The 115343-nt window shown below is 35.3% G+C and carries 120 protein-coding genes and 9 pseudogenes (2 of these 129 running past the window's edge); 33 read left to right on the plus strand and 96 right to left on the minus strand.

The window, feature by feature from the left end; genetic code table 11:
- From parE to B5P40_RS19140, 6 genes are all read right to left on the minus strand, one after another.
- On the minus strand, positions 1–788 hold the beginning of the coding sequence (gene parE / locus B5P40_RS19115; protein ID WP_002087772.1) for a DNA topoisomerase IV subunit B. 1177 nt of this gene lie to the left of the window's left edge; the window shows 788 of its 1965 coding nt (coding positions 1–788); the start codon lies at positions 786–788; its stop codon lies beyond the left edge, outside the window.
- Between the two features lie 378 nt (positions 789–1166).
- Positions 1167–1580, minus strand: coding sequence for a CoA-binding protein (locus tag B5P40_RS19120; protein ID WP_002014313.1), 414 nt, complete (start codon positions 1578–1580; stop codon positions 1167–1169).
- A gap of 79 nt (positions 1581–1659) precedes the next feature.
- Entirely contained in the window at positions 1660–2901 is a 1242-nt protein-coding gene (locus tag B5P40_RS19125; RefSeq protein ID WP_002014311.1) for a S1C family serine protease, read from the minus strand.
- A 203-nt stretch (positions 2902–3104) separates the two neighbouring features.
- The gene (locus tag B5P40_RS19130; protein WP_002185181.1) at positions 3105–3782 is read right to left on the minus strand and encodes a response regulator transcription factor; all 678 of its coding nucleotides are present in this window, start codon (positions 3780–3782) and stop codon (positions 3105–3107) included.
- Between the two features lie 18 nt (positions 3783–3800).
- Complete coding sequence (gene nrdG, locus B5P40_RS19135) at positions 3801–4253, minus strand: anaerobic ribonucleoside-triphosphate reductase activating protein (RefSeq protein WP_113709652.1); 453 nt, start codon at positions 4251–4253, stop codon at positions 3801–3803.
- On the minus strand, positions 4250–6106 hold the full coding sequence (locus tag B5P40_RS19140; RefSeq protein ID WP_113709653.1) for an anaerobic ribonucleoside triphosphate reductase: 1857 nt from the start codon (positions 6104–6106) through the stop codon (positions 4250–4252). The genes nrdG and B5P40_RS19140 overlap by 4 nt, the downstream gene beginning before the upstream one ends.
- 225 nt (positions 6107–6331) lie before the next feature.
- Between B5P40_RS19140 and plsY the strand changes: the two genes are divergently transcribed.
- Together plsY and B5P40_RS19150 are read left to right on the plus strand one after the other, a co-directional pair.
- The gene (plsY, locus tag B5P40_RS19145) at positions 6332–6928 is read left to right on the plus strand and encodes a glycerol-3-phosphate 1-O-acyltransferase PlsY (protein ID WP_002014306.1); all 597 of its coding nucleotides are present in this window, start codon (positions 6332–6334) and stop codon (positions 6926–6928) included.
- A 109-nt stretch (positions 6929–7037) separates the two neighbouring features.
- The gene (locus tag B5P40_RS19150; RefSeq protein WP_002033558.1) at positions 7038–7328 is read left to right on the plus strand and encodes a HesB/YadR/YfhF family protein; all 291 of its coding nucleotides are present in this window, start codon (positions 7038–7040) and stop codon (positions 7326–7328) included.
- A gap of 77 nt (positions 7329–7405) precedes the next feature.
- On the opposite strand, the gene B5P40_RS19155 is transcribed toward B5P40_RS19150, so the two are convergent.
- Complete coding sequence (locus B5P40_RS19155) at positions 7406–7825, minus strand: acyl-CoA thioesterase (protein WP_002128497.1); 420 nt, start codon at positions 7823–7825, stop codon at positions 7406–7408.
- Positions 7826–7934: 109 nt separating this feature from the next.
- Here B5P40_RS19155 and B5P40_RS19160 point away from each other — a divergent pair, with 109 nt between their 5' ends.
- Positions 7935–9227 carry a glycoside hydrolase family 18 protein gene (locus B5P40_RS19160; protein ID WP_002066644.1) on the plus strand — a complete coding sequence of 431 codons (1293 nt, stop codon included), beginning with the start codon at positions 7935–7937 and terminating at the stop codon, positions 9225–9227.
- A gap of 76 nt (positions 9228–9303) precedes the next feature.
- On the opposite strand, the gene sspN is transcribed toward B5P40_RS19160, so the two are convergent.
- The 4 genes from sspN to B5P40_RS19180 all read right to left on the minus strand — a co-directional run bounded on the left by sspN (position 9304) and on the right by B5P40_RS19180 (position 11395).
- Positions 9304–9438, minus strand: a complete 135-nt coding sequence (sspN, locus tag B5P40_RS19165; RefSeq protein ID WP_000527988.1) for an acid-soluble spore protein SspN — start codon at positions 9436–9438, stop codon at positions 9304–9306.
- A 43-nt stretch (positions 9439–9481) separates the two neighbouring features.
- On the minus strand, positions 9482–9625 hold the full coding sequence (locus tag B5P40_RS19170; protein ID WP_002014298.1) for an FbpB family small basic protein: 144 nt from the start codon (positions 9623–9625) through the stop codon (positions 9482–9484).
- Positions 9626–9756: 131 nt separating this feature from the next.
- Entirely contained in the window at positions 9757–10704 is a 948-nt protein-coding gene (locus B5P40_RS19175; RefSeq protein WP_002190374.1) for a 3'-5' exonuclease, read from the minus strand.
- A 115-nt stretch (positions 10705–10819) separates the two neighbouring features.
- Positions 10820–11395, minus strand: coding sequence for a TlpA family protein disulfide reductase (locus tag B5P40_RS19180; RefSeq protein ID WP_113709654.1), 576 nt, complete (start codon positions 11393–11395; stop codon positions 10820–10822).
- 480 nt (positions 11396–11875) lie between these two features.
- On the opposite strand from B5P40_RS19180, the gene B5P40_RS19190 reads away from it, so the two are divergent.
- Positions 11876–12094: a hypothetical protein gene (locus B5P40_RS19190; protein WP_113709655.1), complete on the plus strand. Its 219-nt coding sequence runs from the start codon at positions 11876–11878 to the stop codon at positions 12092–12094.
- 11 nt (positions 12095–12105) lie between these two features.
- Entirely contained in the window at positions 12106–12438 is a 333-nt protein-coding gene (locus tag B5P40_RS19195) for a YmzC family protein (RefSeq protein ID WP_080019310.1), read from the plus strand.
- A gap of 22 nt (positions 12439–12460) precedes the next feature.
- Here the strand turns inward: B5P40_RS19195 and B5P40_RS19200 are convergent, their stop codons facing one another.
- Both B5P40_RS19200 and acnA read right to left on the minus strand, forming a co-directional pair.
- Positions 12461–14176, minus strand: a complete 1716-nt coding sequence (locus B5P40_RS19200) for an ABC transporter ATP-binding protein (RefSeq protein ID WP_113709656.1) — start codon at positions 14174–14176, stop codon at positions 12461–12463.
- Between the two features lie 69 nt (positions 14177–14245).
- Complete coding sequence (gene acnA / locus B5P40_RS19205) at positions 14246–16969, minus strand: aconitate hydratase AcnA (protein WP_061676017.1); 2724 nt, start codon at positions 16967–16969, stop codon at positions 14246–14248.
- A 289-nt stretch (positions 16970–17258) separates the two neighbouring features.
- Between acnA and sspO the strand changes: the two genes are divergently transcribed.
- A complete protein-coding gene (gene sspO / locus B5P40_RS19210) occupies positions 17259–17408 on the plus strand; it encodes a small acid-soluble spore protein O (protein ID WP_002033549.1) in 150 nt (49 codons plus the stop codon).
- Between the two features lie 37 nt (positions 17409–17445).
- On the opposite strand, the gene pdaB is transcribed toward sspO, so the two are convergent.
- Positions 17446–18171: a polysaccharide deacetylase family sporulation protein PdaB gene (gene pdaB / locus B5P40_RS19215; protein WP_002066634.1), complete on the minus strand. Its 726-nt coding sequence runs from the start codon at positions 18169–18171 to the stop codon at positions 17446–17448.
- Positions 18172–18217: 46 nt separating this feature from the next.
- A complete protein-coding gene (locus B5P40_RS19220) occupies positions 18218–18481 on the minus strand; it encodes a hypothetical protein (protein ID WP_113709657.1) in 264 nt (87 codons plus the stop codon).
- 121 nt (positions 18482–18602) lie between these two features.
- Here B5P40_RS19220 and B5P40_RS19225 point away from each other — a divergent pair, with 121 nt between their 5' ends.
- Together B5P40_RS19225 and B5P40_RS19230 are read left to right on the plus strand one after the other, a co-directional pair.
- Positions 18603–18746: a small acid-soluble spore protein P gene (locus tag B5P40_RS19225; protein ID WP_002014281.1), complete on the plus strand. Its 144-nt coding sequence runs from the start codon at positions 18603–18605 to the stop codon at positions 18744–18746.
- A gap of 125 nt (positions 18747–18871) precedes the next feature.
- Entirely contained in the window at positions 18872–19252 is a 381-nt protein-coding gene (locus B5P40_RS19230) for an Hsp20/alpha crystallin family protein (protein ID WP_002087791.1), read from the plus strand.
- A 58-nt stretch (positions 19253–19310) separates the two neighbouring features.
- Here B5P40_RS19230 and B5P40_RS19235 read toward each other — a convergent pair whose 3' ends face one another.
- Positions 19311–20549 carry an MDR family MFS transporter gene (locus B5P40_RS19235; RefSeq protein WP_002192727.1) on the minus strand — a complete coding sequence of 413 codons (1239 nt, stop codon included), beginning with the start codon at positions 20547–20549 and terminating at the stop codon, positions 19311–19313.
- An 84-nt stretch (positions 20550–20633) separates the two neighbouring features.
- Positions 20634–21026 carry a hypothetical protein gene (locus B5P40_RS19240; protein WP_002137716.1) on the minus strand — a complete coding sequence of 131 codons (393 nt, stop codon included), beginning with the start codon at positions 21024–21026 and terminating at the stop codon, positions 20634–20636.
- A gap of 133 nt (positions 21027–21159) precedes the next feature.
- Here B5P40_RS19240 and B5P40_RS19245 point away from each other — a divergent pair, with 133 nt between their 5' ends.
- Positions 21160–22362, plus strand: coding sequence for an alanyl-tRNA editing protein (locus B5P40_RS19245; RefSeq protein WP_148312556.1), 1203 nt, complete (start codon positions 21160–21162; stop codon positions 22360–22362).
- A gap of 42 nt (positions 22363–22404) precedes the next feature.
- Here the strand turns inward: B5P40_RS19245 and B5P40_RS19250 are convergent, their stop codons facing one another.
- Positions 22405–22848, minus strand: a complete 444-nt coding sequence (locus tag B5P40_RS19250; RefSeq protein ID WP_113709658.1) for an NUDIX hydrolase — start codon at positions 22846–22848, stop codon at positions 22405–22407.
- 104 nt (positions 22849–22952) lie between these two features.
- Between B5P40_RS19250 and B5P40_RS19255 the strand changes: the two are divergent.
- Positions 22953–23533, plus strand: a pseudogene (locus B5P40_RS19255) (DUF6434 domain-containing protein).
- 7 nt (positions 23534–23540) lie between these two features.
- Here the strand turns inward: B5P40_RS19255 and B5P40_RS19260 are convergent.
- From B5P40_RS19260 to B5P40_RS19290, 7 genes are all read right to left on the minus strand, one after another.
- The gene (locus B5P40_RS19260; protein ID WP_002192725.1) at positions 23541–24638 is read right to left on the minus strand and encodes an acetyl-CoA C-acyltransferase; all 1098 of its coding nucleotides are present in this window, start codon (positions 24636–24638) and stop codon (positions 23541–23543) included.
- Positions 24631–26094, minus strand: coding sequence for an acyl-CoA synthetase (locus tag B5P40_RS19265; protein ID WP_113709659.1), 1464 nt, complete (start codon positions 26092–26094; stop codon positions 24631–24633). The genes B5P40_RS19260 and B5P40_RS19265 overlap by 8 nt, the downstream gene beginning before the upstream one ends.
- A gap of 65 nt (positions 26095–26159) precedes the next feature.
- Positions 26160–26735 carry a biotin transporter BioY gene (locus B5P40_RS19270; protein WP_002014265.1) on the minus strand — a complete coding sequence of 192 codons (576 nt, stop codon included), beginning with the start codon at positions 26733–26735 and terminating at the stop codon, positions 26160–26162.
- Positions 26736–26858: 123 nt separating this feature from the next.
- Complete coding sequence (locus tag B5P40_RS19275; protein WP_002128516.1) at positions 26859–28472, minus strand: long-chain fatty acid--CoA ligase; 1614 nt, start codon at positions 28470–28472, stop codon at positions 26859–26861.
- Between the two features lie 168 nt (positions 28473–28640).
- On the minus strand, positions 28641–29429 hold the full coding sequence (locus B5P40_RS19280) for a helix-turn-helix domain-containing protein (RefSeq protein WP_309252107.1): 789 nt from the start codon (positions 29427–29429) through the stop codon (positions 28641–28643).
- Positions 29430–29697: 268 nt separating this feature from the next.
- A complete protein-coding gene (locus B5P40_RS19285; protein WP_002014262.1) occupies positions 29698–30258 on the minus strand; it encodes a GNAT family N-acetyltransferase in 561 nt (186 codons plus the stop codon).
- A complete protein-coding gene (locus B5P40_RS19290) occupies positions 30255–30458 on the minus strand; it encodes a hypothetical protein (RefSeq protein WP_033708017.1) in 204 nt (67 codons plus the stop codon). The genes B5P40_RS19285 and B5P40_RS19290 overlap by 4 nt, the downstream gene beginning before the upstream one ends.
- Positions 30459–30610: 152 nt before the next feature.
- Between B5P40_RS19290 and B5P40_RS19295 the strand changes: the two genes are divergently transcribed.
- A complete protein-coding gene (locus tag B5P40_RS19295; protein ID WP_113709661.1) occupies positions 30611–31423 on the plus strand; it encodes a GNAT family N-acetyltransferase in 813 nt (270 codons plus the stop codon).
- Between the two features lie 171 nt (positions 31424–31594).
- Positions 31595–31798 (plus strand): CsbD family protein, encoded by a 204-nt coding sequence (locus B5P40_RS19300; RefSeq protein ID WP_002033531.1) that lies wholly within the window; start codon positions 31595–31597, stop codon positions 31796–31798.
- Positions 31799–32085: 287 nt separating this feature from the next.
- Here the strand turns inward: B5P40_RS19300 and B5P40_RS19305 are convergent, their stop codons facing one another.
- From B5P40_RS19305 to B5P40_RS19320, 4 genes are all read right to left on the minus strand, one after another.
- Positions 32086–33555, minus strand: coding sequence for a DUF4822 domain-containing protein (locus B5P40_RS19305; RefSeq protein WP_113709735.1), 1470 nt, complete (start codon positions 33553–33555; stop codon positions 32086–32088).
- Positions 33556–33997: 442 nt separating this feature from the next.
- A complete protein-coding gene (locus tag B5P40_RS19310) occupies positions 33998–34249 on the minus strand; it encodes a DUF2164 domain-containing protein (RefSeq protein WP_002087817.1) in 252 nt (83 codons plus the stop codon).
- 17 nt (positions 34250–34266) lie between these two features.
- On the minus strand, positions 34267–34719 hold the full coding sequence (locus B5P40_RS19315) for a peptidoglycan recognition protein family protein (RefSeq protein WP_012261413.1): 453 nt from the start codon (positions 34717–34719) through the stop codon (positions 34267–34269).
- Between the two features lie 15 nt (positions 34720–34734).
- A complete protein-coding gene (locus B5P40_RS19320; protein ID WP_113709662.1) occupies positions 34735–35538 on the minus strand; it encodes a protein phosphatase 2C domain-containing protein in 804 nt (267 codons plus the stop codon).
- 143 nt (positions 35539–35681) lie between these two features.
- Between B5P40_RS19320 and B5P40_RS19325 the strand changes: the two genes are divergently transcribed.
- The gene (locus B5P40_RS19325) at positions 35682–36491 is read left to right on the plus strand and encodes a YitT family protein (protein ID WP_113709663.1); all 810 of its coding nucleotides are present in this window, start codon (positions 35682–35684) and stop codon (positions 36489–36491) included.
- Positions 36492–36511: 20 nt separating this feature from the next.
- Here the strand turns inward: B5P40_RS19325 and B5P40_RS19330 are convergent, their stop codons facing one another.
- Positions 36512–36883 carry a VOC family protein gene (locus B5P40_RS19330; RefSeq protein ID WP_113709664.1) on the minus strand — a complete coding sequence of 124 codons (372 nt, stop codon included), beginning with the start codon at positions 36881–36883 and terminating at the stop codon, positions 36512–36514.
- Positions 36884–37119: 236 nt separating this feature from the next.
- On the opposite strand from B5P40_RS19330, the gene B5P40_RS19340 reads away from it, so the two are divergent.
- Positions 37120–38652 (plus strand): BA3702 family sensor histidine kinase, encoded by a 1533-nt coding sequence (locus B5P40_RS19340; RefSeq protein WP_113709665.1) that lies wholly within the window; start codon positions 37120–37122, stop codon positions 38650–38652.
- A 136-nt stretch (positions 38653–38788) separates the two neighbouring features.
- On the opposite strand, the gene B5P40_RS19345 is transcribed toward B5P40_RS19340, so the two are convergent.
- The 6 genes from B5P40_RS19345 to B5P40_RS19370 form a co-directional block, all read right to left on the minus strand.
- The gene (locus B5P40_RS19345; protein WP_113709666.1) at positions 38789–39583 is read right to left on the minus strand and encodes a phosphotransferase; all 795 of its coding nucleotides are present in this window, start codon (positions 39581–39583) and stop codon (positions 38789–38791) included.
- A gap of 137 nt (positions 39584–39720) precedes the next feature.
- Positions 39721–40335, minus strand: a complete 615-nt coding sequence (locus B5P40_RS19350; RefSeq protein ID WP_113709736.1) for an alpha/beta hydrolase — start codon at positions 40333–40335, stop codon at positions 39721–39723.
- 27 nt (positions 40336–40362) lie between these two features.
- Positions 40363–41301: a ring-cleaving dioxygenase gene (locus B5P40_RS19355; RefSeq protein WP_002167825.1), complete on the minus strand. Its 939-nt coding sequence runs from the start codon at positions 41299–41301 to the stop codon at positions 40363–40365.
- A gap of 340 nt (positions 41302–41641) precedes the next feature.
- Positions 41642–43120, minus strand: coding sequence for a sodium/proline symporter PutP (gene putP / locus B5P40_RS19360; RefSeq protein WP_002142737.1), 1479 nt, complete (start codon positions 43118–43120; stop codon positions 41642–41644).
- A 325-nt stretch (positions 43121–43445) separates the two neighbouring features.
- Complete coding sequence (locus tag B5P40_RS19365) at positions 43446–45014, minus strand: FMN-binding glutamate synthase family protein (RefSeq protein WP_105589626.1); 1569 nt, start codon at positions 45012–45014, stop codon at positions 43446–43448.
- A gap of 67 nt (positions 45015–45081) precedes the next feature.
- The gene (locus tag B5P40_RS19370; RefSeq protein WP_002190396.1) at positions 45082–46209 is read right to left on the minus strand and encodes an alkene reductase; all 1128 of its coding nucleotides are present in this window, start codon (positions 46207–46209) and stop codon (positions 45082–45084) included.
- A 433-nt stretch (positions 46210–46642) separates the two neighbouring features.
- Here B5P40_RS19370 and B5P40_RS19375 point away from each other — a divergent pair, with 433 nt between their 5' ends.
- Complete coding sequence (locus tag B5P40_RS19375; RefSeq protein ID WP_002190398.1) at positions 46643–47737, plus strand: NAD(P)-dependent alcohol dehydrogenase; 1095 nt, start codon at positions 46643–46645, stop codon at positions 47735–47737.
- A 538-nt stretch (positions 47738–48275) separates the two neighbouring features.
- Here B5P40_RS19375 and B5P40_RS19380 read toward each other — a convergent pair.
- The 6 genes from B5P40_RS19380 to hutP all read right to left on the minus strand — a co-directional run bounded on the left by B5P40_RS19380 (position 48276) and on the right by hutP (position 55006).
- Positions 48276–48737, minus strand: a complete 462-nt coding sequence (locus B5P40_RS19380; RefSeq protein WP_170935206.1) for a CarD family transcriptional regulator — start codon at positions 48735–48737, stop codon at positions 48276–48278.
- 292 nt (positions 48738–49029) lie between these two features.
- On the minus strand, positions 49030–50001 hold the full coding sequence (gene hutG, locus B5P40_RS19385; RefSeq protein ID WP_002128542.1) for a formimidoylglutamase: 972 nt from the start codon (positions 49999–50001) through the stop codon (positions 49030–49032).
- The gene (gene hutI / locus B5P40_RS19390) at positions 49980–51251 is read right to left on the minus strand and encodes an imidazolonepropionase (protein ID WP_002190400.1); all 1272 of its coding nucleotides are present in this window, start codon (positions 51249–51251) and stop codon (positions 49980–49982) included. The genes hutG and hutI overlap by 22 nt, the downstream gene beginning before the upstream one ends.
- Before the next feature lie 12 nt (positions 51252–51263).
- Complete coding sequence (gene hutU, locus B5P40_RS19395; RefSeq protein ID WP_002033512.1) at positions 51264–52922, minus strand: urocanate hydratase; 1659 nt, start codon at positions 52920–52922, stop codon at positions 51264–51266.
- A gap of 23 nt (positions 52923–52945) precedes the next feature.
- Complete coding sequence (gene hutH / locus B5P40_RS19400) at positions 52946–54463, minus strand: histidine ammonia-lyase (protein WP_002033511.1); 1518 nt, start codon at positions 54461–54463, stop codon at positions 52946–52948.
- Between the two features lie 102 nt (positions 54464–54565).
- Positions 54566–55006 carry a histidine utilization transcription antiterminator HutP gene (gene hutP / locus B5P40_RS19405; protein WP_000926519.1) on the minus strand — a complete coding sequence of 147 codons (441 nt, stop codon included), beginning with the start codon at positions 55004–55006 and terminating at the stop codon, positions 54566–54568.
- Between the two features lie 181 nt (positions 55007–55187).
- On the opposite strand from hutP, the gene B5P40_RS19410 reads away from it, so the two are divergent.
- The gene (locus tag B5P40_RS19410; RefSeq protein ID WP_085960791.1) at positions 55188–56156 is read left to right on the plus strand and encodes a class I SAM-dependent methyltransferase; all 969 of its coding nucleotides are present in this window, start codon (positions 55188–55190) and stop codon (positions 56154–56156) included.
- 13 nt (positions 56157–56169) lie between these two features.
- Here B5P40_RS19410 and B5P40_RS19415 read toward each other — a convergent pair whose 3' ends face one another.
- Both B5P40_RS19415 and B5P40_RS19420 read right to left on the minus strand, forming a co-directional pair.
- Positions 56170–56742 carry a DJ-1/PfpI family protein gene (locus B5P40_RS19415; protein ID WP_113709667.1) on the minus strand — a complete coding sequence of 191 codons (573 nt, stop codon included), beginning with the start codon at positions 56740–56742 and terminating at the stop codon, positions 56170–56172.
- Positions 56739–57317 (minus strand): AAA family ATPase, encoded by a 579-nt coding sequence (locus B5P40_RS19420; protein WP_002128548.1) that lies wholly within the window; start codon positions 57315–57317, stop codon positions 56739–56741. Before B5P40_RS19420 ends, B5P40_RS19415 begins: the two co-directional genes overlap by 4 nt.
- A 253-nt stretch (positions 57318–57570) precedes the next feature.
- On the opposite strand from B5P40_RS19420, the gene B5P40_RS19430 reads away from it, so the two are divergent.
- Together B5P40_RS19430 and B5P40_RS19435 are read left to right on the plus strand one after the other, a co-directional pair.
- Complete coding sequence (locus B5P40_RS19430) at positions 57571–57867, plus strand: hypothetical protein (RefSeq protein WP_002033506.1); 297 nt, start codon at positions 57571–57573, stop codon at positions 57865–57867.
- 109 nt (positions 57868–57976) lie between these two features.
- Positions 57977–58408: a DUF2621 domain-containing protein gene (locus tag B5P40_RS19435; protein WP_113709668.1), complete on the plus strand. Its 432-nt coding sequence runs from the start codon at positions 57977–57979 to the stop codon at positions 58406–58408.
- A 551-nt stretch (positions 58409–58959) separates the two neighbouring features.
- Here B5P40_RS19435 and B5P40_RS19440 read toward each other — a convergent pair.
- Together B5P40_RS19440 and ccdA are read right to left on the minus strand one after the other, a co-directional pair.
- Complete coding sequence (locus B5P40_RS19440) at positions 58960–59466, minus strand: CcdC family protein (RefSeq protein WP_002014224.1); 507 nt, start codon at positions 59464–59466, stop codon at positions 58960–58962.
- Between the two features lie 90 nt (positions 59467–59556).
- The gene (gene ccdA, locus B5P40_RS19445) at positions 59557–60264 is read right to left on the minus strand and encodes a cytochrome c-type biogenesis protein CcdA (protein WP_001152684.1); all 708 of its coding nucleotides are present in this window, start codon (positions 60262–60264) and stop codon (positions 59557–59559) included.
- A 487-nt stretch (positions 60265–60751) separates the two neighbouring features.
- On the opposite strand from ccdA, the gene B5P40_RS19455 reads away from it, so the two are divergent.
- Both B5P40_RS19455 and B5P40_RS19460 read left to right on the plus strand, forming a co-directional pair.
- Positions 60752–61660, plus strand: coding sequence for an EamA family transporter (locus B5P40_RS19455; protein WP_002190406.1), 909 nt, complete (start codon positions 60752–60754; stop codon positions 61658–61660).
- An 88-nt stretch (positions 61661–61748) separates the two neighbouring features.
- Positions 61749–62909, plus strand: coding sequence for a M20 peptidase aminoacylase family protein (locus B5P40_RS19460; protein ID WP_113709669.1), 1161 nt, complete (start codon positions 61749–61751; stop codon positions 62907–62909).
- A 21-nt stretch (positions 62910–62930) separates the two neighbouring features.
- Here B5P40_RS19460 and B5P40_RS19465 read toward each other — a convergent pair whose 3' ends face one another.
- The 4 genes from B5P40_RS19465 to alsR form a co-directional block, all read right to left on the minus strand.
- Positions 62931–63878 (minus strand): ABC transporter permease, encoded by a 948-nt coding sequence (locus tag B5P40_RS19465; protein WP_002128553.1) that lies wholly within the window; start codon positions 63876–63878, stop codon positions 62931–62933.
- Positions 63871–64782 (minus strand): ABC transporter ATP-binding protein, encoded by a 912-nt coding sequence (locus B5P40_RS19470; protein WP_002014392.1) that lies wholly within the window; start codon positions 64780–64782, stop codon positions 63871–63873. Before B5P40_RS19470 ends, B5P40_RS19465 begins: the two co-directional genes overlap by 8 nt.
- A 94-nt stretch (positions 64783–64876) precedes the next feature.
- Complete coding sequence (locus B5P40_RS19475) at positions 64877–65452, minus strand: FtsX-like permease family protein (RefSeq protein ID WP_002185137.1); 576 nt, start codon at positions 65450–65452, stop codon at positions 64877–64879.
- Positions 65453–65705: 253 nt separating this feature from the next.
- Positions 65706–66614 carry an acetoin biosynthesis transcriptional regulator AlsR gene (gene alsR, locus B5P40_RS19480; protein WP_002128558.1) on the minus strand — a complete coding sequence of 303 codons (909 nt, stop codon included), beginning with the start codon at positions 66612–66614 and terminating at the stop codon, positions 65706–65708.
- 151 nt (positions 66615–66765) lie between these two features.
- Here alsR and B5P40_RS19485 point away from each other — a divergent pair, with 151 nt between their 5' ends.
- Entirely contained in the window at positions 66766–67131 is a 366-nt protein-coding gene (locus B5P40_RS19485) for a CidA/LrgA family holin-like protein (protein WP_000872360.1), read from the plus strand.
- The gene (locus tag B5P40_RS19490; RefSeq protein ID WP_002137763.1) at positions 67128–67805 is read left to right on the plus strand and encodes an LrgB family protein; all 678 of its coding nucleotides are present in this window, start codon (positions 67128–67130) and stop codon (positions 67803–67805) included. The genes B5P40_RS19485 and B5P40_RS19490 overlap by 4 nt, the downstream gene beginning before the upstream one ends.
- Positions 67806–67817: 12 nt before the next feature.
- Here the strand turns inward: B5P40_RS19490 and B5P40_RS19495 are convergent, their stop codons facing one another.
- Positions 67818–68231 (minus strand): NUDIX hydrolase, encoded by a 414-nt coding sequence (locus B5P40_RS19495; RefSeq protein ID WP_002137764.1) that lies wholly within the window; start codon positions 68229–68231, stop codon positions 67818–67820.
- Between the two features lie 143 nt (positions 68232–68374).
- Between B5P40_RS19495 and B5P40_RS19500 the strand changes: the two genes are divergently transcribed.
- Positions 68375–68575, plus strand: coding sequence for a DUF3903 domain-containing protein (locus B5P40_RS19500; RefSeq protein ID WP_002167816.1), 201 nt, complete (start codon positions 68375–68377; stop codon positions 68573–68575).
- A 320-nt stretch (positions 68576–68895) separates the two neighbouring features.
- Here the strand turns inward: B5P40_RS19500 and B5P40_RS19505 are convergent, their stop codons facing one another.
- From B5P40_RS19505 to B5P40_RS19575, 15 genes and pseudogenes are all read right to left on the minus strand, one after another.
- Positions 68896–69651: a sulfite exporter TauE/SafE family protein gene (locus tag B5P40_RS19505; RefSeq protein ID WP_002137766.1), complete on the minus strand. Its 756-nt coding sequence runs from the start codon at positions 69649–69651 to the stop codon at positions 68896–68898.
- Between the two features lie 108 nt (positions 69652–69759).
- Positions 69760–69906: a BC1881 family protein gene (locus B5P40_RS19510; protein ID WP_002014405.1), complete on the minus strand. Its 147-nt coding sequence runs from the start codon at positions 69904–69906 to the stop codon at positions 69760–69762.
- A gap of 166 nt (positions 69907–70072) precedes the next feature.
- Positions 70073–71800 carry an S-layer homology domain-containing protein gene (locus tag B5P40_RS19515; RefSeq protein WP_002167815.1) on the minus strand — a complete coding sequence of 576 codons (1728 nt, stop codon included), beginning with the start codon at positions 71798–71800 and terminating at the stop codon, positions 70073–70075.
- Positions 71801–72020: 220 nt separating this feature from the next.
- Entirely contained in the window at positions 72021–72590 is a 570-nt protein-coding gene (locus tag B5P40_RS19520; RefSeq protein ID WP_002167814.1) for a hypothetical protein, read from the minus strand.
- A gap of 124 nt (positions 72591–72714) precedes the next feature.
- Positions 72715–73749, minus strand: a pseudogene (locus tag B5P40_RS19525) (NERD domain-containing protein).
- A gap of 151 nt (positions 73750–73900) precedes the next feature.
- A pseudogene (locus B5P40_RS19530) lies at positions 73901–74752 on the minus strand (GH25 family lysozyme); the annotation flags it as partial.
- A 139-nt stretch (positions 74753–74891) separates the two neighbouring features.
- The gene (locus tag B5P40_RS19535) at positions 74892–76655 is read right to left on the minus strand and encodes an ABC transporter ATP-binding protein (RefSeq protein WP_113709670.1); all 1764 of its coding nucleotides are present in this window, start codon (positions 76653–76655) and stop codon (positions 74892–74894) included.
- A complete protein-coding gene (locus B5P40_RS19540) occupies positions 76655–78406 on the minus strand; it encodes an ABC transporter transmembrane domain-containing protein (protein WP_002128572.1) in 1752 nt (583 codons plus the stop codon). Before B5P40_RS19540 ends, B5P40_RS19535 begins: the two co-directional genes overlap by 1 nt.
- Before the next feature lie 124 nt (positions 78407–78530).
- Positions 78531–78752 (minus strand): YneF family protein, encoded by a 222-nt coding sequence (locus tag B5P40_RS19545; RefSeq protein WP_001132292.1) that lies wholly within the window; start codon positions 78750–78752, stop codon positions 78531–78533.
- Between the two features lie 78 nt (positions 78753–78830).
- Positions 78831–79271 carry a sporulation inhibitor of replication protein SirA gene (gene sirA / locus B5P40_RS19550; RefSeq protein ID WP_002014415.1) on the minus strand — a complete coding sequence of 147 codons (441 nt, stop codon included), beginning with the start codon at positions 79269–79271 and terminating at the stop codon, positions 78831–78833.
- Between the two features lie 156 nt (positions 79272–79427).
- Positions 79428–81428, minus strand: coding sequence for a transketolase (gene tkt, locus B5P40_RS19555; RefSeq protein WP_113709671.1), 2001 nt, complete (start codon positions 81426–81428; stop codon positions 79428–79430).
- A 301-nt stretch (positions 81429–81729) separates the two neighbouring features.
- Complete coding sequence (gene phnE / locus B5P40_RS19560) at positions 81730–82533, minus strand: phosphonate ABC transporter, permease protein PhnE (RefSeq protein ID WP_002014419.1); 804 nt, start codon at positions 82531–82533, stop codon at positions 81730–81732.
- Positions 82533–83327, minus strand: coding sequence for a phosphonate ABC transporter, permease protein PhnE (gene phnE / locus B5P40_RS19565; protein ID WP_050000634.1), 795 nt, complete (start codon positions 83325–83327; stop codon positions 82533–82535). Before phnE (B5P40_RS19565) ends, phnE (B5P40_RS19560) begins: the two co-directional genes overlap by 1 nt.
- Positions 83324–84097, minus strand: a complete 774-nt coding sequence (phnC, locus tag B5P40_RS19570) for a phosphonate ABC transporter ATP-binding protein (RefSeq protein WP_002033479.1) — start codon at positions 84095–84097, stop codon at positions 83324–83326. The genes phnE (B5P40_RS19565) and phnC overlap by 4 nt, the downstream gene beginning before the upstream one ends.
- Before the next feature lie 95 nt (positions 84098–84192).
- Entirely contained in the window at positions 84193–85131 is a 939-nt protein-coding gene (locus tag B5P40_RS19575; protein ID WP_002137777.1) for a phosphate/phosphite/phosphonate ABC transporter substrate-binding protein, read from the minus strand.
- Between the two features lie 185 nt (positions 85132–85316).
- Between B5P40_RS19575 and B5P40_RS19580 the strand changes: the two genes are divergently transcribed.
- Positions 85317–86900, plus strand: coding sequence for a bifunctional metallophosphatase/5'-nucleotidase (locus tag B5P40_RS19580; protein ID WP_012261434.1), 1584 nt, complete (start codon positions 85317–85319; stop codon positions 86898–86900).
- Between the two features lie 40 nt (positions 86901–86940).
- On the opposite strand, the gene B5P40_RS19585 is transcribed toward B5P40_RS19580, so the two are convergent.
- The gene (locus B5P40_RS19585; RefSeq protein ID WP_002014431.1) at positions 86941–87180 is read right to left on the minus strand and encodes a DUF896 domain-containing protein; all 240 of its coding nucleotides are present in this window, start codon (positions 87178–87180) and stop codon (positions 86941–86943) included.
- 45 nt (positions 87181–87225) lie between these two features.
- Positions 87226–87882, minus strand: coding sequence for a YneB family resolvase-like protein (locus B5P40_RS19590; RefSeq protein ID WP_002014433.1), 657 nt, complete (start codon positions 87880–87882; stop codon positions 87226–87228).
- Between the two features lie 141 nt (positions 87883–88023).
- Here B5P40_RS19590 and lexA point away from each other — a divergent pair, with 141 nt between their 5' ends.
- Positions 88024–88638 carry a transcriptional repressor LexA gene (gene lexA / locus B5P40_RS19595; protein WP_002087894.1) on the plus strand — a complete coding sequence of 205 codons (615 nt, stop codon included), beginning with the start codon at positions 88024–88026 and terminating at the stop codon, positions 88636–88638.
- 103 nt (positions 88639–88741) lie between these two features.
- On the opposite strand, the gene B5P40_RS19600 is transcribed toward lexA, so the two are convergent.
- The 6 genes and pseudogenes from B5P40_RS19600 to B5P40_RS33585 form a co-directional block, all read right to left on the minus strand.
- Positions 88742–89545 (minus strand): DUF4097 family beta strand repeat-containing protein, encoded by an 804-nt coding sequence (locus B5P40_RS19600; protein ID WP_002014437.1) that lies wholly within the window; start codon positions 89543–89545, stop codon positions 88742–88744.
- A complete protein-coding gene (locus tag B5P40_RS19605) occupies positions 89546–90088 on the minus strand; it encodes a DUF1700 domain-containing protein (RefSeq protein ID WP_002142767.1) in 543 nt (180 codons plus the stop codon).
- Positions 90081–90404 (minus strand): PadR family transcriptional regulator, encoded by a 324-nt coding sequence (locus tag B5P40_RS19610; protein ID WP_002185126.1) that lies wholly within the window; start codon positions 90402–90404, stop codon positions 90081–90083. Before B5P40_RS19610 ends, B5P40_RS19605 begins: the two co-directional genes overlap by 8 nt.
- A gap of 707 nt (positions 90405–91111) precedes the next feature.
- A complete protein-coding gene (locus B5P40_RS19615) occupies positions 91112–91261 on the minus strand; it encodes a Phr family secreted Rap phosphatase inhibitor (RefSeq protein ID WP_113709672.1) in 150 nt (49 codons plus the stop codon).
- On the minus strand, positions 91258–92346 hold the full coding sequence (locus B5P40_RS19620; protein WP_113709673.1) for a response regulator aspartate phosphatase: 1089 nt from the start codon (positions 92344–92346) through the stop codon (positions 91258–91260). The genes B5P40_RS19615 and B5P40_RS19620 overlap by 4 nt, the downstream gene beginning before the upstream one ends.
- A 384-nt stretch (positions 92347–92730) precedes the next feature.
- Positions 92731–93066: pseudogene (locus B5P40_RS33585) on the minus strand (N-acetylmuramoyl-L-alanine amidase); the annotation flags it as partial.
- A 262-nt stretch (positions 93067–93328) separates the two neighbouring features.
- Here B5P40_RS33585 and B5P40_RS19630 point away from each other — a divergent pair.
- Genes B5P40_RS19630 through B5P40_RS19645 form a run of 4 tightly spaced genes read left to right on the plus strand, consistent with a single transcriptional unit; the run spans position 93329 to position 96030 of the window.
- Entirely contained in the window at positions 93329–93604 is a 276-nt protein-coding gene (locus B5P40_RS19630) for a TIGR04197 family type VII secretion effector (RefSeq protein ID WP_113709674.1), read from the plus strand.
- A 40-nt stretch (positions 93605–93644) separates the two neighbouring features.
- Positions 93645–94007 (plus strand): DUF3958 family protein, encoded by a 363-nt coding sequence (locus tag B5P40_RS19635; protein WP_113709675.1) that lies wholly within the window; start codon positions 93645–93647, stop codon positions 94005–94007.
- Entirely contained in the window at positions 94004–95527 is a 1524-nt protein-coding gene (locus B5P40_RS19640; protein WP_113709676.1) for a T7SS effector LXG polymorphic toxin, read from the plus strand. The genes B5P40_RS19635 and B5P40_RS19640 overlap by 4 nt, the downstream gene beginning before the upstream one ends.
- A 5-nt stretch (positions 95528–95532) precedes the next feature.
- On the plus strand, positions 95533–96030 hold the full coding sequence (locus B5P40_RS19645; protein ID WP_113709677.1) for an SMI1/KNR4 family protein: 498 nt from the start codon (positions 95533–95535) through the stop codon (positions 96028–96030).
- A gap of 236 nt (positions 96031–96266) precedes the next feature.
- On the opposite strand, the pseudogene B5P40_RS19650 reads toward B5P40_RS19645, so the two are convergent.
- A pseudogene (locus B5P40_RS19650) lies at positions 96267–96457 on the minus strand (DNA-binding protein).
- Positions 96458–96605: 148 nt separating this feature from the next.
- On the opposite strand from B5P40_RS19650, the gene B5P40_RS19655 reads away from it, so the two are divergent.
- On the plus strand, positions 96606–96938 hold the full coding sequence (locus B5P40_RS19655) for a hypothetical protein (protein WP_113709678.1): 333 nt from the start codon (positions 96606–96608) through the stop codon (positions 96936–96938).
- A 22-nt stretch (positions 96939–96960) separates the two neighbouring features.
- Positions 96961–97497: a hypothetical protein gene (locus tag B5P40_RS19660; RefSeq protein ID WP_113709679.1), complete on the plus strand. Its 537-nt coding sequence runs from the start codon at positions 96961–96963 to the stop codon at positions 97495–97497.
- Positions 97498–97542: 45 nt separating this feature from the next.
- Here B5P40_RS19660 and B5P40_RS33590 read toward each other — a convergent pair.
- A pseudogene (locus tag B5P40_RS33590) lies at positions 97543–97761 on the minus strand (N-acetylmuramoyl-L-alanine amidase); the annotation flags it as partial.
- Positions 97762–97818: 57 nt separating this feature from the next.
- Between B5P40_RS33590 and B5P40_RS19670 the strand changes: the two are divergent.
- Both B5P40_RS19670 and B5P40_RS19680 read left to right on the plus strand, forming a co-directional pair.
- Positions 97819–98118, plus strand: a complete 300-nt coding sequence (locus tag B5P40_RS19670; RefSeq protein WP_059037553.1) for a contact-dependent growth inhibition system immunity protein — start codon at positions 97819–97821, stop codon at positions 98116–98118.
- 272 nt (positions 98119–98390) lie between these two features.
- Positions 98391–98888, plus strand: coding sequence for a DUF2247 family protein (locus B5P40_RS19680; protein ID WP_113709681.1), 498 nt, complete (start codon positions 98391–98393; stop codon positions 98886–98888).
- A gap of 196 nt (positions 98889–99084) precedes the next feature.
- On the opposite strand, the pseudogene B5P40_RS33595 reads toward B5P40_RS19680, so the two are convergent.
- From B5P40_RS33595 to B5P40_RS19775, 20 genes and pseudogenes are all read right to left on the minus strand, one after another.
- A pseudogene (locus tag B5P40_RS33595) lies at positions 99085–99153 on the minus strand (N-acetylmuramoyl-L-alanine amidase); the annotation flags it as partial.
- A 12-nt stretch (positions 99154–99165) separates the two neighbouring features.
- Positions 99166–100194: a GH25 family lysozyme gene (locus B5P40_RS19690; RefSeq protein ID WP_113709682.1), complete on the minus strand. Its 1029-nt coding sequence runs from the start codon at positions 100192–100194 to the stop codon at positions 99166–99168.
- Positions 100194–100619, minus strand: a complete 426-nt coding sequence (locus B5P40_RS19695; protein ID WP_113709683.1) for a phage holin family protein — start codon at positions 100617–100619, stop codon at positions 100194–100196. Before B5P40_RS19695 ends, B5P40_RS19690 begins: the two co-directional genes overlap by 1 nt.
- A 98-nt stretch (positions 100620–100717) precedes the next feature.
- Positions 100718–100864, minus strand: coding sequence for a hypothetical protein (locus B5P40_RS32870; RefSeq protein WP_181462954.1), 147 nt, complete (start codon positions 100862–100864; stop codon positions 100718–100720).
- Positions 100865–101049: 185 nt separating this feature from the next.
- Positions 101050–101697, minus strand: a complete 648-nt coding sequence (locus B5P40_RS19700; RefSeq protein ID WP_113709684.1) for a BppU family phage baseplate upper protein — start codon at positions 101695–101697, stop codon at positions 101050–101052.
- Between the two features lie 36 nt (positions 101698–101733).
- Positions 101734–102195, minus strand: a complete 462-nt coding sequence (locus B5P40_RS19705) for a hypothetical protein (protein ID WP_113709685.1) — start codon at positions 102193–102195, stop codon at positions 101734–101736.
- Between the two features lie 34 nt (positions 102196–102229).
- Entirely contained in the window at positions 102230–104203 is a 1974-nt protein-coding gene (locus B5P40_RS19710) for a phage tail spike protein (RefSeq protein ID WP_113709686.1), read from the minus strand.
- Between the two features lie 431 nt (positions 104204–104634).
- Complete coding sequence (locus B5P40_RS33600) at positions 104635–105078, minus strand: hypothetical protein (RefSeq protein ID WP_258402160.1); 444 nt, start codon at positions 105076–105078, stop codon at positions 104635–104637.
- Positions 105079–105167: 89 nt separating this feature from the next.
- Positions 105168–106853, minus strand: a complete 1686-nt coding sequence (locus B5P40_RS19720; protein WP_113709687.1) for a glycoside hydrolase family protein — start codon at positions 106851–106853, stop codon at positions 105168–105170.
- 13 nt (positions 106854–106866) lie between these two features.
- The gene (locus B5P40_RS19725) at positions 106867–107676 is read right to left on the minus strand and encodes a distal tail protein Dit (RefSeq protein WP_113709688.1); all 810 of its coding nucleotides are present in this window, start codon (positions 107674–107676) and stop codon (positions 106867–106869) included.
- Positions 107673–109109, minus strand: a pseudogene (locus tag B5P40_RS19730) (phage tail protein); the annotation flags it as partial. The pseudogene B5P40_RS19730 and the gene B5P40_RS19725, both read right to left, overlap by 4 nt.
- A 228-nt stretch (positions 109110–109337) precedes the next feature.
- Positions 109338–111833: pseudogene (locus B5P40_RS19735) on the minus strand (coiled-coil domain-containing protein); the annotation flags it as partial.
- Positions 111834–112074: 241 nt separating this feature from the next.
- Complete coding sequence (locus B5P40_RS19740) at positions 112075–112437, minus strand: hypothetical protein (protein WP_113709690.1); 363 nt, start codon at positions 112435–112437, stop codon at positions 112075–112077.
- A gap of 4 nt (positions 112438–112441) precedes the next feature.
- A complete protein-coding gene (locus B5P40_RS19745; protein ID WP_113709691.1) occupies positions 112442–113014 on the minus strand; it encodes a major tail protein in 573 nt (190 codons plus the stop codon).
- Positions 113015–113344, minus strand: a complete 330-nt coding sequence (locus tag B5P40_RS19750; RefSeq protein ID WP_113709692.1) for a hypothetical protein — start codon at positions 113342–113344, stop codon at positions 113015–113017.
- On the minus strand, positions 113341–113709 hold the full coding sequence (locus B5P40_RS19755) for an HK97 gp10 family phage protein (protein WP_113709693.1): 369 nt from the start codon (positions 113707–113709) through the stop codon (positions 113341–113343). The genes B5P40_RS19750 and B5P40_RS19755 overlap by 4 nt, the downstream gene beginning before the upstream one ends.
- The gene (locus B5P40_RS19760) at positions 113702–114001 is read right to left on the minus strand and encodes a phage head closure protein (RefSeq protein WP_113709694.1); all 300 of its coding nucleotides are present in this window, start codon (positions 113999–114001) and stop codon (positions 113702–113704) included. The genes B5P40_RS19755 and B5P40_RS19760 overlap by 8 nt, the downstream gene beginning before the upstream one ends.
- Positions 113998–114270 carry a head-tail connector protein gene (locus tag B5P40_RS19765; RefSeq protein ID WP_113709695.1) on the minus strand — a complete coding sequence of 91 codons (273 nt, stop codon included), beginning with the start codon at positions 114268–114270 and terminating at the stop codon, positions 113998–114000. Before B5P40_RS19765 ends, B5P40_RS19760 begins: the two co-directional genes overlap by 4 nt.
- A gap of 2 nt (positions 114271–114272) precedes the next feature.
- Positions 114273–114563: a hypothetical protein gene (locus tag B5P40_RS19770; RefSeq protein ID WP_113709696.1), complete on the minus strand. Its 291-nt coding sequence runs from the start codon at positions 114561–114563 to the stop codon at positions 114273–114275.
- Positions 114564–114599: 36 nt separating this feature from the next.
- Positions 114600–115343: the 3' portion of a phage major capsid protein gene (locus B5P40_RS19775; RefSeq protein WP_113709697.1), read on the minus strand. Its footprint extends 423 nt past the window's final position; the window shows 744 of its 1167 coding nt (coding positions 424–1167); its start codon lies beyond the right edge, outside the window; it ends in the stop codon at positions 114600–114602.

A 115343-nucleotide genomic window follows, 5' to 3' on the forward strand; every position in this document is an offset into this window, starting at 1 on the left:
GAGTAACCATCATTAAACTGAAAGGCTAACTCTGCTTCAATTCCATTTTGCTCACCCGAGAAATATACAACTGGATGAATCGAATCTTTCTCTTCGTTTAAGTATGAAACGAAAGCCTCAATTCCTGTTTCATAATGAAACACATCTTCTAAATCATTACGTTCATCTTTTATCGAGATTTTCATTCCTTTTAATAAGAATGCAGATTCACGTAATCTCTCACATAATGTTTCATAATTATAATTTGTTGTGCTGAAAATAGTTGTATCTGGTTTGAAGTGCATCGTTGTACCAGACTCTTTCGTTTTCCCGATTTTCTCTAACGTCGTTGCAGGAGTACCACCATTTTCAAAGCGTTGTTCATAAATGCTACCATCTCGCTTAATCGTTACTACTAGCCATTCTGATAAGGCGTTTACAACTGATGCCCCAACACCGTGTAAACCACCACTCGTTTTATAGCCTCCTTGGCCAAACTTACCACCAGCATGAAGTACTGTTAAAATAACTTCAGGTGTCGGCTTTCCAAGCTTATGCATTCCCGTAGGCATTCCTCGCCCTTTATCAATTACGCTAATACTATTATCTTTATGTATTACGACAGAAATTTCGTCGCCAAATCCCGCTAATGCTTCATCAACGGAGTTATCTACTATTTCATATACTAAATGATGCAATCCACGGCTATCCGTACTCCCGATATACATACCCGGGCGTTTTCGAACGGCTTCAAGTCCTTCTAACACTTGAATTGCATCTTCATTATATTGGAACTGATGCTTCGCCAAACTCCTTGCCCCTTTCCTAATCAAATCAGAACATATGTTTCTATTATAGAATAACGCCTCGACTATAGTTTTGGCAAGTTATCTTATCTCTTTTATATACTATTTTCAATAGAAAAATCCTTGTTTTTTTTCACAAGGATTCCTCTAGGCTACTATTTCAGAAAAATAATCGTTTGTCAACGAGAAATGGATATGTATTCCAACATTATACATTCCAAACCTTTATCATGATCCAAATGATCAATATCCAAAATGGGATAACAAGTAACAATCCCCAAAAACAGCCTTTAAAAAATCTCATGATGAACACCTCGTTCATCCGCCCTACTTATGTAAAAAGCGAGGGCTGAATCAATCTTTCTATCTTTAAAATCTATACTATTTTGTCATTACATGCTCTACTTTAATGCAACGATCCATTATTACTGTGTACCCTTTTTCTTGTAAAAGTTTATATGTATCTTCATCTTGTACTCCTAATTGTGCCCAGAAAACATCTGCATCAATCTCTACAAACTCTTTCGCAACATCCTTTAAAAATTCTGAGCGACGAAACACATTTACAATATCAACATGTTCTTTAATATCCGTCAGTGAAGAAACCGCCTTTTCTCCGAGTACTTCATCTACTGTTGGATTTACTGGAATAATGCGGTACCCAGCATCTTGCATTGCTTTTGAAACCATATACGATGTGCGTTCTGGCTTATCTGATAATCCAACAACTGCAATCGTTTTACTTTTCTTTAATACTTCACCAATTTCCGTACGAGTTGGGTTTTCAATTATCATAATTTATCCCTCCTATTCCTTTAGTATATCCGATAAAGAAAGTCTCTTTCAACATGAAAGAGACTTTCTTTTATTCCGATTATTGATTCTTTGTAGCTGAATTATCTGCTAATGTAGCTGTTTTCGTCATTTTTTGGCCATTGCGATAGAATGTAACTTCTACTTTCTCGCCTACTTTTTTCTTTTCATATAAATATTTACGGAATTGAAGTGAATTCTCTACTTTTTGATCATCTAACGCTACTACTATATCATATTGCTCTAAACCAGCTTTTTCTGCAGGTGATATTGGATAAATTTTACCTAATACAACGCCGTTTGTTACTTCTTTCGGTACTTTCAATTGATTTACTGCATAAGCTTGCACATCTTCTAATGAAACGACACCTACTCCTAGTGCTGGACGTTTCACCACTCCTTCTTTTTCAAGGGATTCAATAACTGGCTTTGCAATATTAATTGGAATAGCAAATCCAATTCCTTCAACTTCTTGTTGTGCAATTTTACTTGAATTAATCCCAATTATTTCACCGTTTTGATTAAATAACGCACCACCACTATTACCTGGGTTAATTGCTGCATCTGTTTGAATAACTTGAGCATTCCAATCTGCACGCTTATCGCCATCAATATCTACTGGAATTTCACGTTCTTTGCTACTAATAATACCTTCTGTTACACTTCCATCAAACCCTAGTGGGTTACCGATTGCAATCGCTTTTTCACCCGCACGAAGTTTACTTGAATCACCTAAAGTGGCAACTTTATTTACATTAGATCCATCAATTTCTACAACCGCTAAATCTAACCAAGGGTCTTTCCCTACAAGCTTTGCATCTACCTTTTTACCATCACTTAGTTTTACAGCAAGTTTATTTGCTCCATCTACTACATGGTTGTTCGTTACAATATACGCTTTATTTCCTGCTTTTTTATAAATAACACCTGATCCTGAGCCAGCTTGTTGCTCTTGGCCTGTCGGTTGCATTGCAAATGGATCAACACTTTGTTGCATATTAATAACACCTACAACAACATCCTTCGCGCCTTCGATCATTCCCGGTAAATCAGTTTCATTTTTCGCTTTATTTACAACTGGAACTACAGTTCCTTCTACTTGTTTATTAGAATTGAATGACGAAACAGCTGCATTATTATTTTGCACCCATGGCATGTACGGTGCTGCAAAACTAATCGAAACCGCCCCGACTACAGCTCCAACTAAACCTGTGAAAAAATATCCTTTTTTACTACCTGATTTTTTCACTTCTCTCGTTTCACTATGCTCTTCATTCAAATTCGGTCCGTCGTAATATCCCATGTTTTATTTCCCCTCCCTGGTGAATTCGTACTTTCAGTATAGTCACATTTTGTGTCCTTCTTGTGAACTCATCGTGAAATCCAATTAAAAAAATACTCCTATCTACCATTGTAGACAAGAAAAGTATTTTTTGTACATTCCACCTACAAAGGAGAGTGTAAATTTGCTATATCCCAAAGCCGGGATGCATAGTAAATTAAAGGTTATTCTTCGAATTTGTAACCTACTCGAATAACAGTGCCGATATGCCTCGCCTTATCTCCTAGCTTATTTCGCAGTTTTTTAATATGTGTATCAACCGTTCGGTCATCACCGTAGTAATCATATCCCCATAACTGATCTAATAAATGTTGACGTGACAACACAATTCCTTTGTTCTCCATTAAATAAACAAGAAGTTCGAACTCCTTATGTGTCAATATAATTTCTTCACCATCTACTAAAACTGTTCTAGATAGTCGATTCACTTCTATTCCAGCTAAAGACATAGTATTTTCTTCTGATACTCCTACCGCTCCATCCGCACGTTTCAATAACGTCTTTGCACGAGCTACTAACACTTTCGGACTAAAAGGTTTTGTTACATACTCATCTGCACCTAGTTCAAAGCCTAGTAATGTATCATCCTCATCAGAACGTGCTGTCAGCATAATGATTGGTACCGCTGACTCTTTTCTAATTCGTCTACAAACAGACCAACCATCTATTTCTGGTAACATAATATCTAACATAATTAAATCAATTGTATGTTCAGCAAATAATTCTAGCGCTTTTTTTCCATCTTCCGCTTCGATTACTTCAAAGCCTTCATTACGAAAATAATCACTAACAATTTCACGTAATCTTCTTTCATCTTCAACAAGTAATACTGTTTTATTCATATAACCTATCCCGCCTTTTTACTCTTTCAATCGAATAATACGTTGATTGGAGCTTCCGCGAAATGGAAGTGTTAAATCTTTTTTATCAAGTTCAAATCTTCCATCGACCAAAACATCCCCATAATGTAACAATTCTATCATATCATTATTTTGAGCACTCTGTATCTCTTCTAACCTGTAACCTGTATAAATCCATAGATTTTTTTTCAAATCTTTCACAGCTTTTGCTACTTTTTTCACTTCAGCAGCTTGGAAGAATGGATCTCCACCTGAAAATGTTACATCTGTTAATGAATTACTTTCAATCTCTTTCACAATTTCTTCTACCGTCATTTCAGTTCCATTGCAAACATTCCAAGATTTCGGGTTATGGCACCCGAAACAACGATGCGGACAGCCCGCAAAAAACACGACTGTCCGCAACCCTTCTCCATCTACTACACTATCATGAATGATATTCATAACTTTCATTTATGCTTCACCCGATCCATCTCTTCACTACGTTTCGCACTATTCCACTTCGACATATCTCCTACAAGATAGCCCGTTATACGGCGAATTCTTTCTATATTAGCCTCATCTTCATTTCCACAGCTTGGACATTCATTCCCAATAACTCCGTGATAACTACAGCACTTACAACGATCAACAGGATGATTTATTGAACCGTACCCAACGCCATTCTCTGCCATCGCTTGCACAATTTGCTTTAATGCCTTTTTGTTATGCATAGCTGCTCCGTCTAGTTCAATATACGTAATATGTCCCCCGTTACATAGGGCATGGAAAGGTCCTTCTAAACGAATTTTATTTATCGCTTGAATGTTATAATAAACTGGAATATGGAATGAATTCGTATAGTAATTATGGTTCGTTATACCGCTAATCTCACCAAATTCTTCTCTATCTTTTTTCACAAACTTACCTGATAAACCTTCTGCAGGCGTTGCAATTACAGAGAAATTGAGTTGATGTTCTTCCATCGCCTTATCCATGCCCTCTCTCATAAAGGAAATAATTTCATATCCAAGCTTCCACGATTCTTCATTTTCTCCATGATGCTTTCCAGTTAACGCTACTAAACATTCTGCAAGACCGATAAAACCAAGACTTAACGTCCCTTGTTTTAAAATCGGTGCCACAGCATCTTCAGGTTGTAACGTCTCTCCACCACGCCATACACCTTGTGAATATAAGAACTGAAAATCTCTTGCTCTCTTTGTACATTGATAAGCAAATCTCTCTAATAATTGCTTAACGCCTAAATCTAAATAATAACTTAGCGCTTCAAAAAACGCTTCTTTCGATCCACTAATTAGCGCTAATTTCACTAAATTAATAGAAGTAAACGATAAATTCCCTCTTCCAATTGCTGTTTCTTCCCCATGTATATTAGACATAACACGAGTACGGCACCCCATATAACATACTTCACTTTCAGGTCGACCATCATAATGCACAGCATTAAACGGAGCATCTAAAAACGAAAAGTTAGGGAATAATCGCTCAGCGGTCGTTTCTAACGCTAATTCAAATAAATCATAGTTCGGATCACACTCTTCAAAGTTCACGCCTTTTTTCATTTTGAAAATTTGAATAGGAAAAATCGGTGTTTCCCCTTTACCAAGTCCAGCTTGCGTCGCTTTTAAAAGTTGCTTAATTAAAAGTCTTCCCTCTTTCGATGTGTCTGTTCCGTAGTTAATAGAAATAAATGGTACTTGTCCCCCGCCCCTACTATGCATACTATTTGAATTATGAACGAAAGCCTCACACGCCTGATACGTATCATTTTCTGTCTCTTTCCATGCAAATCCCTCTATTTGTTCTTTCGTAAGCGGATATGACTGTAGTCGTTTTTTATGTCTCTTTACTGTTTTTCTCACATATGGAGCTAAATCAATATCAAAGAGTGCAAACGATTGACCACCGTGCTGCATATTTTGATTCGCCTGAAAAATAATTGAAGAAAGCGCCAACGCACTTTTAATGTCTTGCGGTTGTCTCATATGTCCATGTCCAGTATGAAAACCGTTAGCTAGCATTTGCGCTAACGGAATTTGCGAACAAGTCGTCGTTCCTGTTGCATAAAAATCTAAATCATGTGGATATAATATATTTTGATCTATCGCTTTTTTCACTTGATCTGATAATAATTTTTCTACTGCATAATACTTTGCGCTCTCAGATGCGAACGTTCCCATTACTCCCATTGGAGATCGACCATCTACATTTGCATTTTCCTGCATTAAATCTTGTTCATTACCGTGGATAATTGTCTCAAATACTTTCATTAATTCTTCTCCACGTACATTTTGTTTCAACATTCATAACCCTCCACCAACATGTTGTTGTCTTTTGATTAAAATCATACAACATATAGTTCTTCTGTTCCTGTGAAAAATGTAACATTCCTGTGAAAGTTTTTTTAAAAATTAATGACTTTTTCATTTATAAAAAAGAAATGTGCTCTTTACAAATGTATGGTACAATAAATGGGAAAAACTCTTTTTACCCTTTATCAACACATTTGTATAAAGGAGACTGAACTCATGGTTATTACATATCTTTTATTTATCGTTGCCTATCTACTCGGTTCGATTCCATTTGCATTAGTCGTTGGAAAAATTGGTTATGGAATCGACATTCGTGAGCATGGAAGCGGTAATCTAGGCGGAACAAATACATTCCGTACATTAGGGAAAAAAGCAGGTTTTATCGTAACAATTGCTGACATTTTAAAAGGTACATTAGCAACAGGTCTACCGATTATTTTCGGGTCAGATATTCACCCACTATGGTTTGGATTAGCCGCTGTTCTTGGACATGTCTATCCGATCTTCGCAAAATTCCGCGGGGGGAAAGCAGTTGCAACTTCTGCTGGGGTGCTATTATGCTATTCACCAGTTGTTTTTGCAATATTAGCTGTTGTCTTTTTCAGCCTTTTATTTACAACAAGATACGTATCACTTTCTTCTATGATAACAGCTGTCGTTGCTGTTATTGCATCCATTGTTAGCGGGGATAAAATCTTCATTATTGCGATGTGTTTATTAGCAGGTATGGTTATTTATAAACACCGTGCAAATATCGGACGAATTATAAATAAAACTGAACCAAAAGCAAACTTTTCAAAAAAGCAAAAATAAGATCGTAACCCACATAACGCAAAAAGAAAACGTGAAGCATATTAATAGCGTCTTTTTGCGTTATTTTTTATACTAAAAGAAAAAGCAACATAATTTGGAGGAACTATACATGAATCTTTCCGTAACAAAAGAAGCAGCACAATGGTATAAAAACGAATTAAACTTACAATCGGGTGAAACAATACGTCTTTTCGTACAATACGGCGGTTGCAGTACTGTGCAAAAAGGACTTTCTTTAGGTATTCGTAAAGATGACCCTGCGCACCCTGCTGTTCAAACTCAAGAAGAAGGTATTAACTTCTTTATTGAAGGCGATGATGAGTGGTTCTTCGATGGACATAATTTATTAGTTACACTTAACGACGGTGATGATTTCCCTCAATTTAATTATGAAAAATAAAAAAGCGTGGCTTCTGCCACGCTTTTTTTATCCCGCTATTTGCGGGTAGTAAGACCCCCACTGATTAAAGTTTCACTTTATTTCTTTTTAATTTCCTCATATTTCGCATACCACTCAGGATATAATTTTTTAAATGATACAGGGCGGAACCCTTCTTTTTTCGCACAAATATTCGTCGTGCTTGCAGTAATACAAAGTTCGCCATCACCATTATAAATTTCATATCCATATACAACGCGGAGCGGGCTCACAGTATCAACCCACGTTTTCACAATAGCTTTTTCTCCGTAACGCATCGCTTTACGATATGAAATTTGCAAGTCTAATACAGGAGAAATAATTCCCTCTTTCTCCATTTCAACATATGAAAATCCTAATTCTTGTATAAGTTTAGTGCGCCCAAGTTCCAGCCACACTAAATAGTTTGAATGGTAAACAACACCCATCTGGTCTGTTTCCGCATAGCGGATTTCAACTTCATGTTCTGCTACAAACATTTCTATTCGCCTTCTTTCACTTCTGCTACCTTGCATACATTTAATCATAATACAGTGGAATCAAAAATAAAATAAAAACAGTGAATCTTTTACCGAAAGGGGCAAGCACATGATCCAAATTGTAACTGTTCGTAGCGGTGATAGTGTTTATGGTTTAGCATCAAAGTACGGATCTACACCTGAAGAAATTGTAAAAGACAATGGACTAAATCCAGCTGAAACACTCGTTGTTGGTCAGGCACTTATCGTTAATACAAAAGGCAATAATTATTATGTACAGCCAGGTGACAGCCTTTATCGAATTTCTCAAACGTATAACGTCCCTCTCGCCAGTTTAGCTAAAGTTAATAACCTTTCATTAAAATCTATTCTCCATGTCGGACAGCAATTATATATACCGAAAGGAACAAAACGAGCAGTAGAATCCATTGCTTATTTACAGCCTTCAACAATACCGATAAAAGAAAGTTTAGTAAATGCTACACGTGCTATTAATCCATTTTTAACATATTTAGCCTACTTCAGCTTTGAAGCAAAAAGAGACGGCACTTTAAAAGAACCGACGGAAACAGCGAAAATCGCTAATATTGCAACGCAAGGTAACACCATCCCTATGCTCGTTATTACAAATATTGAAAATGGAAATTTCAGTGCCGATCTGACCTCGGTTATTTTACGCGATGCAACAATTCAAAACAAGTTTATTACTAACATTTTGCAAACAGCTGAAAAATATGGCATGCGAGACATTCATTTCGATTTCGAGAGTGTGGCACCTGAAGATCGCGAAGCGTATAATCGTTTTTTACGAAATGTGAAAACACGCTTACCTAGCGGGTACACATTAAGTACAACACTTGTACCGAAAACGAGCTCAAATCAAAAAGGGAAATTTTTTGAGGCTCACGATTATAAAGCACAAGGACAAATTGTTGATTTCGTCGTCATTATGACATACGACTGGGGTTGGCAAGGTGGACCACCGATGGCGATTTCCCCTATTGGTCCTGTAAAAGAAGTACTTCAATATGCAAAATCTCAAATGCCCCCACAAAAAATTATGATGGGGCAAAATTTATATGGATTTGATTGGAAACTTCCTTTCAAACAAGGGAATCCACCCGCAAAAGCAGTTAGCTCTGTCGCAGCTGTTGCACTTGCTCGTAAATACAATGTTCCTATCCGCTATGATTTCACAGCCCAAGCTCCACATTTTAATTACTTTGATGAAAACGGCGTACAACACGAGGTTTGGTTTGAAGATTCGAGGTCTATTCAAAGTAAATTCAATTTAATGAAAGAACAAGGCATTGGTGGTATTAGTTACTGGAAGATTGGTCTACCATTCCCACAAAATTGGCGTTTACTCGTTGAAAACTTTACAATTACGAAAAAAGGCTGACGAAAGTCAGCTTTTTAAATATTTTTATAATATTATCCAAACACACAAAAAGGAGAATGATGACATTCTCCTTTTTTTAACCGTTATCAACAATTGGTTGTTTGCCAGTTTGGTCTTGCATTTGCTTCCCTTTATTGCCACCAGCTTTTTTCGATTGTGTTCCAATTTGATTTGGTGCAAAGTCTTTTGAATTCTTTTTCGGATTACCCATTACTATCGCCTCCTTAACACTAGTATCGTACTAGTGTTAAGAATTATTCAGCCTGCTTAAAAAGTTTCATTTCATAACGTTTTTCAATTCGTTTTTCAATTCGATCCATTGCATCACGATCGCTTAATAATTGTTGTTTATTTTCATTTACAAGTTCTTCAAACGATCTACGGCGACTTCTTCTCATGTTGCTCACCCTTTCTTCTACGTTTTCTTATTACATAGTATGAGCAAATGAAAAACTCTTTAATCAGATTTGCAAGAAAATTTTATGTTTTGATAAAAAATCCCATGCGCATATATTGCACATGGGATTTTTTACACCATCGTATTTAAATATTTTTTAATTTCTTCATCCGCATTTACTTTATTTGCTCTATATTCATCCAGCGCTCGTAATACAGAATCGTATTCTGCTACAATGTAGCTCTCTAGCTTCAAAATGTCCTCTACACTGTCAATCATAATTCTCGTGTTGCCAATCTCACTTTTCAATGCTGCCTCGTATGTTAAGCTCGTACAAATTTCTCTTACATCGTCTTCCATTTTTTCTGTTAACACATATTTCTTTCGCCCTTTGACCTTTAACCTTATAATTGGGTAAAAAGCTTTTATATCTAAATAACTCCCAACATTCATACAACGAATCCACTCAATATCACGTTTATTTCGTACAAGCATTTCTTTTACCGCTTCAAATACCGCTGTTTCATCAAGTACTTCCTTATTCGCTTTTCTTTTTCCTTCTTCTTCAACGGCTGCACATTTTTGATAAACAGCCGCACACGTAATACAGTCGTCAAATGCATTATGAGAACTTAAGCGAATTCCAAGCATTCGTTTTAACGTTTCAAGTTTGTGATTAGGCGCATGCTTCATATATTTTTTCGCTAAAAACACAGTATCAATAACGTTATTTTTAGGCTCAGGTAGTCCAAGCATATTTACATTACTCTTTAAAAAACGCATATCAAAAGAAGCATTATGTGCCACGATAATATTTGTATCTAGAAATGCCAAAAACAAAGGCAATACTTCTGCAATTGTTGGTGCGTCTGAAACACGATAATTCGTAATACCTGTTAAACTCGTAATTCGGCTCGGAATTGGACGCTCTGGATTCACATACGATACAAATTGATCTACTAGTTCATGATTACAATATTTCACTGCTGCAACTTGAATAATTTTATCATTATAAGGGTTAAATCCTGTTGTTTCAAAATCAATTACAACATAATCTAACGGTAAGGATACATTCCCCACTCCAGACACTCCTTTATCTCTAAACATTTATATTTCTTTTATCATATCACGAAGCTTTCACTACTTGAAAAAGAAAAGGCAGAAATGATTATATTCCATCTCCACCTTTTCACCGTTATTTTAATTTAGCAATCCGTTTCTCCATTTCTTTTTGCGTCATCGGTCCAATAAACTTATCTTGAATTACACCTTTCGTATCTATAAAATAAGAAGTTGGAATGGTAATTACTTTATACGCTGTTGTCACATCAATGTTCTTGTCCAATAAAATAGGAAAAGTAATTCCTTTTTCTTTAGCGAAGTTCCTTACCTTTTCTTCTCCCCCTCCTTTTTCTGAAGGAGTATAGTTTATAGCTAAAATTTCTACGTTTTCTTTATGTTCTTTATAAAAGGCCTCCATATCAGGCATTTCTTGCTGACAAGGCCCACACCACGTTGCCCAAAAGTTTAAAATAACTTTCTTTCCTTTTAAATCGGATAACTTTACATTCGTTCCATCTATCTTTGCTAATTCAAAATCTGGTGCGCTCTTTCCAATTTCAATACCGTTCCTTGCGAAAATCTCTTTCATAGTAGCTTCACTTTTGGCAGGTTTTTCTTGTACTACTTGATCCTTTTCCGCAAATTGTTCATAAGCTGCATATCCCGCTAAACAAAGTAACACTACAATAATGGTAAGCTTCCGCCACATATTATATCACCCTTACGTGTTTATCTTCTTATAACATAATCACCAAAATACTATATACCTTATTTTAGCTTATACGGACAAGCTTGGAAATATTCACATTCGAAATAGTTAGAATATTTTCGGTTGAGATGAAATATTTACCTTTTTATCATATAATTAGAAATAAATACAAAACCTGCGAGGTGATATGTATTTTACAATTACTTATCAACCCTTTTACTTTTGTTTTCTTCACTTTACCGTTACTATGTATTTTTTTAGCGCCTTACTATACAAATTCAAATGGGCTGTAATTATTATTTCTTTTACTGTTCCACTTATATTTTTCATTATCGTCTCTAAATTTAATATACACCTAGCTTTACAAAACTTAGACGCTTGGATTGTTTATAGTTCTGTTTATTCTGTACTTTCCTACATAACGGCAGCGCTAATACGAAGAAAATTGCACATGTAGCACTTTCAAAAAGGGGGATTTTTATGAATTTATTTAAAAAAATACTATTATATATTCTTAGTTTTATATTTTCCCCAATCGGGATTATCACTTGGATCATCTCGCTCTTCAGTAAAGATCCTGAAAAAAAGCAAGTTGGACGTATTTGTCTCTTTATCGCTTTAATCTCATTTATCCTTTTAGCCGGCCTCGGTATTCTTACTTTCTTCACAATGACTATCACCACCACTACTATACAATAATTATAGAAAGGATGATTATTTTGGGAGAACATCCTATAAGTAAAGAACTTCGCTATATACGACTATGTTTAGTTGTTTTAGTAATCGTTCTTTTATTTTTCAACGGTGAAAGAGTTGTTGAAATTTCTACAAATCATGATGCCGTAGAAAACGTTTCAACCAGTAATATGACACAGATTGCTGAAAATACATTTGCTATTCAAGAATATAATCCATCACTAAGTAGCGAACGTACGGTCAAAATTTTCAAATATAATCCGGATACAAATCAACTTACTCTAGTCAAAGAGTTTAGCACTAACGATACTGAGTCTTATACGTATCAACTTAATAAGAGTGAATAAAGATAAGAGCGCTATATAGCTCTTATCTTTTTATTAGCATCTCTTTAAACAATGACTTACACGTTAATAATTCTCTAGGATCCCCGCATTCCACAACAATTCCATTCTTCATGACCACAACTCGATCCGCTATCATCGCCCTCTCAACATCATGTGTCGTCACAATTCTCGTTACATTCCCCCCTAGCCCTTTAAGCATATTCCAAACCACTTCTTGATTGCTCAGATCTAATCCCGCAGTCGGTTCATCTAGAATAATGAGATTCGGATTTGATACAATCGCTCGCAATAACGCAAGACGCTTTCTCTCTCCTCCCGAAAACTCTTCACCGCTTTTATGTAGTACAGTCTGAATCCCTTTAGATAAACTCCTAATAATTGACTTCGCATTTACAAGTTCAATATTTTTTTCTAACTGTTTTTCTAAGACCCCTTCCCCAAAATACATATTCTCTTTTACTGTCGTCCGAAAAAAACGAGGTTCCTGCCATATGGTAGTCATACGAGCTTTATTACCGTAATAAGCAATACTACCATTAGATGGTTTATATAAACCCGTGATTAATTTTAAAAGCGTCGTTTTTCCTGCACCACTTTCCCCCACAATAATAACGAGTTCGCCAGGATTAATTTGCAAATGTATATTTTTAATTCTACATCTCTCTTCACCGTTCTCTTGAAATGAAACATTTGTTAATTTCATTCCCATCGCTCTTTCTACATTTCTGTATTCAGCCGGTATATCTAAAAAGCCAAAAACTCGATTTGCCGAAGCAATAGCAACTTGTGTCATCATCAATAAATCACTCGCATAACGAACGGGGAAAAATAACATCTCAATTGTAGCTAATACCGCCACAAGCGAACCGACTTCCATATCCCCTTTTATTATTTTTTTTGCTCCTATACTAAGAACAACTATATATGCTCCTGTTTCTATTACCGTTCCAACTATCCCAATACAATGTTGTATCATCGTCTTCCTTACTTCTGTTTTATAAGATTGTGCCGTCACTCCTTTAAACAAATGAATTGCCCATTTTTCTTTTTGTAAACTACGTAAATCTTGTATACCTTTTACAAACTGTGACATCATCTCTACAACACTTGATTGATTTTTTTGAGCAATACTTGCAATATTTCTTACTTTTCCCCCCATAAGCATTGGAACAATTGCACTGAAAAATAAAAACGGCGCTACCCACCATATGAACTGTATATCTATATGTTGTAGTGCTATGAGCGCACCAATAAATTGTGCAATGGCGTGGATGTATTCTATTAATATAGATCCATATAACCTTATCCAATTCGGAATATCAGAAACGACTAATGTTTCTAACTCCCCTTGTTTTACCTTCTCACTTTCTTCAAATGGTAATAAGAAAAAATGACGTAATACATCTATACGCTTCTCTCGTAATATTCGCTGACTTACTTTTGAGCTTACATAATCAAATAACAGATTGTTCACCCACATCAAAAAGCGGCTCCCCGCAAACAAAGCAATATATACATACGTACCTTTTAACTCCCGCTGAATAAGGTTATCTACAATTAGCCCCATAAATAGCGGACGGGATAAATTTAAAATGGCAGCTACTATTCCGCTACAAATCGCACTAATTAGCAATAGCTTTTCTTGCAACAGCGGCAACATTATTCTTCTATACTCATTCATTGTCATTCCCCCAATTTTGCATAATAAAAGGAAAGGAATGAAACCAAGTGGTTTCATCCCTTTCCCTCTGTACATAAAGTAAGGAAGCTAACAAATGTTAGCTTCCTTATCATTCATTTCAATTATTTAGTTTGACACTTTAGACTCTTCGATTTTCGAACGAAGAACCATTTGCAAGATACCACCGTGACGGTAGTAGTCAATTTCAACTTCACTATCGAAACGAGCTACTACTTCAAATTGCTTCTCTTTTCCTTCTGCATCGATTGCAACTACTTTTACAAGATCGCGTGGTCTAACCGTTTTGTCAATTTGAATTTCAAATGACTCGTCACCAACAAGACCTAATGTTTCAGCACTGTCGCCATCTTTAAATTGTAATGGTAATACGCCCATTAACACTAAGTTACTGCGGTGAATACGCTCGAAGCTTTCTGCGATTACTGCTTTAATACCTAATAAGTTTGTACCTTTCGCAGCCCAGTCACGAGAACTTCCCATACCGTAGTCTTTACCAGCAATAACTAGAAGGCCTGTGCCATCTTCTTTATACTTCATAGCAGCATCATAGATAGATGTTACTTCACCAGTTGGCCAATATGTTGTATATCCGCCTTCTGTTCCTGGTGCGATTTGGTTTTTAATACGGATGTTTGCAAATGTACCACGCATCATAACTTCATGGTTACCACGACGAGAACCGTAAGAGTTAAAGTCGACTGGTTGTACGCCGTTTTCTAGTAAATAACGTCCAGCTGGCGTGTGCTTACCAATTGAACCTGCTGGTGAAATGTGGTCTGTCGTTACAGAATCACCAAATTTACCAACTATGCGTAAACCTGATAACGTTTCAACTTCACCTGGCTCTTTAGATAATCCTTCGAAGAACGGTGGGTTTTGAATGTATGTTGAATCATTATCCCAAGTATATAAAGCTTCATTTGAAGTTTGGATTTCATTCCAGCGCTCATTGCTGTTAAATACTTGCGCATATTCTTTTTTGAACAATTCAGATGTAACAACACTTTGAACTACATCTTCAATTTCTTTAGCTGCTGGCCAAATATCATTAAAGTAAACAGCATTACCATTTACATCTTTACCGATTTCATCATTTTTCAGGTCAATATCAACAGTACCTGCAAGTGCATATGCCACAACAAGTGGTGGTGATGCTAAGTAGTTTGCTTTTACAAGTGGATGAATACGACCTTCAAAGTTACGGTTACCAGATAAAACAGATGTTACTAATAAATCATTTGCTGCGATTGCTTCTTCTAATTCCTCTGCTAATGGACCAGAGTTACCGATACAAGTCGTACAGCCGTAACCAACTGTTTGGAAACCTAATTGATCTAAATACGTTGTTAAACCAGACTTATCTAAGTACTCTGTAACAACTTTAGATCCTGGTGCTAACGATGTTTTTACGTAACCAGGTACTTTAAGTCCCTTTTCAATTGCTTTCTTCGCAACTAACCCTGCTCCAATTAACACGTACGGATTTGACGTATTTGTACAGCTTGTAATTGCAGCGATTGCAATTCCACCTGTTTTCATCGTTACTTCTTGATCTTTCAATGTAACTTTCACTTCTTTATCAAACTCTTGCTCATTGAATCCAAGTCCTTGTGTTCCAACTGGTGCTACAACAGCTTTATGGAACTCCTCTTTCATATTTGAAAGCGGGATTAAATCTTGCGGACGTTTCGGTCCAGAAAGGTTAGATTCGATTGTATTTAAATCAATTTCAACAAGATCAGTATAGATTGGATCTTTACTATCTGCTGTATAGAATAAACCGTTTGCTTTACAATATTCTTCAACAATGCGAATTTGCTCTTCATCTCTACCTGTTAAACGTAAGTATTCTAATGAAATATCGTCGATTGGGAAGAATCCACAAGTTGCACCGTATTCTGGTGCCATATTTGAAATTGTTGCACGGTCAGCTAAAGGCATGCTCTTTAGTCCACTACCGAAGAACTCAACAAATTTACCAACTACACCTTTTTGACGTAACACTTGTGTTACTTTTAATGCAACATCAGTTGCTGTTGTACCACTTGGAAGTGTACCAGTTAATTTCACACCGATTACTTCAGGTACTGGGAAATATGAAGGCTGTCCAAGCATTCCTGCTTCTGCTTCAATACCACCAACGCCCCATCCAAGAACACCAATACCATTAATCATTGTTGTATGTGAGTCAGTTCCAACTAATGAATCTGGGTATGCAACTAAGTCACCTTCAGCATTTTTCACCGCATGAACAACCGGTGCTAAATATTCAAGATTTACTTGGTGTACAATACCTGTTGCTGGTGGAACTGCACGGTAGTTATCAAATGATTTCTGTGCCCAGCTTAAAAATTTATAACGTTCTTCATTACGTTTAAACTCTAAGTCCATGTTGAATGCAAGCGAGTCCGCTGTACCCGCTCTATCAACCTGTACAGAGTGGTCAATTACAAGGTCTACAGTAATTTCTGGATTAATTTTATCAGGATCTCCGCCCATATCTGCCATTGCTTTACGAAGCGAAGCCAAATCTACAACAGCTGGAACACCTGTGAAGTCTTGTAAGATTACGCGAGATGGTTTAAACGGAACATCGATATCTTGAACATCTTTCGTTCCCCATTTCGCTAAATTTGTAACATGTTCTTCTGTAATTACGCGTCCGTCTACTTGACGAAGTACAGATTCAAGTAAAACTTTCACGGAATATGGTAATTGAGATACGTTGCCAACCCCTGCGTTTTCAAGCGCTTTCAATTGATAATAATGATACGTCTTTCCATCTAGTTCAAAAGTTGCACGTGATTGAAATGGATTATGTTTGACCATTATGTTTCCCCCCTGTTAAACGTGACTAATTTGTCTGAATATAAAATGTAGACAAACTTTTCAATACCTTACGATAATATCTTATTACAACTTTCTAAATAAGTAAATAATAAGAAACTTATGGATTATCATAAGTTTTCTTTATCTTTCTAAATTTGAATAGTGTCCATGCTCTTTATTAATACTATTACTATAAAGTAAAGCACTCTTTCAGCGTTTTACTTTACGTTCATATATGCTATGAACGACTCATGGTTCGTCTATAAAAAACATTATAGAGGTGAGAAAAATGGGTAAAAGAAAAGCCAATCATATTATTTCAGGAATGAATGCTGCATCCGCCCAAGGGCAAGGAACTGGCTATAATGAAGAGTTCGCAAATGAACCTTTAACTCCGGCAGAGCGACAAAATAATAAGAAACGAAAAAAGAATCAGTAACGAAAAATCCCAAAAGGTATACCTTTTGGGATTTTCTCTAATGTTTATAACGTAACAACTCCGAAACTGTTACAAATCGATAACCCTGCTTTTTCAGTTCAGGTAAAATTTTTGCTAATGCCGCCACTGTTTGACTACGATCACTTCCTCCATCGTGCAACAGTACAATATCTCCACTTTTAGCATTTTTCACAACATGATTTACTATGGATTCTGTACCTGGATTCGCCCAATCACGAGGGTCTTGATGCCATGACCATAGAACAATTTGATACCCAGCTTTTTTTGCCGTAGTAAATACAGCATCATTAATATATCCACCTGGCGGACGGAACAATAAAGGTTCTTTCACCCATTTTTCAAAATATTTCTTTCCATTTAAAATATCATGTTCTAATTTTTCATCTGATGAATTACTCGCATACAAATGATTCATCGTATGATTTCCGATTTCATGCCCTTCTTTCAACACTTGCTTTACTAAGTACGGATTACGCTGAACTCGAAAGCCAATCATAAAAAAAGTCGCTTCCGCTTTATATTGACGTAATAACTCTAATACTTGCGGTGTATAAGTTGGGTCCGGTCCATCATCAAATGTAATTGCGATAATTTTTTCATTATTTGGCACTTCCCATGTTACATAGCCAGTTGGCTCTAGCTCTTTTCTTAACAACATTTTAGCTTCCACTTTGTCCACTTGAAATATATGTACTGCACAAATTAAAGAAAAAATTGATAGAATAATTTTTCGTTTCAGCATAGTAGCACTAAAAGTAATGAGGTTGTTGAATTCACAACAACCTTTTTCACTTTTCTATTTGATCTACATTTCGCATAATATTTTGGAGATTACTTTCATATTGCTCAAGTTGTGGACGCTGCGTTTCTGATACTACTTCAAGTGCATTTTGAATCTGTTCGTACGCCTCTTGCACTTCTTGGCGTAACTCTTTTAAATCATGGCCGTAATTCGGGTCATTTTTCACAATATTATTGAATATATTTTCCGCTTGAACAACCCCTTGCTGCGCAGCCTGAAAAGCCTGTTGCTTATCTTTATGATATGGCATAACATTTTCCCCTTCCTATATGAGTTAGTCCTACTTATCTTTACCCGTTTCTCAAAAAACATTCTCGTATAAATTCGCAAACTTCTCTCATTCTAAATAGGGAGAGGAGGTGTAAAATACAATGGGTAAAAACAATAATCAATCTAATCGTCAAAACGAGAAAAAAGGGCAATCTTCTGGACAGCCCGAACCTTTAAGTGGATCTCACAAAGTTAAAAATCGTAATCATTCACGTCAAAAAAATCATGCACATCATGATATGTAAAGCAAAAGTATTCACACACACTGTATCTTTCACATAAAATGTTTATATTTTTCTATTTGTTCTTCACCTCTATTTCATTCATGCATAACATAGTATGAATTGAGATTTTACGGAGGGTGTCTTTCATGGGCAAGAAAAAGAAGGATTGTCTTTTTCATGTTGATGGTTTCGAAGAATGGATGGATCAATTTTGTTCTGATTCTTGTAGTAACTTTAGTTTTCCAAATCAAATTCATATTGACCTTTGTGAAACAGAACAAGAATACATTTTGGAAACAGATGTACCAAATGCAACTGCACAAAATGTACTCATTAAAAAGATGGAGACAGGCCTAAACATTTGTATACTTTATAAAAACACTTCTTTACAGCGGATTGTTCCTTTACCTACTAATATCATTTATAACAAGATGCTAGCCTGTTTAGAGAATGGATATTTAGCCATTCATATTTCCAAAAACGAAGTTGCCAATAAACATGAAAAGAAAGTTCTTTTTTCAAATTAAGGATTACTATAAACACAAACATGAGCCCGAGCAACCTTTTAATTTGCTCGGGCTCATGTTATTTCGCATGTATTTCTATTTTAGAATTTCTAATATATCTTTTTTTCATTAAACCTTTTGTCACTAAAAGAACTGGGAACGCTATGCTTGAAAATATAGCTAATATTAAAAATACTATAAAGCCATTTTGATATCCATAATGATCGAGAAGTATCCCGCCAAACCAAGGACCAATTACTACTCCAATTCCTGAAAAGCCCATAGCTCCAAAATATGTCCCTTTCAAATGTGAAACAGCTATCTCATCAATAAATACATCTGTCATTGAAAACATTAATACTTCTCCGAATGTAAAAATAATTGTACATATAGCAGCCCCTAACATAGATTCTACTAGTCCAAATCCAAACAATCCCCCGCTCACAAATAACGTTCCAACCATAATAGATGCTAACGGCGTATATTTTTTACACATTTGAATAACAGGGTATTGAATAACTACTACTGTAACCGCATTTAAAGTTAGCATATATGAGAACAACTTTACTCCATCTTGAAATATATGTGCGTTTGCAAAATATTGAGATAGTGTCGTCGTTAAATGTGAAAAACCACTATTACTCAAAATGATTCCGACTAAAGCAACTAAAAATACTATGTCTTTTCGCAAAATCCGAACCGCACTTAACATTGTGACCGGATTTTCTGTAGTTACTTTCTTATTATCAAGTGGATATTTCTTAAATTGAAACGCTAATATAACTGTATATAAAATGTACACTCCAGCGGCTACTAAAAAAGGAATCGTTGATTTTGCACTTCCAATCTGTAATCCAACAAGTGGACCCATCGCTACTCCAACATTTATTGCACCGTAACGCAAATTATATACGAGTAAACGATACTCTGGTTTCGTTAAATCTGATAATAAAGCTCTTGATGTCGGTTCAAAAAAAGAACGACATAATCCATTCAAAGCGTTTAATAGAAAGAAACTCAAAACATGATCTGCAACTGAAAATCCTATAAATACAAACACCCAAACAATCATGGACCATATTATAATCATCTTTCGACCAAATCGATCCGATAAATTGCCTCCAATAAAACTAGCTAACACTCCAACAAGCGCACTCGTTCCAATGATAGCACCGGTCATTCCAGCCGATACGTCTTTAACAGTCGTTAAATAAATCGCTAAAAAAGGAATGCTCATTGAAGTTGCAAACCTAGCAAATAATGTCCCTATAATGATACTCATTCCAAGTGGATGAATATTTTGTAACTTCCCCTTCATCTTTAAACCTACTCTCCCTTTTCTTACATAAAAAAAGAAAGCAAAGGATCTGCTTTCTTTTTCCTTTTTCTATACTTGAGATGTTTATACCCGAGCTGTTCTCGTTATTTCCATATCAATTCCGTATGTAAACTGTAGTTCTTTACAAACATCTTTAATCAAAATAGCTACATTATACTTTTCATTAAATTCTAAAACAATGCTTTCTACTTCTTCATATGTATACTTATATTCGCCAGTAATTACACTTTTTAAATCAAAGCATTCATTAATACAAAGCTGGACGAGTAATTGTTCATACTTCTCTATGACATCTTCTTTTTTCCAAAGTAACTCCTTTACATATAACCGATCAAATTTCACACTTTCTCGATTACAATCCGTTAAAATCCGGGTCATCTCATTTAATTCTCGATATAATTCGGAAATATTTCTGCTTAAACTAAGCAACTTATCTACGCCGTTTTCATATGGCATTTTCATTCCCCCCCGCATTTTCTTCTTATTATAGCAAGAAAATTCTAAAAAAAGTTTCTTTCTTCTGAAATATTAGGAAACTAATTTCAATTGCTTTACAATGAAACTAGCTAACACGAAAGGGGAAAGAAAATTGGAGAAAAAATTATATTACATCGACGCTTATAAGAAAGACTTTACTACTAAAGTTATAAAACAAGAGCATGATACAGAAGGAAACTTATATGTTGTCTTAAATGAAACTGCATTTTATCCAACAGGCGGCGGACAACCACATGACACTGGAACTTTAAATGGTATTCCGGTAAGTAACGTTGAAGAAGTAAATGGAGAAATTCGTCATTTCATAATAGAACAATTACATACAGAAGAAGTAGAGGGTAAAATAGATTGGGAGCGCCGTTTTGACCATATGCAACAACATACGGCTCAGCACATTTTATCCGCTGCTTTTTGGGATCACTTTAACATACCGACGATCGGGTTCCATCTTGGAAAAGAAACTATAACCATTGATTTAGAAACTGCCAATCTTTCTACAGAAACTGTTGAGAAGGCCGCACAAATTGCTAATCAAATTGTTTTTGAAAACCACCCTATTCGTATTAAATGGATGAACTTAGAAGAGGCCAAAGCATTACCCCTTCGCAAAGAACCAACTATGACAGAAAATATACGCGTTGTTATTATCGCAAATTATGATTACAACGGCTGTGGCGGAACGCATCCGAAACACACTGGTGAAGTAGGTCCTATTCAAGTACTAGGATGGGAGCGCAATAAAGGTGGTATACGCTTAACATTTATAGCTGGTTGGCGTTCTCTTAAATTAATGGGACAACATCAACAAATATTAACCGATGTTTCTAAGCAATTGAACAGTAGCGAAACTGATATTCCAGCAAAAGTAGCACAACTTCTTACCTCTCAAAAAGAAAACGAAAAGGCAATACAAGCAATGAATGAAAAACTATTATTTGTAGAAGCAAATGAACTATTACAACAATCGGAAGAAATACATGCTGGAACACTTATCTCTCGAGCATTTACAAATCGCTCTATGCAAGAAGTCGCAAAACTAGCTGCCATTATTACAGAACAACAAGAACACGCAATTACATACTTCGTTATTGAAAATGAGGACAAATTACAATGTATTCTTGCTTGTGGTAAAGCAGTGACACTCGATATGAATGCTCTTTTAAAAGATGCCCTCCCTTCTATTGAAGGAAAAGGCGGAGGAAATAAAAAGAGTGCTCGTGGCGGTGGGAAAGCAATTATGAGTAGAGATGAGTTTTTAAATCAACTTGTTTCTTCTTTACAGTCAGCAGTGTAAAACATGTTTATGAAGGGTAGCTAACGGCTATCCTTCAATTATTTACAGGCCTATATTTTGTTTCAAGCCTTGATAACTCCCTGCACTTACAAAACCTTCACTTATAAGAGTTATAAAAGTTTCCGAAAAACCATAATGACTTAAGTCTTTAATCACTACCATTTGTACATCATGAATTGGATTAAGATCAAATTCATTATAAGGTAGCGTAATTTCACCTTCAATCCTTTCAAGCAGAAACGTAATATGTAATAAAGATGGACTAGCATCTGGTTTATCACAAACATAGAGTAGCTTCTTAATTTTAACTTCTAATCCTGTTTCTTCTCTCATTTCTCGAATCATCGCTTCTTCTAACGTTTCACCATTCTCTACCCTTCCCCCAGGTAAAGACCAATTGCGATTAGCAACTTTTTGCTTTACTAGCAATACTTTTTCATCTTCAATTAAAATTCCCGTAACACGAACTTGCATTACACTTTCCATATGTAATCTCCTCTTCCCGTTATATTTACAAATTAATCCTTCCACAAAAAGAACATATGTTTTATAATTAAAGAAAATTATGGAAGAAAGAAGTTGTTACATCTATGCGTCCACCTTTAACAAAGTCTATATCACTTGAAGATTTCCAAAACTTTTATTGGTTAAAAGCAGAACTCCAAACATTTTGTCGTGAGCATGGTTTGTCAGCTAGTGGCTCTAAGATTGAAATAACCGAGCGTATCTCACATTATTTACATACTGGTAAAATATTAAAAAACAGCTCTAGTCAAAAGGTGAGTAAAGCTTCCCTCTCTTATAAAGAACTTTCTCTTCAAACGATTATTACTAACAATCACCGCTGTAGCGAAGATGTTCGTGCTTTTTTCAAAGAAAAAATCGGAGCAAACTTCCGCTTTACAGTAGCTCTTCAAAATTTTTTAAAGAGAATGTTGGAAAAACATATGAAGACGCGATAACGTTTTGGTATGAAGAAAACGAACGAAAAAAAGATCCTACATACAAAACAACTATCAGCGCGCAGTTTGAATACAATCGTTTCACTCGCGACTTTTTCGAAGATCCAAATAACAAAGGGAAATCAAAAGCTGATGCTATCGCTGCTTGGAATGAAATAAAAGCAAAACCTGGTAGTAATGCTTATGTTCCTCAAAAAGTAGAAAACTAGTCCCTTTCTAGTTTTCTACTTTCTCAAATAATAGCGCAAGCCCTATTCCACCACCAATTCCTAACGTCGTAATTCCATATTTCATATGCTCTCTTTGTGCTTGATAAAACAAACGTGTCACAAGCATAGCTCCAGATGCACCGTACGGATGACCGAGCGCAATTGCTCCACCATTTACATTTAATTTTTCAAAAGGAATTTGTAACTCCTTTGCACAAGCAACAATTTTTGAAGCAAATGCTTCATTTATTTCAAAATAATCGATGTCCTCTACTTTCATATTCATTTCGTTTAATAATTTGTTCACCGCAAATATCGGACCAGTCCCTGGAAGATTTGGATCCACGCCAACTACAGCACTACGAACGAAACGAAGAACTGGCTTGTACCCTAATTTCTGTGCTTGCCCCTCTTCCATTACAAGAACAGCACATGCTCCATCATTTACACCGCACGAATTACCTGCTGTTACCGTTCCATTTTGTAAAAATACAGGTTTCGTTCTCTTAATCATTCTTTCATAATTCATTTCCCGCTTTATAGATTCATCTAATAATCCATTAAAATAATGAGGTAATATCTCTTCTTGTATATATCCTTTTTCTAATGCTTGCAGCGTTCTTTTATAGCTAAGACAAGCATATTCATCTTGCATCTCTTTTGTTATGTTATATTGCTCTGCAACATACTCAGCCGCCAATCCCATATCTGGATCCCCAATTGTTTCAGGTGAGAACCGCGCTCTATTTTGAAAAGGTGACGTACTTGTACTCTCTACGCCCCCAGCAATATAACAATTACCTGCATCCCCTTGAATAAAATGACACGCAGTACGAATTGCTTCCAATCCAGCTCCGCATTGCCGGTCAATCGTTACACCAGGTATATGATAACCAAGCCCAGCTTCTAAAGCAGATAATCTTGCAACATTACCTCCCGGTCCAACAACATTCCCTAATATAACATCGTCTATTTCTCTCTCAATTCCTTTACTTAAAAACGTAAGAAGTGGTGCTGCTAATTGCTGAACTTCATAATCTTTCAACATCCCGTTTTTTTTACCAATAGGTGTTCTTTTCGCTTCTACAATAACCGCCCTATTCATATATCTTCTCCCGGTTTTCAATCATACTTTTTGCTGCATTGCGAGCTATTTTCCCGCTATTTGTATAAGGTATTTCATCAACAAAGTACCATTCTTTCGGTATTTTAAAAGATGATAATCGTTGTAAGCAAAAACTTTTTAATTGTTGCTTTGTAGCACTTCCTTTTACGATAGCGACAGGCTTTTCACCCCAGTAACTATCTTCTACACCAACCACAACTATTTCTTCAACAGCTGGATGTGTCTGTAATACCCTTTCTATTTCTTCTGGGAAAATATTGATTCCTCCAAATAAAATCATATTCTTCTCTCTACCAACAATATATATAAAGCCTTCTTCATCTTGGTAGCCCACATCCTGCACTGTCATCCAGCCACCTTCGGACAATTGCGGGATTATAGCTCCATCCGATACATAGCCCATAAAAAATTGATCACTTTTCACATACACAGTTCCTATCTCACCTGTCTGTACTTCTTCTCCTGCTTCATTACATATTCGAACTTGTACATTATGACAAGGTTTCCCTACTGAATTCGGTTTTCTTTCACTCTCTTCATCAACCAATGCCGTTACAAAGCTTAGCTCAGACGCACCATAAAACTCATATCTTTTTGCATAAGGAAACACATTCTTCATCTTCTCTTTTGCTTCAGCTTCCCATTTGGCTCCTGACGAAATAATTTTCATTTCACTTTCAATTACTTTATTTTCTTTATACAAAGACTCAAGCATTGTAGGAACTGTATACATTACAGAAATATTCTCTATCCTTATACTAGATAGCACTTGAACTGGTACAAACTTTCTCATTATGTGTACCGTTTGCCCTAAAAACAATGCACTTATTGCCCCGTATAAGAAAAGAGAATGAACAAGCGTCCCAGCTATTAAAATAGAATTTTCCTTTTTCATATGAAAGTCATGTACATTACAATCAAAACTATGTACCCACGACTGTTGAGCACGTAAAAACGCTTTTGCTTTTCCAGTCGATCCTGATGTAAATCCCATATAAAAAGGAGCGTTTTGTACATTTTCTACAGAATGATATGCAGGAAGATAGTTCTCAATCATTTCTTTCCATTCTTCAATCTCAATAATCCTTCCTTCTTCGCACGATATATCACTAAGCCTATACTGCTCCGCCACAATAATATCCGGTTTACTAATCGCTATTCTTTCTTTAAGTTCATCTCGTTTCCATTTTATATCTAGTGGCACACAAACCCATCCAGCCATAGCGGAACCCGCAAATAGTTGTAAAAATTCCATACTAATCTCTAATAAAATTGCTATCGTTTTATTCTGCGATTCTTTTTCATTCAACCAGTTTGCTACTTTACACACTGACTCAAACCATTCTTTATATGTTAATACTCTATCATTTTCTTTAATCGCTATTTTATTTGGTTGTAAAGAGGCATACTTTTTATATTCTTTTGTAATCCCCATATGAGACGTCCTTTCTTTACAAAATAATAAAAAGAAACACGCAAGTAACGTGTTTCTCCTTTTTCTTACCCTGCATTTGTAATTTTTTTATTCTTCAAAGCAGGCGTAATAATATGTTTCAATGAGCGATGTAATCTTGTCACAAGAATCGCTGCTATAGTCGCCTTTATGCAATCACCTGGTAAAAATGCGACACTTACTTTCATCGTTTCCCATACGGAAATATCCATTACGAAAGCTTGGACAATGATACCAAATACATAAACTACGAAAATACCACCAATTATATTAATACATAATACCTTTATTATAGAAACTTCACGTAAACGCTCAATTAAATAACCAATGACAAACGCTCCAACGATATAACCAAGTAAATATCCTGCACTTGGCCCAACAAATACGCCTGGACCACCGCGTCCACCAGCAAGTAATGGTGCTCCAACTCCAACTATAAGTAAGAAAATAAGCTGACTTAACGCACCAAGACGTGATCCTAACAATCCACCAGCAAGCATAACACCGAGTGATTGTAATGTAATCGGAACTGGTGTAATAGCAAGAGCAATTGGGGGTATTAATCCTAACACTCCCATAATAGAACTAAATAAAGCGACGAAAACTAAGTTTTTTGTATTCATATTTGCTTCTCCTATTTGTAAACTTAAAATGATTTTTAGGTAACATATTATAGGAGTTATATTATCTTTTCACTAGCTTTTTGTCAACTTATTTTTAATATTGGTTTACAAATATAAATTCAATTATTTCTCTTTATGCAAATGCTCAAGTTCTTTTCGAAGTGCCTGTTTTAAAAACTTCCCAACAGATGTTTTCGGTATTTCTTCCATAAATACAATATCATCTGGTAACCACCACTTCGCAAACTGCGGTTTTAAAAACTCATATATTTCTTCTTTTGTAACCGTACTATTTTTCTTTTGAACAACGCAGGCAACTGGGCGTTCTTGCCACTGCGGATGAGGAATTGCAACGACAGCCGCTTCAAATATAGCATCATGTGCCATTAAAGCATTTTCAAGATCCACTGAAGAAATCCATTCTCCCCCGCTTTTAATAACATCTTTCGTACGATCAACAATTTTCACGCAGCCTTCCTCATCAACTGTAACAACATCACCAGTATATAACCAACCGTCTCGGAATCCTTCGACAGTACGATCATCGTTATAATAGCTTTCAGCGATCCAAGGTGCTCGTAAACATAACTCTCCCATCTCAGTACCATCCCACTTCACTTCACCATTTGTACCGACTACTTTCATCTCTACACCAGGGACAAGATATCCTTGTTTTGAGCGGATTTCTAATTGCTCTTCATATGATAATTCTGTTTCATAACTTTTTAAACGTGCAAGTGTTACGAGTGGGCTTGTTTCAGTCATACCATATGCATGTACGAAAGGAACATTATATTTTTGCTCAAATGCTTTAATAACGCTTTTCGGTGCAGCTGCACCACCGCATAATATTCTCGTTATACTAGATAAATCGTAACTATTATTTTCTAACTCTTGTAATACACCGAGCCAAATTGTCGGCACACCTGCTGCTATCGTTACTTTTTCAGCTTGAATCATCTCTAATAAAATTTTTGGAGTAAACATTGGTCCTGGCAGAACTTGTTTAGTTCCAAACCAAGTAGCTGCAAAAGGAAGCCCCCAAGCGTTCACATGGAACATCGGTACAATTGCCATCGCCGCATCACTTTCCGATAAAGCAGCTGTATCCGCTAAACCGAGTGCCATACAATGCAATACAGTACTACGATGCGTATATACAACACCTTTTGGGTTTCCTGTAGTCGCTGACGTATAACACATACCAGCAGGTGTATTTTCATCAATATCTTTTACAAATTGGAAAGTTGGATCGCCTTCTTCTAATAGCTTTTCATAATGATATACAGGTTCTAGCGTAGTATTGGGAAGTTCATCTTTATCAGTCATAATAATGTAGGCTTGTACAGTTGATAATTGTGATTGAATATTTTCAACAAGTGGTACGAGATCTTCATCTATAAGTAGAATTCGATCTTCTGCGTGCTGAATAATGTATGAAATATGTTGAGGAGATAAACGAATATTAATTGTGTGTAAAACGGAAGTAATACCAGGAATAGCAAAATACGCTTCCACATGTCGATGATGATTCCACGCTAACGTTCCTATACGCTCGCCTTCTTTAATTCCTAATTTTTTTAACGCACTAGAAAGCCTTCTCGTCCTTTCACCTAACTGCTTATACGTTAATGTCGTAACTGTGTCATGTGTCCGTGAAACAATTTCTTTCTTTGAAAACAGTTTTTCTGCTCTTTCCATCATAGAACTAATTGTTAGCGGTACATTCATCATCATATTGGTTATATCCCCCTTTAAAGCGTTTTCATTTCTGTATATTATAACAGACTTCTACAAATAATTACGATATTTTTTCTGTATTTTCTGAATTATTCCTTTGGAAATAATTCAGAACGATAAAAAACATGTTTTGAATACATTGATTCGAAACATGTTTTTTATTTTTTATAAACTATCTACCTTTTTTCTTACTTTCTTTTTCATTTTAAAAATAAAACGATTACTGTATTCCTTATTTTCTACTAAAATTCGATACATCTCCCACACTCCTACAACACGAACAAAAAGATAGACTCCAATAGCAATAAGTACAACACAGTACGGATAATACTGCACTAATTCTCCTGAAGTGATATGCTTTTTCTCAAATAAAAATGGTATCGCTCCTGCTGCTATAAAACAAAATCCAACGATCATTACTGCAGCATACTTCTTCTTAATTACTTCATATCTTTTTGTCAATTCTTTTAGAAAGTTTTGATCAAATAGTAATTCTTCTTTTTTTAATACATTGTATCGACTCTCTTCTATCGTTACAGGTACCATCATCGCTCCAATTCCAAGGACAGCAATGATAATGACAAGGAATGTAGACATTGTTGCATTTTCTTTAAATAATAAATACGGTATTGTAGATAAAATAAGGAAGCTAAATCCTAATGCGATATATTTAGAAATTTTTTGCCCATACACTATATACCCTTCCGCCATTTCCTTACTTACATAATAACCATTTTCCTTTTCATTACTTTGCTCAGCAGTTTCTTTTAATAAGTAATCAAGAGATACTTCAAATACATTTCCAATCATTATTAGTTTTTCGGTTTCAGGAAAACCTTGACCATTTTCCCATTTACTAACCGCTTGTCTTGTTGTGTTTAATTTCTCAGCTAACGCTTCTTGAGAAAGGCCTTTTTCCTTTCTTAATTTAAAAAGCTTCTCACCAAATTCCATATGTGTGTCCCCCTTTGTTTTCTTAACTAAATTGTATGTAAACATTGCTCTTATCTCTATCTTCCTGTGGTTGCACTTTGTCAACTTACGGTTGCGATTGTGTTATATAGCGGTTTTGTATACGATTTAGCTAGTTTTCTTCTATGATTGTGGTATTAAGAAAAACAATATTTATCAATAACCAATTATAACAATTAAAGGTAATTATTGTTATACACAAAACAAAAACCCCCTTATTCAATTAAAGGAGTTTTCAATATAAAATATTTCATTGATTCATATATCTTTTCCTAGATATACAATACCTTTTCGTATCACGATACTTACCTTTAATGAACAAATCCTTTTGAATTGTACAATCGTATTCCATATTCAAACGTTTCATTAATTTTTCAGATGCTTCATTTTCTGAATTACATCCTGCTTCAATACTATTAAGACGTAACTCATTAAAACCATAGCTAAAAAAAGCTGAAGCCGCCTCGGTAGCTAATCCTCTACCCCAATATTTTCGTGATAAGGCGTATGCAATTTCCGCTTTATGTTCAGTTACATCATATTTTATAAATCCACAAGTCCCTATGAGTTTTTGTTCCTCTCTTAATACAATTCCAAGGGGAGCTACTTTTTCTTTCTCATATTGACTCACAATTTCTTCTATATATTTTTGTGTGTCATGTAACGATTGATGAGCATCCCATACTGTATACGTTGACATTTCTTTATCTGAGGCATACTCATATATATGTAAAATATCACTCATATTAATTTCCCTTAATATAAGACGTTTCGTATACAACGCTGGATATGACCACTTCTCAACAATCATAGCGGCTTCTGCTTAAACCTTTCATAATTCCGTACCTTTAATGAAAGGATATTCCCGCAATCTGTACAAATATAAGCATCCACTGGTGAAGATGTGAACATCGTTTCCTTTTTCCGTATTTGTGCATAACCGATAAACTCACCTTCTCCTATGTTTTGAGAACCGCAATGAGAGCATGTCTGCACGTCTTTCTGTTTCATGAGAGCACCACCTTTAATCTGTTTCCACTCCCTTCGACAGTTCGCTTCCATTTCCCTTCCAAAAAACCTCTTATTCTCTTACATTTCAACAGGAATCTCAGAAGAAAAATCGTATATGTACTATGAACTATATTAATTGACGGAGGAATCGTATGAGTACAATTATGACAGTCAATACAGCACAAGAAATTGAAAACGCAGAAATACATATGCTTTCTTCTAGATTAGAGGCACTACAAACAATAAGCGGCAACCCAATGCAAGTACAAACGAAAAAGTTCGGGAGTGCCACTGCCTTTTCATCAAAAATAATTGCTGGTCCTGCTTTTAACACAGTAAAAGGCGTTACCTTTACAAATACAGATGAGATAGATGAAATCATCGCTTATTATCAATCACTACAAATCCCTTGCCGTTTTGAAATTACACCAGCGCAAGGTACAACTGAATTATTTCAATACTTATCTCAAAAAAATTTTTATCAATCTAACTTCCATACCGCTTTATATAGTTTACCAAGAGAAGACTCATCGCTGCTGCCTTCTAACATTTCAGTACGCCAACTAAAAGAAAATGAATTTGATATTTTTGCAGACATATATGTACGTGGATTTAACATGCCATCCTTTACAAAATATGGTGTGCACCAAAATAACGAAATTCTTTACAATAAACCAGGATGGTATTTTTTCATAGCCGAAGTTCAAAACACTCCTGCTAGTATAGGGGTACTTTATATAAATAAAGGTGTTGCTTCATTAGCTGCTTCTGCTACTTTGCCAGAATTTCAACGTAAAGGTTGTCATACCGCATTAATTCAAAAACGAATTGAGACCGCTGTTGCATCCAATTGCAATTTAATAGTTGGACAAGCTCGATTTGGTAGCGGCAGTCAAAATAATATGGAACGTGCCCATATGAAAATTGCTTATACAAAATCAATATGGACTGCGAAAGACATATAATTAACTTTCTTTTTCTTTCCATTACGAATGTATACATTTTATGACAATTACCTTTCTATCCTGTTACTCATTTGAATATTCGAAATAAATTTGTTACGCTATTACTAGATACATCATTCAACTTGCAATATGAAAAGAGAATTCTACTCAAACTACAAGGAGGAGAAATGTATGACTAAACATGATCATGGTTTAAAAGAAAAAGTAGAAGGTGCCATTGATAAGGTAAAGGGTGAAGTAAAGGAAGTTGTCGGGAAAGTAACTGACAATAAAAAATTACAAGCCGAGGGAAAATGGGATAAGGTGAAAGGCACTGCTAAAGATACTGTCGGTAATGTAAAAGAGAAAATACATGAATATAAAGAGAACAAATAAAAAAGAGCCACGATGTATGGTCGTGCAAGTAGTAAGTTACTAGATCTGAGAAGATTGTCAGCTACTCAAAAATGAAAATACAACCGAGAAAGTAAGAGAGTTTGTATTTTACATTTACCCATAAGATCATTTTAAAATGACAAATAGATGCCTCAAGGCATCTATTTGTCTATAAAGAACTATTTTACTTCTATTGTATAATTACCTAATCCTAATCACTCAGGTTTTTCCTTACTAACATTTTCTAACATAATGCCTTTGCTAGAGTATAAGATTACTTTTACATCTTATTTTGTGAAATTTGGTTTTAGGTCACCTGTATACGGTTCATGCTCAACAAAGATTTTTATATCTTTTCTATTCGCATCTTTCCCTATTCTTGTATACGTAAATTTATCTTTATTTAACTCTGTAAGTTCAAGGACCGCACCATATTTATTATTTCCTAACGAAACGTGAGCTCTTATTTTATTGTCATGTACAACATCGAAGAAACCATAATCCCCACGACTTATCCCTGTATTCATATTGAAAAACTCATATTTATTTGTATTTTTATCATATTTTGCTAGACTGATTAAGTTAGAGTTGTAGTTTGTTACATTATTACCCTGTTCATCTAATACCACTGTTCCGTTCCATAGAGTACTAGATAAGATTTCATCTCCATCAACGTCTGTAACTATTTTACCCGTCGAGCTTTCTAAATTTTTATCAGGTCGGGTAAAAGAAAGCTCTTTTTCTTGATAAGGAACATGCTCAACAAATACTTCTACATCGTTCCCTTTTGCATCTTTCCCCATTCTTTTATATGTAAATTTCTCCTTGTCTAATTGCGTTAATTCAACAACTGCTTGATAATTTTGCGTTTCAGAAATTAACACTCTTTTCTTTCCATCGTTGGTTATAAAAAAGGTACCGCTATCATTACGACTCTCTCCTGTATTTGCATTAAAAAATTCATACCTTGCAGTTTTAGCATCATATTTTGCAAGCCCGATGAAATTTTGATTTTCTTTCGTTAAATCATTATGATCTTTGTCATAGACTTTTGTCCCTTTCCAGTTTGTTTCACCAAGTATACTAGCTAGTAGCTGCCCTTTCGTTTGTTGAGTTTCTTGTATTGCATTGTATAAAAATTGTGCATACTGTTCACGCGTCACATCCATACTTGGAGCGAATTCCCCTCCTCCTACTCCTTTTGCAATATTATTTGTTTGAACAGCACTAATTGCATTTCTTGCCCATGAGTTCGTTGAAACGTCATTAAAAGTATGATCACTCTTTGCCTTTAAATGAAAAGCATTTGTAAGAACCTGTGCCATTTCTGCACGTGTTAAGGATGCCTTCGGTCTAAAGTTCCCATACTCATCACCCTTAAAAACACCCATTTCTGTTAAAGACAAGATTTCCTTTATATAGCTTGTCGAATCTTCGCTTACGTCCCCATATGGGTTCTGATAATTTTTGTTTTCTGCCATATTAAAATAACGATACATTAAAGCTGCAACTTGTTCGCGTGTTACGTTATCTCCAAAACCAAATCTTCCATCATCATAGCCGAAAATAATTTTCTCACCTGTTAATTGATGAATCGCCTCATATGACCAGTGCCCCTTTGGAACATCTTTGAATACACCAGTATGATTCGTTTGTGGTGTAACCTCCTCTGCTTTCACCTCTCCATTTTTTTCACTTAATAGGCTTCCACCTAAAACTGCTGATATGATACATGTTTTTAAAATTGTTTTATTCATAGCTTCCCAATCCCTTCCTTCATTTAACAAAGAATTACACCACTTATCTTCCAAAAGAAGATTCTATGTGAGCAATTCATGTTTTAAATTTTGATTACAGCTAATTGGTTACACCTCCAAAGTTCTTTTTCGTAGTATCCGTAGCTGTTATATATAGGAATTATAAATAGCAACTATAAATTGCCCATAAATAAATTATTAAAAAAAGATAAAATTAAGATAATATATTTTTAATCTCAATCAAAAAAAACGTTATTCTTTCTCATCTAGCTTGTTTAGAAAGAATAACGTTTTTTTAATTCTAGGGTCCCTTTTGGAAAAAAAGAGGTTTATTTTATATGTCCAAAAACAATTTCACGGCCTTTTCCAAACAAAACATCGGAAAAAAGCCGTGGCATATACTTATTTTATAATTGACGGAAGACGACCAAAATAGCTCTTTTTATTTACCCTCATTCTTCTCTAACACATACAAATCTTCTTCAATATTCGTTAATTTCTCACTTACAAGCTTTCTTGCATCTCCAATTGCTTGATTGTATGCAAATGGTCCAACTAATTTAATCATTTCCTCTATTAAACGTTCTGCTTGGAAACGTCCAATTTCATCTAAATCTTCTTCAACGAAAAATTGCTGAATTTGTGCTACAAGCTCTTCTTTTTTATCAGTCGGTATTTTTATGTTCATCATCATTCGTTACTCCTCTATATTTAAGATAATACTTTTCTTAACTCTACCATAGAAAAGCGATTTCCTGGACAAGTTTTTGTAACCCCTTCTAACTCCCTATGGCCGAGTATATTTCCTTTCTCTATGGCAAACTGCTTCATAAACATTTTACATAAAGAATATAATGAATTCATTTGTGCAGTAGTTGGATCATATTTATCAAAATTCCCCGTCATACATATTCCAATTGTATCACTATTATTATCTTTCGCATGTGCTCCAATATGTAAACCTCGTCCTTCGACTACAGTTCCATCTTCTTCAATAAAATAATTGTAACCAATCCCGCTCCATCCTCTTACCTTTTGATGAAATTCGTGAGTTTTATACACATCCCAGCCATCTTCTGACGTATGGTGGATGATCAGTTTATTTACTTTTTCTAAAGGAACTAACTCATTTTGAAATGTTAAATTTGCACATTTAATTTCCATATGAACATCCTCCTCTTACAAATCGATCATAATAACTGTTTTATCATCTGGTCTTATTCTATTTTCTCCTTCTAACCTTTCAATGATTGCTACATATTCTTTTATACTATTTTTTCTTATATATGCTACAGTTTGTTCTAACGACCACTCGGGGTGAAACAATCCGTCTGAACAAATAAAAACCCCACTTACTTCACCTACCTGTAATTCACCATATTGTAAATAATCCATAACTTCTTTCATCCCATTTGCAACTGAGTAGCCGTTTGGCATATTTGCAAGATAGCGATTGTATTTTAACTGCTCCCGAACATCTTGAAAAACGTGTTCCTCAGGTATAGATAATCCCTTTTCTCTATCTTCCTCTCTCTTCTTTTTTGCACGTTTACTAATTCCTTGAACCGTATCTTTCGTTAATACTCTCATCGCTCCATTTTGAAGTATTGCAACGATCATACAATCACCTAACTGTGCATATTCAAGTTTTTCGCCTTCTATTTGAACTGCTGCAATACATGTACACCAAAGATGGTCTTTTTTTCTCGTATCAACCTTGTACTCTAGCATCTTGTTTTGCAATAATTCATTCGCCTTTGCAACTTCATCTTGTAAACTATTGATCTCTCGTAGCGAAGTAAAATGACTTGAAAATAAATGTGAAGCGATGTATGCTCCATTATGTCCTTCTTCATCACAAAATGGAACTAACGGTGTTGCTCCATCGCATACACCGTAAATCATTTTATCTTCATTACAAAAAAATGAATCCTCACACTCTTGTTTTAAAGGACTCTTCTGTTGATACGTCGTTATCTTCATATCTGTATCCCCTCCCAATTTATCAAACACTCGAACTATTTAGATTAATCTATTTTTCCAAAATAAACTGTTTTCCCAAAAAACTTTCAATTTCATATATAATCTTGAAATAATATGATTATTTAGTGAAGGACGGGAAAGAGATGGTCAGATTTCTTGGTGTTATTTTTGGTTCTATTATTATCGCAATTGCCTTTAATCTTTTCCTTATCCCCCATAAAATTTTAAGTAGTGGAATTGGCGGAATTGCTATTATTTTAGGGATTGTAACCCCTGTAAACACAGGTATTATTAACTTTGTATTGAACTTACCTATCCTTATTTTAGGATACATAGGTCTTGGAAAAAAAGTAATTTTTAACACGGTTGTTTCTGTAATTGTATTATCTGTTGCACTATACTATGTTCCAGTAAAAGTCGTAGCAACAGATCCACTTTTATCATCTGTATTTGGCGGTGTCATCGCCGGAGCTGGTATTGGTCTTGTCTTTAACTGCTATGGTTCAACTGGTGGATTTGATATTATCGGTATGTTGTTATCTCGTAAGCGAGATATTAAACTTGGTGGATTCCTTATTGCATTAAATACTGTTGTTGTTGTCATTGCAGGATTTTTCTTCACTTGGGATGTTGCCCTTACAAGCTTACTTTCAATTTATGTAACTGGTAAAGTAATTGATGCCGTTCATACGAAACATCGTAAAGTTACACTTATGATTGTAACAAATCAAGCAGAAGAAATGAAAAAAAAGCTTCTTTCAACTGTAGTACGTGGAATTACGTTACTTGATGGTGAAGGTGCTTATTCAAACGAGAAAAAACGTGTACTTATGACAGTCGTTTCACGTGAAGAATTAGCAAGTATGAAACTAACGATTTCGGAAATTGATCCACATGCATTCGTTAATATTACGGAGACTGTTGAAGTATTAGGATTGTTTAGAAAAGTGTAAAAAACTAGGTGGACCTTCACCTAGTTTTTATTTTCCATAAATTCAATTCGATTTCCAAACGGATCTGACACGTAAAATCTGATTACATCTGGTCGTGCATGATCATCTATTACTTCAATACCTTGCTTTATTAACCCTTGTTTAAATTCATTAATTTTCAAAACATAAAAAGCTGGATGAGCTTTTTTAGCTGGATTAAAATTTTTCTCAACTCCGATATGAATCTCTTGATTTCCACACTTAAACCAACACCCACCACGCTTCTTTAATTCCTCCGGCTTTGGAATTTCCTCCATTCCAATTTTATTACCATAAAATTCTCGCGCTTCTTCTTCGCATCCTACGGGTGCAGCTACTTGTACATGATCAATTCCTTGAATATAATTTTTCATATTCCTTCCCCCTCTTCTATTCTAATATTATAAAGAAAACGCATCTCTGTAACTTACAGAAAATTAATAAAACAATATAAGATTCTCTTATTACTACCTTTTATACCTTCCACTAAAAATAAAAAAGAAAATTTACTATGTAATTTCCATTTTTTATAGAAATATATGTCACACCTATATTATAGTTATTAATGGATTCATCTTTTTTTAGATGCTAGTTGTACGGAGGAAATATTATGAGTCGTAAAAAACATTCGTCTACTCAAAAAAAGCGTCACCCAAACGTATCGGGGCGCTTGCGAAACCATATACAAAATCGTTCTTTAGCAGAAATGTATGCATCTCTTTTTGAACATAACCCTGATAGTATTATTTCATTGAATTTAGAAGGAGTTATTTTACATATTAACCCCGCTGCTGAAAGAATATTAGGTTATACTTCTAACGAATTAGAGCAAAAAACAATCACTTCTATTTTAGAAGCACATATTTCTGATCAAGTGCTACAATACATAAAAAATGCTGCAGCTGACAATCAAAAAGAGTATATCGTCTCTATTTATCATAAAGACGGATATTTACTAGATGTCGTAACAAAATTAGTTCCTATTTTTGTTAAAAACCGTTTAACAGGTGTATACGCCATTATGAAACCCCTTGAAAAATCAGAAAGAATTGAGAAAGTATTACAAGAGAGTGAGAAACGATTACGCACATTAATGAATTCAATGCCTGCATTTGTTATTTTTAAGGACCATGAAGGACGCTGGCTTGAAGCGAATGACTATGCGCTTTCTTGTTTCAATTTCCATAACGTTCCTTATCATGGAAAAAGAGATAATGAACTCATTCAATATAACGAAGCATACCGCGAATCTTTTTTGCATTGTGAAGAAGTCGATGAACTAACATGGCAAAAAGGACAAATTCTTCACGGAGAGGAATTTATTATACATAGAAATGATTTCGACCTAGTTTTAAGCATTTCAAAAGTCCCACTCTTCCATCCTGATGGCTCGCGCAAAGGTCTTATAGTGATGGGAAGAGACGTTACCGAACTAAAAGAAACTGAAAAGTTATTACGGAAATCCGAAAAACTTGCAGTAGTAGGACAACTGACAGCTGGAATTGCCCATGAAATTAGAAACCCGCTCACTTCATTAAAAGGATTTTTAACGTTATTACATCCAGAAATAAATGAGGAAAATAAATGGTATGTGGACGTTATGTTGAGTGAAATTTCACAAATGGAATCTATAACAAGCCAATTTATGGCGATGTCTAAACCACAAGTGTTATCCATTCATACATGCAACGTACAAACATTAATTGAAGAAGTTGTAACTTTTATTTTACCAACAGCAATTATGCATAGCGTTCATATCATCATGGATCATTTCGATTATATTTCTGACATTCAATGTGACAGTAATCAATTAAAACAAGTTTTGATTAACATATTAAAAAATGCAATCGAGGCGATGCCTGATGGTGGTAACATATTCATTCAAACAGCTTCGTTAGAAAATGATTTTGTTTCAATACGCATTATGGATGAAGGTTGTGGGATTCCTGAAGAGCGCATGGCTCGTCTTGGCGAACCTTTTTATAGCTTGAAAGAAAAAGGAACTGGCCTTGGCTTAATGATGTGCTATAAAATCATTCAAGAGCATCACGGAAAATTATTCATTTCCAGTGAATTAAACATAGGAACAACTGTCGATATCCAATTACCGATTGCTACAGCTCAGCCTGTAACAAACTCATAACTATGCTACATTAATATAGTAAAAGACATCTGTTATAAGTAGTCGGGTTATTGTGGAAAACATCTACACTAATACGTTAAAAAGCTCAAAGTCCCTATATGACTCTGAGCTTTATTTTTGTATACGATTTATTTTATTAAACCCACTCTTTTCCATGTTTACGAATAAACTGAATATCATTTTCATAATGTTCAAGATGCCCTTCATCTATCATCTTTTGAAAGTTCATATCGCCTTCTAGTGCTTTTCTTTTCATGTATTTACATAATCCTTCTAATCGTAGAAGTACCATCTCCAAATAATCCTCGGCGATGCCATCACTTTTATAGGACTCAAAAAACAATTTAACTCTTTGCTTTATGCGGTCTGCATGCTGTAATGAATTATAATAAACCGCCGCACCTGTTTCCTTATAATAAACTCTACTTAATGGGACACAAGTGTAAAGAGTATAGGCTATGTCCCAAAGTCTTGGTCCAGGACCAGCAACATCAAAATCAATAATACCTACTGGTTTTTCGTTATTAAAAATAATGTTGTATATTGCAAAATCATTGTGGCATACAACCTCTATTTTATTTGGAGTATTATCCATCGGTTTCCAATCATCTGATAACGGGAAATCATTCACAGCATCATGATAAAGACGGAGCATCTTCGCTATTTCTTTTAAAACATCATTAGACCACATGTACTCTTTTAAAGGGTAATTACCAGCTTCTCCTTCAATAAATGATAATATCTCTCTATCTTTATCATCAATACCTAAAAACTTTGGTGCATAACTAAAGCCTTTGTTTTCCAAATGGTTTAATAGCTTATGAATTCGGGTACTGCCTTTCTTTAATTCTCGTCGAACAGTATCTTCCGAACGATATACGTTTGAGACATTCCCTCCCGTTAGCATTTCTTCATTTTCGTAGTTTGACATCTAATAGTCCCCCTCCATTATTCTACATTTTCTTTATATTTTAACATAACTTTCCTATTCTCTTTTAACCCCTTAAATTACAACAAAAAAATCGAGTATAAAATCTTTATGATTTTACACTCGATTTAGTCTACTATTTATGCATGTGAAAATATTTTTTCATACCATTCTGTTGCCTTCTCTACTTCATTCATCGTTAATTGATGTCCTCTATTTTCCCAATGCATTTTTACATTAGCATCTACATTTTCTAATAGCATCTTCAATTCCTCTGACTCAGAAGGTGAACAAATTGGATCATTTGTTCCAGCAGCGATAAATACGAATTTCTCTGCTAAATTAGGTAATTGTATTCCTCTTCTAGGCACCATTGGGTGATGAAGGACTGCACCTTTTAATGCATTTTCGTAATGGAATAATAAGCTCGCCGCAATATTTGCTCCATTTGAATACCCAACAGCTACGATATTATCTCTATCAAATTCATATGTTTTTGCTGCTTCATTTAAAAATTCATTTAATTCCTTCGTACGGAAAACAAGATCCTCTTCATCAAAAATACCTTCTGCTAATCGGCGGAAGAAACGAGGCATCCCATTTTCTAATACATTTCCACGAACACTTAATACAGAAGCTTCCCGATCAATTCTTTCTGCAAGCGGTAATAAATCTAATTCATTTCCTCCTGTACCATGAAGCAATAACAACACTGGTTTTGACGTATCTTTTCCTTTTTGAAAAACATGTTTCATCATATTCCTTTTCCCCTTTCAATCACTTTAATCTAGATTTCTCACTTCAAATGGTAAGAGTGTCTGTTCAATTTGTTTTCTATGTTGTTCATATCGATCCGGTAATTTTAACTCCTCACCCATCGTCTCTAAAGATTCGTCATGGGCAAAACCAGGAGGGTCTGTTGCAATTTCAAATAAGATTTCGCCGTGTTCTCTAAAATAAATTGCGTTAAAATAGTTTCGGTCTTGTACAGGGGTTACACCATATCCAAAGCGAGACACATGCTCTTTCCAGTCTAATTGATCAGCATCATCACTCGCTCTCCAAGCAATATGATGAACTGTACCAACACCCATTTGTCCACGTCCAATTGTTGATAATCTCAAATCGATAATATTTCCAATATCAGCAGAAGAACGGAACCGCATAAACTCTCCCTCTTCTCCTACTTTCTCAAGACCCATAACATGCTCTAACAATTCAGCAGTTTTTTGAGGTTGTGCAGATAAAAGAACAGCACCGCCAAATCCTTTAATTGCTACTTCTGGCGTAACTTCCCCAAAAGTCCAATTATTTAATTCGCCCTCTTCTCTTTCAACTAATTCTATATGCAAACCATGTGGATCATCAAATTCTATATACTGTTCTCCAAACCGAGTCATTTTTGTATACGGTACGTCGAATTTTTCTAATCTATTTTCCCAAAACTCCATTGTACCTTTTGGTACGACATAAGACGTAATGCCTACTTGACCGTCCCCAATAATACCTTGACGAGCACCTGCCCATGGGAAAAACGTAATAATTGTTCCAGGCTTTCCTCCTGTATTACCAAAATAAAGATGATACGTACCTGGATCATCAAAATTCACTGTTTGTTTTACTAAACGCAATCCTAATACACCTGCATAAAAATCTACATTTTCTTGTGGGTGTCCTACGATTGCTGTAATGTGATGAATTCCCATTGTTTTCTTTTCCATTTTCTCCGCCCCTTTTTATTTCATTTTAAAAACTTTTATACATTAAAATTCATTATTCATTTTGTCCATACTGCAAAGTAAAATCCATCGTTATGATTTTATCTTCAATTCGAGATATAAGCTGTGAAATTACGCATTATCTTCTATATCACTGAATTCATCTCGAATTCGAGATAATTCCAAAAAAATATTTACTCCATCTAAAATCTTTATTCGGAAATAAATTATCTCGAACTCAATATTTATTATAAGTTACTTACTTTTAGTTGTCAACAAGCACTTATTTTCATTTTAAATCAAAAGAGAGTAAATGCTAGTTAGCATTTACTCTCTTCGCTAATTATTTCGTTTCCTCTTCCAACACTGCTTCCATCTCGTTAAATTCACGATGAATTGCTTTCACTGGTTCTTTCGTTAATAAACTTACAACTATAACAGCTAATAAACTACAGAAGAATCCAGGTACCATTTCATACATAGTCGCTTTTAAACTTGGAATTTGTACCCAAGTAATAACAACTACTGCACCTACAATCATACCAGCAAGAACGCCCCATTTGTTCGTTCTCTTCCAATATAAACTTAATAAAATGGCGGGTCCGAATGCTGAACCAAATCCTGCCCAAGCATAACCGACAAGTGTTAAAATTGTATCACTTGGATGATACGCTAAAACAACTGCGATCATAGCTACTACTAATACTGACAGTCTACCGATAAATACAAGTTCTTTATCACTTGCGTTACGACGGAAAAATGTTTTATAGAAATCTTCCGTTACAGCACTTGAAATAACGAGTAATTGCGAGGAAATACTACTCATAATCGAAGCCAAAATAGCTGACAATAAAAATCCAGTAATATACGGATGGAATAAAATGTTTGAGAATGTTACAAAGACCATTTCTGGGTCTTGTAATTTCTCATTATTTTTAGCGTAATAAGCAATACCAATTAGACCAGTAAGCATTGCACCTATAATTGAAATCGTCATCCAACCGATACCGATTCTACGAGAAGTTTTTAAATCTTTAACAGAGGTAATTGCCATAAAGCGAACAATAATATGCGGTTGACCAAAATACCCAAGACCCCATGCTAAAAATGAAATAATACCAAGAATTGTAGTACCTTTAAACATATCTAAATGCGATGCATCAACTTGCTTAATCGTATTGAATGTTTCTGTTACACCACCGACATCTGTAAAAGCTACAATTGGCACTAACACAAGAGCAATAAACATAATACAACCTTGCACAAAGTCGGTCCAACTTACTGCTAAAAAGCCACCGAATAATGTATAAGCAACAACGACACCGACAGTTACAAATAAACCAATTTTATAATCAAGATTGAAAGAATTCTCAAACAAACGTCCACCTGAAACTAAACCAGCTGACGCATAAAATGTGAAAAACACTAAAATGACGATAGCGGAGACAAAACGAAGTATTTTCGTACGATCTTTAAACCGATTTTCTAAAAAATCTGGAATCGTAATTGAATCATTTGCCATTTCTGTATACGTTCGCAAACGCGGGGCAAGAATTAAATAGTTTGCATAAGCACCTATTAATAAACCTATCGCAATCCATACACTTGATAATCCTGTTGCATACATCGCACCAGGTAATCCCATTAGCATCCAACCACTCATGTCAGAAGCACCAGCTGATAAAGCTGTAACTGCTGGACCGAGTCCCCTTCCCCCTAACATATAATCTGATAAATCGGATGTCTTCTTATAAGACCAATAGCCGATATACAACATACCTGCCATATAAATAGCAAGCGAAACCATAATCTCAATCTTCACCAAATCTCTCCCTTAGTTACATAAGCCATTCAAAATTTCGAAAAATGACTTTTTCTATTTTCTTGTTTTCGCTTATGGTTCCCTACCTTAACAAACATTTTTTGTTCTTTCAAGTGAACAAGCCCTTTTCACTACATGTGAAAACCTTTATAAACGCCTTTATCCCAGTGGATTACCCGGTTTTTAAAAGAAATTAAAGTAAAAATAATCAGAAAATAAAATAGCGTTTTTTCACACCTTATTTTCATTCGTTTATTAGTTGAATTTTAAAAGAAAAAAGCCATACGAATGTATGACTTTTAATGTATTAAACATAGCTTATCTTCTATTTACTAGTAGGAAACAATTCTGAAAGAGGAACTATCCGCCCCACCTCATCTTTAAACACAATATGCTCTCTCGTTAAATGGCGCGGGCTCTTTACTCCCGCTGCTGCCGCTAATGAAAACAAACTATATCTCATACTAATAACATAGTTCATTACTCGCCATTTTTTCTCATACGGATCTAATGCTTTTTGGTAGTGTGGATTCGTAGTTGCAACCCCCGATGGGCATTGCCCTGAATTACATTGAAGTGCCATAATACAACCGCTTGCCATCATGAATCCACGTGCTGAATTTACGGCATCTGCACCGATAGCTAAAGCAATCGCTACTTTATCTGGCGTGATTAATTTCCCGGAGGCAAACACCTTTAATTTATCCCTGACACCGTAATGATTTGCTGTATCAATAAATGTAAGTAATGCCGGTATAAGCGGAAGCCCCATACTATCTGCCATCGATTTATATGTTGCCCCTGATCCACCTTCTGAACCGTCGATTGTAATAAAATCTGGATAGATGTTTAATTCTTTCATTGCTTTTAATAAATCTTCCAAAGGCTTCTGTTGACCAATTACAATTTTCATGCCCACTGGTTTACCACCGTTTTCTTGTAAATCTTGAATAAAATATAAAGCCTCTGCGGCACTACTAATAAATGAAAAACGATTTGGCGAATTAATCGTTTCTCCTTCTCGTACTTTCCGAACGGAAGCGATTTTCTCATTTACCTTCTGTCCTTCTAAATGACCACCACGTATTTTTGCTCCTTGCCCAAATTTCAATTCAAACGCTTTAATATTACTTTCTTTCGCCTTCTCCATAAATTCCTTCATCGAAAAATTCCCGTCCTCGTCACGGTATCCAAATAATCCCGGACCAATTTGGGCAATGATATTTGCACCGGTATGTAAATGTTCCGGTATTACACCACCTTCCCCCGTATTAATCCACGAACCGCCAGCCATCTTCGCGCCAAATCCACTTGCCAAAATATAATTTTCTCCAATCGCACCGTAAGAAGTTGCTGATGCGCCAAACATGCCATACAGTTTCCACGGATATTTGCGGTTTTCACCGACGATAATTGCATCGTCTTCTTCATATAACCAAAGATTCGTTGTATCCGCTGTCAATTTTTCTCTTCGTGAAAATAACCCTTCTTTATGAATCACATACTTTTTCCCTTCACGTTCTTTCGTTACATTCACACTTAATTCATCTGTTAATTTCGGAAATAATGTATTAGCGATATAATATCCAGATGCATCAAAATCTCGTTTCGATCCAAAACCGAGTATTTCTGAACGGTATTTTGCTAGAAACATTACACTTTGAAAATCATAACGTGAAAAGGGCTTTCCATCCGTATCATGATCAAACCAATATTGCCTAAATTCCGGTCCTATCTTTTCAAGTAAATAACGCATCCTTCCTAAGTATGGATGTAACTTTAATATAGAATGATGCGTCCGTTTTTTAATAAAAAATGTAATAATAAAAAAAATGATTAATAGTAACATCAATAAGAGCAATATACTAATAATAACGAGTAGCGTTTCACTCATCCCGCTTCCTCCTATGAAAATCCATAATAAAAGGAGAACACCTGATGTGTTCTCCTTTTATCTTTATTCAAATTAATGTAGCAAGATGCCCTTTCGCGTCATATTCAACCAAACTTTCAGCATTTTTAATTCGCTGCACAAAATCTGGATTAGCGATTAATGGTCTTCCGAACGCCGCTACATCAATTGTTCCTTCTTGCAGTGCTTCTTCTGCCTCTTTCGGATTCAAATTACCTACTCCTACGATAGTACTATCCCAATACTTTCTTACTAATTGATGAAAATTCTTACCGTCAGCAATAACTTGCGTATAATTCATCGTTGAAGGGTGAATCATCGTTAATCCAACTTCTTTAAACATATTTACAAACGTTTCAATTGCAAGTTCAGGATGTTCCCACATATAAGTAGGATTATCACCTTTAAAGGCAGAGAAGCGAAGAAGCGTTTTATCAGCTCCAACTGCTTCAATTACAGCCTGAACAACTTCTTTCATAAACGTTAACCTTTGTTTTAAGTCCCCGCCGTATTTATCAGTACGCTTATTCGCAAATTCATAAGTAAATTGGTCAATTAAATATCCGTGTGCACCGTGAATTTCTACACCATCAAATCCAGCTTCGATTGCGTTTTTTGCAGCCTGTGCATATTGATCGACAACTTCTTTTATTTCTTCTATTGTCATTGCTTCTGGTGTATCAAACGGTTTACGAAAACGCGGAACATTACCCTCCGCAGCAATAGCAGACGGTGCTTGCGGCATTTGACCACCAATTATTTCGTGATGACTCATACGTCCAACATGCCATATTTGAGCAATAATCGTTCCGCCTTCTTTATGTACTGCCTCTGTAACAGGTTTCCAAGAATCAATTTGCGCTTGTGTATAAATACCTGGTACTCCCGGATTCCCTTTTGCTCTCGGGCTAATGACAATTCCTTCTGTAATAATTAATCCAATCCCATCAGCAGCACGTTTTTGATAATACTCTACTACATCAGTACCAACTACCCCAGTCTCATTATTTGCAAAACATCTCGTCATCGGTGCCATCGCTATGCGATTACGAAGAGACCAAGATCCAATTTGAATCGGATGAAATAACTTCGTTTCTTCAATATTTTCAAAAGACCCCCAAGCGTTTATATTTGTTCCTTCATAAATACTTGCCGCTTTATTATTTGAACTTGTCATTTTTCTTCCCCCTAAAAAAATCTAACTATAATCGCATCATACTTACTTTTAGATAGTAACGTCAATTTATACGCTCTTACGTAGGAATATTCGTATAATAAAACTAACCGTTTTTAACTTTAAGGATTCTGAAATTCAGGAATCTGCTGTTTATTCTAATGTCCAGTAAGTGGATGAGGAAAATACTTATTAAGTGGATGTTTTCTTTTTTTCTAGTTTTATTACTATAGAATATATCGGTAATTAATTATTTAACTATTTACTAACCAAAAAGAACCTGTTTCCAATGTACTATGTTCAAACTTACACTAACGAGGTTTCAATAATTCATTTGTTTTTTAAATTATACCAACGAAATTTTAGGAACTAATAAAAGACTCCTAGATAGTTGAAAGTATTTTTTCTTATTTAATTTTTAGAAAGAAGGATAACAATGAAAACAAAAGCTATCGTTTCTACACCTGAAAAAGATTTTAATATGCAAGAAGTATACTTAAACGATATTAAAGACGATGAAGTATTAGTAAAAATTATCGCTTCGGGTATATGTCATACAGATGCAACAGTTTTAGACGGTACAATGCCAACACCAAAACCAGTTGTTTTAGGACATGAAGGTTCTGGTATCGTGGAAAAAGTGGGAAGTAATGTAACATCGGTTACACCTGGTGACCATGTTGTACTTGGATTCGCTTACTGTGGTCATTGTGAAAATTGCTTAGATGGTAATGCTGCTGCTTGCGAAAATATGATTGAATTAAACTTCTCTGGAAAAAACAAACGCCATGTAACACCTATACACGATCTTAACAATAATGACATTTCTCAATTCTTCGGCCAATCTTCATTCGCATACCATGCCGTGGTTGATGAGAATAATACTGTAAAAGTACCAAAAGATGTTGATATACGTTTGTTAGGACCACTTGGTTGTGGAATTATGACTGGTAGCGGTACGATCCTAAATTCATTACAGCCAAAACCAGGTAGTAGCCTAGTTGTATTTGGAACCGGTGCTGTTGGCCTTAGTGGCTTAATGGCAGCTAAAATTGCTGGATGTACTACAATCATTGCCATTGATATTCATGATAGTCGTTTAGAATTAGCGAAGGAATTAGGGGCTACACACACGATTAATAGCTTAAACGAAGATCCAGTTGCCAAAATTAAAGAAATTACAAACGGTGGAGCTAATTACTCATTTGAAACAACTGGCGTAAATACTGTTACACTGCAATCCATTCAATGCTTACGAGTAAAAGGTACAATGGCAACTGTTGCTGTTGGTAAAAAGGATTTAACTTTAAACGTAACAAATGAAATTGTCGTAAAAGCTATTACAATTAAAGGGGTAGTTGAAGGTGATGCAGTACCGCAACTATTCATTCCAAAATTAATTAATTTCTATCAAAAAGGACTATTCCCATTCGATAAGTTTGTACAATTCTATTCTTTTGAAGAAATTGCTCAAGCATTTGAAGATTCTAAAACAGGAAAAACGATTAAACCTATTATCGTAATGGAGTAACATTTGTTTACTTTTTCCCGATAACTAACAAAACAAAAATATCCTGAAATGGAATAAATAAAATTAAAAAGGTTTCCTAAGTAGGAAACCTTTTTTAGTTGACCATATAAGGCTAACAATTCGTTTATCTCTTTTAAATAAAGAAAATAAACAATTATTATCTCCTCACATATGGAAAATCTCTTAACAATAGAAGTGGGAGTGGTTCAGTATTCTTCTAAAAATAATAACTTATATACCTAAAACAATGAAAGCCCTACCTCTCTTTCATCCTTACGGCTCCTCGTCCGTGCCAGTGTGAATCAGGATTGCAAAAATCAAGTAACTATTTTATCGAGTTATTTAATTAAACTTCGAACATTCGTAAAAGAAATTAAAAAATAAAAATGGATTAAATTGTAGTAATAACAAAAGAGGTTAATGCTCTAAAAGTGGTTTGAAAGAGTTGAATGTCTTTGAAATGATTGATTTTCTATAATTATATTCCCAAAAAATTCAAGATCTTTTTTGGGATGTAATACATTATCTACAATGAATCTTAACAAAAGCTTTTTATTTGATTTTCTGTGATACCTTCAATTAATCCCAGCTCACTAATCAAAAATTCATGTGCGTTATCTAACATTTTCTTTTCGCTTGCATTAAGTGCTTTTTCTTTCTGCATACGTAATAAGTCACGTACAACTTCAGCACCTTCTTGTATTTTACCCGTTTTTATTTTATCAGTGTTCAATTTATACCTTTGTTTCCACGTAAGTAATCTATCTGATTCCCCATGCTGAAAAATATCTATTATGTTTGTTAATGCCTTTATATCTGTAACTGGTCGTATATTTGAACTCAATATTTTCCCCATAGGAATCATTACTTCCATATTACTAGCCGACATTTTTATAACATAATACTGTCTTTTTTCTCCTGAGATTTCCTTTTCTTCTATGGCTTTAATTATACCTGCTCCGTGCATTGGATAAACGATGTTATCGCCAATTTGAAACAAATAATCCACCTCCATATATGGTAACCTTCTCAATCTTAACATACATTTATTTTTTTAGCAAAATTTTTATAATATCACAAAATTATTTTCTATGTCAATTTATTTACACATAAAAATTCAAGCTGTACAGAAACACTAAAAAACCCGCGATTTTGTTACATTTCTACACCCATTTTCTCTAATTTTATATACCTTGTAAAACAAAAAAAACACATCACTACATATAAGTAGCGATGTATTTTTATATAATGACAAAAACGGTTGCTTCAAAACTTCACACACGATCCTTCGCTTATATACTAACCTGTTTACTAATCGTTTCTCGCGCTAAAAGAAAACTCATAATCACTTGCGCAGCTACTCTACTCGTCATATCCCTAAAATCAAGAGTTGGATCAATTTCTACTATATCCATCCCTTGAACGAGTGGCTCTTTACCAAGGAATTCAATTGCATCAAGTAAAGTTGTACTATCCATCCCACCAGGGCCAATTGCTGGACAGCCCGGCGCAAACGCTTGGTCTAGTACGTCCATATCAAGAGAAATATAAATAGAAGTCACATCTTGTTTTCTTAATACTTCAATACTTTCTGAAATAAGATCTTTTATTTTTCGCTCTCTTACATCTTTCATTGTATACACTGTCACGCCATGCTCTTTTGCATATTCATGGTACGCTCGTGCATTTGAAAAATTACGAATCCCAATTTGAACGAGTTGTTTTCCTGTAATCACATCATTTTCTAGCAAACTACGGAACGGTGTACCATTTGATGGACCACCATCATCTAAATTACGTAAATCATGATGGGCATCAAATTGAATAATACCGACCTTCCCTTTACTATTTGCAAAACCAGTTATACTCGGAAAACTAATCGAGTGGTCACCACCAAGAACGATTGGTATCATTTTCGGATTTACTTTCGTCAAGTGACCAACTGTTTTCGCAATTCGGTTATGACTCTCTTTTATATCTGTCACATGCATCGTAATATCACCACAATCATGAAGAACACTTTCTTTCATATCGTGTTCTTCTGTAATTGCGTACGTGCTATATGCATCCAACATTGAACGAATTGTTTTTGGTGCAAAACATGCTCCTGAATGACTAATAGATGGTTTAGAAAGGGGCGCTCCAATTAAGGCAGCACCGAATATTTCCACACCTTCCTCCCAATTTTTAATCATTTCGCTCCACTTCGTCACTTCACGATCGATAAACTTTGCATTTTTCTTTAAATAGTGGCCGTGCTCCACGATTGTTCACCTCTTGTATATGCGATATTCCCATTCTTCCATACTGTATTTACATGACTTACGCCGTAATGGTACGGTACGTAAGCGTAATTATAAGCATCCCATAAAACTAAATCCGCCTTACGACCAACTCTAATTTTCCCAGCTACATCGCCTCGATTAATGGCATAAGATGAGTTCACTGTTACCGCATTCCAAACTTCTTCTGGTGTCATTTTCAGTTTCAGCATCGCAATGCTCATAATAAGCTGAATGTTTTCAGTTGGACAGCTACCTGGGTTAAAGTCTGTAGCTAAAGCAACTGCAACACCTTCATCAATCATTTTGCGGCCGCGTGCGAAGCTTTCTTTATTTAAATAGAAAGTTGTTCCTGGTAATAAAGTTGCTACTGTATTAGAATTCGCAAGCATTTCAATTCCTTTATCAGAAGCGCCAACTAAATGGTCCGCTGATGCTGCACCAATTTCAGCCGCTGCTTCCGCACCACCAAGAGGGTCGATTTCATCTGCATGAATTTTCACATCAAAGCCAAGCTCTTTCGCTTTTAATAAAAATTCTTTTGATTCTTCTACAGAGAACACACCTGTTTCGCAGAAAATATCAACGAACTCAGCTAATTGCTTCTCTTTCATTTCCGGTAATAAATCTAGCATCCATTGTAAAAATTCTTTCGATCTTCCTTTATACTCTTTCGGAACTGCATGAGCACCTAAAAATGTTGAAACTAAATCAATTGGATGCTCTTTTTGTAATTGTGCAGTTGCCTCTAATTGTTTCCATTCTGTCTCATCATCCAATCCGTAACCACTCTTCGCTTCTACAGTTGTAACTCCGAAAGATAGCATACGGTCTAAATGGAATTTAGCTTTTTGAACAAGTTCTTCTTTCGACGCTTGTTTCGTTGCATTTACAGTTGAAAGAATACCTCCGCCTTGTTCTAAAATTTCCAAGTACGGAACTCCTTGTAGTTTTAGCGCGACTTCATTTTCACGAGATCCACCAAATACAAGATGAGTATGCGGATCAACAAGACCAGGAGACACCATTTTCCCGCCGCAATCAATAACCTCTTTCGCTTGTAATCCTTTAGCTTCTTCCGCTGTTCCAACGAAAGTAATTACACCATTTTCAATTCCAACCGCACCGTTTTCAATAACAGGAAGCGTATTCATCGCTTCCTGTCTTAACAAGCCATCTTCTTGATCCATTGTTAGTAATTGACCGATATTTATTAGTAAAGTGTCCAGCATGTTTCTTCCTCCTTATTTCATCATTGGGATGTTAACGCCTTTTTCTTTCGCAGTTTGAACCGCTAAGTCATAGCCAGCATCAACGTGACGAACAACACCCATACCAGGGTCAGAAGTTAATACGCGTTCAATACGTTTTGCCGCTGCTTCTGTTCCATCTGCAACGATAACCATTCCAGCGTGAAGTGAATAACCCATACCAACGCCACCACCGTGATGAACAGACACCCAGCTTGCACCATTTACACTGTTAATTAATGCATTTAAAATTGGCCAGTCTGCTACTGCATCACTACCGTCTTTCATAGATTCTGTTTCACGGTTTGGAGATGCTACTGATCCACAATCTAAATGGTCACGGCCGATAACGATCGGTGCTGATAATTCACCATTAGCCACCATTTCATTAATAATGCGGCCAAATTTCGCACGCTCACCATAACCAAGCCAACAAATACGTGATGGAAGACCTTGGAACTCAACTTGCTGACGTGCCATACGAATCCAATTACATAAATGCTCATTATCCGCGAACTCGCGTAAAATAACTTCGTCTGTTTTATAAATATCTTCTGGATCACCAGAAAGTGCTACCCAGCGGAATGGTCCTTTTCCTTCACAGAATAATGGACGGATAAATGCTGGAACGAATCCCGGGAAATCGAAAGCATTTTTTAATCCTTCATCGAAAGCAACTTGGCGAATGTTATTTCCGTAATCAAATGTAATCGCGCCTTTTTCTTGCATTGCAAGCATTGCTTCTACATGTTTTTTCATACTTTCTTTTGATAATTGTACGTAACGTTCTGGATCTTCTTCACGAAGCTTCGCTGCTTCTTCTACTGTGTAACCTACTGGAATATAACCGTTTAATGGATCATGGGCAGAAGTTTGATCCGTAACTAAGTCAGGGATAATATTACGGTTTACTAACTCAGGTAAAATTTCTGCTGCATTACCTAATAATCCAATTGAAATAGGCTCTTTCTTCTCTTTATATTCGTTTGCAATAGCCAATGCTTCTTCTAATGATTCTGTATACTTATCACAATATCTCTTTTCAATACGACGATCGATACTACGCTTATCTACATCAATAGCAATTACAACACCGCCGTTCATCGTTACAGCAAGCGGTTGTGCGCCACCCATGCCACCTAAACCAGCAGTAATCGTTACAGTACCTTTTAATGAACCATCGAAATGTTGACGTGCCGCTTCACCAAATGTTTCATATGTTCCTTGTAAAATCCCTTGTGTCCCAATGTAAATCCAGCTACCCGCTGTCATTTGTCCGTACATCATAAGACCTTTTTTCTCTAGTTCACGGAAGTGATCCCAGTTCGCCCACTTCGGTACTAAGTTTGAGTTCGCTAAAAGAACCCGAGGCGCATCTTCATGTGATTTAAAAATTGCTACCGGTTTTCCTGATTGAACAAGTAACGTTTCATCGTTTTCTAACGTTTTTAATGAATCAACAATTGCATGGTAGCTTTCCCAATTACGAGCTGCACGGCCAATTCCGCCATACACAACTAATTCTTCTGGTTTTTCAGCTACTTCAGGATCTAAATTGTTCATTAACATTCGAAGTGCAGCTTCTTGAACCCATCCTTTCGTTTGTAACTCAGTACCTCTTGCCGCACGAATTGTTTGTTGTACTTTTTCCATTTCAATCTCTCCCTTTTCTCGTTTTATAGTGCTGCATTTACATCCAATCTTTCCTTTATTGAATAATTCGTTTTTAACCAATGCGCGATATTTTCAATATCCGTTGAGAATATACGGTCATTTGTAATAGAAGGCACTTGCTGACGACCTTGATGATAGAACGTTTTTGTAACTGTACTCATGTTTTCAATTCCGCGATATTCTGCTGCTTGCATCGCACAGATCATCTCAATTGCAAGAACACGTCTTGCATTTTGAATAATTTGATGCGCATGACGTGAAGCGATTGTTCCCATACTTACGTGATCTTCTTGGTTAGCTGAAGACGGAATTGAATCTACACTCGCTGGATGAGCTAACGTTTTATTTTCTGAAACGAGTGAAGCCGCTGCATATTGCATAATCATGGCACCTGATTGAAGTCCTGGTTCTGGACTTAAAAATGGTGGTAAGTCATTTAATTGCGGATTTACTAGGCGTTCAATACGGCGCTCTGAAATATTTGCAAGCTCCGCCATCCCTACTTTTAAGAAGTCCATTGCAAATGCAATTGGTTGTCCGTGGAAATTACCACCAGAGATTACTTTTTCACCGCCATCAAAAATAAGTGGATTATCTGTTGCTGCATTCATTTCAATTTCTAATTTTTCTTTCACATAATTTAAAACTTGCCAAGAAGCACCGTGAACTTGCGGGATACAACGAAGTGAATATGCATCTTGTACACGAAGTTCTCCTTGTTTTGTCACAAGTTTACTATCATGAAGAATATCACGAATTCTGCTTGCCACTTCGACTTGCTCTTTATAACCACGCGCTTTATGAACATTTTCATCGAATGCATCAATAATGCCGCGTAATCCTTCCATTGTCATCGATGCAATTAATTCTGATTGATAAGCACTTGCTTCAGCTTCTATATAAGAAAGAACCCCTTGCGCTGTCATTGCCTGCGTACCATTGATTAACGCAAGACCTTCTTTTGCTTCAAGTTCAATAGGTTCAAGTCCTTCTTCTGTAAGAGCAACCATCGCATGAACTCGTTTTCCTTTGTAGAACACTTCACCTTCACCTAATAAAACGAGAGCAAGATGAGATAAAGGTGCTAAATCACCGCTCGCTCCTAGTGATCCTTGTTGCGGAACGACTGGATGAATTTTACGATTTACAAACTCAAGAAGCATGTTTACAACAAGTGGTCTAACACCCGATACTCCTTTTAACATCGTATTAGCTCGTAAAATCAACATACCGCGTGATACTTCTTCAGGGAATGGATCGCCTATTCCGCACGCATGTGACTGAATTAAGTTGTGTTGAAGTGCTTTTACATCATCTTTTTGAATAAGTACATCACTAAACTTTCCAAATCCAGTTGTAATACCGTAAACGACTTTTCCGTCCTCTACAATTTTCTCGACAACTTCGCGGCACTCTGCCACTTTTTGCATACTAGTTGGGCAAGCTGTTACACCTTCACCTTCAAGTAACAACCTCTTCATTTCTTCAACTGTCAATGTGTGTCCTGTTAACGTAATCATTCTTTTTCCTCCTTATAAAGGCAAAAGGGGACCTTATCTTTTTAAGACAGACTTCTGTCCTAAAAAATAAGGCCCCCTTCTAACTAATAGACTATGGGCAAATCATATGTGATTAATTCCTAAACCAATCGCCTCATGCTCAGATCCTTTTACAGGTGCACCAATCGTTCCATAAAGTGCAACAGCAACCCATTCGCCTTCTTTTTTTCCGTCGTATGGTGTACCGCGCACAATCGCAAAGCGAAGTCCTACTGTACGAAGAACGTCTGCTAACTGAATTTGACCTCTCGTCACTCCGTACAAAGCTTCCATAATTGCATGATAAAGTGCATGTGTTTCTCTGTAAACATCTGTTTCAATAACTCGGTTGCTCTTAGCCGCTGTTTCCATTGCTGCTACTACTTTTTGCGAATTCATAGAACCAACTTTCCCAGTACAATATTTCCAACCTTTCGGAATAGATAATACGGGACTTTCATTCTCATCCGCAAGTGCCAACAGCATGGCCATACGACCAATTCGATGTGTTCCTTGAAGAAGCATGTGACTCTCTCATTTCTTTTGAATTATTTGAATATTACTTAATTTAAGAATATATGAAAACGGTTAAATCGTCAATAGTTTAAAATATTATTCAAGCAATTTTTTATCCCTCTCATACTTGTACTTGTGTACACAATTTATTTACAGATTTTTTTCAGACGTGCTATAGTCTCACTAACAGATGCAAAGGGGCGAAATTTCAGTGGCGAAGCGAAAAGATATTCATTTTCGAATTGAAGAAAAATTACTTACAAGGTTTGAAGACGCACTCCATTACGAAGGTTTAAATAAAACAGATGTATTAACACATGCGATTCAGCAATTTTGCATAAAGGTGGAATGTGAAAAAATGAATGATGTAAAACGCCAATACAACGTAAGTAACCATTTACAAACACGTATCGATACGCATAAACATTACGAAGAAAAACAAGTGAATGTAGATGAAGTCGTCATTGAACATTTACAACTCCAAGGAGAAGAAAAAATATTAGAGGTCGGGTGTGCTAACGGAAAATTTCTTTCCCTTTTGCAAACTAATGGTCATAAAGGACATCTAACTGGTTTTGATCAATCCGAAACTATGCTTTCTGAAGCTGCTATAACGAATAATATGATTGAATGGAAACTCGGTGACGCTAGTAAACTTCCTTTCGAAGCTAATTGTTATGACCTGCTAATCGCAAGGCATATGTTATACCACATGAAAGATGTCGAAAAAACTATTCAAGGATTCCATAAGATAATTCGTCCTGGCGGCGCCCTTTTAGCTACAACAAATTCTAAAGTTTCATTACCTCGTATAGATGAAATGTGTAACAAAATGTTAGTCACATTTGATTTACCAAAAACATCACCGTCAGTAGCTCCATTTTGTTTAGAAAATGGTAAAGATCTATTACACTCTGTTTTTTCAACTGTTGAAGAAACAATTATTCATAATGCACTTGTTTTTCATCATGCAACTCCAATCGTTAACTATATTTCTAGCATGTTCCCGTCGTTGAATATACCTGATAATATGTCCCTTCACACCGAAATGAAGGAATGGCTAAAAGAAGAAATAGAAAATGATTTATCATTTCATAACGGTATATGGCGCGATCCGAAAACGTTAGTGATTTATCGATGTAAAAAAGAAAAGAGCTAGCATTCGCTAGCTTTTACACGTTTTCCGGTAAAAGATTCTCCATCATTATATTGCCCTTTCCACTATAAAAATTTGTATTATGTTCATTCACTACTCCAAAATAGGAGGCAATCGCTAGTCCAAATGGCACAAATGCATGTCCTTGTGCTGTAATAATATTTGCGTGCTGTACAACTTCTGTATACACAAAATTTTCTACTGGAAAACAATCTAATTTTTGATAATCTATGGTCACTGTATAAGAGATTTCTTTTAGTAAACCTGCCCTTGCTAACGCATACGGTCCAGCACAAATCGCTGCCACTAATTTTCCTTGCTCAGAAAATTGACGAATAACTGAAAAAAGCAGTTTCGCCTCTTTCATATGTATTTCATCTCCGCCCGGAATGATAATCCCCTCATATTCTTCTACACGCACTTCACTTAATTCTATATGCGGCTGTACTTGTAAGCCTGTTTCACTTATAATCATTTCTTTTGTTAAACCCGCTGTAATGATTTCATATTTCTTTTTCAGCAATGCTTTTGCTACCGTTATTTCAAACTCTGCAAATGTCGGGTATACGAATAATAATATTTTTTTCATAGCCTTTTCTCCCTTAGCCACCCTATAAAATATGCCTCTAATTCGTCCACTGATAATATATTAGTGTCCACATAAGTTACGGGAAATTGTTTATACCATTCTTTTTCAACTTCTACTAATTTAAATTGTTCCTCAAATGTACTTCGATTTCTTGTCCTATCATTATTTCTCCTATCATACAAACTCTCTTTCGAAACATCTAAATAAAAAATTGCATCCGAACGGCATTCTCTTAATTTATACAATTCATCTTTTAATTCTGTTTCTATACCCCACTCTTTCCCTATCATCTTCGGATAAAAGAGTGTATAAAATTCAATATCTTCTGGTCCACGATCAAAAATCACGACTGAGCTTTTCACATTTTGAAACTCTTTTATTTTTGCTTCAATAAACATTTTTTGATTTGTAATAAACCCCTCTTTTGAGTTCATATCTAAATGTAATTCTTTTCTTTTTTCTACAATTGGATATGGATTTTCGTATATAATTGAAAGCTCATATTGCTCTAACCTTTTTGCCAATGTTGTTTTCCCACTTGCCATCGGTCCTTGGAGTGAAATTACGTATGTCATCCCTCTCATTCCCTTGTACTGTATTACATAAATAATAAACAGAATTTTGAAAACTATCAACAAGATATATATCATCTTGTTTCTTATTCTTATCTAACTTATAATAAAAAATAGAGATTATGACGGACGCAAAATAATGTAAGCTTGGAAATCCAAGCTTACATTATTTTTTGCTTTCCCTTTTCTTATAAAAAGAGTATACTAGATTAGAACGTATGTTCTTAATAATTACATACAGTAAGGAGATAGAACAATGGTATACGACACAAAAGCAATTTCTTGGAATGCATCTTTAAAACAACTTCAACGCCGCTATACAAACAAACAAGTTGACCGAAAAGAATTTGAAGATATTGAACTGATGGAATTCTTCCGCGATAACGACTACATTCCTTTACCTACACATATAAGCGGCCTATCAACAACACGTTTTACTTCTTACTCTATTTTCACAACTGAAGATAAAGATCGTAAAGTTGGCACACTCATCATTGAATATGTAGAAAATGACAATGATATTTTATGTGTTGAACAACTATACTTCGTTTAAATCACAACGCTTGGTCAAAATGATCAAGCGTTCTTGCTTTCTATGAATCTCATTGCTTATAATATAAATAAAATACAAAATATTGCTTTCGTTAAAGGAGGGCATACAATTGCTTGAAGGATGGTTTAGTTGGTTTATAGTCGTTTGGACTGTTGTATTATTAGGGCTTATGTCCATTGGTGGATATTTCATGTTCAGAAAATTCCTAAAACGGTTACCGAAAGAAGACGGTATGTCCATTTTGGATTGGGAAGATCACTATATTAATAAAACAAGACACTTATGGGCTGACGAACAAAAACAATTGTTAGAAGAACTAGTAAGTCCCGTTCCGGAATTATTTCGCGATGTTGCTAAGTCAAAAATTGCTGGCAAAATCGGAGAACTAGCATTACAAGAAAATTCCTCTAAAATTACACAAGATTTAATTATTAAAGGATATATCATCGCCACACCAAAGCGTGATCATAAATTTTTAATTAAGAAACTACAAGAAAAAGAGATTGATTATTCTAACTATAAAACTTTACTTGCAAAGTAAGCCCATTATTCCTTATAAAAAAGATTGCTATTTTATAGCAATCTTTTTTATAAGCTCAACTTACAGTTACTGATTTTGTAGCAATTAATCTCGCTTTCGCTAAATCTATCTGTAACCCTACAGCACTCGTATAAATCGTATCACCAGTACCTGTAATATTTACAGAGGTATATGTTGTATTCGCAGCAATTCATCCTGTTGCATTTATATTTGTAATATTAGATTCGGCTCAAGACACTTAAGCTAAGTGAAATTTCGTCATTAACATTCCACTTTCATGTTGTATCAGTACCATCAAGTGGAGTAATTGTTAATGAAGGAACGTCTCCTATACGATCCAACCTAATCTAACTTAGCCACCAATTACCGGTGATAAAACTTCAAACCAAATAGTATTCCTTATATCGGTCCATTCATAACGTCAAACTTAAATTGCTTCTTCGATGGTCGACAATTTATACATCACAACTAGAATTGAGGAAGTTACCTTTCAGTGATTAACAAAAAACAACGTCTAATCAGACGTTGTTTCTTTATACATATAACACTCTTTACGTTAACTTCATATCTTTTTCATTATAAAAACCGTCTTCTTTTTCCATTTCCTTCTGTAATTTCGTAAAGGAACGGTACATTGCAATTCTCCATGACACAATCATCGCGAACGCCAGTAAGAAGAACATGCCACTAAGTTGTCCTAAATCAAGAGATTGGCTTAAGTATGTTTTAAATACAATCCGCACGACAAGTAATCCAATTAGTATAAAAACAAATGCTTTTGAACGCTTCAAATAAATCTCTTGTCCTCTAATTTCAAATTTAGATGTTTTAATAAGAAAAATAGAGAAAAACAAACCGACGCCAATTGCTTCTAACATTTCTGCTGGAGTTAATCGAAATTCAGGAAAAACAAACATCAACGCTCCCGTGCTCATAAAAAATGGGGGAAGTATAATTTTTTTCAATGTTGCAGGTTTCTTAGCTGCTTTTAAACGAATAAACATCGCACCGACAGCCATACAAACAGCAACGATACTTGATAACAGAACTATGTTCATATTTTCTCATCCTTTTTTGTGGCTATATGCAAAATATAATTTTATTATATGCTTTTCCGTTAGTATTTCCAACATTTTCACAGAATAATACTAAAAACCGGTAAAACCACCAAATAAACTTGAGAAATATACGATAATTTTCGTCATCCAGTTAAAATATAGGAAGATACCCATGACAATCATAACGTATCCTCCAATCTTCATGAATTTCATACTATTTCTTTTAATCCAAGACATTTTCGTAATAAAGAATGAAAGTACGAAAAACGGGATAGCAAATCCAAGTATGTAAGCAATCATATAAATCATTGCCGATTCTGGATTTGTTGCAGCTAATCCAATTACAGACACTAATATAGGTCCAGTACAAGGTGTCCATCCAGCAGCAAAAGCCAATCCAATTAAAACTGAACCAAAATAACCACTCGGACGATTTTTAAACGTAAATTTACGGTCTTGCATTAAAAACTTCGGTTTAAACACACCGACAATAATAAGACCAAACACGATGATAAATATACCGCCTAACTGTCTAATTAAATCTTTATAATTTGTAAAGATGCCTCCAATAAAACTTGTACCAAATCCAATTGCAATAAAAATAATTGAAAAACCAAGTAAGAAAAACGCTGTATGTATCATACTTCTTTTGCGAAGCATTGCATTTTCTTCTTTCAATTCAGAAACCGACATACCTGTTATGTATGATAAAAATGCCGGATAAAGCGGTAAGCAACATGGGGATATAAATGATAAGAACCCAGCTCCAAACGCTAAAAAAATACTAATATCTTGCATTATTCCACTCCTCTCCTCTTCAATATTGTAGCAAAAACAATTGAAAATACTATGGACATTTCATGAATTCACTTTTCCAACATGACAATAAGAAAAACTACCCTTTCACACACTTTCTAATAAAACGTTTTCATTCCCTTCTATTATATAGAAAAATCTCAATTGAATTATGAAACTCTTTCTAATTGTTACTAACATAACAAAGGTTCCACAGTTTCTCAAATGATTAGCACATTACAATTGACTTCACACCTATTGGCCTTAAAAAATTTTTTCAAATGCTGTCTTTATACAACATAAAGCTGATTTTACAATACTTTAATTATTATTAATTTCAAGATTATGCATAAATATCATACTTTTATTATTATTCTATAAAATTTTGCACTTTTCTTTCATTTGACCCTTCATTTTTAATTTTGTATACTTCCCTCTAGTTATATATGTCCGTTACGGAACAATTTCATATAGATGGGAGGAATTTTTCATGCTTCGTTATTCTCTTTTAGTTTTATTAGGAGCGTGTAGTTATGGGGTTTTAGCTATTTTTGTTAAACTTGCATATGCAGAAGGGTTTTCACTTGGAGAGGTAATTGGTAGCCAGTATTTGTTCGGTTGGATTATTTTACTTGCTATTACACTTCTATTTTCTAGACATCGTGTTCCACTAAAACAAATGTTAATTTTATTCGTCGCAGGAACGTCTGCAAGTTTTACTGGAATTTTTTATTACGCTTCTTTAAAAACTGTACCAGCTTCTATTGCAATTATACTTTTATTCCAGTTCGTTTGGGTTGGGATTATCATTGAAGCAGTCGCAACAAAAACATTACCTTCAAGAGAAAAAGTTATTTCAGTAATCTTCTTACTTGCAGGTACATTTTTATCAAGTGGGTTATTAGAAACATCAGCTGGTGATTTCGATACGACTGGAATCATTTTAGGCTTATTATCTGCTGTTACATTTGCAACATACATTTTCGTAAGCGGGAAAGTTGCCGTTGAAGTACCTTCTTTACCACGTGGTGTCCTTTTAATGGCTGGCGCTTTAACTTTAGTCATGATCGTATTCCCGCCAACATTTATTTTTAACGGGGCGATCTCTCAAGGCCTTTGGAAATACGGCTTAGGATTAGGAATATTTAGTATCGTTATTCCGTCCATTGCCTTTACAATTGGCATTCCAAAAATCGGTTCTGGATTAGCAACTATTCTTGGTGCAGCAGAACTACCAGTTACAACTATTATGTCTGTATTCGTTTTAAAAGAAGCTGTACTATCTTCACAATGGTTCGGTGTATCACTTATTTTAATCGGTATCGCAATCCCGCAAATTGCATACGCAATGCGTGGGCGTTATCGAAAACAGCATACTCATAAAAAAGTTGCAGCATAAAACGAGAGAGGATTTTCATTTGAGAATCCTCTCTTTTATTATTGTATAATTAATACAAATACTTCACTTAAGAAAGAGGGCATAATAAGTGGCATCTATTCCTGATCAATTAACAGAAAAACTTATTTCCATTCATCGGCATTTACATGAAAATCCAGAACTATCATACGAAGAATTTGAAACGACAAAAGCGATAAAAAATTGGTTAGACGAGGCCAATATCACTATTATTGATTCCAATTTAGAAACAGGAGTTATCGCTGAAATTTCTGGTAATAAAAAAGGACCGGTTGTAGCGCTTCGTGCTGATATCGATGCCCTTCCTATCCAGGAAGAAACAGACCTTCCATACACTTCAAAAATACAAGGTAAAATGCATGCTTGTGGGCATGATTTTCATACAGCTGCTATTATTGGTGCAGCCTATTTATTAAAGGAAAAAGAATCTTCTCTTAACGGAACTGTCCGCCTTATATTCCAGCCAGCTGAAGAAAGTAGTAATGGCGCTTGCAAAGTTATTGAAGCTGGGCATTTACGTGGCGTGCAAGCTATTTTCGGTATGCATAATAAACCTGATTTACCAGTAGGTACAATTGGTATTAAAGATGGGCCACTAATGGCCGGAGTTGATCGATTTGAAATTGAAATCCATGGTGTTGGTACACATGCAGCTGTGCCTGATGCCGGTGTCGATCCTATCGTTGCATCATCTCAAATCGTTATGGCACTTCAAACGATTGTAAGCCGAAATATTAGTTCTTCTCATAACGCTGTCGTAAGTGTAACAAACATTCATTCAGGGAATACGTGGAACGTTATTCCCGAAAAAGCAATATTAGAAGGAACTGTCCATACATTCCAAGCTGAAACACGTGAAAAGATTCCGGCATTAATGAAACGTATCATTAAAGGTGTTTCTGATGCACTAGGTGTAAAAACAGAATTTCGATTTTACCCAGGTCCTCCTGCTGTTCAAAACGATAAAGTACTCACTGATTTTTCTATTCATATTGCAGAGAAAATGAATCTAAACGTTATCTCTCCTATACCATCAATGGCAGGAGAAGACTTTTCTTTTTACCAACAAGAAATACCAGGTTCATTCGTCTTTATGGGAACAAGTGGTACACATGAATGGCATCATCCAGCTTTTACAGTAGATGAAAAAGCATTGCCTATTAGCGCAGAGTATTTCGCCCTATTAGCCGAAGAAGCTATTCATCAATTATTACAAACAAAAAGCCGTTAAGTTACCCTTAACGGCTTTTGCTTATGCTGTTAAATCTCGTTTTATAAATACAGTATAGGAAACCCCTAAAAATACAGCTAAGTATAGAAGAAGCATACAAGAAGCAAATGGGAATGTTACTCCATCAATAAAGCTTCCACCCTTTAAAAGCCCATATAAATCTGTATTCGCTGGTAATAAATATTTCGCCCATTCATATCTTGCTGCCGGAATTAGCGCTATTCCCCCTGATAATGCAAGAAATAAAGAAATCCCGATTGCACCTCCGCTCGATCTCGTTAAAACGGAAATCATAAAGGCAAATGCAGCATACACAAGAGTTGGTAACCAAGATAAAATATAATATTTACTTGCTTCTACGAAAATATTTTGTTTTATTATATTTCCATTTTGAACGACAAATTCAGCCCAAGCTGGTTGTTGGAATTTATAAATAATCAACCCGCATAATACGGAAAAAATCATATTAAATATAAATAATAATGCCGCAAATATAACGATTGCCAAAAACTTAGATGTTAAAATTTTAAATCGGCTCGCTGGACGAATTGTTAAAAATTTATATGTTCCCCAGCTATATTCATTCGCAAAAATCGTACTCGCATATACGAGAATAAACGGAAGTAAAATTGGAAATACGATAAAACCTGTATCTCTCATAAATGAAAGCGGAGAACTACTTGCTGGCGCTGTATTCGTATCTAAATGCTTCATTTTAAGCTGGTATTCTTTTACAAGCTCGTCTCCTGACTTTTCTGTTAAAATATCCTCTTTTTTCATGCCGAGCTTTTTCTCAATTTCTACAGTGCGTTCTGTATAATCCGCTTTCCACCCTTTTGTTTCTGGCTCTAAATATTTTACCGTAACCCATCCTAATCCAATAATTAATACCGCAATAACTGCAAAAGGAATAATCGTTCGCTTTCGCTTAAATATTTTATACAGCTCGTTATAAACTAAATTAAACAATATCTTTTCCTCCTGTTAATTCTAAAAACTGCTCTTCTAGCGTTTTTCTTTCTTCATATACACGATAAACTTGAATGTTTTTCTCCATCAATGTACGAAGAATATTTGGAACTTCTTCATCTTTCACGTTTATAATTAATTCGTTTTCTTTTACTAAAACATCGTATTCTAAAACCTCTGCCGCTTTATTCGCATCATCTACACGTATATGTATTTCTTCTGTTTCTTCCTTTTTATCACTTTGAATATTTTGTGTTGCGACATATTCTCCATGCTGAATAATAATAACCCTGTCACACATTAATTCAACTTCTGAGAGTAAGTGACTAGAAACAAGGACAGCTTTTCCTTGTTCATGCGCAATTTTCTTTATGTACATCCGCATTTCATGTATACCACTAGGATCTAATCCGTTCGTCGGTTCGTCTAGTATTAATACATCTGGATTATGTATAAGTGCCTGAGCAATTCCTAAACGCTGTCTCATACCGAGTGAATATGCTTTTACTTTACGGTCAATTACTTGTCCCATTCCTAACAATTGCACTACTTCATCGATACGCTCTTCAGTCACATTCCCATTCATTCGTCCGAAATATGTTAAATTTTCATAGCCGCTTAAGAAAGGATAAAATTCTGGTGTCTCAATTACAGCACCAATTTTCGCAGCAGTTTTTTCAAATTGCTGTTTTACAGATTGACCATCAATCCATACTTCCCCTTCTGTCATACGGATCATTCCGACCATCATTCGCATTAATGTCGTTTTTCCAGCACCATTTGGTCCTAATAAGCCAACTACTTCACCTTTTTTCACTTCAAAACTAATATTTTCTACTAACGTCTTTGAACCAATTCGCTTTGTTAATCGATCAACTTTTACGATCGCTTGCTCATTTATCATTCCATACAACCTTTCTTCTTAACTCTTTTTTTCAGTTCTTCCCACTGTATCATGATTAATAACATGTGTAAAATGAAGAAAAAGCCATGATTTCTCATGCCTTTCTCCTCGTTTCATATGACTTTTCACCCTTTAACCTTTGTGTAAACCTACAACATTGCCACATTGATATTATAATGACGGTTATCATAACAACTGCTGTTATCACTACCGCATACATCGTAATCGGTGCATTGGTTATCCCTTGGATTCCTACTGCTTTCATAAAAATAATAATAAATAATTTCAAAAATAACATACCATGAATTAATCCGAAAACAAAAGCTCCTCCGTAAGTTAATAATTGCTCCTGACATAATAAACATAACATTTCTTTTCCTGTCATATGCATCACTTCATTCGATGTAAACTCCTCTTTTCTTATCTGTAAAAGAGAAGCTGTCATTTTATATGTAATGAAAATACACACAAAAACTATAAATAGAAACATAGCATAAAACCACTTTACAAATATAGGTGTATATTCCGCTTTACTTATTACAACTTCATTGAATCGGAATGATATCATAAAAAAACAAAGCATTGTATTCATAGCAATCCACATAAATTGTTTTAACCTTTGGGCAGCAAATGTTTGTATATTTTTTCTCGCTAACCGAAATAAAGACATAATTTCCCCCTACCTTGCTTCATAACATACGCATTCTATACTACTAGTGTATAAAAATATGACATTTTAAACATCGCACTTCAATCGGAATCTTTACTAAGCCTTTAGTCCTAGAAACCACGCATATTGATCTCCTTAGCATTGAATAAAAAACAAAAAACGGAAATGCACTTTAGTTACATTTCCGTTTTTTGTTTAATGAGGTGAATCTTTATATAACTTAATTATCATGACTACCCTGTAACTTCATCAACTATTCAGCCTTCGCATCTTCCACTTCAATCCTTTTTTTCTCTCTTGCAATTTTCAAAAACTCTAACAACTCTGGATTGTTATTCATTTTTTTATAAGCCACTGACATTTCTGCAACAAAATTAGAATCACATAACTCTTTATATACAACTTCTGTTCTATACAATTTATTTGCGGATACAGGTATTACCGTAATTCCAATACCTGCCGCTACAAGCCCCATAACAGTTTGATACTCCGTTGCTTCTTGTACAATGTGCGGACTAAAACCTACATCACGGCAAAGCGATAAAATTGTATCATATAACGCTGGCCATACTGGTCTCGTAATAAATACGAACGGTTCATCCCTTAAATCTTCGATATGTATTTCGTCCTTTTCAGCAAGAGGATGTGCCTTCGGTAAACATAACGTACATGAAAGTTTTTGAATTGGTTCTAACTCAAGTAATTGCGTTGGAATTGGCGGACGTAAAAATCCAATATCAATTCGATTATCATGAAGTGCATGCACCTGATCCGGTGTGGACAATTCATGTAATGCTACAGACACTCTCGGAAATTTCTTTCTATACTCTCTGACGATTGACGGTAAAATATCATATATCGCCGCACCTACAAAACCAATTGAAAGTGATCCAACTTCTCCCCTTTGAGCACTTTGTGCAACTTCTACTGCTTTTTCAATTTGTTCAAACGCTTTTTTTACTTCTTTTAAAAACATTTCTCCTGCTTCTGTTAATTCAACCTTTCTCTTCGTTCTTGAAAATAACATAACTCCCATTTCTTTTTCTAATTGCTGAATTTGTTGACTAAGCGGTGGTTGTGTCATTTGTAAACGAGCAGCTGCTCGTCCAAAGTGTAATTCCTCTGCCACTACAACAAAATATTGCAAATGCCGTAATTCCATTTTGGACACCCTTTTCACTTTCGATTAATACATCTAATATATTAATAACATATAATTTATATATTAGACAAATATTTCAAATGAACGTATAGTAGAAATTGTTAATTCTTTTTTACAATTTTTATGTAAAAAACAAAGAGGTGGTTACTGTATGAAATGGTGGAAGTTAAGCGGACAAATTTTATTATTATTTTGTTTCGCTTGGACAGGTGAATGGATTGCAAAACAGGCACACCTCCCAGTTCCAGGAAGTATAATCGGTATTTTTTTATTGTTAATCTCATTAAAATTTAATATAGTGAAAAAAGAATGGATACAAGACGGTGCAGACTTTTTATTAAAAGAACTTATTTTATTTTTCATCCCTTCTGCAGTCGCTGTCATTCGTTACAAAGATACATTATCACAATATGGAATCGATCTCATTTTAATTATCGTGATTAGTACACTTTGTGTTACTCTCGTAACAGGACTTTTAACAGAATTGCTATTAAAGCGGAAAGGATCAACACAATGATCGGCTTTCTTTGTTTACTATTAACACTATTCACATATTGGGTATCTAAAAAAATGTATCAACGCTGGAATTGGAGTCTGCTTTCTCCCCTTCTTGTATGCCCAATCATTTTAATAGCTTTATTACTTGGATTAGATACACCATACGAAACCTACGAATCTGGTAGTCATTGGCTAACAGAATTATTAAAACCTGCAACAGTTGCTTTCGCATGGCCAATCTATAAACATTTTGATCTATTAAAAAAACACGGCACTGCTATTTTAATTAATGTCATTGTCGGTTCTTTTCTATCTGTTATTACTTCCGCACTACTAGCTAATTTTTTTCAAATTGACTCTACAATAGAACAAAGTTTAGCACCGCACATTGTAACAACACCTATTGCAATGGCTATTTCAGAAATGATTGGCGGCATGTCACAATTAACAGCAGTTTTCGTTGTATTAACTGCCTTAACTGGAGCGTTATTCGGTCCTACACTCATACGCATATGCCGTATTAAAACAGCGCTCGCAAAAGGTATAATGCTAGGTACTAGCGCGAATGGGACCGGAACATCAAAAGCATTTGAAATCGGTCCTGTAGAAGGTACAATTGCAAGTTTATCAATGCTTTTAACAGCTGGAGCTAGTTTAGTTATCGTTCCACTTTTCTTATCTTGGATACACTAAAAAAGCAAGTATTTACACACTTGCTTTTTTATTTACATATCGGTATATTAGCTCGTAATCCTCTGGAAAAGCTAATGATAATTTTCCAACTTCATGTATCCCTTTCCAATCAATCTCATGTATTAACTCATCCGGATCTTGGATTTTCATATTACCGCCTATTTTTTTAACAAAGTAATAATGAACATACACCGGAATCCCGTATGTAATACCTTCTTTTTCGTATATTTTATTTACAACCTCCACATTGTAGCCTGTTTCCTCCCAAACTTCCCTGATACAACATTCTTCTAGTGTTTCTCCCTTTTCAAGTCCTCCACTTGGGACAGACCACCTTTTTTCTTCCCCTTCTTTTCCTTGCAATACCATTAAAATTTCATTTCTTTCATTCATACAAATAGCTGCCGTACCTATCCATCTCTCCATATACATCCCTCCCCTACTAAAATTCACCTTCTTTTTTATTTCCCCTTTGAAAAAAAAGAGGAAATAAGTAAAAAGATGCCGAAAGTTTACATCAACTTCATGAGCAGTCCCTTCTTAGAAATTCAAACCGGAAGGATGAAATTATGATTTCTAAATATGTTGTGGAATGTGTTTTTTGTGAAGAAAACCGAAAACCTCGGCAATCCATTGTCACAGTGCCTGCTACTTCTCAGCTACTAGCCATTCAAAAAGTACGAGCTGAATGTAAACGTCGCTTCGGAAAAACTTTATTATTGCAAACAGAAATTAAAGAAGACTTACTCATTGAACAAAAAGAAAGCTGACCATAAATTGGCCAGCTTTCTTATCCGATCATATTTTCACATGAAGATTAGGGGCATCCTCTTTAAGGATCGGGATTTACCCATTATGTGCGTTCCATAATGGTCATCGAACAATATATTTCTATACAATAAACTATTGAATAGAATAGGGCAAAACTTGTTCGCATTTTTAGAAAAGGGATAGGGATATAATTCAAGTAATACTTCGAATACTCGAACTTTATACTCATTATATTAAAGCAAATCCTTTTATATGAGAAATATGAATTACTTACATAATTCATTCGTAAAATATATTAATAGATTTCTATATATTCTCTTTAATCTACTAACAACATACATCCAGCTAATATTGGTGTCATAATCATCGAAAACCTTAGAAGCATGCGAGGTGCATAATTTGTAAACTTAGCTCCTATATATGCTCCTAACATTGTCCCGATTAAAACTTGTACTAATAATACATAATCTAAATACCCTTCCGAACTATATCCAAACCCACCTCCAATTGCGATTGGTAATATAACGAGCATTGTCGTCCCTACAGATTGACGGATTGTTAAACCTAATAGAACCATTAATCCGAGTTGGATAAAAGGTGCTGAGCCAATACCAAATGCACCTGCTAAAATTCCAGTCACCAATCCGAGGAATATACATTTAATCACGTTATCTTTCGAAAGTTCTTTATGCCCTTTTAAAGACGACTGTGATCTTTTTTGAAACATAATCAACCGAATAAACATAAAAATTGCCGATAAAAATAACATACCAGCTGTAAACCAATGCAACAGATGTGCTGGTATTAACGAACCAAACTTTGAACCAATAAAGGAACCAATCGCGCCAAATCCCCCAACAACTCCGCCTATTACAAGCACAACATTCCCTTCTCGGTAATGACTTACTACTCCAGATAATGTCGTAAATGCCATCGCAGTTAAAGATGTTGCAAGAGCAACATGAATAGGGATATGGAATACTAGAGTGAGTATCGCGATGATAAATCCTGCTCCCCCTGCTCCGACAAATCCTAATAAAACTCCCATTAATAACATTGTTATAATAATTGCCACATAATTCCCCTCCAATATCCCAATTATCTATCATATACACACTTCTATACAAACAAAAAGCACCCTAAGCGGATGCTCTGACTACTTTTCTTTATTGATAATATGTACTTAATCTTGATTAATTAAAATAACAGCTGGACCAGAAACAACTACTCCGGCCACTTCTATCTTTTCAAATTCCATCACTGTAATAGATATAACCCCTTCTCTTTCCATCAATTCCTTACTCAGGACTTCAGTCGGTATTGATTTCACCGTCCTACCTCCTTTTCATTTTATACAAAATTACAAAAAACTACCCAATGCATCTAAATATATGCATCACCTCCGCTTTCATTCCTTATTCCAGTCAAAATTCACATCACCTTTCTATAACATATTGAAAAATAAAAAAGCACTCGCCAAAGCGAATGCCTTTCCATTATTTACTCTCTATTACTTTTAACATTCTATTAATAAATGCTGCCGATTCCCCACGTGTTGCAGAACCTTTTGGCATAAACTCATTATTCTCATTCCCTTTTACGATACCTAACCCATAAACACGTTGAACCGCCTGTTTATCATACGCTAAATTTTGATCCGTAAATGGTAATGGAACTAAATTACCTTTAATATTTTTGAATTGCAATGCACGATCAATCATAATGACAGCTTCATCACGTTTAATCGTATCATTCGGAGCAAATATATCATTTCCTCGTCCACTTATAATCCCAGCACTAGCTGCACGATTAATACCATCTACTAGCGATGGATGAGCTGTGCTTAAATCTTTGAAATTCGATTTCCCCTCTGGTAATTGCAATGATCTTGAAACTAAATTCGCAAATTCACCACGTGTTACAAGACGTTCTGGCCAGTAAGAACCCTTCCCGTCTCCAACCATAATACCTCTTTTATCTAATTCACGAATATCTGCTTCATACCAACCGCCAGTTATATCATCTTTATGATTCGCATCATAATAAGCTTTCGTTCCCTGTAAAAATGGCTCCCACGCATTATTCCTTATCATAATGGCCGGACAATTCTTTCCGCTCCAAAATTGATGCTTTTTTACATTTTCTAAAGGAATATTTAATTCCCCCATTAAATAGGCTGCTAGTTTGCGAGCATTTTCCACAGCTTTATTATAATCACCATCTTGATTGACAGCAATTTCAATTGCAATTGATTCTCTGTTACCGGTTCCTTCTGATCCATCTCCAGCATGCCAACCATTTTCATTTAATGGTAGATGTTGATAAATTTCTTTATCATCTACTGTAAAATGCCAAGATGCTGAACGATCAGTCGTTCCTGTTGCTTGACTGTATAAATATTGTGCATGGTTTCTAGCATTTGCTCCAACACTATAATTATCTGTCTCATGAATTGTAATGTATTTTGGTTTCATCGCATAACCTGGACGAATATTTTCATTACCTGTTGGTACAATCATTTCCTTTAATGGTACACCGTAAATATCCGTTGTTTTCTCTTCTATTGGTGCAGTATACATAACCGCTGCACGTTTCGTACGAGTTGGAGTTGTGCTTTGAATAAGAGATGCTTTTGTACCCTCAAATTTTGCTGAAGGTGCATAAATCCACTTCACCTCATTATCTATTTGGACTTGGAACCACTCTCCAACTTGTCCAATTGCAATAATTGTTTGCGGTTGTAACACTTTCTCGTCTTTATATGAATTAAATGGTGCGGAATATGTGGCTGTCTCTTCATTAATTACTAATTTTTCGTTTGCCAAGTGATAAACTTCCTTAACCTCTACATTTCCTTCACTACTTTGTATCCACCCAGCTCCAGATTCTGTTTGTATATAGTAAGCGTTTCCTTTTTGTTTTTCGGCTTTCACTACTTGATTAGAAAGCTGAACACCTGTCGCTTTTTGTAACTCAGCAGAATCAAATAAAGATGCTGAACCTATTATATGTACAAAAAAATCTCCTTGTACTTCATTTGTTATTCCTTTGCTCTCTCCACGTCCATCTTCATCTTTCATATGGCTTTCAATACTTTTTAATGCTTGCTCGTCTGTTGAAATTGTTACGGTCTTTTCTACTGTGTCTGCATAGGAAAAACTTGGAATCGTTACCATACTAAATACAATTGATGCAGCTAAAACATTATAAAATTCTTTTTTCATACTAATTATTTAACACGTTTATATCTTAATTCGTGTTAACTTCCCTCCCTAATCTAAAATATTTAAGGCTATCTAGCAAACTTCTAAACTAAATAACCCTTTACAATATAACAAACTCTATCTCATTCGTATAGATAGGAATGACTACTATTTGCCTACTTTTTCTATATTGGAATATAGAAAAGAAGCTATAAAAGATATAGCTTCTCCTCTCACTATTTCAATCTCGTTGTACCTTATACTCTATAACTCTACCATCTTTATCAAATTGCAAAACAAGACATTCACTATCTATAGGAATGAAACCACGTTCATTCCCAAGATAGTATAGTGTAGTAATTCCCGTTTCCAAACTGCTTGTTTTCGTAGGGGCCCCTAACAATTTTGTAATTTCCTCGTTTGATTTCCCTATCAATTTATGCTCCTGTAATAGGTCATCTACCATATGTACTCGTTTTTCTTCATAATTTAACCACCGATCCTGATTAAAATTTGAAGTGTATTTATTTATACTTAATTGTACGGTGCATACTAGCAATGGAATGAGACCTACCATCATTATAGTGAACAGTTGTTTCTTACCTTTATCACGTCTTGCCGAAACATGTAAGATAGACTTTTGAATAATAACTAATAAAATAAAAGGCATTACTACCACCAAAATACTCATTACACTCAATGACACATGAACCATATCAATAACGAAAATAAACGCAATGTACATTAATATATGCAAACAAAAATAAATGTACAACATTCCCCACAATATAGAGCTTTTACCTTTCTCCACCCAAATAACACCTACTTTATCCCGCTATTTGCGGGCAGTTAGACTCCCACCTCAAAATTCGGCTGTAAAGGGTAGAAGTCGGGTTGCCCATAAACCCCCACTAATTAAAGTTTTACTTTATTTTTCACTTCGCAACATAATTCATCTGGCCAATCATATCTCTAATCTTTTGTAGTTCTCGTGCTGTATATATTACTTTACTTGTTAAAACTTCATTTCTGAAAAACGTTACAATTTGCTCTCTATCTTTAAATCTCGGCAATTCTTCATTAGAAAGATCAATAACGTCTTTTCCACTCTCATTTTCAAAATATACAATTGGTTTTACTTTTTCCTTTACAATATCTACTTGCATTTCTTCCAAACAATTATATAAAGTTTGAGATAGCATTTTCGCTTTATACGCTGGATTCCCTTCATTTCTTACTTGCAAAGTTAATGAAGTTCCATCCGTAATAAATTCAAATGTCTCTTCTTTTTCAATTTCATGTTGATACTTACCAATTTCCTCAATCATAAATGAATATATACCCGCATTTTCTTTCGTTAAGCCATGGATTAATTTCCCTGTTCATTCTTTCGTCTCAAGTAGATAAATACCAGTTTTACATAAGATAAGGTGATGAATTCGATTATCATTTATGTCACGTTTATCTCTATATTTATTGCGTATCATAAAAACGTTCGGTATAATATGAAACTCTTCTTCTAGTATTATTCCTTGCTCAACGAAACCTCGCTTCATATAATGTAATATTTCATGCGCATTCACTTCAGCACCATTTTTGGTATATTCTCGTAAATCCGCAATTAAATTTTGAAACATATGTACTTCACTACTATGCTTATCTTGCATTTCACTACGTTCTTTACTATGTTGAACAGCCAATTGATTTTTCATCATACGCATATTTTCAAGTTCTCTAGCTGTATTCACTTGTAAATCATTATATTTTTTCTGTTCCATATTCTTTAAAGTATCCTGTTGTTCTTTATGCCCTGTAATCGTAGCTGCAATCTCATTTTCATACGTTTCAATCGCTTGTTTCTTTTCAAACTCTACTTGCTGACTCTCTGATTCTAACTGTTTATTTTTATAAAACAGTACAAACACTACAGCTAATAATATTAAAATCCCACCTATTAGCACATACTCCATATTATTACTCCTTTATTTCATTTCCGATTATTTTTAAACATATATCAATTACATTATAATATGTTATCAATATATACTTTGTAAAAATTATATATTTTTCATAAAAGGCACCTCAGTCGAGATACCTTTTAGATTCACTTTATTGTACACCATACTGAATATAACTTGAATCATTATATACCCACTGATTTGTCCCTAAGCAGAGCCATCCATTTTGTTCTCCCCAAACTTCATATGATTCGCCACGATTCAATTGGCGAATTACACTAGACTGTAAAGATGGTCCACTTCGTAAATTCACATTATCTCCATTAATTACAGCAACTCCGTATACTGGAGTCGCATTATTAGGCGTGGAAACATTCCCTCCACCACTTGCTCCATTTCCTTGTAAAGCTTCTAATGAAACAGCTGCTGATACGTCACAATTTCCTACACCTGAAATTTGCCCAGAATCTGTGTACTGCCATGCTGTCCACTCTGTCCATCCACCAGCATCAGCAGGCGGTATACTAGAATATTTGGAAATCCAAAGTGGAATGTCACTTAACCCGCTAATTCCAAATTCATTAATATACCAAACTCCTGTATATAACATTACATTTTTCCCAGTAGCTTGTTTCACATAATTTACGAAACTTCTTGCCCAATTCGATATAGTCGCACCCGTTAAACTACTATTGCTAGTATCCGTTGGCGATTCTAAATCTAAAACAGGGATTAAGTCCGTCTGATTACTCTGTAATATATTCACAAAATGTTTCGCTTCTGAAATGGCATCATTTTGTTCTGGGTGCGCAAAATGATATGCACCAATTAATACATTCGCATCTCTCGCAGCTTGTACATTTTGAACGAAAGTAGGGTCAATATAGTTCACACCTTCCGTCGCTTTTGCATACGCCGCTGGAATGCCAGATGACTTCACAGCATTCCAATTAATGTTTCCTTCCCAATGAGACACATCAATAAATGTAATATTTGAACTGGATCTATTTTGCATATAAAAGCTCCTATCAAATTTTGTTATTCTATATACAATATGTACAACTCTAGTTAAAGGACACGACAAATCTCTCACATATTTCGAAAATTTTATTACATTTTAATATCTGAGAGAATAGAAAAAAGACCTTGTAATTCTACAAGGCCTGTTGCAAACTCCCTTTATTTTGTAGCAAGTACATATTGTAGTAAAGTCCTTGTTTACTAAGTAACTCTTGATGTGTTCCGCTTTCTACAATTTCCCCTTCATGCATAACAAATATTTGATCCGCATCTTGGATTGTAGACAATCTGTGCGCAATCGCTATCGTTGTTCTACCTTTTCGCATTTGCTGCAATGCCGTTTGGATAGCCTCCTCTGTTTCTGTATCAATATTTGCCGTCGCTTCATCTAACACTAATACTTTCGGATTGGTTGCTATCGTTCTAGCAAAAGCAATTAATTGCCTTTGACCACTAGAAAATGCAGCTCCTCTTTCGACAACTTCTGTATCATACTGCTCTGGTAATTTTTCAATAAACGTATTCGCTTGCACAAACTTTGCCGCTTCCTCTATCTCTTCATCCGTAATCTCTTCATTATACATACGAATATTTTGCTTTACATTTCCAGCAAATAAAAATGCATCTTGCAGCACAAGACCAATTTTCTTTCGAATTTCTTGTTCTTCGAACTTCTCTAAATCTACTCCGTCTATTACTATATTTCCTGATTTAATATTGTAAAATCTCATTAATAAATTCATAATCGTACTCTTTCCGCTACCAGTATGCCCTACGAAAGCAACCGTTTGCCCTGACTTTACGTGAAAAGATACATTTTTTAAAACGTCACGCTTTCCATCATATGAAAAAGTAACATCTTTAAACTGAATTTCCCCGTTAGCTACTCGTGGCTGTTCACTCCCCATTTGAACAGGAGCTAAATCTTTATCATCCATTAAATGAAATACACGCGATGATGAAACAAGCGCTTGCTGGAAGAAAGATAGTTTCATCATCATCTCATTTACCGGCTGGAAGAAACGATGAATATAGTTAACGAAAGCATATAAAACCCCTACTTCAACAGGACTCTTTAAAGCATCGATTCCGAATAAACCAAGTACTACCGCAATTGCTACAATATGAACAAGATCTGTTGCTGGACGTAAAAGTAATGCATCTAATTTCAATGTACGACGTCCAGCACTAAAATGTTTATTGTTCACTTCTTCAAATTCTTTTCTCATCCGCTTTTCTTGCCGGAACACCTGAACAATATTCATACCTTGAATGGACTCATTTAACTTTGCATTTAATATACTCAGCTTATTACGTACCTCTAAATAAAAAGCTGCACTTTTCCGTTGATACAACACCATAATTGCAAACATTACCGGAATTAATATGAGCGAAAATAGCGCTAATTTTACATCTAATAAAAACATCGCTACTAAAATCCCTACTAAAAAGACTACATTTTTCACGAATGTTGATAGTACACTAACATAAAAATCCTTAATCGCTTCTGTATCATTCGTTATGCGAGATACGAGCGTACCAATCGGCGTACGATCAAAGAAGCTTAATGACAATTTTTGAACATGTTCATACACTTCAACTCGCATATCTTGGACAATCTTAAAAGCGATATTTTGAAAGTACAATAAGTCTAAATAAGTAAATAATACTTTTAATAAATGAGCAATAATATACACTACAAATAGGGTTACAAGTGCTGATTGTTCAAAGTTACCTGGCACTAAGTGTTCATCAAGAAATTGTTTAATTAAAAAAGGACCCATCATTTCAGTTACAGTTGCACCAACTAGAAATAAAAATGCTACCGCCAATAACCCTTTATAGGGCCTCATATAAGAAAGTAACCTTCTTAAATCACTCCGTTTTTTCTCAGCCATCATACGCCTCCTTTCTCTACTAATGCCTCTAACTGCTGGCTTTCGTACATTTCTTTATACCAACCATTTTCTTTCATTAATTGCTCATGTGTCCCTCGCTGCATAACCCTACCTTCATCAATAACAAGAATAAGATTTGCATGCTGAATAGCACTTAAACGATGGGCAGTAATAATCGTCGTTTTCTCTGCCCTTTCTCGTTTCAATGCAGTTAAAATAGTTTCTTCTGTTTTTGCATCTACGGCTGATAAACAATCATCTAATATTAAAATTTCAGCATTTGTTAATAATGCACGCGCAATAGAGATTCTCTGCTTTTGACCTCCTGATAGTGAAACGCCCCTTTCACCTACTACAGTGTCATACCCTTCTGGAAATTGAAATATATCATTATGAATACAAGCAATATCAGCAGCTCGGCTAATTTCTTTATATGTAGCATCGGCCTTTCCAAAAGCAATGTTCTCCCCAATACTCGCTGAAAATAAAAAGTGATCTTGCGGTACATATGAAATTGCAGAACGCACACCGTGAAGTGTTAAATCTCGAATATCCCGCTCCCCAACTTTTAATTCACCATTAAAATGATCATACTCTCGAATTAAACATTTTAATAACGTCGTCTTCCCTGCACCGGTACGCCCTACAACTCCTAATGTTTCACCTTTTCTTAAGTTAAAGTAAATATCTTTTAAGTTTAATAGTTCATTCTTTTTATAAGAAAACGAATCAACAGCAAACGAAACATCACCACTTGCTATAGTATTTATAGCATTGTCCCTATTCACTACATCTGAAGTTTGTGAAAGTATTTTCTCCACACGATCATACGAAGCACGTCCACGCTCCATAATATTAAATAGCCATCCAAACGCTAACATTGGCCATACAAGTGTCCCTAAGTACGTTGTAAATGTTACTAATTCCCCTACAGTTAATTCACCTCGTACGACTAATAATGATCCGTAACAAATTGCGATCAAAAATGAAAATCCGACAATTAGGGAAATCGTTGGATCGAATAACGAGTCAATACGTGCAACTAGCATATTTTTATGTACGACATCTTCAGATTTCTTCCGAAACGCTTGTAAATCCTCTTTCTCTTGTCCAAGTGAGCGAATTACCTTCATCCCACTCATACTTTCTTGTACTTTATCATTGATTTCAGAAAACGATTGCTGTGCCTTATGAAATCTTCTATGCAATAAAGTTCCATAATAATTTGTAGAAATAGCTACAATTGGCATCGGAATTAAACTTAATAACGTTAACTTCCAACTAATTGTAAATCCCATCGCTACGAGTACACATCCTCCAACAGCTAATGAATCAACGAGTGTTAAAACACCTGCCCCCGCAGTTTGCTGAATCGCCTGAATATCATTTGTCGCATGTGCCATCAAATCGCCTGTGCGACGTGATTGATAAAAGGATGGGCTCATCTTAGTAAAATGTTCATATAGATTCTTTCGCAGTTGACGAGCTAGTTTTAAAGAAGATCCAAAAATCATAATACGCCATAAGTAACGTAATATATACATCGTAATTCCTACAACTACTAATAGAATAACCCAGTTCAACAATTTTTCAGACGTTAATGTTCCATTATTAATTTCATCTACTACAATGCCCAGTACTCTTGGCGCTACAAGTTCAAGAAGCGCGACACCAAATAACATAATAATTCCGATTATGTACGCTCGTTTTTCTTGCTTAAAAAACCAAGCTAAATTAAAAAACACTTTCATATTTATCCTCCTCCCTTAAAATGAGCGATGTTTTCAGTTTACCAAAAACACAGAATTTTTAAAAGTTTTAAATATCTTTTATAACCAAAAGAAAAGGGCACTCGGTAAGAGTGCCCTTTGGCGCTTATTTCGTTTGTTGCTTGTTCATCGCGCTCATCATTTGATTGATTTTCTTTTGGGAAGGTTTTTGTCCCATTTGCATCATCATCATTTTTAACATTTGTTCGTTAATTGGTGGATTTTTTTGTAAGTAATTCATCATGTATTTGCGGGCAATGAAAAATCCTAACGCCACGCCTGCTACTAGTGCTACTACGCCCACTAGAATACCTAACCACATTGGCATATCTTTTCCTCCTTCATGTTGTCTACCTTACAGTGTACTAAAACCTTTTCAATAAGACAAGATACTATTCGACATTTTTTACACATATGTTCGTACTTGTTTGAGAGGATTTAACCAACCGTACTTTTTATTTTCATAATCCATCGCTAAAAATGTTAACTCACACTTTCTAAGCACCTCAAAGAAAGTTGTTTCCATGGATACATTTCCAGAAGTGTTTATTCGAATATATTGTGGTTTCACCATTATTTCTCCGTATTCGGCTCCTGTATAAAGCGTATGAGTATGATTTGTTCTTTCATATTTACCAAGAACACGCAAAGCTTGTTCTAATTTATGATGAATTTTCATTACTTGTAACGGCATCGTAATATACGTCATTTGTTTATATAATACTTTCTTCTCCGAAAGGAACCCAGATTCTGAAAATCGAGCAAATAAATCAAAAAACAAATATTCACGACCAAAGTAAGCTTTCGCAATATCCTCTTGAATTAAATACAATTCATACGTTTTCATTTTTCCCCTCCCGATCTGGACAACCTTTTCCCTACATTATATAAGAGAAGATTTGCAATGATTGTCTGACTACGGAGAGAGAAAAAACTTTTCCTGTCGAAAAAACTCAATTACATAGAAAAATCTCCCCATGCTGGAGAGATTTTTCTAAAATCATTAAAGCATTTCTTTTACTTTACGAACAACGTTCTCTACAGTAAATCCATACTCTTCCATAATCTTCTCACCAGGAGCAGAAGCACCGAATGTGTCAATACCTAGTACATCTCCATCAAGACCTACATAACGGTGCCATCCCATTGTAGCACCCATTTCAATTGCGAAACGTTTCGTTACTGCTTTTGGTAGTACAGATTCTTTGTACTCAGCAGTTTGAGCTTCAAAGCGATCCATAGATGGCATGCTAACAACAGCTGCATCAACGCCGTCTGCTGCTAGAACTTTTTGCGCTTCGATTGCTAAGCTTACTTCAGATCCAGTTGCAATTAAGATTACATCAGCAGTTTCTTTCTTGCTTGCAGAAACTACATATGCACCTTTTGCTACTTTTTCATAAGTATCGTCTTTTGCACCTTCTAATGTTGGAAGATCTTGACGAGTTAACACTAATGCAGTTGGTGTTTTTGTTGATTCTAGAGCTAGTCTCCAAGCTGCAACTGATTCGTTACCGTCTGCTGGACGAATAACAGAAACGTTTGGCATTGCACGAAGTGCTGCTAATTGTTCAACCGGCTCATGTGTTGGACCATCTTCACCAACAGCGATACTATCATGTGTGAATACATACGTTACAGGCAATTGCATTAATGCTGCAAGGCGAATTGCTGGACGTAAGTAGTCAGAGAATACGAAGAACGTACCACCGTAAGTTTTTAAACCGCCATGTAGTGCAATACCGTTCATTGCTGCACCCATCGCAAACTCACGAACACCGTACCAAATGTTTTTACCGCTGTAATCAGCTCTTGTGAAGTCTTTTTCGTTATTCATATATGTTTTGTTAGAACCAGCAAGGTCAGCTGATCCACCAAAGAATGATGGTACAGACTCTGCAATTGCATTAATTACAGCACCTGAAGAATTACGTGTTGCTGCTTTTGATCCTAATTCATAAGTTGGTAAGCTTTGTTCCCAACCTTCTGGAAGAAGACCGTTCATTGCTGCTTGCAGTTCGTTTGCTAATTCTGGATATGCTTGTGCATATTCACCGAGCATCGTGTTCCACGCAGCTTGCGTCGTTTCACCAACATCTTGTACTGTTTTACGGAAGTTGTCATATACTTCTTCTGCTACATGGAAGTCTTGTTCAGCAGTCCAAGCGTATGCTTCTTTCGTTAATTTTGTTTCGTCTACACCAAGTGGAGAACCATGTGAAGCTGATTTTCCTGATTTGTTTGGAGAACCGAAACCAATTGTCGTTCTTACTTCAATTAGCGTTGGGCGTTTTTCGTCAGCTTTCGCTTCTTCAATTGCTTTTGCGATTGCTTCAATATCGTTTCCATCCTCAACACGGATTACTTGCCATCCGTATGCTTTGTAACGATCTTCTACACTTTCAGAGAATGAACGATTTAAATCGCCATCTAATGAAATATCGTTTGAATCGTAAAGTACTACAAGACGACCTAATTGTAAATGAGCAGCTAATGAAGATGCTTCAGCAGAAACGCCTTCCATTAAATCTCCATCACCACAAATAGCGTATGTATGATGATCTACTACATTATACGCATCACGGTTGTATTTAGCCGCTAAATGTCTTTCAGCCATCGCCATACCAACAGCAGTTGCAATACCTTGTCCAAGTGGACCAGTTGTTGCGTCTACACCTGCTGTGTGACCGTACTCAGGATGTCCTGGAGTTTTGCTTCCCCATTGACGGAAGTTCTTTAAATCATCCATTGTTAAGTCATAACCAGATAGATGAAGTAGGCTGTATAGTAACATTGAACCATGACCTGCAGATAATACGAAACGATCGCGGTTAAACCACGTTGGGTTATTTGGATTGTGTTTCATAAATTGAGTCCATAATGTATAAGCCATTGGTGCTGCACCCATTGGCATTCCTGGGTGACCAGAGTTTGCTTTTTCAATCGCATCAATGGATAATGTGCGAATCGTGTTGATAGAAAGTTGTTCGATTGAATGTGACATGCTATTCTTCCCTTCGCGTATGTTAGTAAACGTTTTATACATTTATATGATAGCTTCCCACGCAAGATTATACAACATGTATCGACAAATATGTTGATGTTTTTTTGATTTTTCATAAAAAATACAGTGATTCAGGGAATGTATGGGCATTCAATATGACATACTTTTTAATTGTTTTTATTTTAAAAATAAAGATAATTATCTGTATATTTATACAAATATACTAATTTCTGATATATCTCTTTTTTGATAACCTTTAAAAATACAAAAAGGCATCTGAATTAGATGCTTTTAAAACAAATTAAATAATCCGCTTACGAATAGAACTTGAAATAAAATCAATTATAATTACCATTAAAATGATACCTAATAAAATAATTCCCACACGAGACCAATTACGTGAACTAAGTGCAAAAATTAATGGCGTACCAATACCACCTGCTCCAATAACACCTAAAATCGCAGCGGATCGTACATTAATTTCAAACCTGTATAACGTATACGATAGAAAATCCGGTAACACTTGTGGTAATACGGCATACCAAAGTATTTGAAACCGATTTGCACCCGTTGCTATTAAAGCTTCCGTCGGTCCCTTATCTATATTTTCAATTCCTTCCGAATATAGTTTCCCTAACATTCCGATAGAGTGTAACCCTAAAGCTAGAACTCCGGCAAAAGAGCCTGGACCAACAGCTTTTATAAATAAAAGAGCCATAACTAATTCAGGAAATGTACGAACAAAACTAAGTACAAATTTCCCAGTTCCTGAAGTTAATTTTCCACTACTCATATTCGTTGCCGCCCAAAAAGCAAATGGAACAGATAAAAAAGCAGAAATAAATGTACCTAATATCGCAATTGCCAACGTATCAATTAAACCGTGTAATAAATCTTCACCATCTGGCAAAGATACATACGACCAATCTGGGTTCAATACGCCTGTCATAATGGCTTTTGTAATTTCTCCCGCCGTATTCTTTATTCCCTCTAACGGGACTCCTGAAAAGGCCCATACATATACAACTGTAAGTGCTATAAAAATAATCCAGCGATTTACACTCAGTTTCTTCGGTTTTGGTATGATTATCATCGTTTTACTCATTATAATTTCTCCCGCAACAATGTACTTATATAATCAATTAGCAATACAACAACAAGGGTATAAATAATAATAGAAGCAGTTTGTTGATATTGTAAAAATCCAAGTGTGCGATCATAATATAATCCAATCCCACCTGCTCCTACTAAACCTAGAACAGCTGCTGCACGTACATTCACCTCAAATGTATAAAGTACATAGGAGACGAAGTGCGCTTTCACTTGCGGAATGACCCCATAAACTATCCATTGCACCTTATTCGCTCCTACAGCTGTCATCGCTTCTAATGGACCTGGATCAATTGATTCAATTGACTCATACAATAATTTCGCTACGAGTCCAACGGAGAAACAAGTAAGAGCCAAAATACCTGGAAGTGGTCCTATTCCAAAAATCGCTACAAAAATAGCCGCTAATAATAAATCTGGTATTGTTCGTATAAAATTTAAAATCAATCGAGCTGGACTGTACAAAAATACACTAGTAAATACATTACTTGCCGCAAATAGTGCAAGTGGAATGGCTAAAATCGCCCCTAAAGTCGTTCCAATAATCGCCATACGTATTGTATCTAACATTGCTGTTGTAATAATTTGAAAATAACTCCAATCTGGTGGCACCATTTCCTTCAATAAATCCATCATATTTGGAAAACCAACTACTAGTTTTGAAAATGATGCGTCGACCTGTACACTACTACCCCACAACAGTAAAATAACTAAAATAACCGTTAACATATGTTTCAATTTACTCGGCGGCTTCGGTATCGATTTCGAATATATCGTCACTTCATTCATTTAGCTGCCACCTCTAATAATGCGCTTTTCTGAGCTACGTCCCCATAAATTTCAGCGAATTTTTCATCCGTTGCCTCTTCTACTAATCCATCAAAAACAATTTCACCAGCATGTAATCCAATAATACGAGTAGCATATTGCCTCGCTAAATCAATAGAATGTAAGTTTACAATTGTCGTAATTCCAAAATCTTCATTAATTTTCTTCAAATCATCCATTACTTGCTTTGTTGTCAGAGGATCTAACGAAGCAACAGGCTCATCTGCCAATATGATTTTCGCTTCTTGTGCCAATGCTCTAGCAATTGATACACGTTGCTGTTGTCCCCCTGATAATTCATCAGCTCGTGCATATGCTTTTTCTGAGATATTCACTCTATTCAGCGCCTGGAATGCAAGCTCCACGTCCTCTTTCGGAAACAGACCTAACGTTGTACGCAATGTAGAATGATATCCAACCCGCCCAGCTAATACATTCTTCAGTACCGTTGATCGCTTCACAAGGTTAAAGCTTTGAAAAATCATACCAATATCTCGGCGCATGCGTCGTAATCCTTTTCCTTTTGCAGCAGTAATAGACTCCCCTTCAATAATGATTTCTCCTTCTGTGATTTCATGAAGGCGATTTACCGATCTGAGAAGTGTTGATTTTCCAGCACCGGATAGCCCGACCATTACAACAAACTCACCTTTTTGAATTTTCAAGTTTATATTATTCAATCCTTTTGTACCATTCGGATACACTTTGGAAACATTTCGAAACTCTATCACACATCTTACCTACCTTCTATGTATTATCAATAACTGAAAAACGGCAAACTAACTGAAATCACACACTTTCCAGTTAGTCGCCATTTCCATATGTATTATTGCGTTTTCACTTTCTTTCCATATTCACGAACGATATCAAATTTACTATCATCAGATTTAACGTATCCTTCATGTGAGTATACTTCTTTAATGATTTTGTGCCCTTCCTCATTCTTTCCTATTTCAATGAAAGCATCCTGTAATTTCTTGCTCCACTCTGCATCTAAATCAGAACGTACAGAAATCGTATCGTTTGGAATTTTCTCCGTAAATTTTACTATTTTCGTTTGATCGAATATATTCGGATAATCTTTTTTTACAATATTGCGAGCATCTTGGAATACAACAGCTGCATCTACATCACCATTTAAAAGAGCAATAAGTGACTGATCATGACCTTTTAATGTAACAGGTTTCACATCTTTCAACGGATCGATTCCCTCTTTTAACAATACAGCCGCAGGCCATACATAACCCGCTGATGATGTTACATCTTGATAGCCAATTTTTTTACCTTTTAAATCTTTTACACTATTAATATTAGAATCTTTCTTAACAACAAACTCTGATTTATAAACATCTACTAAATCCTTTGTCGGAGCTCCAGTTTCATCATCTACCCCAAAACGTTGCGCCTGTAAAATTACGTTTGCAGCCTTTTTCTCATGCGCTAACACATACGCTGTTGGAGGTAAAAAGCCTACATCTACTTGCTTAGATGCCATCGCTTCTACAATTGTATTGTAATTCGTTGAAATACTAACTTTTACCGGAATGTTTAATTTATCACTTAATAGCTTTTCCAATGGTTTTGCCTTCGCCTCTAACGTATCTGCATTTTGAGAAGGAACAAATTGAACATTTAGTGTCTTCGGTACATAACCTTTTTTCGTATCTTCATTTTTACTTGCACTTGATTCCTTCGTTCCACATCCACTTAATAATCCCGCTGCTAGTACAACTGTTGTGCTCATTGCAAAAACTTTTTTCAACATGTTAATGCCTCCATTTTTCGTTGTTATAAAATAACCTTCCATAAACATGAAGAAATATATCACATATTTTTACAAATAATTGCTTATTTACAGAATCTTTACACATTCTATACATTCACATTAAAATTCTTTTCATATATTTGATATGATTAATTGAAAGATAACTATAGAAAAGGTGAATGGCGTTGAATCAAAATCAAATTGTAACTTTAAATATTTTATTAACAAGCGATGTACATGGTACTGTGTATCCAATTCACTACCAAGATAACTCCAAAGCAGAAATTGGTTTAGCTAAAATTTCTACTCTCATAAAAAAAGAACGTTCTCAAAATGCAAACGTTCTTCTGATTGATAACGGGGACTTCATTCAAGGAACACCATTTACTTATCATTACGCTACATACGAAAAAGATATGGAAAACCCAATGTCCTTATTAGCCAACTACTTAGAGTATGACATTGCAATTATCGGAAATCATGAATTTAATTACGGAATGGATATATTAAATAATGCTGTGGCTACTGCAAATTCCCCTTATCTATCAGCAAACATTTTAGATAAAAACAGAAAAGAACCTTATTTCGGGAAACCATATATAATAAAACATATTGAATCAAATATAAAAATTGCTATTTTAGGGGTGACAACGCATTACATCCCCCATTGGGAACAAGCACATCATATTAAAGATTTACAATTTGAAGATGCATTTGAAACAACAAAAAAATGGGTTTCTTACATCCGTAAACATGAAAAACCAGATTTACTAGTCGTAGCCTATCACGGGGGATTTGAACGTGATTTACAAACCGGAGTACCGACTGAAGTTTTAACAGGTGAAAACCAAGGATATGCAATGTGCCATGAAATTGAAGGCATAGATATTTTACTAACAGGCCACCAACACCGAGAAATCGCTCACACCGTGATTAATGGTGTAACAATTTTACAGACCGGATGCAATGGACACTCAGTTGGAAAAGTAACAGTAACATTCGAAAAAGCAGAACAAAAATGGGTGAAAAAAGAGAGTTATTCAGAGTTATTGCCCGTACAAGGAATTGCGGCAGACCAAGATGTTCTTTCCTTGGTTGCCAATTATGAAGAGAAAACACAAAATTGGCTTGATAAACCTATTGGAATAATTTATGGGGATATGCAAATTTCCGATGCTATGCAAACACGTTTGCAAGACCATCCTTTTATTGAATTCATAAATAAAATACAGATGGATATAGCTAATGTTTCAATTTCTTGTACAAGTTTGTTTCATAATACATCTCCAGGTTTCCCGAAACATGTAACAATGCGTGACATCGTTTCTAATTATATTTATCCAAATACATTAAAAGTAATTAGAATAACTGGAGCGGATATAAAAGATGCTCTCGAACTCTCTGCTTCTTATTTCACATTAAAAGCAGATGGAACCATCATCGTAAACCCTACCTATATAGAACCAAAACCACAACACTATAATTACGATATGTGGGAAGGGATTTCGTATGTATTAAACATTTCAAAACCAATTGGAGAGAGAGTAGAGTCTTTGCAGTATAAAGGCACTCCTCTTAATATGAATGAAGAATATGACGTTGTTATGAATAATTATCGTGCAAGCGGTGGCGGGAACTTCTTTATGTTTCAAAATAAACCAGTAGTAAAAGACATACCAACAGATATGTCTGAACTTATCGCTAACTATATATTGAAGCATAAAAGGATAGAAGCAACGAAAAATGAAAACTGGAAAGTTATTAAATAACAATTTTAACAAATAAAAAAAGATGGGCTATGCCCATCTTTTAATTTAATTTTGCATTATCCTGCTTTTTTAAAGCTTTTAATTTCGCCGGTGTAACGTCCGTGCCTTCTTCGTTAACGACTTTAATTCCTTTTAATTCGTTTAACATATTTTGACGAAATCCTTTTAAATATTGTTCACGAAGCGATTGGCGCTCACGTTGTTCTTCTTCAGTTAAGCCTTCAGCTTTTGCTTTTTTCGCTAAGAAGTTAATGCGTTCAATGAGTTCTTGACTTGGCATCTCGAATCCCCCTTCTACTCAAAACTGATTATTATCATACAATAGTTATTCCTCTTTATCAAGCAATTGCTTTGTATATTCTACATACCTTCGATGTACAGTTGCTTTTGAAACATCATGACCAAAACCACGAAGTGTTGCTGCAATTTCTTCAAAAGTTAATTCATTCCGGCGCAAACGTACAATTTCCTCAATTGGCACTTCTTTTTTCTCACGTCCTACGCTTAAATGACGATTTTTCAAATTATTTTCTGGACGAAATCCTTTCTCCACTGCTCTTTGCATGCCACGTTTAATTTTTAAATTGTGGATCTTTCTTTGATACTCTTCAACGATCCCAATTATATTTAGCACCATCGAATCAGAATCTGAAAGCTGTAATTCACCACTATGCGTGTGCGTATAAACTTTTATCCCCTCTTTATGTAAACAATGCATTAATGCAATCTTTGCATTTCCTCTACCAAGACGCGTTTCATCTTGTATAAGTAGTACATCAACTTGTTCATCTCGAATTGTATCTAGCACTTCTAATATGCCATCACGTTCAATTGTATAACCGCTAGCCTGCTCCTCAATTACCTTTGTAACATCCATTTGATAGCGCTCAGCTAAATGCAATAATTCATCTTTTTGACGCAATAATGATGTTTCCTGTTCTTCTTTTGTTGTGCTCACACGTGCATAAATAATTGCATTCATTTTGAACCCTTCTTTCTCACTATATTTTCCTTATAGTGTATCATAAATTTGCCTTTCGTTCGAACTTATGTTTGTAGAATGTTTTTTCGCATGTTATACTTAATAATAAGAAAAATGAAAGAAAACGAGGTGTTAGAAAACATGGAAAAGTTAACGAAACGCCAGCAAGACATTCTCGACTTTATTAAGCTAAAAGTACAAGAAAAAGGATATCCACCTTCCGTACGTGAAATCGGTCAAGCAGTCGGCCTTGCTTCTAGTTCTACAGTGCACGGACATTTATCACGACTAGAAGAAAAGGGATATATTCGACGCGATCCAACAAAACCACGCGCAATTGAAATTTTAGGTGACAACCGAACGGAAACACAATCTGTTATTCAAGTTCCAATCATCGGAAAAGTTACTGCCGGTTTACCGATTACAGCAGTCGAAAGTGTAGAAGATCACTTCCCACTTCCAGCTAGTATCGTTGCTGGAGCAGATCAAGTGTTTATGTTACGCATTTCTGGAGATAGCATGATTGAAGCCGGTATCTTTGATGGTGATTTAGTTGTTGTTCGCCAACAACAGTCTGCATACAACGGTGAAATTGTAGTTGCTTTAACAGAAGATAACGAAGCAACTGTTAAACGTTTCTATAAAGAAAAAGATCATTTCCGTCTACAACCGGAAAACTCTTCACTAGAACCTATTATTTTAAAACAAGTGTCAGTTATTGGAAAAGTAATTGGCGTATATCGTGATTTACATTAAAAATAATAAAAAGAAGATAATTCCCTTATTTATATAGGTAATTATCTTCTTTTTCTATTTTGATAGATTTCCGTTCATTCAAAAGAATGCGTTTCATTAATTATTAACGCGTTTCAATAGTAACATCTCCAGCAGCGGTTTTACCGCTAATCTTTTTACTACCATTACCAATCGTTATATTTTTATTGTCTTCATTAAAAATTGTCACGTCTCCAGCAGCAGTTTGCCCAGTTATAACTGCATCTTGTGGTTTTTCCAATAAAGTAATATCTACATCTCCAGCAGTTGAACTTACCTCTAAATCATATTTAGAATCATGATCAATAATATCTATATCCCCACTAGCCGTTTTTGCTGTTACTTTCCCTATTACTTTTTTAAAATTCACCTCACCAGCTTTTGTAGACCCCTCCACACTCTTTGCTGTTACATGTTTCAAATCCACTTCTCCGGCGAGTGTTTCAACACTTACGCGGTCACTTTTCACATTACTTATTTCTATTTGTCCAGCGGATGAATTTACTTTTATCTCTTGATAAGAACGTTCAGGTACTAATATAGTCAATGTAGGCGTTTGAAATCCGAAATTGTAAAATGAAAAATCAAATGAAACACCTTTTTCTATTTCCCCTATGATTTTTAATGTATCACCATCTTCAGCAATACGAATCTCCTGTTTACTTACGTCTCCTTTTTGCTTTACATAAAAAGAGGAATCAGGAGATTTTTGGACAACAATATCTCCAGCATCTAACTTAACTTCTACATTTTTTAGCGTTTCGTTTTTAATTACGTCCTCTTTATCTCCTTTTTCTGCAGTTTGTACTGCTTTTTCATATGTTTGTGAAATCCCTATTACTCCAATAATGATACAAGCGATAGCTACTAATAATATCTTTTTCATCATCTACTCCCCTTTTATCATTTTGAAGTTCCAGACTACATAGCGTACACATAATCTTTTAAACCACTTCGTACTATAATAAGCTACAATACATAACAACAAACCTACTCCGACAAACGTTATACTAACGAAAAGATCCAACCATATAAAAGTGCCCATAAATACTTTTACAATAACGAAAAATGGTGTCACTACACTAGCAATACCACCGACCCAAAAGGAAAATATAAAAGCTATAATTGCAACTAACGGGCCTAACACGATAATAAAATTAAACAAACTAAGTCCAACCGCTGCCATGACAGCTCTTGTCACATTTGAAGTCGACGGATCTTTTTTCATTTCATCAAATCGATACATCGCAAGTAAGTCTTTCGCAATTACTTTCGGAGAGCCAAGACCCTTTATTATTTCTGATTCAGTTTTCCCTTCTTCTATCCCAAACTGAAAGTGCTCTTCATAATCGAATAAAATATCTTGTCTCTCTTCTTCTGGTAACTTTCTAAGATGACTTGATAATTCTTTAAGAAACTGCTCTTTACTCATCCCATTCCACCCCTTCAATAATTTCTTGAACACCTTTAGCAAAATCACGCCACTCTGTTACTAATAACGTAAGTTGCATCTCCCCTTGCTCTGTTAGTTGATAATATTTACGGGGCGGTCCTTCCGTCGATTCTTTTAAATATGTTTGAAAATATCCCTCTTTCGTTAAACGACGTAATAACGGATATACAGAACCTTCCGATATTAAAAATTTATTAGAGATTTGCTGAACAAGTTCATAACCGTAACTATCTTTACGTTTCACTAGTGCCAAAACACATAGTTCTAACACACCTTTTTTAAACTGAACGTTCAAGGACAATCCCCCTTTCTCATTTTAGTACTGTTCAGTACACGATACCTGTTTTATCCATAATATACCACTTAGTATTGTTTATTGCAAGGTACTATATTTTTCAATACTTAATTTTCGAATTAAATACATCCACACCATATTTCAACTTCCACATTTTCATTCATAGCTAGCACGCATTTTAAATAATCCACATGACTTTTTGCGGGCACCCATCCAATTCATTTCACAAGCCTTTATATTTGCCACAAATAAAAAAAGCCCTAATACCGTAGTATTAGGGCTTTTTTCTCTCTTAGTATAGAGACATATATTGATCGCGTTCCCATTGGTGAACTTGCGTGCGGAATATATCCTCTGAATTCATCAAGTATTAAATTGAACCAGAAACGCTGATTTATCAAGGTTTTATAAAAGTGATGTTTCATAGTGATTCATCACTTTTTTTATTTTTGTGGGTGAATTGTGGGTGGGTTTGTGGGTGCCCCACACAAAATAAAACAAACATAAATAGGTTAGGCTTGTTTTATTTTTTCATCTGTTCTTTCCTATTTAAAATATCCTCTAAAAAAATTCGTTACAGTTCAATAATTTTTCACAATTGAACAAGGCAAGATGTTGTCATCATCCTGCCTTGTTTATTTTATCTACTTTACTGCTTATTGATTATTTATTTCTTTAATAACTGATGGGGATAATTTTTTTATTTATTAGATTCCTGTACCATGTTCTGAATATGAAATAATATTTTCTTGTTTCAGTGTAGTTTCTGCACTTTTTTCAATACTAGGACTATTTAATCCAAACGATAATACTGCAATACCGATTAAACTCATTAATGTAATTTTAATCTTTTTCATTTTAAACGCCCCTTTTCTTTTAATAAAGTTCTCGCTTCATGGCTTAAGTGATAATACTCACACGCCTTATCCTTTGCACCCACATTATACCATTTACTTGCTAATAGTTCGGTATAAATTTGAATGTCTTTCCACAATTCTTGTTCTTTAAAATACGAAAGTGATTCATTTACAATTTCTTCTAACTTCGCTATAGATTCATTGTTATTTATACACTCCATAATATTTAGGTGATAACTATATTCTTGATTACAATCCTTCAAGCCCTCTTTAATATAAAAAGCTGCATCATTATGCTGTTTTATTTTAATATGTTCCCGAGCTAATAGGAATATTACCCTTCTTTGATAATGCAATTTTGTATGTTGACACGCTTTATATACTTCTTCTAAATGACGTATAGCTGAATCTGATAAGTTTTGTTCGGCATACAGTACTCCTAAATTACTACGAACTTTTAAAACTAGCGATTGTTCGTCAAGTTTTTGAAACATATTTAGAGCAGAAATTAGATATTCCTCTGCTAATTCAAATTGTTCTAAAGTAATACAAGCCATACCTAATGTATTTTCACACGCTCCCCTTTTAGTCTCATAGCCTTCATGACTTGAAAAATAATCAAGAGCCTTTGTAGCATAATTAATCGCTAAAGTGGGTTGTGAAATATAATATTTATATAGCGCAACACGATAATTGTACTCTGCTTTTTCTTTTTCATCGGACATCATATCTAATAAATCACTAGCAGATTCAAGATGTTTCTCTGCACTATTGTAGTTTCCAACTTCTGTTTCATAAATAAATTTAAAGAAGTGATAGTAATATTTTAGTAAACCATCTGGCATATCTTTTATGTATTCTAGCTCTTCTAGCCCTTTTTCAAAATTCCCCTTTAACATTTGGTACCTAAATCGTAACAGGGAGTAATAAATAAAAGAATCTGCATTTTCTTTAACCTTATTAAATATATTATCTGCTTCAATTTTTAAAATACTTGCCTTCTCTATATGCTGAGCAAGCATTTCATGATACCATTCTTCTAATAGCTCATACCCCTTGCTAGTAGTAGAAATTTTTGTCTCCATATAAATCCCCCTTTTCTAAGAGTATTATCTAAATATTATAACAAATCATCATATCAAAGCGTATATCATAACAATTACTATTTATTGATAAAAAATTATCTGATTATTCAGTCTAAATTTAGTTATAACACCATCATTCACTTTGAAAAAGAAGCTTCTTTTTCATTTGAATTTATGAACATACAATGTTTACATCCTTGGTATGAAGTTGATATGATTTATTTAGTTTAGGGGGACGATAATATGACGGTTATAAAATCTATATTTAACGGGGTTCGTTTATTAAGTAAAATCATAAATCCTATATTAAAAGCATTGTCTAAAAGTAAATTCTAAACATCTTAACAATAAAGAAAGCCAAATCCTTAATTGGAATCGACTTTCTTATTTTAATGGTACCTCTACATATGTTGAACTAGCTGTAATATAGAAGACACTGCTTTTTGAGTTTTTCACTTTATATTGCGGTGAACCACTTATACTTATCTTCGCATCAATCGTAAATCCTAATCATGCATCCACAGAACCAGCCACATCTTTATCATGCCAAGATGGAGATTCATAGAAACGTAGGTTGTCCACTTTAGTAACAACACGCTTCCCTACAATAGAGGAATCTACTGTGCTTTTCTTACTAAACTTCACATAAGATGGATTGTTCTTAATCCATTGTTCACCGCCAAGATTTAGCCAACCACCCTTTTCAGCCCATACAGCATAATATAAATCATTAGCATCAATTTATTACTTTCCCATTCGTATTTTACCTCTATGTTATACTACATTACCTTTTGAGAACTATAACAAACACATATGTTGTAAAATATATTTTTTTGAGGAAACTTTAACCATTTATTGTTATAATTATATCCGCAATATTTTTCCAGGAGGGTTCCTATAAGGAACAATAGGATAATGGACATACATACTAGGCACTCCCCTTCTTTAATACGTTCATAGAAATATAGAAAGGGTTTATACGATGGGACAATTCCAAAGTAATTTACAAACAGCAACACAAATTGCTACGAAAATGGGATCAGCTTCTGACAGGGTTCAAAGTGCAACAAGTCGTTCTATAACAAAGGCGACGCGTACAACACTATCTGTTAACTCCAAAGCACAGGAAGCGAACCAACAAGTTTTAGATTTGACGAAACAATTTTCTGTAGCCTTTCAACAAGCGGTTGATAATATTCATTCGGTAGCTAACGAGTTTGAGAGAATGGATAAAGAACTTCAAAATATTTTTCGCTAATGTGATAACCTACGTAAAGTAAAACGGTAGGAGGAAAAAGATGAGTCAAGATATTGAAAAACAAATGAATCAATTAAATCAAAAATTACGAAGTGTATTTGAAGAACAGAATCGGAATCAATCTGCGATTCAAACACAGGAACAAGTAGAAGAGGATTTTCATGTATGGAAAAATCAAAACCATCGTTTGTTTGAACGTATTTTAGGAACTTGGCATAGAGATAGAGAAATGTCATTGTTTTTTATGAATATGAGTCAAGATGCACAATATATTGAGCGAAAACTTACTTTCGAATTGGAAAATCAAAAAGAAACATTACTTAAGGAAAAACGAAATCTTAGTGACTTAGAAAATGACCTTTACTATCAAAAACAGAATCTAGCAAAGGAGGTCAATTCATGAGTTTGAATATGTATCTAGGGGAAGTACATACGCAAACACAAAGTATGAACGCTGTATGTACCGCTACCATTCAAGGTATGGAACAAGCTATTCAGTCGATTGATGCTTTTGCAATTGATACTGTTCTACAAGGACAAACATATAGCAGTGCAAAATCATTTTTTGTACAAACCTTTCGTCCTTTAGCACAAGGAATCATTTACTTATGTGAAGAATTAATCCGTCAAAATAATGCCTTTCCAAACGATTTTCAATCACAAGTAGCTTCAACAGATGTTATCGAACAAGAAATAGAAGAACAAATTCGAGAAATTGACCGAATGAAAACAAGTATGGAAGCCATCAGTCAAGCTATGCCAATCCCGGGTATGGACGCTATGGCGAATCTTTTTACTGTCATGAGGAAGAAACTGCAAGAAAAACTAGAACACTTACATGAATTCAATTATACTTCTAGTAGTAATTATGATACTGCACTTCAATTAGCTGCGAGTATCGCGCAAGGTCTTGCGGGAGTGCAAAGTGGGAAAGGTTTCAGCCCTGCAAGTGGAACATTTAGCATACAAGAATTGAATATGGAGTGGACGGGGCCTATTCAAGCAATTACAGAAAGTAAAGCTCGTGAAGCACAAATTGCAAAAGCAATTGCTTTACGAGAACAAGAAGCCAATAGACCATGGTATGAAAAAACAGCTACCAGTACTTGGGAATTTATGAAAGAATTTTTTCAAGGCGCTGGTAGTGCGGCTTTCGAAAGCGTTATTGGACTAGAATCACCTGATAATGATGAATTAGAAAGCAAGTTAACTTATCAATCGGGAAGATTTGCCGGAAATGTTGTAGCAGGAGCGGCTTCCATTATAGAAATTCTAGAAGGCCTTACCGTCATAGGCGGCTCTAATTTTTTAACTCTAGTCGCAACAGTAGGAACTGGTGGATTAGCATCACCAATTGCTATTACATTTGATGCAGCCGCTACAACGGCTGGAGTTGGTCTTGTTGGACATGGTCTATTTGCTGGGCGTAATGCAATTCAAAATGGTAAGGATACTCTTCAAAAATTCCAATCTTCTTCACCTTCTGGTGGGCGTGTTAATAAAGTTAAAGATAGTGATAAGACTAATAAACTCGACAAGGAAAAAAATGTTACTAAGGATACGAATAAGACTGTAGAGCCTTACGATGTAGTCCCCTATAGACCGAGTAATTCACCACTAGAAAACCATCATGGCGTTATGGATATTTGGGCTAAACATAATGTCCCCAACTATGTAAGTAGAGGGGCTAAGACTCCAACCCTAGCTTTAACTAAAGAGCAACATAATGCTACTAAAGCTGTCTATAGACAATGGCTATTCGAAAAAACTGGGAAGAAAGTTGGAGGTAAAGTAGATTGGAAATCTGTAGAGCCAAAAGAAATACAAGAATTGACGGAAAAAATGTTTGATGCTGCGAATGTACCACGTTTATCTAGACAAGATTATTATAAAGCTTTTAATCAATATAATTTTAGGGAGTAATTGAGATGGAGAATATAAATCATTTGATAAAAAAAGTAAAAGCATTACCTAATTGCCGAGTTCATGAGCCCACAGAATTACCAATAATTGATGAGAATAAGCATATACTACCAGATGATTTAAAGGAGTTTTACACTATTTGTGGAGGTCTTACTTTATTTGAAAATGCAGAATATCCTATTCATATTGTTACCCCAGAAGAATTCGTTTTGGCTAATCCCGTAATTGTAGGCGAGTTATGTGAAGAGGATATTTCATCAAATTGGTATACTGTATGCAATGATGGTAAGAGTGATTATTTAACAATAGACCTTAATGAAGAAAGACTAGGAAGATGTTATGATAGTTTCTTTGATCGACATGGACTTGTTGGAGAGTCGCAAATCATCGCAATTTCGTTCACTGATCTACTTGAAAAACTTATTAAGAACAAAGGACAATATTGGTATTGGCTGAAGGATGACTTTGAATCACTTGGCGATGCTTATGATGATCAAGAGTAACACAAACGTAACGCTAAAAATAAATACCAAAAGTATAAAACAAGCTTTTAAAGCAAAAGAAAAAGAAGTTAAGAGAATTTCAGATTTATAAAGTATGAATGTAGAGGACAATACTATGAAGGTTGTTCGTTCTATATTTAGGGGATTCCATTTATTAAGTAAAATGATTAATCCTATATTAAAGACATTATCTAAAAGTAAATTTTAATTACATAGAAATAAAAAAACCGACTACATTATGAGTCGGTTTTCCTCTTCATTTGTTCTTTACTTTTCAAAATATCTTCCTTAAAGAACAAACGATCACGTGACATCTCTTTAATTGGTGTAACCTTTTCTTTAACATTACATTTAGATTCTACCTTGAACACCCCAATATCTCCAAAACTTCTGAAGTATTTATTATCTCATTGGAGATGACGAACATAGATGTACAAATGAAAACAATTGTATGTACTAGTGCATTTAGATTAAAAATGAAATTTAAATTCGATGAAATTACTAATGTGAAATAATCCCAATATCTCCAAGGTTTGATATAATGATTTTATTATTATTTATCAGGAGGTTTTTTCATGAGCTTTGATACAATTGCATCGCTACAACGTATGCAACAATTAGAACAAGCTCAGGCTGCAACTGGGAAACGTTTAGTGCTAAAGCGTGTAGATAGTACTTTTGATAGAGCGCTAATCATCATCGGACTACTTTTAATGATTCCTACACTTGGAATTTCGATTGCGCTGGTTGGCATTTACGCTTTAATAAAAATGTTCGTAACAAAAACATACTTAGTAAAAAACGTGGCTACAGGCGAAAAGTTTCATGTAGATAAGGAAGACTATAAACAATATAAGAAGAATTTTAAGAAGAATGAAAAACAAGTTAGAAAGATATCTGATTTATAAGTTCATTAAAGGAGAAAAGTGTATGAACAAACAGCTTTTTATACAAGATGTCCCTTTTAATAAGTCACAATTTGAACCTATAAGTAATCATCTAAGTCGTCCTGAAGGTGGACTTTGGACTGCAGATTATAGTGTGGAAGATGGATCTACATGGTTGTTATCTGGGCATGTAGATTTTGAATACAGTAATCCTTTAGGATTTGTATTTAACATCAAACCTGAAGCGAATATTTTAACCTTAAATACTGTACAAGATGCTTTAGAGATTCTTCCATCTTATCTAATTTCTACATTTATTCAAGCCCCTACAAATCTCCGCGGAAAAGAAGTTGCTATAGGGGTTTATGAAATTGATTTTGAAAAAATGTCTCAAACATATGATGCAATTAGTGTATCGCACGATGTAGCTAATGGCGAGATTCAACATAATGGGAAATTCTCTCCTTTTGCTGATTGGGAAATTGCCTCAACCTTATGGTTCAATACGAATCACTTAGAGTTAGTGCAAGAATTAACAACTGCACAATTAAAAGAGAAACAAATGAACACAACATATTAGTAATACAAATAAAAAAAGCCGACTCTGAATAAGAGCCGGCACTTTTTATTTTACTTCTACATAATAAGAACTCGCTGTAATATCGAACACATTACCTCTACTATTTTTAGCTTTATATTGTTGTGAGCCATTCACAGATACTTTATCGATGATCGTAAATCCTACTCCTGCATCTAAAGTACCAGCAACATCTTTATTCTGCCAAGAAGGAGCATCATAGAAACGTAGGTTATTAATTTTAGAAACAACACGCTTACCTACAATAAATGGAAGTTTTATTTTAACTGGATATCCATTTTGATAATAGGAGGAAAGAAATATATGCTATTTTTAAAAAATCCAGAAGATCCAGTTTATCAGTTTTTAGCAGCAACATTTCATCAAGATACATTTTACGAAGAAGCACTCCAAGAGTTACTTGAAGAAGAAAGTACGGAATATTTACAAGACGCTATTATTTTTCTAGCTGAATTTATTCAAAGCGATTATAGTGATAAAGAAAAAAATGAGTACATACAGTTTTCTGCAGATGGGATATATTTTGAAGGATTAGGAATAACACCATTAGAATGGCTTGAACAAACAGTTAAAACGATAAAACAAGCATTAAAAAATAATTAGTACAAATTGAACGCCCATCATAGTAAAAGAGTTTCCTCATGTTCCTAAGGAACATGGCTTTTCTGATATTGTTGATAATTACTCAAGATTTGCTGATGAATTTCCATTAGTAGGAGGAGATCGCATTAGTAGAAGGAAGCAACGGTGGTAAAAAAGGTGTCTTTGAGTGGATTGTTGAACCAAATGGAAATGTAAGTCATAGAAGATTTATTGAAAATGATATTGTTACAGGGAAACCAAATCAAGTTCCAAAAAAGTAAAAGGAGAATTATATGGATTTAATAGATTTTAAGAACAAAGGTCTTAAGTATGATTGGAAAACTATTTATACTGGCGTAAATAAAAAATATTTTGAACCGAATGTCATTTCTGATTATGCGGTGGAACTTATGGAAGCTGGTGATGATGAAGCTTTTGTTAATGAACTAGCTTGGGGAATAGATTCTAGTGATTTAGATAAAATTTTGTTTGAAATTAAAGATTTCCATTTTCCTAATTTAGAAGAAAATAGTGAAGAATTACAGAATGAGAATAGTAAACTCAGATTCGTTTACTTATCTAAGTTAAAAGAAAAGATTACTGATGAGGATGAACTATTAAATAGAATTGCAGAGTTTTATGATAGACATGATTATCCTGAAGATATGACAAGTTTTATTACTTATATGCCCCAAGATACCCCAACTACGAAGGAAGATTTATTAAATAGGTTTTATAAATTTTTGGATTCAGAGAAAAATTTATTGAATAGCTACTTTGCTAGATTCTGAGGGCATGAAAAGAACTTTTTGAAGAAAAATTTTTCTTTAGGATTGGATATTTCAATGAACCATGTTATCTAGCTTGGAGTAAGTGAAGAGAAAGTTACATATAGAGAATAATCAACAAAAGAGAACTCAAATGTGAGGTCTCTTTTGTTAATTTAAATTAAAAATTATTATTTAAGTGGATGCTCTTTTGCAACTCTTACTTTACAGACACATAGGCCTCATTTGCTGTTACATAGTATGTTTTACCTTTGTTGTTGTGTACTTTTGAAACCACCTATTACTTAATAATTACATGTTCCTCACGAATCCAACGATTACCATCAATATCAATATGCCCATCTTGTCTATTAAACAATTGATATGGCTTACTTCCATCCACAAAACCAGTGTCATTTCCGTTCGGTCCATCGTAAGTTCGGATTTGATACCCTGACCAATATTTAGTGTATGCATAGAACCATTGGACATCAAAATGTTTTAGGTAAGCCCACTGTTTTTCATTTCCAAGGCAGATCATATTTTTTTCTCCACCACCCCAGTATCCTTTATGGATTAAGTAAGGGATTTTTTGTGTGATACGTCCAGCAAAAATAGGATCAGCAGGATTTTCATATAGATTCACACCATAACCATCATCGTATTTAGATGTTGCATGTCCAATTCCCTCTTTTTGAATAGGCTGAATTGGATCAATTGGATTAATTGGATTTAGATCATTACCACCAATAAACCAAGATAATGGCTTGTCTCCATTTAGAACATTTAAATCAACCTTTCCTACACCATCAAGCCAACCGCCTGTTTCTCCGTCTGCATATTGCCATAGATCACACGCAAAGGCAGGTTTATTACTTCCATAACGAGGAATCCATAAGAAGTCTGCTTTTACCTTATTTAAACCATATTGATTGTACATATGATGCGATACATAAAATCCGACTTTCCAACCTGCCGCTTTACATGTATCAATAAAAGCTTGAGAAGCAGCTGCTAGATTGTCGGGGCCACAACTTTTTAATGTATCATCCTCACAATCTAGCACTAAGAATTTAGCATTTGAATTTGTTCTTTTCATAAAATCGTTCGCTTCCACAATTGCATCATTAACAGAAACATAGCATCCATACGCATAGGCAGCATGTGGAATGCCACGTTTCTCTAATTGTGCTACATGTTGTTTATATAATCCATCTACTGTATCTGATCCATATTGAACACGGCAAATCGCTAAACTAACTTGAGGAGCTAATACATCCCAATTAATACTGTCATTCCATTTTGAAATATCGATAATATGTTTTTTCATTATTGAACATCTCCCTTTTTATCATCTTGTTTTTGTTTACCACCTAAAATTTCAACCGCGTTTGTCAAAGCTTGTGGAAGTGGGATTCCCATACGTCCAGCGTTTTCTAAAAGTGATAACAATTCATTACCCATGAAGAAAAAGATTGTTGCTTCACGGATAGCGCTGTTGCTTCCAAACGCTGTATCTAAATGCGCAGCCACTCCAACCAAAAGAAAAAGCACCACCTTTTTGGCGATGCCTTTGAAACCTACTTTACTTTTTAACTCTCCGTTGTATCCTGCTGCTATCATGCCAGTTAAATAATCAATAACCGCCATCATAACTAATATTTTCAATGTCGCATCCCATCCTCCCAAGAAATACCCACAGAAGCCACCAAAAGTAGCAATAAAAGCTTTTAATAATACATCGATTCGATCCACATTCTTTCCTCCTTATTTAAAATAAAAAGAGAAGCACGTTATGTGCCCCTCTTTGTTATATAAGCCGTATTTTATATAGTTTTACATTCTTAATTTTATTACCACCAAAAATTGATCAACCAATCTTTATGATGATGGATATATCTTAATAAGATCTTAATCCAGCCCAAAAACGATATCCAGAGGATAATAGAAAATGCACTTCCCCAGAGCAAACCTACAAAGAAATTACCTTCTTTCTTCATATTAATTCTCCTATTATTTTCATAAGTGATTTACCGTAGAATATCTTAATGCTGTGTACTAGCGGTGTATTTATTGTGAAATACAAAAGATATACATGATGTGAATTTATTAAGAAATTTTCAGTACAGCATAACCGTAATTGTTAGCAATATTAAAAGTAACCCCTTCTGTATCCACAATGTCATTAAGTAGCGTAAGTTCCTTTTGGAGAACCACTTGCCAATGATGACACCTTTGTATCAACATAAGTTTTATCCGTTTTATCAGCTAATTGTGAAGCGACACCACTCACATTATTAGACAAAATCCCAATTTGATTCGTATTTTCTGCAGACTTTGCTAATGCTTTTTCTGCTGTTTCTTTAGATTCGATTAAGGCTGGTACATCTACTCCTTCAAGATTCTCATTTGCTTCAATGATCTTTTGGATAACGCCATATTCATTTGTTGATTCAATTGCTTCGTCGCTTGAAATGGATTCTGCAACACCAAATACAAACTTTTGAGTCTCTACGATTCTATCGCCTTCTTCGATTTGTACTTGTCCAATAACGTTACCAATCGCCGTGAGAGTTTGGTTTTTTAGGATAACCTGGTATTTCCCTTTCAACGGGTTAATAGGCTGGCAATTTTCTTGGAATACCCGTGTTCCATCAGGCTTTTTGAATGAAATTCTAACCGCTGTTGCAGATGATAAGTCCATTTCCATCGTTTTATTCGTTATGTTTAACAGTAACTTTGCGCTGTTTTGGTCTTTTTGTGAAAATTGAACAGGTTCAGATGCTAATTTATATATCAAATCGACGTTGATTTCATGAGGTTTAAATGGCATATATCCATCTCCTTTCAAAATAAAAAGAACAATTTATTACTGTTCTTTAGGTTCCGTCTGTTCAATTGTGCCACCATCTACCGTTCCTCCTGGTGGTTCTTCAGTTGTTGGTGGTGTAACTGGGTCTTTTGGTTCTTCTTTCACAGGAACAACTTGCTTCACATCGATTCGAGAGAAGATATAGTCACCAATTACGACTGTAATTGTATTATTGTTGTTTAATTGTTCGTTTAAGAAGATTGGATCATAATCATTAGTTGTAATTTCAATTTCTTTTCCACCGTTTGTATGAACTTTTACTTTTGTAGCACCTTCCACAGTTGGGTGATCCAGCGGAAGAATACGTTTTACATCAATTCGTTGAATAATAAAATCACCGATAAGCACGGTGATTAGGTCATTGCTATTTAATTGATCGTTTAGCACCTGTGCATTGTATGTTTCAGCTTGTACCTTGTGTTTTAACCCGCCTTGTGTATGAATTTCGATTGTTTGCATATGTTATCCATCTCCTTTTATATTTTTATTTATCCTAATACGTACCGCCACTTCTGGATTGGATAAAGAGGCGGCCTGTAACTGTAGCGTTAATTCTAGCCAAACTATTCGGCGTAATTTTAATCTCAACATAACGGCCACGTTGCAATTTTCCTTCGTTATCCTTCGCTAAATACGGAATCAAATTTATATCTTGTCCACGTATCGAATCAAACGGCAATGTATTTCCATCCACTTCAATCGTCACTTTTGATGGAGTTTGGTATAGTTCGAAAATACCGAACTCAATTTCATGTGTATGGTCTGGTAAAGTTATATCGTGTTTATGGTTGGGAATACTAATATCGTGCGTATGGTTGGGAATACTAATGCTATGACTATGGTCGGGAATACTGATACTATGCGAATGGTCCGGCAATGTAATATCATGTGTATGATTTCCGCTAGAACCGTGTGTATAGAAACTAGATCCTGTTCCTTTTGCGTAAAACGAAGCTGCTGTATTTCTTCCAGGATCAGAAAAAGCTGTATACAATCCTATTGTTGTAGGCTCAGCAGGAACAATTCCACCACCATGAAACATCTTATGAACATGATCTCCTCCACCACTTGATGCCCTTACAGTACCACCGCCAGCGCTCGTTGAACCGACAGTTGCTCCTCCTGAAGATGTGGAACTTACATTAGCACCTCCAGCTTGGGTTGACCCAACGGTAGCGCCACCAGCTGATGTTGAAGCGACAACAGCACCTCCGCCCTTAATAGCGCGCTCGTACGCCCTAAATCTTAACGTTTCAAATGTTAGTATCAATTGATTTACATTCTTAACATCGTTAGGTATTTGAAACCTAATAATAGCTGGATGATCTGGGTCGCAGTTATCTTGGAAAGGTTGACTATCAATATTAGTTGTCCCTTGAGAATATACTTCGTTGACTTTCTGTCTCTTCTCAATATCCGCCTGTATTGTCCCTAAATCAGTCACTTTATTTTCTAATACAAGCTTTACATCAAGTGGATTACCAGTAACATCATCTTTTTGACGGTCCATTACTCGTAAATCAACAAATATATTAAAATCCTCATCATATAAGCGAACTAACTTACCTGTCTCATATTTTTCTATTTTGTATGGATCTATTAACTCGTAATCAATTGCATCAATTTCATACGTAACTTTTGGCATACACGCTTTTAGTAACATCGATCGTGCGGAAGCATAAAGCGATTGAGCGTCTTCGAATCGTCTATCCACCCAAATATAATCAAAACCATCATGTAACTCTCTGACAAAATCAGGAGCATCAATATATGGTAGACCATTGTTAACGCTTTTGATTGTAAGCTGATTAACTCCCTCACCATAACCAAGTGGATAAATTCTTGTCATAACATCTTTAGCTTCTACTTTTCTCTTAATGCCCTTCATGTTCTTCCGGTATCGGAGCTCACCTGTAATTTCATCTGAATAACGTACAAGATTTAAGGCCCAGGGATAAGATGAATCGTCCCAAGTCCATTGGAACTTCTCATCAAACGGTTTCGGTATGCTATATATCGGGCCTAATATGGTATCTTCATTTTCCCAACTATATTGAAAGTATTTCACGAAATCACATTGCCCAAGTTTCCAATGCTTTGTTCTTTGTTTGCTAAGGAGATACTCAATATTCTGCTTTGTGGTTAAATTAATTCTTTCGTGATAACCAAAAAGCACGCTGTCCATCAGTGTGGATAAAACGTGTTCGCAGTCATAAGTTATTATTTTTTCATGTACTTCTCTTTCTTCATCACTATCCATAATACGGAACATTCCGATACGTTTACCGTTATCAAATATCTCCACATAATCAAACGTTTCGATTTCTTCTCTCTTTGGATCGGTAAATGGTAATGAAAAACCCGCCGTCCAAAGTTCATTGAGTGGCGGGTTGTACTTTATATTATATGCATTCTCAAGATATGCTTTGAGTTGCATTTGTTTGTTATAGAGTTTTATATGTCGCAATGAATCACCCACTTTCCATATTTAGATAAAAATAAAAAGAGAGATGATTGTCCCTCTTTGTTATCAAAACTATAGCTTTTTTACATTATAGTTAAAAAGATTTCTGATATCTTTATCACTTAAAACCATGCTTAAGATGGCTAATATCTCGTTCATTGAATTAACCACTACATTATTATGTCTTGTCACAGCATACTCATCATTGTGGAAGATTTTCGGCTCAATCCCTTTCACTTCTAATGTCTCAATTAGTTGTGGGATATGGTCATTGTAAGTGTTATCGTTATGTGACGTAACAACATAAACATTAGGCTTATTTATTGATGTTTCAATTACGCTTTTCAAGTAATTCTCATAGGATTCCTTATCCTTTTGGGAAGGTTTTTCAGGCAAAATATATTCAAGAAACGGCTTATATTTTGAAATCCAATTCACAAATTAAACTGAGGTACAGCTGTAATAATGTTCGCAGCCCCTAACTCAAATCCAAACATTAAAGCGGCATATCCACCTTTTGAAAAACCAAATGTAACGATGTTTTCTCGCAAGATTCCATATTCAACTATCTTTTTCTTCAAGAATTCTAATACTGCATCCTTGGTGTCTAATTTACCATTCAGGCCAAGGTAATAATCACCAACAAGCCCATGATCATCTTTTATATATAATTTTCTACAATTAAAGAATTTTAAACCATCGATTAGCGTATATGGATATCTTGTTTTTAAATCGTCTGATTTCTCGTCACCTAATGATTGAAAAATAACTAAAAGCTTCTGTTGTCCAATATAATTTTGGACTGGGTATGGGTCTTCCATGTAGGTTAGTTCAACCCCGTTTTTTGCTTTATATTTAACTTCTACCTTACCACTCATAATTTATCCCCTTTGTAGTTAAATATTACCACCACCTATTCTATTAAATATCCATGTTTTTATCTATTATTATTTTTCAAATTCATCTACTAATATAGAGGATTCCATTTTGCCCCATCATATCCAAGATGTTTTTTCTGGACTGCATCATATCGAATAGCACCTTCACGTTCAACTCCCGCCCATCGACCAGCATCCTCAAATATAACTGCTGACACTTCCATGCCTCCTGCTTTCGTCGGGTTACCTACTAATTTAGGTCTAAAGAAATCAGCTTCTCCAAGTCCAACCATACTCGATTTTCCTGGTTCATATAATTTAAATTCATTTGAATTATAATAAGCTGATTTACCAATGAATTTTAATCCGTTATTTGTCCGAATCGCTTCAACAGCTAAATTAATTAGTACATTTGCAGAAAAATCATTAACAAATTTAACTTCATCAGCCGTACTGAATTTCAAACAAGCTTTCCATAAGGAACCGTTTGATTGTAATGAAGAAATTTGGAGTCCGTAATTACGCAAGAATGCTTCATAAACCATATTTACTGCTTTTACGTTGGATTGAATATATAAATCATGTCGATCTAGCCCTTTTAGATGCTCCACATGTTCACCGAAGGTAAGCCCAGTTCCGCGCTCCCACTTCTTATTAACTCCAGAGTAATAGATATAATAAATACCATCTATCTTTGTAATACTAGATCGGTATATGCCACGATTGTCCCATGTGAATTCTTGATTTGATGGACTTACAATTTCTTTAGCAATAGAGTAATTCACATTGTCTTTTGATAACGAATGGAATAAACTCATAGTATTTCTATCTTGTCCATCTTTAAAAGCAACAACAGCCATTTCGTACCCTTTATCTGTATGAATAACGTCTAAATGCCATGGGTTCATTTGACTTTCAAATGGTATATTGATCTCTCTAAAGGTTCCCCAGTTCGTCCCTAAAGCACTTTCTGCATAAATAACTTTATACCCATTACCAACAGCCCACATTTTATACTTATTATCTTCAAATATAATAGCTGGACTTAAATAGTCTTGTTTATTTCTGTCATCTTGCAACGCTATTTCCTTTTGCGACCAGTTCACACCGTTAGTAGAAGTCTTTCTATAAATAGTAATGGTTCCAAGTGAATCATCTACATATCTCCAATACACTTCAATTCTATTGAAGTTAGGGTTGTAGACAATATGAGTATCGCTCTGATACTGTTTATCAGATGTCCCTGGTGGTTGTGGCTCCAATGGGTTTTTATATCCTGTAGGTTCTACCCAAGTAATCATATCGTTGCTAGCCAACACATGTGGGTTTTCTTTTGCTTGATCCCCACCAGGATACGGAGTAAATGCCATCCAATAATAGTAACCATTCCACTTCGAACCAAAATTAATGACTTTTGGGTGATATGCTTCAATATCATCGTAAGCACTCAATAAAGTTAATCGGAACTGTGCGTTTGTAGCGCTTATTTTATTTATTTCACGGTCTTTATAATCTAAGCGATCTTTCAGTGTATCGAATTTCCTTCTATCTTCATCTACCCTTGCTTGAGCTGCTTCAACAGAAGAATCTCCTTTAATAACAAGTTGATCTAACTGTTTTTTTAAATTATCAGCAATATTGATAGCATTTGTAGAATTATACTCTGCAGTAAATGATTTATTCAGCGCTTCATTCGCATTTGTTATTCCTTGGTTAATCTTCGGGTAACCTTCCTTCAGTTTATCTGTTGGTAATAATTTAGGCGCATCAGCCATTTATTCCACCACCTTATATATATTTAGCACGGTATTTGAATGCAATGTTTATATTTAGGTTTGAACCGCCTATTCGTATTGCATTTGCGCCGGGTTTCAACTCTAATTTTTCTAAATCTCCTTTTAATTGGAATAAGAAATTACTCCCATCTTTAATAGCTGCGTATCTTTCTGCATCAATTACAAATGAAGAATTAGTAAATGTTCCAAAAGAAAAACTCTCGCCATTTATAGTAAGAGTTAAGGATGTTGCGCTTCCCGATATTTCTACTACTGGTCGTGATACTTTCGAACCTACATTTTTGACACTTAAATTCTGTGGTGTGGTAACAACAAAAGAAGAATCGCTACCACCAAGAAGAATATCTGACATAAACGGAATATTATCTCCCCACAATACATCGTCAGTACTTTCCACAATTGAGTGAGCATATGGATCATAAGCTTTCATAGGTAATTCAAACTTACCCATACTTAAATACCGTTCAATCGGCATCGAACCACTGTATCTAGCTAGATAATATTTATCAGGCTCGTAATCATAAATTAATTTCACTTCTTTTGGTTTACCGCAATGATCAATAAAGGCAGCTACCATTTTTCTGATAGCTGCCGCTAATTCAAATCTATTTTCTTGCGGTTTAACAAGTAAAGGTAGATTAAACTCCATAGGATCTATATCTGAACCAAAATAATAAGCGCCAGGACGACCAGGAATAGAAACTGTATAGTCACGGACTGGTGGGGCTGCTGGATGTTGGAATCCTGGTAAAAGAGCTAAACCTAATTGATTTAACGATTTCCCATCTATTGTTAAACTCATAATTGCCCCACCCTTCTTCCTGATGTCTTAATATAATTTCCTAATTCCACTGCTAATTTTTTAATGTCAGTTTCTTCACGAATAGGGAATGTAGCACCTTCAAACATTCTTTCGAAATTATATGAAATATTCCCATTTGAGTTAGAAGAATTGCCATCCACATTACTTTGACTAGCATTTCTACTCATTGCTTGTGAGCTATTAGCCATACTGCCATATACATTGCTCATGACACTTTTCAAACCAGATAACTCTTTCATAGAACTAGCCATTGAATAACTCATATCACCAATTAATCGGCTCATAGTACCTGTGATGCCAAGTGATTTTTCATTTGAGGATAACGGCGTTACAGAAACACGATTACCTCGCTTGGTAAATAACTCTGGTCCAGCTTCTCCGGCAATAAATGAACCATCTCCAAGAACATGTCCACCCGTAGCTAACATCGGGATTCTAGGGATATTAGCTTTTCCTCCACCCGCAAATGGAACCCAATCGGGCATTTCTATACTGTTAATACCCTCGATTAATCCGTTAAGCATTGATACTACAGCATTTATCGGTGCTTTGGCAGCTGTTTTAATTCCCTCGAAAACACCACTGAAAATCTTTACAATTCCTCCCCATGCTTTTTCCCAGTTCCCTGAGAAAACACCGGAGATGAAATCTATAATTCCGTTTAAAATTGGTTTTAAAACTGTATCCCATACAACTCTGATACCATCAAATGCATCTGATACAACACTACCAATAGCACTAAATACAAATTTAAATGCTGGTAAAAGAACATTTTCGATAACTGATGAAATTTTTGAGAAGACAGGTGATAATATTTCATTCCAAACACGCTGAATAATCGCAAATGCATCTTGAACAATATCTTTTATGAGTGTAAATCCTTTTTCAAATACTGGTTGTAAAGTCCCAACAATTATAGATACTATTTGATCTATTGTCGGTTTGAAATACTCATTGTATATGGCCATTATTTTATCGCCGAATAATACCCATATGGCAATTAATCCTGCGATTGCCGCAACCACTAAAGCAATCGGGCTTGTTAAAACAGCCATAACTCCTGCAAAGGTTATAGCACCTGATGTGGCCAAGAAGATTACTGGAGCTAAAGCCGCACAAATACCAACAAGTATCCCAATCGCAACTGTTATAGCAGTAATCGCAGCCGCTAACACTGGATGAGCTGAAATAAATCCAGCAAATGCAGAAACAACATCAGCTACTGTAAGTAACACTGGTTCAAGAGCTTCTTTTAGCTCTTTCACCGCATCTTTCCATTTGACCATCGGTGATGCATCCATTTTATTTGCGGATTCTTGTAAATCATCTATTCCTTTTTTTAAGTCAGCTTGCTTTTCTTCGGTTTGTAAAATTGTATTAATAATGTTTTGACCTTGATCTTCAAACATTGTCATTTTGTTATCGTAAAGGCTTTTTATCCTATACTTCTTGCACTTCATATTAATGCAAGCTCGGCATACGTTTTCACTTATAAAGTGTCGCGGTCTCGTGGAGGGATTATATCTTTTCACCCTCTATGCTCTGCCCCTGACTACACTTTGCATAGCCTTCGGTTCAAGTTAGGAATCGCACCCTTCTTGCTTCATACCGCAATTTTACTTCGGCACAATTTATCATCTACCGAAAAGTTGTACACCAATAGCTTCACGTAAAGCAGCATCATCGATATTGTTTAGCCATTTAACCATATCTACAAATGCCTGTTTACCTTCTTCGCCGCCTTTAGCAATAGCCTTACCCCAACCTTCCAGTTGAGTAAATATTTCTTTTACAGCTGCGCTATCAGGTGGTTTTTTCGCAAGCTCGAGTTTCTCTGCATTCATTTCTTTAAAAGATTCTAATTCGGCTCTATGCGATTCGCGAACAGCATCCATTTCATCGCTTAAACGCTCACTTAACGCTTGTTTACGGTTAGTATGACTTTCTTTTAAAGCTGATAAGTTAGCTTGGCTCACTTCTCTTAAAGAATCGATTTGCGCTTTATTTGATTCACTAATCGCCTTTAAATTCTCTTGTTTACTTTGCTGAAAAGCTTCTTTTTGTTCCTGTTGGCGTTCTTTCAGAGCTTCCTTTTCATTGTTTATTTGCTCTTTAACTTGTTCTTTTCGACTATCAATTTCTGATTTCAACGCTTCTTTCTTTGCGTCGGAAGCTTCTTTTATACCGTCTTTTTCTTCTTTTAATCTATCGATTTGACTTTTACGTTCTTCACGGATTTTATCAAGACGCATTTTCTCTTCGAGATCTTGCAATGCTTTTATTGCTGCCTGACGCTCTTCTTCATTTTTTGCTTTACTTATTTTTATCTTTAAATCAGCGCGTTTCTCAGCGTTTTCGCGTTCTTTAATATATTTATCTTCGGCTGCTGTTTTTCCATCTAGATAACCAATTTGATCGTCAATCGCTTTAAGACGATTGTATTTTTCCTCATCGATTAATTTCATACGTTCCATATATTCTTTATCGATGAGCTTTATTTTCTGTTCAGAAGACTTTTCAAAAGCTTTAACTTCCGCTTCAAGTGACTTCTCAAGCGCTTTTTGTTGTCTATCATAATTTTTTGATGCAGCATCGTATTCAGCGCTAAGTTTTTTCTCTAAATTCTTTTGTTGATTATCGTAACTTTTAGAAACCGCATTGTATTCAGCATCAAGACTTTTAGCTAATGCGTTCTGCCTTTGACTATGGCTTTTAGAAAGTGATTTCTCTTGATTGCTATAGGATTTAGCAAGTTCAGATTCTTGTTTCGCAAATCCTTTTTGCATCGCTGAAACTTGTTCATCAGACATTTTCTCAGTGTCATCCACAACACCACGAATAGAATCTTTCATACTGTTGCTTAATCCACGTGCCATTTCAACAGAACGGACACGTCCTTCTTTTAAACCATCTAGTAAATTATCAATATTCCATGATTTTTGTTGTGCTGCACTTGTCATAATGCTTTGTACTTCTTGTGCTGTATAACCAACTCGTCTTAGTTGCTGACCATATTCAGCGATAATATCAAGTTGCTCAGGTGGGAAACCTATTTTTAAAAGGGAATTAACTAAACCTAACGCTTCTTTGTTCGATATATTTAATTCGCTACCGATTTCATTGGTTTCTTGTATTAATTCTGTAAAATCAATCTGCGAATAGGAACTAGCGATGTTTGCTGCTCCTTTTATGATTTCCGTATTCGCTGCGTCAGAAGCATCTTTATTTAATGCCCATTGTCTACGCACACCCTCCAATGCTTCCTCTGCATCACCGCCATAGGCTGTAACAGTTCTGACGGCATCCTCCACAGATCTCTTTGATGCTTCTGGAACGTCAAAGGTAATATCAATTTTCGTCTTTAACTCTGACATGTCTAGAGCCTGTCCGATAACTTCCTGAATGCCACCACCAGCAACTATTCCACCTAATACGTTTTCTAACTCAACGCCTAATCCTTTAACACTTTCACCTGTTTGATCTGCTTCTTGAGAAAGCTGATTCAAATCATTTCTGATGTTTTGAATGGAATTACCATCATCAACAGAACGAAGCGCCTGTTGCAACTTCCCAATATCCGCTTCGGCTCCTAGCGCTTCCCTGCCAATTATCTCAATGGCCTGATCAAGCTGCCTGCTTGATGCCGTACCATTTTTAATTGCATTCACAAGACGATTCCCTAATGCATCCGCAAAATCATCAACACTTTTTCCTGTGGCGCTAAATAAAGTCTCTAATTGTCTTGTTGAACTTGCTGCTTTTTCTTGCTCAGCCTTTAATCCTGCAAGACTGTTTTTGAATGTATTAAGTTGCCCTTCTGTAAATTCAATTTCACGTCTAAATGCCCGATATTGCTCTTCATTAATCGCGCCACTTTCAAATTGTGCTTGAACTTGCTGTTGGGCTGACTTTAAGCTGTCTAATTTTTTTGTTGTATTCTCAATTTGTTGCGTAAGTAATTGTTGCTTTTGGGCTAAAGCTTCCACATTACCTGGGTTGAATTTCAAAAGTCGTTCAATATCTTTTAATTCTTTAGTTACAGCTTCACTTTGTTTATTAACATCTTTTAAGGCGTTTTGAAGACCAGTAGTTTCTCCGCCGATTTCTATCGTTATCCCTTTAATTCTTCCTGCCATGTTATCACCTCGCTTGCTTAGAAATTATTAAAGTCATCTTGTGTAGCTGTTCTTGTATTTTCTTGTTCTTTTTTCGGATTTCGTAATTCCACATACTCATCGATATAATCCAAGCAATCACCTATTGTCATATCTTCTAAATCTTCTTTTGATAGTTTGCATGAATAACAAAGAGCAAGGAATGTATCAACGGAAAATCCATCCTTCCCATTGTTACGCCCTTGCCCTTGTTCATCTTCTGTTATTTTTTTTTTGACTGAACAGTACTTTTAATTAAGTCCTGAATTTCTGTGATAATTTCAGCAATCGGAAATTCTCCGAATGTATCAAGCCATGTTAATGGATCTGGGACTTCTTTATTTGCCGTTTTAGCAAATGCCCATACTAAGTTATAAATAACTTCAAAATCTAATTTACTTAAATCAACTTGTGAAAGGTCGATATTACTTTGGTCACCATCAGCTGAAATATATGAAGAAAGCACCCCTAAACCAAGGATATCCGCAAACATATCACGTCTAAATTGCGCCTTATAGCGAATTGCTGTACCGGCTGTACTTTTTAAAAGCACGTCTTTCTCATCAATTGTGATTGTTTTTTCCATCTAGTTACGCCCCCACAACTTTCTCGTAAACTTTTGTATACCATGCATCATAAACAAGAGGTGGAGTACCAACAGTTGTTGAATCTTTCACTTTTAATGTTCCTGGATGTTGTGATGCTACGAACTTTAATTCTGTTGTATTCGGCTCTGTTTTATCACTTTTTGTGGAAGAACCAAATCCGGGACGAGATACAGATACGTTATACAGTACATGACGTGTCGCTTTTACATCTCCATCAAATTCAAACATTAAAGCAATTCTTTTGATTTTTGCATTTGATACTTCTGAAATAACCTTGTCCTTTTCATCTAAAACTTCCCCTAATACGTCAGTTCGAAAAGCTTCTGTAAGCTTAGCGAGATTTAAAGTACCTTCATACCCCTGATTACTTGATTCCGCATAATAGTTCATGTCATCAGCGTAGAAATCTGATTGCTCACCTTTCGGATCTAGCTTCATTTCTACTGCACCAGGCAATCTCACTGGCTTAGCAAATGTGATTTTTCCTGTTTCATCTTCTGAAATAACACCATAATGTACATTTTTTAGACCGAAATTAACTTTATTTTCATTCATTTATATCAACCTCGTTTCATATATTTTTTGAAATAATTTCTCTGAATCTATAAAAACCTCAGATGATTCATAAGGAATCTCATTATCGTCCAAGGTTTGTTCAAGTTTGGCTTCAGCAACCAAATCCTTTTTAATTGTGTAAAGTTCAATAGTTACATCGTTTATTTTGTGATGTACTTTGTTATCAGCAATCATGTTTGGTGAACCTGTCACAAGATAACAAATAAAAGGCGGTTTAGGTACGGGATTGCCTATTGTAGCCGTGAAATGCGAATAAGACACAGGATAACCTGTAGCATCAAGAATCTTCTTTAATTCGATTAAATTCATTGTTGAATCGCCCTCTCAACTCGCTCTGAAAAATCATTTACTGCTTTTTTTTCAGCTGGAGCGATATGAACTTTACCTGGTACACGGCCACCATTAACTTTTGCGTGTCCCTTCTCTAATAAGTGTGTAAGTTGAGGTTTTAATGCATTATGAACAATAAATGCATTACCTTCCTTTTTCTTACGCCACCCTTTCGAATATTTACGTCCACCTTGACTTTCACTTTTAGGACTATTTTGCTTTAACTCATCAACAAGATTATTTGCAACTTCTTCTTTTTCAACTTCTAACTTTTCTTCTACTTCTTTTCCATACCTTTGTAGTTCTCTAGCGATGTCATTTGCTAGACTATCGATATTAGCCACCAGCTACCACCTCACAGTACAATTCGATTTTTTCATCTTCACGTTCGTATGTGCGGTATATTTTATATTCTTTGTCACGATACTTAACTTCTCGTTCTTCTTGATAATCAAGAACATGGACGATTAAAACGCAACTCGCTTTAATGTCACTTTGACCAGCTCGAAAGAATTCTGATTGTGGGACAGATTTCTTTTTGCAAAAAACTTGTCTATTAAACGCTTTAATTTCCTCTTTTTGACCTAAATCATCTTCAATAATTGTAACTGTTGGGAAATATAGAAGCTCGTTCATTTATAATCACCTGCTAAAGTTAGGTGATTTTTGAGCATATTATATGATAATTGGAATCTCTCGGCTTCCTTTGCATCCGGAATGAAATTAGCTTTCGTATAAGTGATAATCGCTCGTTTTATAAGTGGATCAGTGTACACATTCGCTTTTGTAGAAGAAACGCCCGACAACATTAAGTCGTGCCGGGCGGCTTCAATTAAATCTGTAATTTCATCATCAAGAGCATCATGCGAGACACGCAATGCCTTTTTCACTACAGTAAGCATCATTATTATTCACCAACTGGTTCAAGTTCTTTTAATGCCTCAAGTGCCGCTTCTTTCCCTTTAACCTTTTCTCCGTTAGGAAGTTCGTAATACCCTCCACCAACATGGACAATTTCAGTTACATCTGGTTCATATCCTACAATTGGTTCTTTATCTAGAAAACCTTCTTCTTGTAAGAATTCAATTCTTTCTAAATCACCCGTTTTATATGAATCTCCAACACTATAATGAATATCGGAAAATTTATCACGAAACGCTGTTACTACGGCATATTCTTTTACTGTTTTATCGCTCATTTGTGATACCTCCTTTTTAATAAAGAAAAGCAGCTATTAAACAGTAGCTGCTTTCTTAACACGTAAAAATCCATTTTTAGAAACAACGTTACCACCTGCAAATACAACACCTTTATGAGCAATCATACCTTGTTTGAATTTGAAGTCTGTAGAACGTTGAACATCCATATCAGAGAAAATAGTAAGTTGGTAATTTGATAGTGGTCCATAAGCCATACTATATTGTCCAACAGTTGTTTTAGCGTCAGTTACAGCTTTACAAGCACTATTAATAATGAATGGTACTCCATCAATTGTTCCAGAGTTCCCATTAGACACTACGTTGTATATCTTCTTACCATCAGCTGTACGAAGTTTAGCAAATGCTTTTAAATCTTTTTTATTCATGATTAATACAGCTGCATCTTCAACATCCTCATCTCCTCCGTAGCTATAGATGATTTCATCTAATGTAGCTGCATCGATTGCTGAGATAGGTAAATCTGTCGCCGCATCAATCGCAGTTGCTGTAGCAGAGAAAATACCTGAAAGACGATTTGTTGCACCTGTACCGACTAAAATTTCACGAGAAAGCTTCTTACGTGTAGATACAGTAATACCTTTCATTACTTCCCCATCATAATCAGCAGCCGGCAATTTCAGAAGTTCTTCAGTTTCCTCTGAATAAGCAGTAATTTTTGCTTTTGTAATATCTGCATATCCAAAAGCTGTTTCTGCAGTAGTGTAATCACTACCTTCAGTTGTATAATCACCTTCTCCATAGCTTTTAATGTAAGGTTG

The organism is Bacillus sp. SRB_8 (assembly GCF_003264205.1).
GTDB classification, from domain to species: domain Bacteria; phylum Bacillota; class Bacilli; order Bacillales; family Bacillaceae_G; genus Bacillus_A; species Bacillus_A mycoides.

What these genes read in the sequence shown, in the direction of transcription:
- B5P40_RS19120 (WP_002014313.1), bottom strand. Translation starts at nt 1,580, where the DNA reads ATGATAATTGAAAACCCAACTCGTACGGAAATTGGTGAAGTATTAAAG.
- B5P40_RS19125 (WP_002014311.1), bottom strand. Translation starts at nt 2,901, where the DNA reads ATGGGATATTACGACGGACCGAATTTGAATGAAGAGCATAGTGAAACG.
- B5P40_RS19130 (WP_002185181.1), bottom strand. Translation starts at nt 3,782, where the DNA reads ATGAATAAAACAGTATTACTTGTTGAAGATGAAAGAAGATTACGTGAA.
- nrdG (WP_113709652.1), bottom strand. Translation starts at nt 4,253, where the DNA reads ATGAAAGTTATGAATATCATTCATGATAGTGTAGTAGATGGAGAAGGG.
- B5P40_RS19140 (WP_113709653.1), bottom strand. Translation starts at nt 6,106, where the DNA reads ATGTTGAAACAAAATGTACGTGGAGAAGAATTAATGAAAGTATTTGAG.
- plsY (WP_002014306.1), top strand. Translation starts at nt 6,332, where the DNA reads ATGGTTATTACATATCTTTTATTTATCGTTGCCTATCTACTCGGTTCG.
- B5P40_RS19150 (WP_002033558.1), top strand. Translation starts at nt 7,038, where the DNA reads ATGAATCTTTCCGTAACAAAAGAAGCAGCACAATGGTATAAAAACGAA.
- B5P40_RS19155 (WP_002128497.1), bottom strand. Translation starts at nt 7,825, where the DNA reads ATGTTTGTAGCAGAACATGAAGTTGAAATCCGCTATGCGGAAACAGAC.
- B5P40_RS19160 (WP_002066644.1), top strand. Translation starts at nt 7,935, where the DNA reads ATGATCCAAATTGTAACTGTTCGTAGCGGTGATAGTGTTTATGGTTTA.
- sspN (WP_000527988.1), bottom strand. Translation starts at nt 9,438, where the DNA reads ATGGGTAATCCGAAAAAGAATTCAAAAGACTTTGCACCAAATCAAATT.
- B5P40_RS19170 (WP_002014298.1), bottom strand. Translation starts at nt 9,625, where the DNA reads ATGAGAAGAAGTCGCCGTAGATCGTTTGAAGAACTTGTAAATGAAAAT.
- B5P40_RS19180 (WP_113709654.1), bottom strand. Translation starts at nt 11,395, where the DNA reads ATGTGGCGGAAGCTTACCATTATTGTAGTGTTACTTTGTTTAGCGGGA.
- B5P40_RS19190 (WP_113709655.1), top strand. Translation starts at nt 11,876, where the DNA reads ATGAATTTATTTAAAAAAATACTATTATATATTCTTAGTTTTATATTT.
- B5P40_RS19195 (WP_080019310.1), top strand. Translation starts at nt 12,106, where the DNA reads ATGATTATTTTGGGAGAACATCCTATAAGTAAAGAACTTCGCTATATA.
- B5P40_RS19200 (WP_113709656.1), bottom strand. Translation starts at nt 14,176, where the DNA reads ATGAAACCACTTGGTTTCATTCCTTTCCTTTTATTATGCAAAATTGGG.
- acnA (WP_061676017.1), bottom strand. Translation starts at nt 16,969, where the DNA reads ATGGTCAAACATAATCCATTTCAATCACGTGCAACTTTTGAACTAGAT.
- sspO (WP_002033549.1), top strand. Translation starts at nt 17,259, where the DNA reads ATGGGTAAAAGAAAAGCCAATCATATTATTTCAGGAATGAATGCTGCA.
- pdaB (WP_002066634.1), bottom strand. Translation starts at nt 18,171, where the DNA reads ATGCTGAAACGAAAAATTATTCTATCAATTTTTTCTTTAATTTGTGCA.
- B5P40_RS19220 (WP_113709657.1), bottom strand. Translation starts at nt 18,481, where the DNA reads ATGCCATATCATAAAGATAAGCAACAGGCTTTTCAGGCTGCGCAGCAA.
- B5P40_RS19225 (WP_002014281.1), top strand. Translation starts at nt 18,603, where the DNA reads ATGGGTAAAAACAATAATCAATCTAATCGTCAAAACGAGAAAAAAGGG.
- B5P40_RS19230 (WP_002087791.1), top strand. Translation starts at nt 18,872, where the DNA reads ATGGGCAAGAAAAAGAAGGATTGTCTTTTTCATGTTGATGGTTTCGAA.
- B5P40_RS19235 (WP_002192727.1), bottom strand. Translation starts at nt 20,549, where the DNA reads ATGAAGGGGAAGTTACAAAATATTCATCCACTTGGAATGAGTATCATT.
- B5P40_RS19240 (WP_002137716.1), bottom strand. Translation starts at nt 21,026, where the DNA reads ATGCCATATGAAAACGGCGTAGATAAGTTGCTTAGTTTAAGCAGAAAT.
- B5P40_RS19250 (WP_113709658.1), bottom strand. Translation starts at nt 22,848, where the DNA reads ATGGAAAGTGTAATGCAAGTTCGTGTTACGGGAATTTTAATTGAAGAT.
- B5P40_RS19260 (WP_002192725.1), bottom strand. Translation starts at nt 24,638, where the DNA reads ATGAATAGGGCGGTTATTGTAGAAGCGAAAAGAACACCTATTGGTAAA.
- B5P40_RS19265 (WP_113709659.1), bottom strand. Translation starts at nt 26,094, where the DNA reads ATGGGGATTACAAAAGAATATAAAAAGTATGCCTCTTTACAACCAAAT.
- B5P40_RS19270 (WP_002014265.1), bottom strand. Translation starts at nt 26,735, where the DNA reads ATGAATACAAAAAACTTAGTTTTCGTCGCTTTATTTAGTTCTATTATG.
- B5P40_RS19275 (WP_002128516.1), bottom strand. Translation starts at nt 28,472, where the DNA reads ATGATGATGAATGTACCGCTAACAATTAGTTCTATGATGGAAAGAGCA.
- B5P40_RS19280 (WP_309252107.1), bottom strand. Translation starts at nt 29,429, where the DNA reads ATGGAATTTGGTGAGAAGCTTTTTAAATTAAGAAAGGAAAAAGGCCTT.
- B5P40_RS19285 (WP_002014262.1), bottom strand. Translation starts at nt 30,258, where the DNA reads ATGATTGTTGAGAAGTGGTCATATCCAGCGTTGTATACGAAACGTCTT.
- B5P40_RS19290 (WP_033708017.1), bottom strand. Translation starts at nt 30,458, where the DNA reads ATGAAACAGAAAGACGTGCAGACATGCTCTCATTGCGGTTCTCAAAAC.
- B5P40_RS19295 (WP_113709661.1), top strand. Translation starts at nt 30,611, where the DNA reads ATGAGTACAATTATGACAGTCAATACAGCACAAGAAATTGAAAACGCA.
- B5P40_RS19300 (WP_002033531.1), top strand. Translation starts at nt 31,595, where the DNA reads ATGACTAAACATGATCATGGTTTAAAAGAAAAAGTAGAAGGTGCCATT.
- B5P40_RS19305 (WP_113709735.1), bottom strand. Translation starts at nt 33,555, where the DNA reads ATGAATAAAACAATTTTAAAAACATGTATCATATCAGCAGTTTTAGGT.
- B5P40_RS19310 (WP_002087817.1), bottom strand. Translation starts at nt 34,249, where the DNA reads ATGATGATGAACATAAAAATACCGACTGATAAAAAAGAAGAGCTTGTA.
- B5P40_RS19315 (WP_012261413.1), bottom strand. Translation starts at nt 34,719, where the DNA reads ATGGAAATTAAATGTGCAAATTTAACATTTCAAAATGAGTTAGTTCCT.
- B5P40_RS19320 (WP_113709662.1), bottom strand. Translation starts at nt 35,538, where the DNA reads ATGAAGATAACGACGTATCAACAGAAGAGTCCTTTAAAACAAGAGTGT.
- B5P40_RS19325 (WP_113709663.1), top strand. Translation starts at nt 35,682, where the DNA reads ATGGTCAGATTTCTTGGTGTTATTTTTGGTTCTATTATTATCGCAATT.
- B5P40_RS19330 (WP_113709664.1), bottom strand. Translation starts at nt 36,883, where the DNA reads ATGAAAAATTATATTCAAGGAATTGATCATGTACAAGTAGCTGCACCC.
- B5P40_RS19340 (WP_113709665.1), top strand. Translation starts at nt 37,120, where the DNA reads ATGAGTCGTAAAAAACATTCGTCTACTCAAAAAAAGCGTCACCCAAAC.
- B5P40_RS19345 (WP_113709666.1), bottom strand. Translation starts at nt 39,583, where the DNA reads ATGTCAAACTACGAAAATGAAGAAATGCTAACGGGAGGGAATGTCTCA.
- B5P40_RS19350 (WP_113709736.1), bottom strand. Translation starts at nt 40,335, where the DNA reads ATGAAACATGTTTTTCAAAAAGGAAAAGATACGTCAAAACCAGTGTTG.
- B5P40_RS19355 (WP_002167825.1), bottom strand. Translation starts at nt 41,301, where the DNA reads ATGGAAAAGAAAACAATGGGAATTCATCACATTACAGCAATCGTAGGA.
- B5P40_RS19365 (WP_105589626.1), bottom strand. Translation starts at nt 45,014, where the DNA reads ATGAGTGAAACGCTACTCGTTATTATTAGTATATTGCTCTTATTGATG.
- B5P40_RS19370 (WP_002190396.1), bottom strand. Translation starts at nt 46,209, where the DNA reads ATGACAAGTTCAAATAATAAAGCGGCAAGTATTTATGAAGGAACAAAT.
- B5P40_RS19375 (WP_002190398.1), top strand. Translation starts at nt 46,643, where the DNA reads ATGAAAACAAAAGCTATCGTTTCTACACCTGAAAAAGATTTTAATATG.
- hutI (WP_002190400.1), bottom strand. Translation starts at nt 51,251, where the DNA reads ATGCTGGACACTTTACTAATAAATATCGGTCAATTACTAACAATGGAT.
- hutU (WP_002033512.1), bottom strand. Translation starts at nt 52,922, where the DNA reads ATGGAAAAAGTACAACAAACAATTCGTGCGGCAAGAGGTACTGAGTTA.
- hutH (WP_002033511.1), bottom strand. Translation starts at nt 54,463, where the DNA reads ATGATTACGTTAACAGGACACACATTGACAGTTGAAGAAATGAAGAGG.
- hutP (WP_000926519.1), bottom strand. Translation starts at nt 55,006, where the DNA reads ATGCTTCTTCAAGGAACACATCGAATTGGTCGTATGGCCATGCTGTTG.
- B5P40_RS19410 (WP_085960791.1), top strand. Translation starts at nt 55,188, where the DNA reads ATGCAAAGGGGCGAAATTTCAGTGGCGAAGCGAAAAGATATTCATTTT.
- B5P40_RS19415 (WP_113709667.1), bottom strand. Translation starts at nt 56,742, where the DNA reads ATGAAAAAAATATTATTATTCGTATACCCGACATTTGCAGAGTTTGAA.
- B5P40_RS19420 (WP_002128548.1), bottom strand. Translation starts at nt 57,317, where the DNA reads ATGACATACGTAATTTCACTCCAAGGACCGATGGCAAGTGGGAAAACA.
- B5P40_RS19430 (WP_002033506.1), top strand. Translation starts at nt 57,571, where the DNA reads ATGGTATACGACACAAAAGCAATTTCTTGGAATGCATCTTTAAAACAA.
- B5P40_RS19440 (WP_002014224.1), bottom strand. Translation starts at nt 59,466, where the DNA reads ATGAACATAGTTCTGTTATCAAGTATCGTTGCTGTTTGTATGGCTGTC.
- ccdA (WP_001152684.1), bottom strand. Translation starts at nt 60,264, where the DNA reads ATGCAAGATATTAGTATTTTTTTAGCGTTTGGAGCTGGGTTCTTATCA.
- B5P40_RS19455 (WP_002190406.1), top strand. Translation starts at nt 60,752, where the DNA reads ATGCTTCGTTATTCTCTTTTAGTTTTATTAGGAGCGTGTAGTTATGGG.
- B5P40_RS19470 (WP_002014392.1), bottom strand. Translation starts at nt 64,782, where the DNA reads ATGATAAATGAGCAAGCGATCGTAAAAGTTGATCGATTAACAAAGCGA.
- B5P40_RS19475 (WP_002185137.1), bottom strand. Translation starts at nt 65,452, where the DNA reads ATGTCTTTATTTCGGTTAGCGAGAAAAAATATACAAACATTTGCTGCC.
- alsR (WP_002128558.1), bottom strand. Translation starts at nt 66,614, where the DNA reads ATGGAATTACGGCATTTGCAATATTTTGTTGTAGTGGCAGAGGAATTA.
- B5P40_RS19485 (WP_000872360.1), top strand. Translation starts at nt 66,766, where the DNA reads ATGAAATGGTGGAAGTTAAGCGGACAAATTTTATTATTATTTTGTTTC.
- B5P40_RS19490 (WP_002137763.1), top strand. Translation starts at nt 67,128, where the DNA reads ATGATCGGCTTTCTTTGTTTACTATTAACACTATTCACATATTGGGTA.
- B5P40_RS19495 (WP_002137764.1), bottom strand. Translation starts at nt 68,231, where the DNA reads ATGGAGAGATGGATAGGTACGGCAGCTATTTGTATGAATGAAAGAAAT.
- B5P40_RS19500 (WP_002167816.1), top strand. Translation starts at nt 68,375, where the DNA reads ATGATTTCTAAATATGTTGTGGAATGTGTTTTTTGTGAAGAAAACCGA.
- B5P40_RS19515 (WP_002167815.1), bottom strand. Translation starts at nt 71,800, where the DNA reads ATGAAAAAAGAATTTTATAATGTTTTAGCTGCATCAATTGTATTTAGT.
- B5P40_RS19535 (WP_113709670.1), bottom strand. Translation starts at nt 76,655, where the DNA reads ATGGCTGAGAAAAAACGGAGTGATTTAAGAAGGTTACTTTCTTATATG.
- B5P40_RS19540 (WP_002128572.1), bottom strand. Translation starts at nt 78,406, where the DNA reads ATGAAAGTGTTTTTTAATTTAGCTTGGTTTTTTAAGCAAGAAAAACGA.
- B5P40_RS19545 (WP_001132292.1), bottom strand. Translation starts at nt 78,752, where the DNA reads ATGCCAATGTGGTTAGGTATTCTAGTGGGCGTAGTAGCACTAGTAGCA.
- sirA (WP_002014415.1), bottom strand. Translation starts at nt 79,271, where the DNA reads ATGAAAACGTATGAATTGTATTTAATTCAAGAGGATATTGCGAAAGCT.
- tkt (WP_113709671.1), bottom strand. Translation starts at nt 81,428, where the DNA reads ATGTCACATTCAATCGAACAACTTTCTATCAACACGATTCGCACATTA.
- phnE (WP_002014419.1), bottom strand. Translation starts at nt 82,533, where the DNA reads ATGAGTAAAACGATGATAATCATACCAAAACCGAAGAAACTGAGTGTA.
- phnE (WP_050000634.1), bottom strand. Translation starts at nt 83,327, where the DNA reads ATGAATGAAGTGACGATATATTCGAAATCGATACCGAAGCCGCCGAGT.
- B5P40_RS19575 (WP_002137777.1), bottom strand. Translation starts at nt 85,131, where the DNA reads ATGTTGAAAAAAGTTTTTGCAATGAGCACAACAGTTGTACTAGCAGCG.
- B5P40_RS19585 (WP_002014431.1), bottom strand. Translation starts at nt 87,180, where the DNA reads ATGCCAAGTCAAGAACTCATTGAACGCATTAACTTCTTAGCGAAAAAA.
- B5P40_RS19590 (WP_002014433.1), bottom strand. Translation starts at nt 87,882, where the DNA reads ATGAATGCAATTATTTATGCACGTGTGAGCACAACAAAAGAAGAACAG.
- lexA (WP_002087894.1), top strand. Translation starts at nt 88,024, where the DNA reads ATGGAAAAGTTAACGAAACGCCAGCAAGACATTCTCGACTTTATTAAG.
- B5P40_RS19600 (WP_002014437.1), bottom strand. Translation starts at nt 89,545, where the DNA reads ATGATGAAAAAGATATTATTAGTAGCTATCGCTTGTATCATTATTGGA.
- B5P40_RS19605 (WP_002142767.1), bottom strand. Translation starts at nt 90,088, where the DNA reads ATGAGTAAAGAGCAGTTTCTTAAAGAATTATCAAGTCATCTTAGAAAG.
- B5P40_RS19615 (WP_113709672.1), bottom strand. Translation starts at nt 91,261, where the DNA reads ATGAAAAAGATTAAAATTACATTAATGAGTTTAATCGGTATTGCAGTA.
- B5P40_RS19620 (WP_113709673.1), bottom strand. Translation starts at nt 92,346, where the DNA reads ATGGAGACAAAAATTTCTACTACTAGCAAGGGGTATGAGCTATTAGAA.
- B5P40_RS19630 (WP_113709674.1), top strand. Translation starts at nt 93,329, where the DNA reads ATGGGACAATTCCAAAGTAATTTACAAACAGCAACACAAATTGCTACG.
- B5P40_RS19635 (WP_113709675.1), top strand. Translation starts at nt 93,645, where the DNA reads ATGAGTCAAGATATTGAAAAACAAATGAATCAATTAAATCAAAAATTA.
- B5P40_RS19640 (WP_113709676.1), top strand. Translation starts at nt 94,004, where the DNA reads ATGAGTTTGAATATGTATCTAGGGGAAGTACATACGCAAACACAAAGT.
- B5P40_RS19645 (WP_113709677.1), top strand. Translation starts at nt 95,533, where the DNA reads ATGGAGAATATAAATCATTTGATAAAAAAAGTAAAAGCATTACCTAAT.
- B5P40_RS19655 (WP_113709678.1), top strand. Translation starts at nt 96,606, where the DNA reads ATGAGCTTTGATACAATTGCATCGCTACAACGTATGCAACAATTAGAA.
- B5P40_RS19660 (WP_113709679.1), top strand. Translation starts at nt 96,961, where the DNA reads ATGAACAAACAGCTTTTTATACAAGATGTCCCTTTTAATAAGTCACAA.
- B5P40_RS19670 (WP_059037553.1), top strand. Translation starts at nt 97,819, where the DNA reads ATGCTATTTTTAAAAAATCCAGAAGATCCAGTTTATCAGTTTTTAGCA.
- B5P40_RS19680 (WP_113709681.1), top strand. Translation starts at nt 98,391, where the DNA reads ATGGATTTAATAGATTTTAAGAACAAAGGTCTTAAGTATGATTGGAAA.
- B5P40_RS19690 (WP_113709682.1), bottom strand. Translation starts at nt 100,194, where the DNA reads ATGAAAAAACATATTATCGATATTTCAAAATGGAATGACAGTATTAAT.
- B5P40_RS32870 (WP_181462954.1), bottom strand. Translation starts at nt 100,864, where the DNA reads ATGAAGAAAGAAGGTAATTTCTTTGTAGGTTTGCTCTGGGGAAGTGCA.
- B5P40_RS19700 (WP_113709684.1), bottom strand. Translation starts at nt 101,697, where the DNA reads ATGCCATTTAAACCTCATGAAATCAACGTCGATTTGATATATAAATTA.
- B5P40_RS19705 (WP_113709685.1), bottom strand. Translation starts at nt 102,195, where the DNA reads ATGCAAACAATCGAAATTCATACACAAGGCGGGTTAAAACACAAGGTA.
- B5P40_RS33600 (WP_258402160.1), bottom strand. Translation starts at nt 105,078, where the DNA reads ATGAGTGGTAAGGTAGAAGTTAAATATAAAGCAAAAAACGGGGTTGAA.
- B5P40_RS19720 (WP_113709687.1), bottom strand. Translation starts at nt 106,853, where the DNA reads ATGGCTGATGCGCCTAAATTATTACCAACAGATAAACTGAAGGAAGGT.
- B5P40_RS19725 (WP_113709688.1), bottom strand. Translation starts at nt 107,676, where the DNA reads ATGAGTTTAACAATAGATGGGAAATCGTTAAATCAATTAGGTTTAGCT.
- B5P40_RS19740 (WP_113709690.1), bottom strand. Translation starts at nt 112,437, where the DNA reads ATGGAAAAAACAATCACAATTGATGAGAAAGACGTGCTTTTAAAAAGT.
- B5P40_RS19745 (WP_113709691.1), bottom strand. Translation starts at nt 113,014, where the DNA reads ATGAATGAAAATAAAGTTAATTTCGGTCTAAAAAATGTACATTATGGT.
- B5P40_RS19750 (WP_113709692.1), bottom strand. Translation starts at nt 113,344, where the DNA reads ATGAATTTAATCGAATTAAAGAAGATTCTTGATGCTACAGGTTATCCT.
- B5P40_RS19760 (WP_113709694.1), bottom strand. Translation starts at nt 114,001, where the DNA reads ATGAACGAGCTTCTATATTTCCCAACAGTTACAATTATTGAAGATGAT.
- B5P40_RS19765 (WP_113709695.1), bottom strand. Translation starts at nt 114,270, where the DNA reads ATGATGCTTACTGTAGTGAAAAAGGCATTGCGTGTCTCGCATGATGCT.
- B5P40_RS19770 (WP_113709696.1), bottom strand. Translation starts at nt 114,563, where the DNA reads ATGAGCGATAAAACAGTAAAAGAATATGCCGTAGTAACAGCGTTTCGT.